This is a genomic window from Pseudomonas allii, from assembly GCF_055380095.1.
This window is the reverse complement of record NZ_AP039450.1, coordinates 3,093,599-3,208,941: the sequence shown is the minus strand read 5'-3', so window position 1 is coordinate 3,208,941 and position 115,343 is coordinate 3,093,599. Positions and strand designations below refer to the sequence as shown.

95 protein-coding genes and 4 pseudogenes (2 of these 99 running past the window's edge) are annotated in these 115,343 nt (G+C 58.7%); 58 read left to right on the top strand and 41 right to left on the bottom strand.

Features of this window, described 5'->3' with window-relative positions:
- Positions 1–124, top strand: the 3' portion of a protein-coding gene (locus tag ACZ445_RS14300; protein ID WP_464708527.1) for a DUF6124 family protein. Its footprint begins 122 nt before the window's first position; 124 of the gene's 246 nt are visible here — the last part of the coding sequence; its start codon lies off the left edge, out of view; the stop codon is at positions 122–124.
- Between the two features lie 593 nt (positions 125–717).
- On the top strand, positions 718–957 hold the full coding sequence (locus tag ACZ445_RS14295; protein WP_464708526.1) for a type II toxin-antitoxin system TacA family antitoxin: 240 nt from the start codon (positions 718–720) through the stop codon (positions 955–957).
- 6 nt (positions 958–963) lie between these two features.
- Here ACZ445_RS14295 and ACZ445_RS14290 read toward each other — a convergent pair whose 3' ends face one another.
- Positions 964–1,458, bottom strand: a complete 495-nt coding sequence (locus ACZ445_RS14290; protein ID WP_464708525.1) for a DUF2165 family protein — start codon at positions 1,456–1,458, stop codon at positions 964–966.
- A gap of 206 nt (positions 1,459–1,664) precedes the next feature.
- Between ACZ445_RS14290 and ACZ445_RS14285 the strand changes: the two genes are divergently transcribed.
- From ACZ445_RS14285 to ACZ445_RS14270, 4 genes are read left to right on the top strand one after another with little or no spacing between them, the layout of a single operon-like run.
- Positions 1,665–2,597 (top strand): TIGR03756 family integrating conjugative element protein, encoded by a 933-nt coding sequence (locus ACZ445_RS14285; protein ID WP_464708524.1) that lies wholly within the window; start codon positions 1,665–1,667, stop codon positions 2,595–2,597.
- A 3-nt stretch (positions 2,598–2,600) separates the two neighbouring features.
- Positions 2,601–3,956 (top strand): integrating conjugative element protein, encoded by a 1,356-nt coding sequence (locus tag ACZ445_RS14280; RefSeq protein WP_464708523.1) that lies wholly within the window; start codon positions 2,601–2,603, stop codon positions 3,954–3,956.
- Between the two features lies 1 nt (position 3,957).
- Positions 3,958–4,299, top strand: coding sequence for a hypothetical protein (locus tag ACZ445_RS14275; RefSeq protein ID WP_464708522.1), 342 nt, complete (start codon positions 3,958–3,960; stop codon positions 4,297–4,299).
- Complete coding sequence (locus ACZ445_RS14270) at positions 4,296–5,801, top strand: conjugal transfer protein TraG N-terminal domain-containing protein (RefSeq protein WP_464708521.1); 1,506 nt, start codon at positions 4,296–4,298, stop codon at positions 5,799–5,801. Before ACZ445_RS14275 ends, ACZ445_RS14270 begins: the two co-directional genes overlap by 4 nt.
- An 8-nt stretch (positions 5,802–5,809) precedes the next feature.
- On the opposite strand, the gene ACZ445_RS14265 is transcribed toward ACZ445_RS14270, so the two are convergent.
- Positions 5,810–6,181 (bottom strand): DUF3742 family protein, encoded by a 372-nt coding sequence (locus tag ACZ445_RS14265; protein WP_464708520.1) that lies wholly within the window; start codon positions 6,179–6,181, stop codon positions 5,810–5,812.
- A 220-nt stretch (positions 6,182–6,401) separates the two neighbouring features.
- Between ACZ445_RS14265 and mobH the strand changes: the two genes are divergently transcribed.
- Positions 6,402–8,003 (top strand): MobH family relaxase, encoded by a 1,602-nt coding sequence (gene mobH, locus ACZ445_RS14260; protein WP_464708519.1) that lies wholly within the window; start codon positions 6,402–6,404, stop codon positions 8,001–8,003.
- Between the two features lie 292 nt (positions 8,004–8,295).
- The gene (locus tag ACZ445_RS14255; protein WP_464693977.1) at positions 8,296–8,535 is read left to right on the top strand and encodes a hypothetical protein; all 240 of its coding nucleotides are present in this window, start codon (positions 8,296–8,298) and stop codon (positions 8,533–8,535) included.
- 15 nt (positions 8,536–8,550) lie between these two features.
- Here the strand turns inward: ACZ445_RS14255 and ACZ445_RS14250 are convergent, their stop codons facing one another.
- The 6 genes from ACZ445_RS14250 to ACZ445_RS14225 all read right to left on the bottom strand — a co-directional run bounded on the left by ACZ445_RS14250 (position 8,551) and on the right by ACZ445_RS14225 (position 17,566).
- Positions 8,551–9,477: an ADP-ribosylglycohydrolase family protein gene (locus tag ACZ445_RS14250; RefSeq protein ID WP_464708518.1), complete on the bottom strand. Its 927-nt coding sequence runs from the start codon at positions 9,475–9,477 to the stop codon at positions 8,551–8,553.
- 201 nt (positions 9,478–9,678) lie between these two features.
- A complete protein-coding gene (locus ACZ445_RS14245; RefSeq protein WP_464708516.1) occupies positions 9,679–11,889 on the bottom strand; it encodes a hypothetical protein in 2,211 nt (736 codons plus the stop codon).
- Positions 11,889–13,052, bottom strand: coding sequence for a hypothetical protein (locus tag ACZ445_RS14240; protein WP_464708515.1), 1,164 nt, complete (start codon positions 13,050–13,052; stop codon positions 11,889–11,891). Before ACZ445_RS14240 ends, ACZ445_RS14245 begins: the two co-directional genes overlap by 1 nt.
- Positions 13,049–13,486: a MazG nucleotide pyrophosphohydrolase domain-containing protein gene (locus ACZ445_RS14235; protein ID WP_464708513.1), complete on the bottom strand. Its 438-nt coding sequence runs from the start codon at positions 13,484–13,486 to the stop codon at positions 13,049–13,051. Before ACZ445_RS14235 ends, ACZ445_RS14240 begins: the two co-directional genes overlap by 4 nt.
- Positions 13,487–13,818: 332 nt before the next feature.
- Positions 13,819–15,618, bottom strand: a complete 1,800-nt coding sequence (locus ACZ445_RS14230; protein ID WP_464708512.1) for a UvrD-helicase domain-containing protein — start codon at positions 15,616–15,618, stop codon at positions 13,819–13,821.
- Positions 15,619–15,661: 43 nt separating this feature from the next.
- Positions 15,662–17,566, bottom strand: a complete 1,905-nt coding sequence (locus tag ACZ445_RS14225) for an ATP-dependent nuclease (RefSeq protein WP_464708510.1) — start codon at positions 17,564–17,566, stop codon at positions 15,662–15,664.
- 345 nt (positions 17,567–17,911) lie between these two features.
- Here ACZ445_RS14225 and ACZ445_RS14220 point away from each other — a divergent pair, with 345 nt between their 5' ends.
- Complete coding sequence (locus tag ACZ445_RS14220; RefSeq protein ID WP_464708509.1) at positions 17,912–18,544, top strand: HNH endonuclease; 633 nt, start codon at positions 17,912–17,914, stop codon at positions 18,542–18,544.
- A 465-nt stretch (positions 18,545–19,009) separates the two neighbouring features.
- On the opposite strand, the gene qatD is transcribed toward ACZ445_RS14220, so the two are convergent.
- Genes qatD through qatA form a run of 4 tightly spaced genes read right to left on the bottom strand, consistent with a single transcriptional unit; the run spans position 19,010 to position 23,968 of the window.
- Positions 19,010–19,777 (bottom strand): Qat anti-phage system TatD family nuclease QatD, encoded by a 768-nt coding sequence (gene qatD / locus ACZ445_RS14215; RefSeq protein WP_464708507.1) that lies wholly within the window; start codon positions 19,775–19,777, stop codon positions 19,010–19,012.
- On the bottom strand, positions 19,774–21,150 hold the full coding sequence (gene qatC, locus ACZ445_RS14210; protein WP_464708506.1) for a Qat anti-phage system QueC-like protein QatC: 1,377 nt from the start codon (positions 21,148–21,150) through the stop codon (positions 19,774–19,776). Before qatC ends, qatD begins: the two co-directional genes overlap by 4 nt.
- Entirely contained in the window at positions 21,147–22,010 is an 864-nt protein-coding gene (gene qatB, locus ACZ445_RS14205; RefSeq protein WP_464708505.1) for a Qat anti-phage system associated protein QatB, read from the bottom strand. The genes qatC and qatB overlap by 4 nt, the downstream gene beginning before the upstream one ends.
- A gap of 8 nt (positions 22,011–22,018) precedes the next feature.
- Positions 22,019–23,968: a Qat anti-phage system ATPase QatA gene (gene qatA / locus ACZ445_RS14200; protein ID WP_464708504.1), complete on the bottom strand. Its 1,950-nt coding sequence runs from the start codon at positions 23,966–23,968 to the stop codon at positions 22,019–22,021.
- 440 nt (positions 23,969–24,408) lie between these two features.
- Here qatA and ACZ445_RS14195 point away from each other — a divergent pair, with 440 nt between their 5' ends.
- From ACZ445_RS14195 to ACZ445_RS14160, 8 genes are all read left to right on the top strand, one after another.
- Positions 24,409–24,693 carry a transposase gene (locus ACZ445_RS14195; protein ID WP_464708503.1) on the top strand — a complete coding sequence of 95 codons (285 nt, stop codon included), beginning with the start codon at positions 24,409–24,411 and terminating at the stop codon, positions 24,691–24,693.
- A gap of 536 nt (positions 24,694–25,229) precedes the next feature.
- Positions 25,230–26,075 (top strand): GTPase domain-containing protein, encoded by an 846-nt coding sequence (locus tag ACZ445_RS14190; protein ID WP_464708502.1) that lies wholly within the window; start codon positions 25,230–25,232, stop codon positions 26,073–26,075.
- A gap of 25 nt (positions 26,076–26,100) precedes the next feature.
- Positions 26,101–26,562: a hypothetical protein gene (locus ACZ445_RS14185; RefSeq protein ID WP_464708501.1), complete on the top strand. Its 462-nt coding sequence runs from the start codon at positions 26,101–26,103 to the stop codon at positions 26,560–26,562.
- Positions 26,559–28,412, top strand: coding sequence for a dynamin family protein (locus ACZ445_RS14180; RefSeq protein ID WP_464708500.1), 1,854 nt, complete (start codon positions 26,559–26,561; stop codon positions 28,410–28,412). The genes ACZ445_RS14185 and ACZ445_RS14180 overlap by 4 nt, the downstream gene beginning before the upstream one ends.
- Positions 28,399–30,024, top strand: coding sequence for a GTPase (locus tag ACZ445_RS14175; RefSeq protein ID WP_464708499.1), 1,626 nt, complete (start codon positions 28,399–28,401; stop codon positions 30,022–30,024). Before ACZ445_RS14180 ends, ACZ445_RS14175 begins: the two co-directional genes overlap by 14 nt.
- A gap of 331 nt (positions 30,025–30,355) precedes the next feature.
- A complete protein-coding gene (locus ACZ445_RS14170) occupies positions 30,356–31,858 on the top strand; it encodes a hypothetical protein (protein WP_464708498.1) in 1,503 nt (500 codons plus the stop codon).
- On the top strand, positions 31,855–32,475 hold the full coding sequence (locus ACZ445_RS14165; RefSeq protein ID WP_464708496.1) for a nucleoside/nucleotide kinase family protein: 621 nt from the start codon (positions 31,855–31,857) through the stop codon (positions 32,473–32,475). The genes ACZ445_RS14170 and ACZ445_RS14165 overlap by 4 nt, the downstream gene beginning before the upstream one ends.
- An 861-nt stretch (positions 32,476–33,336) precedes the next feature.
- The gene (locus ACZ445_RS14160; protein ID WP_464708494.1) at positions 33,337–34,116 is read left to right on the top strand and encodes an HNH endonuclease; all 780 of its coding nucleotides are present in this window, start codon (positions 33,337–33,339) and stop codon (positions 34,114–34,116) included.
- Positions 34,117–34,516: 400 nt separating this feature from the next.
- On the opposite strand, the gene ACZ445_RS14155 is transcribed toward ACZ445_RS14160, so the two are convergent.
- The 6 genes from ACZ445_RS14155 to ACZ445_RS14130 form a co-directional block, all read right to left on the bottom strand.
- Positions 34,517–35,101, bottom strand: a complete 585-nt coding sequence (locus tag ACZ445_RS14155) for a plasmid pRiA4b ORF-3 family protein (protein ID WP_464708493.1) — start codon at positions 35,099–35,101, stop codon at positions 34,517–34,519.
- Between the two features lie 3 nt (positions 35,102–35,104).
- The gene (gene tnpC / locus ACZ445_RS14150) at positions 35,105–36,610 is read right to left on the bottom strand and encodes an IS66 family transposase (RefSeq protein WP_464708492.1); all 1,506 of its coding nucleotides are present in this window, start codon (positions 36,608–36,610) and stop codon (positions 35,105–35,107) included.
- A 35-nt stretch (positions 36,611–36,645) separates the two neighbouring features.
- Positions 36,646–36,990 (bottom strand): IS66 family insertion sequence element accessory protein TnpB, encoded by a 345-nt coding sequence (tnpB, locus tag ACZ445_RS14145; RefSeq protein WP_464708490.1) that lies wholly within the window; start codon positions 36,988–36,990, stop codon positions 36,646–36,648.
- Positions 36,987–37,373 carry an IS66-like element accessory protein TnpA gene (gene tnpA, locus ACZ445_RS14140; RefSeq protein WP_464708489.1) on the bottom strand — a complete coding sequence of 129 codons (387 nt, stop codon included), beginning with the start codon at positions 37,371–37,373 and terminating at the stop codon, positions 36,987–36,989. The genes tnpB and tnpA overlap by 4 nt, the downstream gene beginning before the upstream one ends.
- Before the next feature lie 591 nt (positions 37,374–37,964).
- The gene (locus ACZ445_RS14135; RefSeq protein ID WP_416736003.1) at positions 37,965–38,714 is read right to left on the bottom strand and encodes a hypothetical protein; all 750 of its coding nucleotides are present in this window, start codon (positions 38,712–38,714) and stop codon (positions 37,965–37,967) included.
- A 127-nt stretch (positions 38,715–38,841) separates the two neighbouring features.
- Positions 38,842–39,525 (bottom strand): VRR-NUC domain-containing protein, encoded by a 684-nt coding sequence (locus ACZ445_RS14130; RefSeq protein WP_416736002.1) that lies wholly within the window; start codon positions 39,523–39,525, stop codon positions 38,842–38,844.
- 877 nt (positions 39,526–40,402) lie between these two features.
- On the opposite strand from ACZ445_RS14130, the gene ACZ445_RS14125 reads away from it, so the two are divergent.
- Entirely contained in the window at positions 40,403–41,170 is a 768-nt protein-coding gene (locus ACZ445_RS14125) for a DUF6602 domain-containing protein (RefSeq protein WP_464708487.1), read from the top strand.
- 289 nt (positions 41,171–41,459) lie between these two features.
- On the opposite strand, the gene ACZ445_RS14120 is transcribed toward ACZ445_RS14125, so the two are convergent.
- The 6 genes from ACZ445_RS14120 to ACZ445_RS14095 all read right to left on the bottom strand — a co-directional run bounded on the left by ACZ445_RS14120 (position 41,460) and on the right by ACZ445_RS14095 (position 50,826).
- Positions 41,460–42,572 (bottom strand): hypothetical protein, encoded by a 1,113-nt coding sequence (locus tag ACZ445_RS14120; RefSeq protein ID WP_464708486.1) that lies wholly within the window; start codon positions 42,570–42,572, stop codon positions 41,460–41,462.
- A 223-nt stretch (positions 42,573–42,795) separates the two neighbouring features.
- Entirely contained in the window at positions 42,796–44,028 is a 1,233-nt protein-coding gene (locus ACZ445_RS14115) for a hypothetical protein (protein WP_464708485.1), read from the bottom strand.
- Positions 44,029–44,197: 169 nt separating this feature from the next.
- The gene (locus ACZ445_RS14110; protein WP_464708484.1) at positions 44,198–44,998 is read right to left on the bottom strand and encodes a zinc ribbon domain-containing protein; all 801 of its coding nucleotides are present in this window, start codon (positions 44,996–44,998) and stop codon (positions 44,198–44,200) included.
- A gap of 19 nt (positions 44,999–45,017) precedes the next feature.
- The gene (locus tag ACZ445_RS14105; protein WP_416735996.1) at positions 45,018–45,692 is read right to left on the bottom strand and encodes a helix-turn-helix domain-containing protein; all 675 of its coding nucleotides are present in this window, start codon (positions 45,690–45,692) and stop codon (positions 45,018–45,020) included.
- Positions 45,693–45,758: 66 nt separating this feature from the next.
- Positions 45,759–49,655: an NACHT domain-containing protein gene (locus ACZ445_RS14100; protein WP_464708483.1), complete on the bottom strand. Its 3,897-nt coding sequence runs from the start codon at positions 49,653–49,655 to the stop codon at positions 45,759–45,761.
- Between the two features lie 193 nt (positions 49,656–49,848).
- Positions 49,849–50,826 carry a phospholipase D family protein gene (locus ACZ445_RS14095; protein WP_464708482.1) on the bottom strand — a complete coding sequence of 326 codons (978 nt, stop codon included), beginning with the start codon at positions 50,824–50,826 and terminating at the stop codon, positions 49,849–49,851.
- A gap of 389 nt (positions 50,827–51,215) precedes the next feature.
- Between ACZ445_RS14095 and ACZ445_RS14090 the strand changes: the two genes are divergently transcribed.
- Positions 51,216–51,734, top strand: a complete 519-nt coding sequence (locus tag ACZ445_RS14090; RefSeq protein ID WP_307945391.1) for a hypothetical protein — start codon at positions 51,216–51,218, stop codon at positions 51,732–51,734.
- An 818-nt stretch (positions 51,735–52,552) separates the two neighbouring features.
- On the opposite strand, the gene ACZ445_RS14085 is transcribed toward ACZ445_RS14090, so the two are convergent.
- Entirely contained in the window at positions 52,553–53,488 is a 936-nt protein-coding gene (locus tag ACZ445_RS14085; RefSeq protein ID WP_058426050.1) for an AraC-like ligand-binding domain-containing protein, read from the bottom strand.
- A 559-nt stretch (positions 53,489–54,047) separates the two neighbouring features.
- On the opposite strand from ACZ445_RS14085, the gene oxdA reads away from it, so the two are divergent.
- The 11 genes and pseudogenes from oxdA to ACZ445_RS14030 all read left to right on the top strand — a co-directional run.
- The gene (gene oxdA, locus ACZ445_RS14080) at positions 54,048–55,106 is read left to right on the top strand and encodes an aliphatic aldoxime dehydratase (RefSeq protein WP_179028465.1); all 1,059 of its coding nucleotides are present in this window, start codon (positions 54,048–54,050) and stop codon (positions 55,104–55,106) included.
- A gap of 87 nt (positions 55,107–55,193) precedes the next feature.
- The gene (locus ACZ445_RS14075) at positions 55,194–56,060 is read left to right on the top strand and encodes a transporter (protein WP_071495695.1); all 867 of its coding nucleotides are present in this window, start codon (positions 55,194–55,196) and stop codon (positions 56,058–56,060) included.
- A gap of 123 nt (positions 56,061–56,183) precedes the next feature.
- Positions 56,184–56,708, top strand: a complete 525-nt coding sequence (locus ACZ445_RS14070; RefSeq protein ID WP_058426053.1) for a group I truncated hemoglobin — start codon at positions 56,184–56,186, stop codon at positions 56,706–56,708.
- Between the two features lie 234 nt (positions 56,709–56,942).
- Positions 56,943–58,457, top strand: a complete 1,515-nt coding sequence (locus ACZ445_RS14065) for an amidase (protein ID WP_058426054.1) — start codon at positions 56,943–56,945, stop codon at positions 58,455–58,457.
- 81 nt (positions 58,458–58,538) lie between these two features.
- Entirely contained in the window at positions 58,539–59,141 is a 603-nt protein-coding gene (gene nthA, locus ACZ445_RS14060; RefSeq protein WP_058426055.1) for a nitrile hydratase subunit alpha, read from the top strand.
- A gap of 41 nt (positions 59,142–59,182) precedes the next feature.
- Positions 59,183–59,845, top strand: a complete 663-nt coding sequence (gene nthB / locus ACZ445_RS14055) for a nitrile hydratase subunit beta (protein WP_058426056.1) — start codon at positions 59,183–59,185, stop codon at positions 59,843–59,845.
- The gene (locus ACZ445_RS14050; protein ID WP_122304933.1) at positions 59,842–61,086 is read left to right on the top strand and encodes a GTP-binding protein; all 1,245 of its coding nucleotides are present in this window, start codon (positions 59,842–59,844) and stop codon (positions 61,084–61,086) included. Before nthB ends, ACZ445_RS14050 begins: the two co-directional genes overlap by 4 nt.
- Positions 61,087–61,103: 17 nt before the next feature.
- Positions 61,104–62,102, top strand: a pseudogene (locus tag ACZ445_RS14045) (PAS domain-containing protein); the annotation flags it as partial.
- Positions 62,103–62,387 (top strand): annotated as a pseudogene (locus ACZ445_RS14040) (methyl-accepting chemotaxis protein); the annotation flags it as partial. It abuts the pseudogene before it with no gap.
- Between the two features lie 77 nt (positions 62,388–62,464).
- Complete coding sequence (locus ACZ445_RS14035; protein WP_058426059.1) at positions 62,465–64,105, top strand: AMP-binding protein; 1,641 nt, start codon at positions 62,465–62,467, stop codon at positions 64,103–64,105.
- Positions 64,106–64,127: 22 nt separating this feature from the next.
- Positions 64,128–64,448 (top strand): annotated as a pseudogene (locus tag ACZ445_RS14030) (TetR/AcrR family transcriptional regulator); the annotation flags it as partial.
- A 342-nt stretch (positions 64,449–64,790) separates the two neighbouring features.
- Here ACZ445_RS14030 and ACZ445_RS14025 read toward each other — a convergent pair.
- From ACZ445_RS14025 to ACZ445_RS14015, 3 genes are read right to left on the bottom strand one after another with little or no spacing between them, the layout of a single operon-like run.
- Positions 64,791–65,792, bottom strand: a complete 1,002-nt coding sequence (locus ACZ445_RS14025; protein ID WP_058426060.1) for an NAD(P)H-quinone oxidoreductase — start codon at positions 65,790–65,792, stop codon at positions 64,791–64,793.
- Positions 65,793–66,125, bottom strand: coding sequence for a carboxymuconolactone decarboxylase family protein (locus ACZ445_RS14020; RefSeq protein WP_034154073.1), 333 nt, complete (start codon positions 66,123–66,125; stop codon positions 65,793–65,795).
- Between the two features lie 11 nt (positions 66,126–66,136).
- Positions 66,137–67,573 carry an NAD-dependent succinate-semialdehyde dehydrogenase gene (locus ACZ445_RS14015; RefSeq protein WP_058426061.1) on the bottom strand — a complete coding sequence of 479 codons (1,437 nt, stop codon included), beginning with the start codon at positions 67,571–67,573 and terminating at the stop codon, positions 66,137–66,139.
- 219 nt (positions 67,574–67,792) lie between these two features.
- Between ACZ445_RS14015 and ACZ445_RS14010 the strand changes: the two genes are divergently transcribed.
- On the top strand, positions 67,793–68,719 hold the full coding sequence (locus ACZ445_RS14010; RefSeq protein WP_116832068.1) for a LysR family transcriptional regulator: 927 nt from the start codon (positions 67,793–67,795) through the stop codon (positions 68,717–68,719).
- A gap of 76 nt (positions 68,720–68,795) precedes the next feature.
- Here ACZ445_RS14010 and ACZ445_RS14005 read toward each other — a convergent pair whose 3' ends face one another.
- The gene (locus tag ACZ445_RS14005) at positions 68,796–69,047 is read right to left on the bottom strand and encodes a DUF2790 domain-containing protein (protein ID WP_058426063.1); all 252 of its coding nucleotides are present in this window, start codon (positions 69,045–69,047) and stop codon (positions 68,796–68,798) included.
- Positions 69,048–69,708: 661 nt separating this feature from the next.
- Entirely contained in the window at positions 69,709–70,467 is a 759-nt protein-coding gene (locus ACZ445_RS14000; protein ID WP_058426064.1) for an SDR family oxidoreductase, read from the bottom strand.
- Between the two features lie 168 nt (positions 70,468–70,635).
- Here ACZ445_RS14000 and ACZ445_RS13995 point away from each other — a divergent pair, with 168 nt between their 5' ends.
- Complete coding sequence (locus tag ACZ445_RS13995) at positions 70,636–72,147, top strand: MFS transporter (protein WP_464708481.1); 1,512 nt, start codon at positions 70,636–70,638, stop codon at positions 72,145–72,147.
- Position 72,148: 1 nt separating this feature from the next.
- Here the strand turns inward: ACZ445_RS13995 and ACZ445_RS13990 are convergent, their stop codons facing one another.
- Positions 72,149–73,009 carry a LysR family transcriptional regulator gene (locus ACZ445_RS13990; protein WP_092250113.1) on the bottom strand — a complete coding sequence of 287 codons (861 nt, stop codon included), beginning with the start codon at positions 73,007–73,009 and terminating at the stop codon, positions 72,149–72,151.
- Positions 73,010–73,811: 802 nt separating this feature from the next.
- Between ACZ445_RS13990 and ACZ445_RS13985 the strand changes: the two genes are divergently transcribed.
- Positions 73,812–74,228 (top strand): VOC family protein, encoded by a 417-nt coding sequence (locus tag ACZ445_RS13985; RefSeq protein ID WP_464708479.1) that lies wholly within the window; start codon positions 73,812–73,814, stop codon positions 74,226–74,228.
- A 125-nt stretch (positions 74,229–74,353) separates the two neighbouring features.
- Here ACZ445_RS13985 and ACZ445_RS13980 read toward each other — a convergent pair whose 3' ends face one another.
- Entirely contained in the window at positions 74,354–74,815 is a 462-nt protein-coding gene (locus ACZ445_RS13980; protein ID WP_464708478.1) for an anti-virulence regulator CigR family protein, read from the bottom strand.
- Positions 74,816–75,053: 238 nt separating this feature from the next.
- Between ACZ445_RS13980 and ACZ445_RS13975 the strand changes: the two genes are divergently transcribed.
- The 13 genes and pseudogenes from ACZ445_RS13975 (at position 75,054) to ACZ445_RS13915 (ending at position 92,782) form a co-directional block, all read left to right on the top strand.
- On the top strand, positions 75,054–77,474 hold the full coding sequence (locus tag ACZ445_RS13975; RefSeq protein ID WP_464708476.1) for a TonB-dependent receptor plug domain-containing protein: 2,421 nt from the start codon (positions 75,054–75,056) through the stop codon (positions 77,472–77,474).
- 44 nt (positions 77,475–77,518) lie between these two features.
- The gene (locus tag ACZ445_RS13970) at positions 77,519–79,129 is read left to right on the top strand and encodes an ABC transporter substrate-binding protein (RefSeq protein WP_464708613.1); all 1,611 of its coding nucleotides are present in this window, start codon (positions 77,519–77,521) and stop codon (positions 79,127–79,129) included.
- Positions 79,126–80,076 carry an ABC transporter permease gene (locus ACZ445_RS13965; protein WP_464708475.1) on the top strand — a complete coding sequence of 317 codons (951 nt, stop codon included), beginning with the start codon at positions 79,126–79,128 and terminating at the stop codon, positions 80,074–80,076. Before ACZ445_RS13970 ends, ACZ445_RS13965 begins: the two co-directional genes overlap by 4 nt.
- Positions 80,077–80,079: 3 nt before the next feature.
- Positions 80,080–80,979 carry an ABC transporter permease gene (locus ACZ445_RS13960; protein ID WP_058426071.1) on the top strand — a complete coding sequence of 300 codons (900 nt, stop codon included), beginning with the start codon at positions 80,080–80,082 and terminating at the stop codon, positions 80,977–80,979.
- Entirely contained in the window at positions 80,976–82,589 is a 1,614-nt protein-coding gene (locus ACZ445_RS13955; RefSeq protein ID WP_179028479.1) for a dipeptide ABC transporter ATP-binding protein, read from the top strand. The genes ACZ445_RS13960 and ACZ445_RS13955 overlap by 4 nt, the downstream gene beginning before the upstream one ends.
- A 98-nt stretch (positions 82,590–82,687) precedes the next feature.
- Positions 82,688–83,224 carry a sterol desaturase family protein gene (locus ACZ445_RS13950; RefSeq protein ID WP_464708473.1) on the top strand — a complete coding sequence of 179 codons (537 nt, stop codon included), beginning with the start codon at positions 82,688–82,690 and terminating at the stop codon, positions 83,222–83,224.
- 202 nt (positions 83,225–83,426) lie between these two features.
- Positions 83,427–84,668, top strand: a complete 1,242-nt coding sequence (gene mexE, locus ACZ445_RS13945; protein ID WP_058426088.1) for a multidrug efflux RND transporter periplasmic adaptor subunit MexE — start codon at positions 83,427–83,429, stop codon at positions 84,666–84,668.
- Between the two features lie 15 nt (positions 84,669–84,683).
- The gene (locus ACZ445_RS13940; RefSeq protein ID WP_464708472.1) at positions 84,684–87,863 is read left to right on the top strand and encodes an efflux RND transporter permease subunit; all 3,180 of its coding nucleotides are present in this window, start codon (positions 84,684–84,686) and stop codon (positions 87,861–87,863) included.
- The gene (locus ACZ445_RS13935; RefSeq protein ID WP_464708471.1) at positions 87,860–89,275 is read left to right on the top strand and encodes an efflux transporter outer membrane subunit; all 1,416 of its coding nucleotides are present in this window, start codon (positions 87,860–87,862) and stop codon (positions 89,273–89,275) included. Before ACZ445_RS13940 ends, ACZ445_RS13935 begins: the two co-directional genes overlap by 4 nt.
- Before the next feature lie 342 nt (positions 89,276–89,617).
- Entirely contained in the window at positions 89,618–90,334 is a 717-nt protein-coding gene (locus ACZ445_RS13930; RefSeq protein WP_179040565.1) for a M12 family metallopeptidase, read from the top strand.
- Positions 90,335–90,372: 38 nt separating this feature from the next.
- Positions 90,373–90,686 (top strand): annotated as a pseudogene (locus tag ACZ445_RS13925) (TolC family protein); the annotation flags it as partial.
- Positions 90,687–90,875: 189 nt separating this feature from the next.
- Positions 90,876–91,403, top strand: coding sequence for a hypothetical protein (locus tag ACZ445_RS13920; RefSeq protein ID WP_464708470.1), 528 nt, complete (start codon positions 90,876–90,878; stop codon positions 91,401–91,403).
- Positions 91,404–92,254: 851 nt separating this feature from the next.
- On the top strand, positions 92,255–92,782 hold the full coding sequence (locus ACZ445_RS13915; protein WP_058426078.1) for a hypothetical protein: 528 nt from the start codon (positions 92,255–92,257) through the stop codon (positions 92,780–92,782).
- Positions 92,783–92,849: 67 nt separating this feature from the next.
- On the opposite strand, the gene ACZ445_RS13910 is transcribed toward ACZ445_RS13915, so the two are convergent.
- Entirely contained in the window at positions 92,850–93,233 is a 384-nt protein-coding gene (locus ACZ445_RS13910) for a hypothetical protein (RefSeq protein ID WP_179028483.1), read from the bottom strand.
- Positions 93,234–93,526: 293 nt separating this feature from the next.
- On the opposite strand from ACZ445_RS13910, the gene ACZ445_RS13905 reads away from it, so the two are divergent.
- Positions 93,527–94,225 (top strand): hypothetical protein, encoded by a 699-nt coding sequence (locus ACZ445_RS13905; RefSeq protein WP_259641593.1) that lies wholly within the window; start codon positions 93,527–93,529, stop codon positions 94,223–94,225.
- A 65-nt stretch (positions 94,226–94,290) separates the two neighbouring features.
- On the opposite strand, the gene ACZ445_RS13900 is transcribed toward ACZ445_RS13905, so the two are convergent.
- Positions 94,291–94,674: a hypothetical protein gene (locus tag ACZ445_RS13900; protein WP_179040564.1), complete on the bottom strand. Its 384-nt coding sequence runs from the start codon at positions 94,672–94,674 to the stop codon at positions 94,291–94,293.
- Between the two features lie 280 nt (positions 94,675–94,954).
- Complete coding sequence (locus ACZ445_RS13895; protein WP_179028484.1) at positions 94,955–95,977, bottom strand: AraC family transcriptional regulator; 1,023 nt, start codon at positions 95,975–95,977, stop codon at positions 94,955–94,957.
- Between the two features lie 167 nt (positions 95,978–96,144).
- On the opposite strand from ACZ445_RS13895, the gene efeU reads away from it, so the two are divergent.
- Genes efeU through efeO (ACZ445_RS13875) form a run of 4 tightly spaced genes read left to right on the top strand, consistent with a single transcriptional unit; the run spans position 96,145 to position 100,368 of the window.
- On the top strand, positions 96,145–96,990 hold the full coding sequence (efeU, locus tag ACZ445_RS13890; protein WP_464708469.1) for an iron uptake transporter permease EfeU: 846 nt from the start codon (positions 96,145–96,147) through the stop codon (positions 96,988–96,990).
- A 10-nt stretch (positions 96,991–97,000) separates the two neighbouring features.
- Positions 97,001–98,203, top strand: a complete 1,203-nt coding sequence (efeO, locus tag ACZ445_RS13885) for an iron uptake system protein EfeO (RefSeq protein ID WP_464708468.1) — start codon at positions 97,001–97,003, stop codon at positions 98,201–98,203.
- 14 nt (positions 98,204–98,217) lie between these two features.
- Positions 98,218–99,522, top strand: coding sequence for an iron uptake transporter deferrochelatase/peroxidase subunit (gene efeB / locus ACZ445_RS13880; RefSeq protein WP_464708466.1), 1,305 nt, complete (start codon positions 98,218–98,220; stop codon positions 99,520–99,522).
- 27 nt (positions 99,523–99,549) lie between these two features.
- Positions 99,550–100,368 carry an iron uptake system protein EfeO gene (gene efeO / locus ACZ445_RS13875; protein ID WP_058426163.1) on the top strand — a complete coding sequence of 273 codons (819 nt, stop codon included), beginning with the start codon at positions 99,550–99,552 and terminating at the stop codon, positions 100,366–100,368.
- A 51-nt stretch (positions 100,369–100,419) separates the two neighbouring features.
- Here the strand turns inward: efeO (ACZ445_RS13875) and ACZ445_RS13870 are convergent, their stop codons facing one another.
- A complete protein-coding gene (locus tag ACZ445_RS13870; RefSeq protein WP_464708465.1) occupies positions 100,420–103,389 on the bottom strand; it encodes a hypothetical protein in 2,970 nt (989 codons plus the stop codon).
- 351 nt (positions 103,390–103,740) lie between these two features.
- A complete protein-coding gene (pssA, locus tag ACZ445_RS13865) occupies positions 103,741–105,084 on the bottom strand; it encodes a CDP-diacylglycerol--serine O-phosphatidyltransferase (protein ID WP_058426161.1) in 1,344 nt (447 codons plus the stop codon).
- 125 nt (positions 105,085–105,209) lie between these two features.
- Here pssA and ACZ445_RS13860 point away from each other — a divergent pair, with 125 nt between their 5' ends.
- Positions 105,210–105,773, top strand: a complete 564-nt coding sequence (locus ACZ445_RS13860; protein WP_058426169.1) for a TetR/AcrR family transcriptional regulator — start codon at positions 105,210–105,212, stop codon at positions 105,771–105,773.
- Between the two features lie 52 nt (positions 105,774–105,825).
- The gene (locus ACZ445_RS13855; protein WP_058426160.1) at positions 105,826–106,305 is read left to right on the top strand and encodes a nuclear transport factor 2 family protein; all 480 of its coding nucleotides are present in this window, start codon (positions 105,826–105,828) and stop codon (positions 106,303–106,305) included.
- A gap of 71 nt (positions 106,306–106,376) precedes the next feature.
- Here the strand turns inward: ACZ445_RS13855 and ACZ445_RS13850 are convergent, their stop codons facing one another.
- Both ACZ445_RS13850 and ACZ445_RS13845 read right to left on the bottom strand, forming a co-directional pair.
- Entirely contained in the window at positions 106,377–107,534 is a 1,158-nt protein-coding gene (locus ACZ445_RS13850) for a PQQ-dependent sugar dehydrogenase (protein ID WP_179028488.1), read from the bottom strand.
- A 12-nt stretch (positions 107,535–107,546) separates the two neighbouring features.
- The gene (locus ACZ445_RS13845; protein WP_179028489.1) at positions 107,547–107,861 is read right to left on the bottom strand and encodes a hypothetical protein; all 315 of its coding nucleotides are present in this window, start codon (positions 107,859–107,861) and stop codon (positions 107,547–107,549) included.
- Between the two features lie 185 nt (positions 107,862–108,046).
- On the opposite strand from ACZ445_RS13845, the gene ku reads away from it, so the two are divergent.
- Together ku and ligD are read left to right on the top strand one after the other, a co-directional pair.
- The gene (gene ku, locus ACZ445_RS13840) at positions 108,047–108,880 is read left to right on the top strand and encodes a non-homologous end joining protein Ku (RefSeq protein WP_058426157.1); all 834 of its coding nucleotides are present in this window, start codon (positions 108,047–108,049) and stop codon (positions 108,878–108,880) included.
- A 3-nt stretch (positions 108,881–108,883) separates the two neighbouring features.
- Positions 108,884–111,349 (top strand): DNA ligase D, encoded by a 2,466-nt coding sequence (gene ligD / locus ACZ445_RS13835; RefSeq protein ID WP_464708464.1) that lies wholly within the window; start codon positions 108,884–108,886, stop codon positions 111,347–111,349.
- 16 nt (positions 111,350–111,365) lie between these two features.
- Here the strand turns inward: ligD and lpxO are convergent, their stop codons facing one another.
- Complete coding sequence (gene lpxO, locus ACZ445_RS13830; protein WP_058426155.1) at positions 111,366–112,265, bottom strand: lipid A hydroxylase LpxO; 900 nt, start codon at positions 112,263–112,265, stop codon at positions 111,366–111,368.
- A gap of 278 nt (positions 112,266–112,543) precedes the next feature.
- On the opposite strand from lpxO, the gene ACZ445_RS13825 reads away from it, so the two are divergent.
- Entirely contained in the window at positions 112,544–112,930 is a 387-nt protein-coding gene (locus ACZ445_RS13825; RefSeq protein WP_179028491.1) for a TIGR03067 domain-containing protein, read from the top strand.
- Positions 112,931–112,938: 8 nt separating this feature from the next.
- Here ACZ445_RS13825 and ACZ445_RS13820 read toward each other — a convergent pair whose 3' ends face one another.
- A complete protein-coding gene (locus ACZ445_RS13820; RefSeq protein WP_179028492.1) occupies positions 112,939–113,751 on the bottom strand; it encodes a class I SAM-dependent methyltransferase in 813 nt (270 codons plus the stop codon).
- Positions 113,752–113,905: 154 nt separating this feature from the next.
- Between ACZ445_RS13820 and ACZ445_RS13815 the strand changes: the two genes are divergently transcribed.
- Both ACZ445_RS13815 and ACZ445_RS13810 read left to right on the top strand, forming a co-directional pair.
- Positions 113,906–115,144, top strand: a complete 1,239-nt coding sequence (locus ACZ445_RS13815) for an MFS transporter (RefSeq protein ID WP_464708611.1) — start codon at positions 113,906–113,908, stop codon at positions 115,142–115,144.
- Between the two features lie 142 nt (positions 115,145–115,286).
- Positions 115,287–115,343, top strand: the beginning of a protein-coding gene (locus ACZ445_RS13810; RefSeq protein ID WP_028616043.1) for an ABC-F family ATPase. Its footprint extends 1,530 nt past the window's final position; 57 of the gene's 1,587 nt are visible here — the first part of the coding sequence; the start codon lies at positions 115,287–115,289; its stop codon lies beyond the right edge, outside the window.

Genomic DNA, 115,343 nt, shown 5'->3' with positions numbered 1-115,343 from the left:
CTATCAGGGCGCCTTCGAACTAGTCGGTGCGCAGCGCGACAAAGCACTGGGCATACTGCAGCTCGTGGAGATGGCTCAGATGCTGGTCGACCAGATGCTTGAGCAGCAATATCCAACGGCATGACGCATCTGCCAATAGCCGCTGCGACTCCCTCGCAGCGGCCTTCATTGTTGACTTCCAGGCGACCAAGGCAACTTCCTACACAATTTTCAGAACCCATCGAAATATTGAATGGGCGCCTCTGGACCAACGGCGCAGCAAGCTAGCATCTACCCGCTACGTCGATCAGCCGCCTTCAGATTTCACTGACTCTCGGTTTGGGTTTTCTCCGATGCACAGCCTGGTCGCACGATGGAAAAGTACCATCGTCCCTTGCCCCTCCCTATGGACAAGATGCCATGCACGCCGGCCGTCGCTGCATCAGTTTCTACGTTAGCTGTGATGTCCTCAACCAAGCTCAGTTGACCTTGGAAGAACTGAACTTGACCATCGACTCCGCACTGAAGCTGATCCTAGTGCGCCTTGCCTACGAGGGGGCGCCGCGCTCGTACAGCCATACAGTGGATACGGACGCCCGCTTGCGTGGGCATGTACGTATTGCCCTGCTGGCTGTGCCTCAAAGCGCAACGACCTCAGCTACAAATGTGCCAAGCCCATGACCGGGATGGCACCTGTATCCGATGAGTTAGCTCGGCACTGCACAGGAGATCCTACCGATGACCAACACCACACCGAACCGCTTTAAGGTGGCTCTGCACATACCTCCCCACCAATTCACGACCATATGCCGAGCTGCCAAATTAGCCCATACCTCCCCCACGAATTTCATCCTCGACAGTGCCTGTCGGATAGCCGAGCAGACGTTGATGGGGCCGACTCATCTGTTCGACCATGTTCCGCAGGACAATCCGGGACTGAACGACCTGTTGAGTCGCCCAGCGCCTTGGGATAGCTGAAGGCGGTCACTCCAAGTCGGCATCCCGCTGGTTGAGAAACACCAACACACCGAGAGTGGCCGCATAGAACTTGAACGCAGCATTCTGGCCGTTCCACTCCTGCGATTGCCACATCAGAAACCATTCGCCGCCGATCACCATAAAGCCAAAGAACCACACCACCAGCCCCATGGTGAGGCCCGCGACAGAACAGGCCTTGGCACGGTTGAACTGCTGAGCCGTGCCCTGCCGAGCCCGCCACAACAGCAGCGCACCACCGGCCAGCAAGATGGCCGTCAGCGCCTCACCCGCAATGATCACCCAATAGGCACCATGCCATAGCCACTGAGCATTGATCGCACGATTCATGGCCGCGTTGCCGAGAAAGGTGGTGTCCATGCTCAGCACATGCTGGACGAAGTAGAAGTTGGAGTTGTAGTCGGTGAGGTTGTTGAACGCCGCCAGTGCCGCGAACGCCGCCAACATCCCAACCACGACAATTTTTGCGTAACGAATGACCATGCTGCGTCCCTGAAAAGGTCTGAAACGCCCAGTACGCTACACCCGCACCTGTGCGCAAACTTCGCGACAGGTCTACTTGTGACGTAGGAATCGACTGAATCAATTGCAGATCGAAATGGGGGCATACACGGCGCCTCTTACCCACGCGCCATCGCCAGCATCCCGCGCTCAACTACCGATCGAATTCCCCTGCGGGTAGCTGCCCCATGTACCGCCCACACCGCTTACCCACCGCTGCAAGCCTGGCGCTCCTCCTCACGGCCAGTAGCGCCACCGCTATCGACAGCGCAACACTGGTCAGTTCCAGCCTGTCCCCCGACTGCCTGGCCTACCGCGTGGTCGGCGTGTGCTACTGGCTGCGCTGCACGCCCTACGGCTGCAAGGTCAAGACTTCGGTAAAGGTGCGCCACTACGTGCCGGATGCCGTGGTGTCGAGCTACGCCGATACCGGCGCCAACCCATGGCGCGAGGTTGCGCTGATGAGCCCGACCAATGCCTCAGCTCAAGGTGGCGGCGATAGCACGACCAACCAGGCCAACGAAAACGCGCTGCTCAAGTTCAAGAACGCAGACGTGATCGGCCATCCCGGCACACTGGTGTTCAATCGTTTTGCCAGCCAGTTCGGCTACAGCTGCAACGGCGCGGGTACCGCGCACATGCCGTACCTGCTGAGCAGCTTCGACTTCCTCGCCTGGCGCTACAACGTGCCCGAGATGTTCTATTCAGAAGCCCTGACACCCGGTGAGCGTGAGGTCGGTGTCAGCGGGGATCTGTGGGGCAGCGTGTATCCGCGCGGCGGCTTTCTGCAGCATGCGGATGACTACAAGGCCGCTGCCGTGGTCGCCCAGCGCGCCGGGGATGTCGTCACCCGCAGCGGTCAGCCGCACCTCTATCAGTCGCTGCTGGCCAATGCCCAACCGGGCTATTGGCCAGCTGGCGCGTTACGCGAGAACGATGCCGACAGCGGTAAATGGCAACGGCTGCAGCCTGACCTGTCGAGGAGTTGCGCGGTGTTTCCAACCGCCGGCGCATTGCCGCAGGCCGAGGACGGTGCCTATGCCTGGGGGCTGTGGCGCCCATACAGCTGCTGTAAGCGCCAGGGCCAGACCTTTCTCGGCAGCACCGACACCGGGAGTTGAGCGATGAAGACCCACTACCCCACCGCCCTGCTGGTTTTCGGGCTGCTGTGCTTCCCTGCCTACGCCGACGATCCCAATTTCGGCGCCAGCGGCAGCGTGATCGGCGACGACGTGCTCTACAGCATCGGCGGCGGCCGTGCGGTGCCGATGGGACCGGGGGCAAATATGCGCAGCCTCGGCGTCGGCGTGGGCTGGAGCAGCAACATGATCTGCGGTGACATGAACCTGCAAACCACCTTGCAGAATCAGTTGAACGGCATCACCAACGGCTTCCAGTCGATCATGAGCAGCGTGATCCAGAACGCTACCAGTGCCGTCGCTTCCTTGCCGGCCTTGATCATCCAGCGCGCCAATCCCGGCCTGTACAACCTCCTCACCAACGGCATCCTCCAAGCGCGGCTGGACTTTGACCGTTCCAAGACGACCTGCCGCGCCATGGCCAACCGCATGGCCGATATCGCCGGCAACCAGTCAGGCTGGGAGCAGCTGGCCGAAGGCATGGCCTTGAAAGAAAGCGCCAGCAAGACCGATGCGGTCGCCGCGATTGAGGAAACTGAGGCCAAGCGCGGTAACCGTGGGGTGCCATGGGTCGGCGGTGGCCAGGCCGGCGGCAGCGGGCAGACGCCAATCAAGGTGGTCGGCGACGTAACCCGCGCAGGTTACAACCTGCTTAACGGACGCAACGTCACCGATACCTCACCGATTCCACGCGCCAGCTGTGGCGACCGCCTGAGCTGCCAGAGCTGGCCGTCGCCCCAGGCCGCCGCCGACTGGGCCAACCGCGTGCTGGGCGAACAAGTTCAACGCACCTGCGACGGCTGCAGCAAGACCGACAGCACGCCGGGCATCGGGCTGACACCGCTGATCCAGGAGGAATACGACACCAAACTCAAGGCCCTGCTGGACCTGGTCAGCAAGCGCCTGCCGACTACCTCGACCAATCTGGAAGCCGCCGGCAGCAATGCGCTGCCGGTCACCCGTGGTCTGGTCGAGGCGCTGCGCGAGGAGCCCGATCAGGATCTTTTGGGCAGACGCCTGGCTTCCGAGGTGGCGCTGTCGAGCGTGCTGGAGAAGGCCCTGCTGTTGCAGCGCACGCTGCTGACCGGGCGCCAGGAGCCGAATGTGGCGGCCAATGAATTGGCACAGCAAGCGGTGGCACAAGAGAGCGACATGTTGACCCTGGAGATCCAGAACCTGAAGACCGAGCTGGAACTGCGCCGCACCCTGGCCGCCAATGCCGCGAGCGAGATCCTGCGGCGTAATCAGCTGCGGGTTGAGGGTTCGCGCGGGGTGTATCAGGGCGATCCGGAGCGCAACCGCATCGAGCAGATCGAACGGCCGGTCGAGGGAGGTCGCTGAGATGCGCCGAGTCTGGATCAAGTACCTATCCACCAGCGCCCGCTATGCCATATGGACGCTGGCCTTGATCCTTGCCGGGCTGCTGATCAACCTGATCGCCATCGGCCTGCTCGGCGATGCCTCGGCCTGGAGTAGCTGGTTGCAGGATCACAGCACCGGTCTGTTGGTCTGGCGCCTGTGTCTGTATGCCGCAATCCTCTACGGCTGGCGCTGGATGCGTACACGCCTGCTGCAGCGCGAACCCGACGCGGCCGCGCGCCTGCGCCGTGCCGAATGCGCAGGCATCTCGGCACTGGTGCTGCTGGAAGTCAGCGATGCCCTCATCGGGCCGGGGGCACCATGACCCTAACGACCACCGACTATCTGGAGTACTACCTGACCCTGGTGGGCTGGATCGTCAACAACGGCCTGTGGCAGGTGCTGGTTGCCAGCGGCGTATTCGCCCTGCCCTTTCTGGCGATCATCCTCCAAGAGTGGCTACGCGCCCGCGCCGAGGGCGCCGACGAAGGCAATAAGGGCGTGCTGTCGGCAATGCGCATTGAGAACCGAGTCTGGGTCGCGATTGTGGTCGTCATGTTCGCGGGCATTCCCTTTGTACCGGTGGACCTGAGCACGCTGCAGTTCGACGAAAGCCGCTCGCGACAGTGCCAGGTGCGTGTCGTCGCGCCGACGGAAACCGGCTGGAACAGCGCCTTTACCACCCTCAACAACCAGAGTGCCGAAGTGCCGGTGTGGTGGTTCTTTATGCACGCGCTGTCCAAAGCCGTGACCGGTGCCGCCGTCGCATCGATCCCTTGTGGCGTGGACCTGCGGCAGATGCGTATGGCTATCGACAGTGCCCGCATCGACGACCCGCTACTGGCCCAGGAAGTTGCCGACTTCACTCGTGATTGCTATGCCCGCGCCCGTGCGCGGCTGTTCATGGATCGCCCAGGGTTGAACGAAGAACAGATGAACGATGTGGGCTGGATTGGCTCACGCTTCTTCCTCAACAGCCCCGGCTTCTATGACCGCTATCGCTCAAGCACCCCACGCAGTGCCTGGCCCTACGATGCAACGCGCGACGCCGGATTGGCCCTGGTGCCCGGTGGCGGCGGATATCCCGGTTGCCAGCAATGGTGGGGGGATGGTGACCAGGGGTTGCGTGTGCGCTTGCTGCAGCAGGTGGACCCAGACGTGTTGAGCCGACTGGCGCGCTGGGCGGGTTTCATGTCGCGCGTGCAGGTGGACGACGCCGTGATTCGCGCTGTGGCCGCGCCAAAGCAGCAGGTGATGAACCAGGGGCAGGTCTACAACGACTACGGCGGCCAGGTGGAAAAGAGCATCCCCAATATCGTTGCCCGCGTCACCGCGGATCTTGGCCTGACCGTGGGCTCACTGGGGTTCTTCCCAGCGATGGATGTGGTGCGCCAGGCACTGCCAATGGTGTTGTCATTTCTGAAAATGGCCTTGGTGATCTGCCTGCCGCTGGTACTGGTGATCGGCACCTATGATCTGAAGACCCTGGTCACTGCCAGCTGTGTGCAGTTTGCGCTGTTCTTCGTGGATTTCTGGTTTCAGCTGGCGCGTTGGATCGACAGCACGATCCTAGATGCGCTCTACGGCAGTGGTGCGCCCCACAGCAACTTCAATGTGCTGTTTGGGTTAAACAATTCGTTTGGGGATATGTTGCTGAATTTCGTCATGGCGACGATGTTCATTGTGCTTCCAAGTCTTTGGGTAGCGAGTTTAACCTGGGCCGGCCTACACGTCGGCAGCGTGCTACGAGGCGTAAGCGACGCAACAACCGAAGCAAAAAGTGCTGGCCGAAGCGGCGGCGAGATGATTAGCAAAAGGCTGACCTAGAGATTGAGCTATACGTCTTCGCCGTCTTCAAAAAGTCGACCGAAGTCTGTACGAACGCCCTTCTCATAAAAGCCAAACCCCTCATCGCCGTAACGCCATTCGGCTTCTGATGCTCGATAAGAAAAATCGCTTCGAGCAACACCCCGCCCGATCAGCCACAAGCCAATGCAGATCATCGCGAGCACGATGGAAAAACTCAGCAGCAGAACCAACGCGCTCAGGCGCAGACACCAGGCAATGATCCGGGCGCCCTTTGCAGGTATTCCGAGCCCAACAAGCCACAGACGCAATCGCTGCTCCTGCTGCATCAGGCTTCGATAGGTTCGCCCAAGCCAGCGCCCAACACGCTCGGCCTTAGTATTTTTAGGATGACCGCTCATGGCATTCACCTCTACGACGATGGCCTTTTCAGCACTCCAGTTCGAGGAAGGATACGTGGCAATAGCTATCACAACTTTTCCCGGATTTGCGTGCCGCCCGTCAGCAAAAATGGCAAGAAATGGCTGACGCAAAGGACACAACGGAAGGGTTCATCAATGGCAAAGGCCTTACCCAGAAAAGGCAAAGGGCACTCCCGCCGCGCACACTTCGGAGGACACCATGTTCCAGTGGTTGCGCCCTCGCAAAGGGATAGCTGAAGCTCCCACTCCTGACAGCAACCAAGCGCCTGTCGGCTGGCTTTGTCCGCAGTCCGCAGCGGAGCTATTGGCTATCCCCCATCGCCAGGCGCTGATAGAGCAGATCTGGCAGCGCACCGCCGTCTCACCCGCACAGTTCGCCATGCTGTACCGCGCGCCGCTGGAGCGATATGCCGCACTGGTGCAATTACTCCCCGCCTCCGAGAGCCATCACCATGCCTACCCAGGCGGACTACTGGACCATGGTCTGGAAATTGTGATCTGCGCATTGAAGTTGCGCCAATCCCACTTGCTACCACCAGGTAGTTCACCGGAAATCCAGACTCAACAGGCCGAGGCTTGGACCGCCGGCATCGCCTACGCCGCTCTGCTGCACGATATCGGCAAACTTGTGACTGACGTCGACATTGAAGATCAATTCGGACAGCGCTGGCACCCATGGCACGGCACACTGCGACACCCCTATCGCTTTCGCCACAAACCCCACCGGCAATATCGCTTGCACGGCGTCAGCGCCGGCGTACTGGCAGCCCAAGTGCTCGGACGCGAGCCAATGGACTGGCTTTGCGAGTACCCAGAGCTTTGGGCGGCGTTGCTTCACGCACTGGCAGGTCAACATGAGCAGGCCGGCATACTAGGAGACATTGTGGTCCGCGCCGACCAGGCCTCTGTTGCCCGCGCCCTCGGTGGCGATCCCTCGCTAGCACTTGCGGCGCCCAGCCACGCACTCCAGCGCAAGCTACTCGACGGCTTACGCTACCTGGCGCGCGAGGTGCTCAAACTCAACCAGCCTGAAGCCTCGGACGGCTGGCTCACCGACAATGCCTTGTGGCTGGTCAGCAAGACCGCTTCGGACAAACTGCGTGCCCATCTGCTGTCCCAGGGCATCAGCGGCATCCCCGAGCGCAATACCACTCTGTTCAATATTCTTCAGGAGTACGGCCTGGTACTCGAAAGCGCCGAAGGCAAAGCCATCTGGCGCGCCACGGTGCAGAGTGACAGCGGCTGGGCACAGAGCTTCACCCTGCTCAAACTCGCACCGTCACTGATCTGGCAATCCGAGAACAGACCACCGCCTTTCGCCGGGACCGTGGTTGTTGAAATTGAAGTGGTAGCAGAAGAAGCCACGGACGAGGCACCGCTAGCTGAAAAAGCACATGACAGCACCTCGCTCGGGCAGCGGTTTATGGATTGGCTTCAGCAACATATCCAGAACCGCACACTGCGCATCAATGAAGCCAAAGCATTGGTGCACACAGTCGACAACACATTGTTCCTGGTCACCCCAGGCCTGTTTCAGCGCTACGCCCAGGAACACCCAGATCTTGCTCAATCAGCGAAACGAGAACAGCTTGAGGATTGGGAGCTCGTGCAAAAAAGCTTTGAGCGGTTGAAGAAACACCGCAAGCAACCCAACGACTTGAACATCTGGACTTGCATTGTCCATGGGCCGCGTAAATCCAGCCGGCTGTATGGCTACCTACTGGCCAACACCTGGGAGCTACCGGAAGAGTTGAAATTGAATAACCCCTATCTGCAACTCATAACGGACGAGTCCGTGTAGGAACCTACCCACACAACTCCCAGAAGAATCCGTAGACACGCGTTGGCGCGTTCTGAATTGACCGATTGCCGCCTCACTTACACATTGGCTGGCGTGTCCGGCTGATCTATTCAGCCACATGCCAGCAGCCAGGATCTTCAGGCTGCGCTGCGGTTTTACGCAGAGATCCAGCCCATGATCGCCCGCTTCCGATAGCGCGATCAGTCGACATCAAGTCGATGAAAGCCGTTTATCTCCCCAACCCCTACGGGCCTTCCCGTACGGGGTCGGCCTTTGCTATTTTGGAGGTCATATGAAACTCGAAATTGCTCTATACCAAGCGTTGACGTCAATCAACGTTTCCGAGCAAAAAGCCAGTGCTGTAATCGATGCGATGGAGGCCGACTTGAATACGTTTCTCGCTACCAAGGTAGATATCGCCAACTTGCAAACTCAGATAGCTCAGCTTGAGGCGAAGCTCACCCTGCGCTTAGGTTTCATGCTCTCGGCCGCCGTTGGCGTGCTGATCGGCGTGATGAAGCTGATGCAATAGTTACACGTTCTTTCTCTACGGGGAGCCTTCCGTCATCGGATGGCTCACCCGCATCAATTCATCCGCAACTACCTGAATGTGTTCGCGCATCCTCACCTTGGTCAACCAGTCCTCTGGAATCCCCTGCACACCGTAATACGCCCCTGCCACCTGGCCGACAATCGCCGCCGTGGTATCCGCATCATCCCCCAGGTTCGTAGCCGTCAATATGGCCTCGGCAAAGCTATCGGTATGGTGAAAGCACCACAGCGCAGCTTCCAGTGAAGCCACCGCGTAGCCAGAACCGACAATGTCAGCGCGTTCCTTTTCCCGGTATAGCCCCTGCGCAATGGCAATCACTTTGGGCTCCGTGAGGCTTAAACTCTGCACCTGCAACATCTGGGCTTTCGGCGTACCACGCAGCGCATTGGCAATGACCTCCGACAACATCAGACAACACTCAACGGCCTCCTGAGCAGCGTGAGTCGTTCGGGAGCTGTCGGCTGAAAAAGCGCGAATCCGTTCATCATCGGGGTAATAAAACAGCACGACCGGAGCCAGACGCATCATTGAACCGTTGCCGGCCGAGTAGCGATCCGTAGAGCCAGCAAAGGGATCACCATTCTTTTGAAAGTCGGCCAATGCCTGGCGCACCGTCAGGCCGATGTCGAAGCATTCGCCGGTAGAGCTCAAGTACCCCGACGTCCACCACTTCAGATAGCGCTCCATCTGATCGGCAGCGTCAAAATCACCTTTCTGCAACAAGCTCTCCGCCAAGCAAAGCGCCATGGATGTATCGTCGGTCCACTGCCCAGGCTGAAGATTAAAAGGCCCTCCGCCAATCATGTCCGTGACCGGTGTAAAGGATTCGCGCGGCATAAACTCGACAGTTGTTCCGACGGCATCGCCACAGGCCAGGCCAAGTAGGCAGCCACGAAAACGATCCGACAGAGAGATAGGCATTTGTGATGAGCTCATAGACAGATTCAGGTCACGCCACTATTCCCGTTCCGCCCCGCTCAGTCTGTAGGATACGACTGGCTAAGTTGCGCGATGCACGTAATCGCTGGTGCTTTGCGGCTGCATCTATACTTGCATCGGTGACTAAAAGCACATTACGGCAGCCAGCAAATCCGCCCTCCTCCATTGGTATTGGCTGCCCGCTTAGCCTCCTCTAACTGCCTGAGCCGGGAACTGTGCACGCTGAGTAAGTAGGAGTAGGCCCAGAAGGCTGGAAGCTTCGCCTTTACGCTGCTCGATAGCCTCATCGAGTAGTGCCCGCGTATCCTCCTGCGTGAGCTTCAGCGAGCCGGTGGCCAGCGCCGCAGCGAACTCCAGTGCGGCATCGCCGTAAGTTCTCTCCCACCGGGCAAATACCTTGGCGATGAACTCCTTCATCAGCTTGCTCAGCTCCGGACTCGCTGAGTAATCAAGCTCCGAGGGGAGACAAGCCCGCAGGAATGAAGCCTGGAGGACATTGTCGTTAAACCGGAGGAAGCACTCCGGCGACAGCACCACTGACTCATACCCCGTCGGCTGAAGGCGTAGCTCATGATCGTCGTGTTCGCGAGCGAATTGCAGGACTGCAGCAATCGTGAAGAACACTGTGCTTTGCGGTACGTTTGGACAGTCCCGACCCACATTGCTTGAGGGGTCGAAGAACAGAAACCCATCGGACAAGGCGAGCGCGCCGCCATCATGTTTTGGCAGGAAGTTGTGCTTGTGCTCCTCAACAAGCTCAGTGGCCTCATCAATAGCCTCATGGCGAACCTTTTCCGAGACTTTGGGCGTGAAGCCGACGTCATCGACCTGCCCGGCAGACGCAACCGTGAGCAAGCGACTCCAGGCGTTCTGCTTCCCGTCATCACCAATGGGTAAGCACAGCCAGTTGGAGAAGCCGTATTCCCGGGGCGTGGGATTCTTCATCAGGAAAGTCTTGAGGAGCGCCCAGGCTCTGGCGCTCTGTGGAATACCGATCGGCGCAAGGAACCTGCGTGGCACGGTCGCATCCATGTAGGCCCGCAGATCACGACTGATCTCCCTTAGAATCCCTCCGTCGCGCGCTACCACTGTCGTGACAAGCACTCCGGAGACGGTCTCAAAATCGACTTGATCAAGTTCGCTGTAAGGCACGCATCGGATTGACTTAGTAACGCCCCATTTCTGACTGAGCATCTCATTGGCCACCTCGCCGAGTTTTTTCGACCCGTCATCGTCGGCGTACACAATTAGGTTTGTCGCCATAGAGACCGACCAGTCGATTTCAGTGGTCAGCCATTTCCTGAAGTCAGCGTCCGCTAGCAGCAGATCAGGATTGAGCGTCAACAGCTTGTGAGGCTTGCTCGACCGGTTGAATCCAATGATTCCCCCCATACCGAAATACTTGTGGAATTTGGCCAGCCGCTTAGGGTCATGCTTCAGGGATATTGTGATCGATTTGGGAGGCTTTGATTTCGCCGAGAAGTTCTCCCCTATGATCTCGATCAGCGTGCAGCCTTCCTCCGCCTTGACCGGCAGTAGATAGTCAATGTCGTCCAGGGCGACCAGGACGCCCCCGTATCGGCCATCCGCCGTGCGATCGATCAGCGTGGCAACGCAATCCTCTGCGAAACCCTGCTCCCCCATCTGCTTGGCCATGCTGCCGGACGTGGAGGCCGATACCACGCAGAAATAGTCACTTGCTGGAGGGTACATTGTCTTGAGTCGCTCATAGGAGTGGAAACTCATGACTTCGGCCTTACTGTCCAAGCGATCAAGCGCATTCTTCACGAAGGCGTAAATGCCCATGGTGTCGATGTACACCTTGTCCGCCTGGCGCAACCTGGCGCCGTACTCAAGTGCGATCGCATACCCCACCACGCAAACTTCGGCCTCATCACTCGCCAGTTCTCGGGCCTGGATAAACACGTTGTTGAGCGTGCCGGACGGGTGCTTAAAAGAATGCGCGGACGGTGCAGAATGAATGACTTTGTTCTTCTCGATCAGCGTTCTCAAACCATCTCGCAAGAGAGAGCTCGGATGATAGCGGTAGACAAGTTTCTGGCCGCCCAGCACATGAACGTTGAAGCCCGCGCCATTCCACTGTAAGAACACGTATTCATGGACGCACACACGTGCGTTTTTTACGCCACGCTTCAGGAGGTTAGCCAGGCGGTCTTTATCGTCAGCCCAACTGCTGTTGTACACCGACAACTGATCAGACGTTCCCACGATGTAGACGCAGTCAGGCAGATGTCGTTGGGCCTTCAGCGCGTCTTCGATATCAGTGAAGACGTGCTGTACTGAGAGCTCCGAATCGTTGTAGCAGATGACCAACGCTTCATGACTGCCGCTGGGGTCGCTGACAGCGGACATCCATTGATAGAAACGCTCCATTACATGCCCCTCAATGGAATCATCATGGTGACAACGGCCCCGGCAACGGGTGCCAAGTCGGTGTTGTCCCAATCCCTGAAGTCGTCAGGGTCACGCTGCCGATCGTTTTCTTCGAACTGGTTGTAGATGCACAGCCGGCCAGAACGAATACGGATTAACCCGCCCACCTTGCGAAGCTCATTCAGGATGGCAGGCAGACCTATCCCCGCGGCGTCCAGAGTCTTGCTGGACTGACGCGGCTGCAAGCATTTGAGCAGGTACCTCCGCTCATCCTGAAGCGACATCTCTTGCACCGCCTTGCCGCTCATTCTGGAGGCAAATCCGGGGCCCGAGTCGAAGAAGCTGATGTGCAACGCCCGCAAGCTGGTCTTGTTATTGTCGGTGGTAGAAGACTCTCTCTGCCAGTAACGGCGCAAGTCCTCACTGCCGTCAAAGTCTTCGGCAAAGATGTCGTCCTCAAGACGCCTCCAGCCGACCATGACGCCTTCAACATGGGCAAAATACGCGTGGCCAAGATGATCTGAGGTCGCATGTTCCTGTGTGTTGGATACAAGCTCAGAACAGAACAGACCCAGGCTTTCGATCAATGACTCCGGAACACTGGTGCGCCCGCTCTGCTTGTTGACAAAGTCAATGAGCCTGCGCATCTCGGTGGTCATTTCAGATGGCGGCTTTACCTGACCTGCAGCGCTGAACAGCGGTCGCAGGTGCTGAACCTTCGATCCCGCTACACAAATCAAATCGACGGCCCGGCCGTTGACGACATCCTCGTACCGACCTGCATCCATGGCCTGCATTCGTTCTACCGACTCTTGGAAGACCTCTCGGCGATTGAATGTCAGTTCGCCTAGCCTGATACCCTTGGAAAGACGTAAAGCTGCGATACCTGGCGAACAGTTAGCGAGGTTGTGTAGGAGCGTTTTAACATCGGCCTGCGGGTTAAAATCCAGGTAGTCGCTCTGCAGCTGCTGTCGGGCCAGGGTGACGATCAGTTGGAGGCGTGCGGCATCATGCATGGCGCCACGCCGGGCGCTGAGCATGTCTGCCTGAATGAGGAATTTCTCCCCCGGACGATCGCAGATCTTGCGAATGGCCGCCTCGATGTCTTTGAGCGTACGCGTCTTGCCAATGTTGATGGATTTCAAGCCTGTTTCTCCGATCAAGCGTCCGCTTTGTCGTTAGCGCCAAGAAGCAAGTTTTTGATCTTGGGCTCTGGTTTCCAGTAATTCGGGCCTTTGAGAAACTTGCCATTTTCATCGTAGATCGGCTTTCCATCCGCCCCGAGCTTGCTCTCGTTGCTGTCCATGATGATGTCCAGCACTTCCTCGAGCGGTAAGCCGTACTTCAGGGCCTCAGACCTGCAGTAAACAATCACGTCGCCCAACACGTCGGCAATGGCGACCTTTATATCGATTTCAGCATCGCCTTTTTCGATCTTTTCGACGATTTCATCGATCTCATGAACTTCAGCCATCAGCGTGGCTTTGAACTTCTTGAGCTTGTCAGCAGGATCGGTCAGTAGCGTGGGCGTGCCGTTGATCGGCAGCTTGTACATCTGATTCATGGCATGAATTCGGTCTTTAAAAGGCTTACCCATGAATGTTCCCTTATCGATTAGTCAAAAATTGTAAGTGTGGGCTGCGGGATGCTAAGCGCAAAAAATCAAGGCTATGCTTTGAGCCACGTGACCACTGGTTCAGGGTTGGTTGCTCTGGCTGCATGCGCCCTGTCTCCGGTTAGCCGTGAGGTCTTCAGCATACACGGAGGGGGCCGAGGAACGGTTCATAGGCAGGAGACCTCCATGTACAGTTGAAAACTCATCGTCTCACCCTACTGATTTAGATCAAAAGGCCAAGTTGGCGAAAGCATACCCCAGAAGTTTTGCACAGCGCGCCCAGCATGAGTGAACGACCTAAATGGTGATTAGATTTAACGAGTGGAACGCAAATGTGCTCGTTTAGGGACGGTTATCGGGGGGGGCGGTACTTCAAACCCCAATTGCGCCAGTACAGGTCGATCCTCTTCTTTGAGCTTTTTTACCGCCCAAATCAGCATATGCTGGGGCCTGGAACTCGCCACATAAGCGAACCTTGCGGCCTCCGATCCGCGATCTCGCAACCAGTCTTGCCAATGAGACTGGTGCGGCCCGGGCTGTTGGGACGAAACCACCACAGTGACATCGTGAGTTTCGCCCTTCACCTGGTGAATAGTTTCGTAGCGCAACGTGTCTGGTGGCCCCTCCAATACCTCTTGGCTCAACACTCGCACGGAGACTGGCTTATCACCCTGCCCTTTGCGAGCCACAAGGTTCAAGTCTTTCAGGACATCCAGCTCCTCCAGTAACTCCACAGGTACGAAAGGTTGATTCGGGAGCCGTCTGATCGCCAGCTTTGCAGTGCGCACCCAAGCAGACCAGGTCTGATCGGAGTTGCCTGCACCATTGGCGACCATGAATTTCAGGCTTTCATGGAGGAACTTCCGCCAAACAAGCTTGGACTCCATGACAATGGGGCAATAGGGGCCGACCTTGGTGACCTGCAGCTCGAGTTTGTCGGCCAGCCACTTTGCAAACGTCCTCAAGCTTTGCTTGATGTCCTTGAGGTTACCTGTGCTGGCGCTGATGCACGCGACTGCCAATAGTTCGATGCCTTCGAAGGTCTCACCATTACGCAAACGCTGCAGGGTCGTATGACCCCGGGCCACCAGTACCACTTTGGTGTATCCCTGTGTCATGGTGCGAATTATAGGCAGCAGCTCAGAGGGGCACACTTCATATTCGAGTATCCGTGGTTGCAGGGAAGCAATATCTGCATTGCCCCTGATCCGTTCGCCGCCAAGGATGTTGGTACACAGATCGACTATGACCTGTCCACTCCGCCAGTTCGCCTTGAGCTCATACGGGTCGAATTTCAGCTTGACCATGAGGTCGGTGACATTCTCTGGGTTCGACTTGCGAAAGCCATAGATTGACTGGTTCAGATCACCCACGAAATGGAACGCCATACCGAACCGTGCGAGATGCTCCACGATTCGTAGTTGCTCTGCAGAGAGATCCTGGCATTCGTCCACGATGACCAGAGGAAACCGGCGCGCGACCCGCGAAAAATAGGGGTCGAATTTCCTATCCTTGAATGCCTTCAGGGCAAGCATGTCGATGTCACCAAAGGTGGCAAAACCTCCTCGCCACAGCCGCTTCTTAGTGGCAATGAGATCTTTGAAGGTATCCTGATTAAGGGTTTCGGCGTTCAGTTGCTTATCGAGGCCGCGTTCGCCAGTGGAAAATACGAACTTGGTCGTTCCAAGGTCGTAGTCGTATTTGCACGCAGAGATCCAACGATCGCAAATGCTATTTCGCGTGCGATAGATGTTCGCTGCTTTGTCCAGAATCCGAATGCGAAAGTCACCTTCCCTGCCAGTATATCCCGTCATCTCACTGGCAATGCTCGCCACCAGCCGGTTCAGCACAAAGCTGTCGAACGTAGCGATTAGATGAGGTTTGCCGATCGGCTCCCCCAGGTACCTATGAACCCTGTTCCTGAGTTCGTCCGTGGCACTGTTGGAGAACGTCAGCACTGCGATGCCTGATGGTGAACGAGACCATTCTTGGACGATTCTGGCCACCATCGCGGCAACCACTTCCGTCTTTCCGCTGCCCGGGCAGGCCTTGAGGTAAACGTGCCTGTCGAGCGGTGAGGCGAGATAATCCAACTGCTCCTGGGTGAAGTTCATTGGGGGAGCACCCTGCGTGGGATTACTTCAGCAACTCGAGCGATCATGCCTGTCCCTCTTCCAGTCCACAGGCCCAAAGGATGGCCAGTCGGATGTACTCCGGCACGACGAAATCAGCTGGGCGCGCCAAGAGCGCGTCCGCGAGCGCTTGGGCGTACAACCCCTTGCCAATCTCTTCGGAGTCGAGCCTCGCGAGCAAAGCGCCAGCAAAAGGGGCTTTGTCAGCAGAGGACATGGATGCGAAATCCCGTTTTGCATCTTCCCTCAAATTCCCGGCCACCTTGCCATCCCGAACGGGCCAGAGATCTGCTGCCACATTCAGCATGGTCGTGAGGTTGCCGCCCTCCAGCGCAATGTCGTACTCGAAGGTCTTGTACTTGCCGGCGAACAACCGAGCGAATTGAGACTGATTGATCGGCCCCTGAAGCTCCAATGCCGGATTGTTTCCCAGCCGGTGATCTTCGGCATGCGGGAGGAATGGAACTGGTTTTTCCCTGCCTTCGCCATCGTCAATGGTCGAGAAAGATTTGGGAGGGTCATTATCCGTGAGTCCGGCGCACCTGATAGGCACATTACCACCAGGCTGGGCGCCCGTGACATCGCAGAACAGCTGCATGAAATGCTTGAAATAGATACCGCCAAGGTTGATGACGGACACGCCGTAATCGTCCAAAGAGTCTCTGCCCTTCCCTTGAGCATGCAAGACGATCCTAGCCAGCTCGGGGACAACGATTGCCTCGGCAATTCCTTCGACGAGGATCGCGCCTTTTGAGAAAAGAAGATTTGACTTGGTGACGTCGAGCCAGCGATCTACAAAACGCCGGCTCTGCTCAGGAAGCCCTGTTTTTCTCAGAGGAACGGCTGTTGGCATGCCTTCATTGGAGAGGTGAATCAGGTGCTCCACAGACACCGCAGCCGAAATCACAGTTGAGTGGGTTGTGATGATGACCTGGATACCTCGAGCTTCTGCCTCCGTTTTGAGGTGTCGTAGCAACCGTAGTTGGAGCTGCGGGTGTAGGTGCGCCTCCGGTTCCTCGATGAGCAGCAGCCGCAGGTAGGTCTCTTCACCACGCCCCTCCTCTACCTCAAGGACGAGCTCCGCTAGGATGGATGCGATGTACAATAGGTTGTTGTACCCCAGGCTGTTCTCCCCCAGAGATCGGAACTGGGTGGGGTCGGCATTTGTGAGGTCGGGGAAATAAAGCAGTCTCAATCCTTCAACGATACGGGAGAAGCTCACCTCGGAGAATTGGATCAACGTGCTTTGGGACAGATGCATTCCGAGCGCGGCCTTCAGGCTTTCACCGATGCGTTGGTTGGCCAGTTTGATGGCAAAGTCGTCGCTCTGAGAAAGCTCGCGGTTGAAGTCGCCAACGCGCTGCTCCAACGCAGTTTGAGTGCCGGCCTTTCTGGCAGCGTCCAGCTCTTTCCGACATAGGGCCTTCAACAGTCTGGCCAAACGTGATTGGCGCCCCTCTCGGAGCTTGTTCTCTGCGTCGCGGAGTGGCGGCAGATAAACACAGTGAATCAAGTCAAGTGTTTCAGGATCTAAGGGCTGGGTGAATTCGTGACCACCATAAGTGTGATACTTGAAGCGTCCACGTGACTCTTGGTTTTTGGCAATGAAGGTGAGCTTCGCTTCATCATAGTTCCCGCACCACTCATCAAAGGCAGTTGCATCCTTATCATCCAAGTCGGAAAACGTGGCCTGGATCTGGAGCTCCTCCGAGGCGAAAGCACCTGCCTCAAAACCCTTGTAGAAATCGTGCTCACCGATGATTCGTTTGCCCGACTCCGAATCATTGAAGAGCTGACGCACCGCGCTGATTACACCGGTCTTGCCCGCGCCATTTTCGCCCACCAACACGTTCAGCCCATCGTGAAATTCGATAGTGAAGGGTTCGCCAAAGCACTTGAAACCTCTAACGTCCAACGCGCGTAGATACATGAGAATCCCTTCTATCTGGAGTCATCCGGTGGCGAGCAGAGGCCGCGCCTAGATGGCGCTAGGTCTCGATGAACGACGCCTAGCTGAATAGTGGCAATACGTTACACCGGTTGACTATCAGGGCCTACCTGTAGATGGAGCTTTAGCTTCCGGTTGAAGCGGACAAAAGCGCACGCAAGCCTGCCAATCCACAGAATCTCTGGGGCACATTAGCGCCGCTCTACGCGTGATGCCGGCAGACCGGTATCATTTAACATCCTCAAATGGTGCGGCTCAGGTGCGGCCGAACCTCCAAAGAACGACCCTCACCAGGGTGCTGCTCAATTTTTAGTGGAGCCACGCGGCGTGATCGAAAAATTCATTGAGTTCAACGAAAAGCGAGGCAGAGCGCTGACTGAGCGCTACGTTCTCCATGTGTTCAACGTGTTCTCTCCCACTCAGCTGAAACGCAGGCTGGGGCACAAGAAACCGAAGGTGTGTCGGTATTGTGGGAAAGACGAGAGATCCACGACCTTCCGCGAAGAGTCGCATGCCATACCCATTTTTCTGGGGAACAAGACGATTATCGATGAGCTGGAGTGTGATCAGTGCAATCACCACTTCGGGGATCATCTTGAAAACAGCTTCTCAGCCTACACCCACCCTCACCGTCCATTTCAGCGAATCCGGGGGCGCAATGGCATCCCCAAGTACAAAGCCCCAGACTTAGAGGTCTCGGCTGTCGACCAATCTAACCTAGTCATCTGTGTCGGTGATAAAGGTGGAGTCGATGCATTGGAGGTCAAGGGCAAGAATCAACTCCGTTTCCAGGTTGTGCGCCAACCCTACTACCCGACCGCCATTCACAAGATGCTCATCAAAATGGCATTGGCCATGATGCCAGACGATGATCACCGCCAATTCGATTACCTGAAACCCTGGCTTCTGAGTAAAAACCATAAGCCTGGCTTGAGTGGCTCCGTGCCGGTTATCGAGTGAGGGATAAGCGGAGGCGTCAATCCGAACAAAATCACCTGCATCGTTGCCAAGGTGAGAGAGGCGTTTCAAGAATCGACATATAGGTATCAGTTCATATTTCAGTACGGGAATTTCCAGTACCAGTTTGTGATTCCCCTGCCTGACGAGTGTGGCCATCGTAAGGATTTCGTCTACGCTCCCGTGTTCCTGCCTGATGAGCATTTCCGAGTATTCGGTCCATCCGACTACCAGGAGAAGCACTTCAACTCACCTGACCGGGTGCGTGGAGAAAAACTCAGCATCCTGCTTCAGTACAGCGACAAATCCTCTGGAGGGTCTGGGCAGGAGAACACTGCTGATTAGATTCTCAGTTTTCAGGCGGCGAGTTTCGCGCGTCGAAGCGCAACTCCTCGGAGTGAAGACCGGATCGTAGTAAAACGAGCTCGTAGACCTGGACGCTGCCTGGCAAGGCATTCAAACCTGATACTAGGTGCGTACTAGATCTCGCAGATTACTGATGATTTGGGCTGCAGCTTGCTCTGGCGATTGCTCTCGAAGCAGCGCCAGCGCCTGTACCGTTTTTGGGATATCGGTAGCAGGCCTGGTTGGTCGTCCCTCGCTTTGCACGAACGGGCCATCTGTCTCGGTGAGAAGCCGGTCAGACGGTAGCAAGGCGACGAGGTTGCGGTGCTTGGCAGAGGTCAGCATCTGCGAGTTGATCGAAAAATAGCATCCAAGCTCCACAGCCCTCCTAGCTTCACTGGCGGAGCCGGTAAACCAGTGGAGCACCACCGTCCCCCGGTCAGTCGGAAGCAGGCGCTCGATATGGGATAGCACCTTTCCAACACTCCGTACGCTGTGGACGGTGAGAATCTTCCCGCCCTGCTCCGAGCAAGCCTCGAGCACCCTCTTGAAGACCCGTTCCTGCGCCTCAAAGCTCCGATAGAATTGGGGCCCGGCATCAAGCCCTATCTCTCCAACGTATCGAGTCTCCTCAAGCAGGCGCTCCAATAGCGGCAGCTCCGATTCACGCTCGGCCACCAGTTGGGGATGTAGCCCCAATGCCACCCGGACATGCCGAGACGATGCAGCAAGCTCACGATTGCGCCGCCATGCTTTCGGTGTAGTGGTCACGGCCAAGGTAGCGACCCCTGCCTGATCGCACTCCACGATGAGACGCTCGTGATCGGGATAGAGGTCAAGGTGGCAGTGGAAATCCACCCACTTTGGAGTCGAGCTCTTCTGCGGTTTCATAGTGGTATGGCTGTCACACCCTCGAGGTAATCGTCGACTTCCAGCAGCCCATCTCGATAAACCTGTTCGAAGTCATCTAAGCTGTCAGGATGGTCGATCAAAGGTCCGGGCTCATGAATTGCGAACTTGGCGCGGTCTGGAGCACGTTTGAGGCGCGCGATGGCCAGCTGAAAAGAGCGCACATGTTCGCCATCAGATTTGTTCGTGTCCAGCGCTTGCGCATGTAGATCCGGGATGACATATCGGGTTTGATCCGGCCCGCACCCACGACGAATTGCTGCCCGCCTGATAATGCAGGGGACGCAGAACCCGCAGTGCTTGGGTGATCGATTCGAGGGGTCAGGATTGTACCTTGCCTTTCCTGGCGAGGAGCACGACATTGTGAGATGCACATGATCCGCTAGGAACTCAGGGTCAGAGCACTGCTCTGCCATTTGGCCCTTGGTGAGATGGCTGAACATGTTGAATAGCCTCGTGCTTAGGCCCAAACGCCCGAAGAGCTCATTCACCCGCGCCATGTAGTATGGATGAGTCGTGCGCGTGCTACATGCACCCAGGCGGCGCGGATCCAGGGGAACGTTCAGAGAGATCAGGCCATTTTCAGGCACATGGATGGTGATCGAATCGCCGATCGCTTCCGCGGCCATGGCCGCCAGCGCGAAGAACAGGAATGAGCGCGCTCGAAGCGTATCTTCACTACCACCACCCTCCACGAGATCGTGCGGGAACCCGACACGGGCCTGGACGTGGTTGATCGACGTCTCGGAAAACCTCTCCTGCAGCGCTGCCCGGCAGTCGTTCTGATAGGTACTGGTGCTGTTGGTGTCCCAGTAATGGCTCACAAGCAATGGTTTGCCGCCGCCACTGAATAGATTGATCGCCCCAATGAAGCTGTCCATCCCCCCTGAGAACAGGCAGACGCTGTCCGACTCATCTGTTCTCAAGCTCTCCGGAGCGGGAGATAGCTCATCGATATCTGTGGGTCGCTCGCGGAAGACCAGGCGCCAGCGATCACCAGTGAGGAATTTCAAGGTCGAGGCCAGCAAGTCGGACGTTGCTGTCCATACTGCGGGTTCTGCGACGGGGACGTAGAGGTCGATCTCCCTCGTCCAGGAATTCTCCGATTCGGTGTCTCGTGAGATTCTGGTGTCCGCCGCGGTAAGGGTCGCCGCCAGCAGTGCCAGATCAACGGCAGTCTCTCCTGGGCTCAGCCCCAGATCAGCCAATTGCTCAATGGCTTGGCCAATCCCGAACTGCAATCTCCCGTGCCCGTCGAGGAACTGGATATTGGTGATGACACTACCTGACTCCAGCAGCGCTAGATCCTCGTTATCCGTTTCGCCGAGCCGGCAGATAATGCTGTGGTGCCTCATTCCAGCCCCTCCGCTGCAGTCGCGATAAGATCGAACGCCGCCTCATAAATCGCAGACGTGACCTGATTGACCTCTTGGTCTGTGGGCGCCGGCCATTGCTCCAGCCGGTTGGCGAGCTGACCTCGCGTACAACCTGTGATGAACGAACTCAGCTGAGACTGGATGCGTTCAACCGCTTCCACATCATCCGGCATGGTGATGCCCCTACCGCCCAAGTCCGCCATGATCATGCTCTCAATCGAATTCGCTACGAAATCGAGGAAGAAGTTTTGCCGATCAGCTTCAGTCATATCCTGGAAGCTGCCGCTGCCTGCCTCGTCCAGTTCGGCAATCGTGTTCAGTGCAGCCTGGCGCGCAACGCCTTCGTCAATCGCCCCACCAGGCGGGCAAATGAACTCAAGCAGCGCGAGTAGTACCTGGGAGGCCGGTTGCCCTGGAGCCACGGTGAGTTGCAATCGCCGTAGTGTTTCTGATGCGCCGTTGCGCTGAACATCCCCGAAGATACTGAGCAGTTTTGCCGCAGTAGCGCGGGATGTTCCCATGCGCCGCGCACCTCTCGATGGCCCCCCTACGCCTTTACGCACATAGGAAGACAGGGCATTCCCCAAATCGCTGGGGCTTCCAGTTCGGGCGAAACGTGTGAAGCTGCTGCGGGCACCCCGAAGTGAGCCAGTGCCGTCATTGTTTACCGGCCCTGATGGAGATGAGCCTGACTGAGACGGGGTAGAGCCTGGCTGAGATGGATTTGATTGGCCTGGCCCATTCGGTTGAGCGGCCGGGCCGGCTGGTTGTGCTACATCATCAATCCAGGAGGGCACCAAGCCGGAGCTCGGGCCTCCATATCCTTTGGAGGTACCCATATCAATCCTTAAGATTTCCCGCTGAATTCAAGTACACGCTTGGCTGCTTTCTGAAGCGTCTCGTTCTCGACCTGCTGGCTCCAGCCCCTCAGAATCCCTTCAAGCCCCTGGATGGCATTGGTGTCTTTTAAGCTTTCATGCCATGGAGCGGGAGCCCACATGCCAAGCTTGGCCGTGGGCAGAGCCCGGACGAATTCGACTAGACGTTTCTGTAGGGCGGGGCGTTGTTTGACAAGTTCGATCAATCCCGCAACGCCTTTGGGTTGATTCGAATACTCGTCTGCTTGGATTATCCGATCGCGGAGTGCATCAAATACATTCTCGGCATCAACTTCAGCTAATGCAACGATGTCCCTCTTTGTGGCCGCTTGCCGGATCTGCAATGCAGGGCCCATTAGCTTGTCAACGAGCGCCTCGAGATGGCTCACTGCAACCTGCCCCATCAAGGAGCTGCGTTTATCGCGAGTCACGAAGATGTAGGGGCGCAGATCAACACCGATCAGCGCGGGATCGATCGCCGCCCAGTTGCTGATCCAGTCGCTCTTCTCCCAATCGTGCACATCGCCAGAGTTGGCCACAGCCTTTAGCTTCCCAGAGCCTTTCACCTCATCCGACTCTGAGGCGGTTTCCTTTGACTTCTTGGCCCGCTTTTCCAGCTCGGCGATTGCAGGTACCGTACCGTCCGCATCTAGACTCGCGATCCGTGCCAGTTGCTCATAAAAGTCAGGGTGGAAACGCTCAGCCAGCATGATTTTCGCAAGTATCGGACGCCGAATATCCTCAGCAAATCCTCGAGCCTCGGCAATGGCGTGGCGCAGCATCATCGAGTTCAGGAAGCGTTTGATCTGCCGGGGGTTGCCGCGAGTACCTTCACTCAAGATCCGCGCCAGCAAGGCACTGGTATCCAGTGCTTCCTGGACAAAGTCAGGAAGTGGATCGCCGAAAGCGCCAGTAAGCGCTTTGCGGTCGAGGCCGCTGCTTTTCCAGGGCCGGAGCATATCCTTCTGAGCGGCCGTCAAGAGCTTCTTGAGTTGATCGTCATCATTTTTGACGACGCTTTCCAACTGTAGGAGCGTAATGTAACTGCGGGTCTCCGCCAGCCCCAGCGCCGGAATGCGGAACGGTACCTGAATGAGCTTTTCGAGGTAGTTACGCGCGTAGGTCACTGGCCCTGCCCCTTGTGGCAGGTCTGGGAAGTGCTCACGCACCGCGTACTCGATCATGGCCTCGTCAGCACCGACCACGAATGCTGTCCGGTTTACGAAGAGGAAGAGACGGATGGCCTCAAGCGTGGCGATGGCTGTCTTGGGCAGGCATCGATCAAGGTCATCTACGATGACCACCAGTTGGTCAATGTCTGCAGCCGTCAGAAGTTCTTCGAACTCGGCCCGGAACTTGTGCATGTGCTCGGGGAGCTGCTCAGACTCCTTCTCAGCATCCTTGATGAAGCCACCGGCCCTCTCAGCAAGGCCGGTGAGGCTTTCTATGCTGAGATGGTCGCCCGGGTTGTGCACGAAGGCCGAAATGGACTCCATTGCCCCTTTGAGCTGGTCAATGCTGGGGATGCCGGACAATGCGGTGAACCCGAGACCTCCCGCATGCTTCGCCAGCTTGAACCAATCAATACGTCGCAAGACCTTCTTCGCAGCGTCGGCGACCTTCTTGGAGCCTGGCCGTGCACGCTGCAGTTCATCGACAATGGTCTGGATAACGACAGTTTTCGCGTCCTCAAAGCCTTCGAATGTCCAGCCGTTGAACCAGATACAGCAGACGCGCTCATCAGCGTTGAGTAGTTGCTGAGTCATCTTCAGGACGCTGGATTTACCTGCCCCCCAGTCGCCGTGCACGCCAATAGTGACCGGGGTTCCCCGAGATTCATCAAGCAGGCGCTTTACCGTTTTGGCAATGGGGGCGTAATACAGCAGGTCAGTGGCTGTTTCCTGGTCATTCAGGAACATGTAAAGAACTCCGTTTCTAGCATTTGAGATCCAATCTCGGGGGTGACCAGCGGAAAGCTGCCGCTCTCCCTTCAGATTATGGGCATCAATAGGTGTCCGCGAGTAGGCCAAAGTCGGCGCATTGATGTCAATACGCCATTTGAGGGAAGATGAACTGCCCGACTTATGCGCGAGCTGGCTGGAGCCATTAAAGGGCGTACTTTTCAAGAGACGGTGGCAGCGCGCCTTGCCAGCGAAGCATCGGCAAGTAGACATTGCGCCATACACTGACGTAACGAGGTGCTAAGGCAAAAACTCGATTTTCTAAGCTAATTAGCTCGTAGAAAATCGCAATCACCTCAAAGCTAATCTATATAAGCGTACAGTGAATCCGTCTACCGTTCTCCCAAATCAAGGGCGACGGTATCCGCCTATTGTTAAGCGGACGCGGTAGCCCTTAAATGCGCCTACGAAGCTCTTACTCCAAGTCTTTCAAAGCCCAAGTTGTCCAGGAGTGCCTGCAACCCGGCGCCTCCATCTCCAGCGTGGCCATCCGTCACGGCATCAATGCCAACGTGATCCGTACTCTCCTTCCAGAGCAAATGTGGAGTTCCACTGCGAGCCAACCCGAACCAGCCTGGTCTTCTGTCAGAAATCGCCATTCGCGATCGCTCGCACATCCGCTGCGATTGGGGGCAAAACTGGGGGCATATTTCAGATTTTTAGAGCTAAAAATGCCGTCCTAGAGCCCAGTCCAAATGTTTTTTGGCGACCCTGAGAGTCTTTAGGCGCTTCGCGCATGCTTGTTAGCTGATCATTTCTGCCTTTTTCTAGCCTCGAATAGCCATTTACTTCCAGTTAATTGCTACATTTGGGGCATATTTGAGGGCATGCTTTGGATGGCCTGAAAACGATGCCCCCAATCTGAGGTCCAACACTCTCCCTCTCAAAAGCTCACCCGCTGCGGTTCCCAAACATCACAGAGTGAAAGTAGGTCGATAAGATGCTCTCCTCTGCTCAAGTACGTGAACATCCGAGCGATACCTCCTGTGCAATCAGTGTCGCAGGTGTAGCTTGCCAAGCTGAACTCAGACATCACTACGACGCTTTTCAAAGCGCTGCCAGAACGTCGGCAACTCACACGTAGGATGCTGGAGTTCGGGTGCCAGTGGCATGATTGCCCCATGCAGAGCCTGCGCTAGGCCGACTAGCGGCCAGTTGCCAGTTAGTCGTCTCATCGCCATGCTATGCAGCAAACGGGATCCAATACATGGAGCGAAAGGTGACGGACGACAACTTGCTGATCCAGCTTTCCCAGCAACACCCTGACTTCTGCCGCCTGCGCTCGGAGCTGGAAGAGGCAAAAAGCCTTGGCCCGGCACCTCGGATTGTCGTATGCGGACTGATGAATGCGGGCAAGAGCGCACTGCTCAACGGCCTTACCGGGCACATTGAAACGGAAGCCTTTGAAACCAAGGAAATACGGGCAACCACCCAATTACAGACGTTAGAACATGAGGGACGCCTCTATCTAGATACCCCGGGAATCGATGCCTGCGAGGAGGATGATCGACTCGCGTGGTTAGGCCTGGCCAATGCCGATGTCATTTTGTTCGTGCACAACTTGCGTACCGCCACGCTTGAACAAATCGAAACGGCCTTCTTGTACGAACTCAAGCGCCGTCGCCCGGATCTGGAGCGCCATCTGGTGGTGGTTCTAACCCATGTCGAAAGCGTCACCCAGCGGGAAGTCAGCGAGCAAGCGATCGGCAAGATCCTGCAGTCGCTGTTCGGGACTGTGCCAGCCACCTTCGCAACTTCGTTCACCACCTTGCGCAACGGGGTGCGCAAGGGCAGCGCCAAGCTGTGCGAACTGAGCGGTTTCGACCCTCTGCGCGAGCATCTGCAGGCGCATCCGGGGCTGTTTGAACGGGGCCTGAACAAACAGCGCGCCGAGCGCGACGAGCACCGCCGCGACGCCTTGGAGTATATCCTCGACCAAGAAATTGCCCAGCGCAGAAAGCGTTTGGTCAAGCTCGAGGGCAAGCAGGCCGCTCAGTTGGCGCAACTGCAGAGCAGTGTCGAACGACTCTTCGACTCGGTCAGCCATGGCTTGGCGCGCGACTGATCGATTCCACGCAAGGAGATTCAATATGTGGTGGCTACTGATACCCGTGATCGGCACCGTTGTCGCAGCGGTGGTCAATTCCGACAGTGAAAAGGAAGAAGCCGAACGCCAGGCTCGCGCCAAATCGCGCGAACAGGCCGAAGCGCGCGCGCGCAAACGAGACAGGGATGACGCCCAGACGCAGCGTAATCAACGGCTCACTAAGGACATCGACGCACAGCTAAGCGAGTTGATGACCTCGCACAAGGCCGACCTCATACTTTCAGGCAAAAGCCACGCCGGCGTGAGCATAGAAAGCCTCCGTGCGTTTGTCGCCAGCCCACCTTTAGCCACAGCGCAAGGCCAACTCAAGGCCTTGCACCTGCTGGCACCGAATACCCGATTCAGCCCTCAATGGCTAGAGCGCGAGTGCCAGGCCAAAGCCCTGCGCGCTGAAATGCAAGGCCTCAAACGCTTGAAACGACAACTTCTGGACAGATCGCTATGACCTGCATTCCCGCCAACCGCAGCGAACTGCTGCAAGTCTTTGCTCAGGTCGCGCAAGGGTTCAGCGATGTGCAACGCCAAGTCGAGGCACGCGAAGCGCGTCTTAAGCATGCTCTGGATGCACTGGAGCAGATTCGCACAACTTCGCCCTGGAGCCGCTCTGGGCTGGCTCCCGACCACCCCTTCCTGACCTTTGCCAAGGCCTGCCAGAACAATCTGGATGAGCGCTTCGATACCTGGATCAAGAACGTCAGGGCCTACGAACGCAACACGCAGTTTCGCAGCAAATTCGGCGACTCTCTGCTGGTGTTTGTTTTCGGCAAGGTCAAGGCTGGCAAGTCTTCGCTGGGCAATTACCTGGCTTACGGCCGCACCGAACCCGATGCGCAACTGATCGCCCGGGCGCAGCCCAAGCCTGAGTTTTTCAGCGAAACGTCCACGCAGTTGTGCGAACAGGCCAGCGATGCGCAAATCCGCGAAAACGGCTGTTTCGGCGTCGATGTCGTGGAAGCCACCAGTGCCATCCAAGGCTTTCGCCTGCCAGGGCTGACCTGGGTCGATTCGCCTGGGCTACATTCGGTCAACGCGGGCAACGGCGAGCTGACCAAAGACTACGTCGATGCCGCCGACCTGGTGGTGTTCCTCAGCAAATCTGAAAGCCCAGGCCGGCGCTCAGACCTGGACGAGGCCAGGGCGCTGTTGCAAAGGGACAAGAATATGCTCGTGGTGCTCACCGGCAGCGACGAAAATGACGTGGACGTGAATGACGACGGTGAGGTCGTCGAGACGCTGATCATGAAAAGCGACAGCGCACGCCAGCTGCAAATCGGCTACTTCATCCAGGCCTTGCGCGAATTCGCTCCCGACTGTTCGCTGGATGATCTCAAGGTTCAGTCCATCTCCTCCTGCTACGCCGAGCAAGGCCCCGCTGAAGAACAGCAAGAGCGCTGGCAAGCCAGCGGCCTGGGCGACTTTGCGGGAGAGATCGGTCGCCTTGCGGTTGCCGAAGGCCTGCAGATCAAGCAGCAAGTGCCGTCGAAGAATCTGCAAGCCTTCTGCCGCCAGTTGCGCGAGTCGATTGGTTTACAGCAGGCGCTGTTGAGTGAGCTTCAGAGCGAACTAGCCAAAGCGCGCAAAGAGCTGAAAAACAACACCGAACGAGTGCTCTCCCAACTACAGCAGCGCCTGCCCATGGAGATCGACAAGCTGGCCGATCAATACGCGCTGAACGACCAAGGATTTTCAGACGCGTGCTGGGTACTGTTCGACCGCCAATTCGCTGAGTGCGCCGGAGCACTGTGCGAGCCCATCGGACAGAAGTTCGAAGATCTGGGCCACACCGCGCAGAGCGTGGCGCCAGCTGACAAGGCGCTACCGGGATTTGCAGCGCGTAAGCGCAGCGTCAGCTACCAATCGCGGCGCAACGAAGGCATCGGCAAGGCCGGAGGCGGCGGGCTCGGCGGTTGGGGTGGAGCTGAGGCCGGTGCCGCCTTTGGTACGTTGCTAGCGCCGGGAGCCGGAACCATCATCTTCGGGCTCATCGGTGCAGCCCTCGGGGGCTGGATGGGCGCCAAGGCCGGCGGGGCCGCAGGCGGCCATTTCGATGAGACGACCGAGTTCGAAATCATCGTCGGCGACAACCGTGACGAAGTTTCTCTGTCTACGCGCGAACACTTCATCGACTACGCCAAAGAGCGCCTCAAGCAGCTCTACCTCCAGCTCGATGCGCTGTGCTTCGTCGATGTATCGACCTGGCTGTCGAGCCTCAGCCAGGCCCTGCAAAACCTGGACGATCTCGCTGCGCAACAGATCAACGACATTAGCAAGGAACTCGATCATGGCCCTGCCTGATTTCACTCGCGTACTCGCCACCTACGACAACGTCAATGCTCCACTCCAGCGCTGGTTGCCAGCCGAACGTGTCAGCGAGTTGGGCAAGCTTTTGCACAGCCGAGCAGCACGTGTGCGTGCGCAGATCATGGTTTATGGGCTCTACAACGCGGGCAAGAGCACGCTGCTCAACGCCCTGATGGGCCGTGCCGAAGCGCCCATGGCCGACCACCCGGAAACCTCGGTGGTGGCCGAATATCCTTGGCAGGGATACGTGCTCCTGGACACGCCGGGGATCGATGCACCGATCACGCATGAGCAAGTTGCTACGCAACAATTGCAGGACAGCGAAGTGGTGCTGTTCGTGGTGGCCGCTGGCGGCACGATCGACGAGGCCGCCACCTGGGAACGCTTGGTGAAAATTGTTGGCTCCGGGCGCCGAGTGATGCTGGTCGTCAACAACAAGGCCGGCGTGCAGCACGACAGCCGCGACTTCTTCAGCATCAACGACAACCTGCGCAAGTATCTGCAGAACGCCGCCCTCCCCTATGGTATTGACGATATCCTGGAGCAAGTGCCGATTCACTGGGTAAATGCCAAGGCGGCCCTGCGCGGCCGGGTGGAAAGCAAGGAGCCGCTGGTGGAGTTCAGTGGCATCCTCGAACTGGAACAGGCGCTAAGCGATTTCCTTGCCAGCAGTGACCGTGGCGTGATGTTCAAAACCTGCCACAAAGACCTGCAAGAAGCCATTGAACTGGCCCTGATGCGCCTGCATCAGGCTGGCGGCAATGAGCAGGCGCAGGCACTGGACAAAGCCCGCCTGCAGATCGACAGCGAACGTGACCGGCTGCAGAGCGTGCTGCGTCATCACCTCGACAGCCGCTGCGTACGCGCCAAGTCGAGTGTCGTAGCGCTGATCAACGATGCACACCGGCAACCCGCTGAACAGGCTGAGCAGGCCATGGAAGACGGCGCCTCAAAAGTCATCGCAGTGCTGACCGCCGACATGATGACCGCCCTCAATAACGAGTTGCCGGCCACCCAACGCAAACTTGAAGACATTGGCCAGACGTTGGCCGACAGCGCCTTCGGTGCTGCTCACGCTTGCGTGAATGGCGTGAATCGCGAGGGCAACGGCAGTGACGACAGTGGGCTGTCGCCAGCGCTCAAGGACGCCATGCGCAAGATGCCCATGGGTGACCTGAAAACGATGACAGAGCAAGGAGTGAAGAAAGCGCTGGAGCTGGGCAAAGAGCTGCTGCCCACTTTGTTCAAGGGGATCGGCAAAAAGACCATGGAGCGTTGGGCCGCTATGGCAGGACGCTGGGCTGGCCCGCTGCTACAGGCAGGGATGGCCATCTACGGTATCTACAAGGCCATCAGCAGTGAAAAGGCCGAAAAGGCCGCGCTGGATCGCCAGACTAAGGCAGTCGAGGATGCGGCCAGTACCTTTGTCGAAGACTTGCGCCAAGCCTATCTGAACCAGATTGCTCTGGTGATTGAGGAAGTCTTCAAGCCGATCGATGAATGGATGGTGACCCAGCGCGCGCTGCTCGTGCAGAGCGGGCAAGAACAGACGCGAGACCAGCATTTGTTCGAAGAAGCCCTGCTGGCACTACGTCAAGCGTATTGACTCGGTAAAGGGGCGCGTACAGACGACTCGGGTAGCCTGGGCGGGATCTCAGGCTCACAGCTCCCTCCTCAGCATTATCCGTTTGATGCCGATAGCAACTAATACCAAGGATTTTGTCACCGGCTAGACGGTGGTGCCCTCACACAACTAGAACAGGAGTTGAGCCCCGCTAAGGGGTCATCAGGTATCTATGGATCAGACTAGAACAATCGCCAGTCCTACCAGCCCGGCTTGGACGCACGAAAACCCCTACCTTGATGTGCTCGCCCCTCGCTTCTTTGAGAATACTGACAGTTGTGACTGGGCCGACCTTCCTCGCCGGGTAGTTCGCATGTTCACCGATGTTGAGCGTCGGCACGCCTCTGACGCTGAGGCATTCGCCCTAGGTGAGCAGCTCCACCAGCTCTTGAGCGACGGTGCGTTTCTGCCCAATTCACCAGTGATGATGAACAGTGAGCACCAGAGCTCTGCAAATCTATTCGCCTGTCACGTATTGGCCCCGCCGCTAGACGCAGAGGCCATGGCTGTTGCTGGTAGGATTCATGATGGTTGCGGAGGTATCGGATACGACCTGACATCGGTTGCCGATCCTGTGGCCATGACGCGGTTCATTGAAAACCAGACAGCGGCGCTGAATCCTAATCGCAAGCGCAAGGCACATAGCGCAGTCACACTCCACGTTGACCATCCGCTTGTCAGCCACTTCATCGACATGAGCAGTTCCTTGGAGATAACTCATACCAATGTCGAGTTGGACGGAGCTTTTTTCGCGGCCCTGGATCAGCAACAGCCGAATGCGGTAGCAATCTGGCAATCCGTGTGCTCTTCGATCTACGACACTGGGCGGCCAGCAATTGCATTTGGCGAGCACAAGTCACTGCGGTCGCCCAATGGTGAGCGCCTGATCCTGAACGTCTGCGGGGAGTCATTGCTGCGGGAAAACGAGTCGTCTTTGATTGGCTCGTTAAACGCTTCTCGCTTTGTCACCCGAGGCGTATTCGATGCTGATCGGTTCAAGGCCGCGGTTGAGATAGGCGTTCGATGCCTCGACAACCTCCACGACATTCAGGACCACGCTTCGGCGACCGTCGGTGAACGGTGCATGCAGAGCCGCAAGATCGGGCTCAGTGTTATGGGCTTCGCCGATGCGCTTCTGATGATGGGAATACGGTATGGGAGCTCGGAATCGCTGGATTTCGCTGCCTCTATCATGGGCCTGGTGCAGGCTACCGCCAAGGCTACTAGCGAAGCATTGGCTTCTACCCGCGGTAGCTGTGACCCTACCCTACTTCGAGTCGGCGAGCCGCTGCGCCGAAATGCTTCGCTGATGGCGATCGCCGCAAACGGGACCCTCAGCTTACTCGGTAACGTATCAGGCGGTATCGAACCTCTTTTCAGCTATGTTTCCCGCCAGACCGTCGAGGGTCGCGTGATTAACCAGGTTCAACCCACGCTCCGCCGACTACTACGCGAGCACGGCTTGTCTGAATCCATGATCGATGAAATTGCCATGTCTTTGATGAATGGTGCTCAGCCTGAGGATCTCAAGCTGATACCGAGCAAAATCAGCCAAGCGATGGTGCGCGCGCACGATCTGAGTCCGGCCGACCATATTCGTACCCAAGCTACCTTTCAGTCATTCATTGATGGAGGCATCTCAAAAACGATTAACCTGCCGGCCAACAGTACAATAAATGACATCGCGGTGGCCATTCTTGAGGCCCGTGCCAGTGGCTGTGTGGGTATCTCGCTTTACAGAGACGGCAGTATCAGCGGACAACCTTCCCAAATGGCTGGTGCGAAGCCTGAGGAGTCAGGGGAGGTTGCCACTTGACGGTTCCATTCTTTGTTTCTTTTGACGGTCCGAAGGCTACCGGCAAGACCACAGTTCTTAATGCGGTTGCCGAGCGATTACGCGCCTGCGGCACGCACCAGGTAATCCAGCTGTGTGAAAAGGAACTCGATCCCTATCGACCCGAAACCTTGGAGATGATCAAGTCGCTTACGGCCAACCCGAGCGCTGACTTGGAGCTTCTGATTTGTGAGCGTCTTGCCGATGGCCGAGCCTGGATCTCAAGCAATGTAGTGTTGCAGCAAACGGATAACGCGGTTGTTCTTATCGACCGTTGGTATCCGTCAGACGCTGCGTTTCGACGACTCGTTAATTTTCCGGACATTCTTAGGATGAACCTCGATCGCAGCGTGGTGACGCCAGACCTGCACGTGGGCGTTCTAGCACCACCGAAAATATCATGGGAGCGGGCTGCCGGTCGCGCCAGGGGCCTAAGTAGTGTGGTAATCAAGAATTACAGCGAGCACGAAGCCTGCTCCGCGGCATTCGAACGTGCTGTAGAGGGGTATGGATGGTTTACCTGCCAAAACGTGGGCACCGTCGAAGTCTCGGCTGACCTTGTTGTCAGCGCGATAGCTGCTGGTAGATCGCGTTCCTAGCCAAACTAAAATTCGAGCTGCTGGAACCTACGATCCTACCAGTTGGAATGCCGGCGAATTGCTGTGAAGCGCCCGTGACTTCGTAGACACCTCCAATCCAAGCAGACTAATTAAGCGGATGCAAATATTGGGTCGAACACAGCCGATCGGAGTTGCTGCTCTCGACCGAGAGCGGATTAGCTTGTCCTTAATGAGCCCTGCACCAACAATTCAAGAGCAGGGCTTGATCGTCCGCCTGGCAACAGAGCGGCAAAGCCAGGAGCTCCATGCCTTTGAGCAAGGTGTAAAGGCACGATACCTCAACAGCCTGGTTGAGAAAGGGCTGGGAACCACCATCGAGGGTGGCTGGAAGCTCACCCAAAGACGCCAAGTGCGGTGCACCAGCATCTACTGAGTCCGGGCTGAGCGGAATGCTCAGCCTGAGACGAACCGACCGTGTCGCGGTGATTCAGTGGATCTGGAAACAACAGTAGGCACACCCTCCCCGTTGACCGATACTTCCGTCACCACACACTGTTGCACTCCGAGTGCGGTGACGGAATACTGGTGACAACCCCAAGTAGGCGCCCACCTGAAATCTCCAAGCGAAGGCCGCTCAAGCCCTTCCCTCGGCCGCGAGAGCGCCTTCACGGCTACCTCGAGTGGGTAAATCACGTTCGATCCTTTGACCAGTACCTGCAGGTCGACATCGAGCAACTGCGCCAGCAACGGTTCAACGCTTGGCTACATGACGGGCTTACCCTGACATTACCCTTTCTGGATGATGACTCCCCGCGCCCCCAACTCGCGCTTCACGACCCTGGGCCACGCGTCTACGGTCCCTCGCCGGCTGAAGCACCGCGATACCTCTATGCGCTGGAGGTGACAGATCTACTGGAGTTCACTGAAGAGGACATAGCTGCCGCCTGGGTCTACAGAACAGAGTCTTGTGGCTCTGTGGAGGCCGCGGCGGAGCTCTACGCGCTCTACCGTCTCGTCACCGGTACCGACGACTATTACGCCGGCGAAACCGCTTACCTTTGGCACCCAGAGGTCGTAGCGTTGTTCCGTGACATGGAAGAACAAAGGCCGGCTTCACTGACTGATCTAGTTGATGACGCCGCGCTTGACCTTGACGCCGGCGGCGCTGGCGCGAACCTGTACGACCTGCACGCAGTTCGGGAGCTGGGCATCGACGCGCTGCGACAAGCTTGGGATAACCGTCCTGACAGCTTCGCCTCACTTGAAGCCGCGGCGGAAACGCTGGCCATCCTCCGCGCCCTGAAGACCGAATCGACGACCAAACCTAGCTACAGGGCGATGCTCTCCCACGAGCTAGTGATTGACCTATCCAATGCGCTTCCTCTAGAGAATCCTGGCGCGGGATCCCTGACAGCTCTCCTGCCTTCACGGGAGCTCGAGCTGCTGCATGCCGATCGGCGGACGATGCGCGCACAGGTTTCTGTCGTGAGGACTGGCCAGACGAATTTCCGCGAAGGCGTGATTACGCGATATGGCGGGAGGTGCTGCATCAGCGGCTGCGACATCAGCGCCCTGGTCGAGGCCGCACACGTCATCCCGTACAGGGGCGATCAGTCGAATGATGTGAGCAATGGACTATTGCTTCGGGTAGACCTGCATAGCTGTTCGACGCGCACCTAGTGTCGATCAATCCGGAAACCCTCGAGGTGGTGGTCGCTAACTCCATCGATGACCCTATGTACAGGGCCTATCATGGGATACGACTGTTCAGTTTCACGCCCAGGCCCTGGCTGTTGTTCCTCGAAACACACTACCGTGCTTTTAAGGCACTGGCACGCTAACCAGGGTCGGGCTAGCCGAACCACTTGAAGGATGCCGGGCTTCGCTGCACGCGCGGCCAGCCTGGCCGAAGAGGCTGGGCTCACAAAAACCTGTTTTCACTGGTCCGAATTTGCAGGCGCGGAGGCAGACCTGCCCTCAATGCGCCGGCTGGTCTCTTCGTCGGCAGCGTCCCCAACGTTAGAGACCTGGACCTGGATCTATCTGAGTCGTAACCGTACGCCCCACACCCTATTGCTGATCAGCCCTTCACCTGCTTCTTCAACCATTGATTAGTCCAATCGCAGTCAAATGCCGTCGGATCAAACCCATCATCCCCATACCACTCTGACATCGCTTCATGCTCGGGATGATTCGGATCGGCCAACGCCGCCAGAAAATCTTCATACCCAGGCACACCGCCAACATCTTCCGGCGGACGCCTGTTGGCCCCGTCAATGCAGCACGGCACTTGCGGGAAAATAATCGCAGGCAAGGTTTTCTCGACTTTAATCCTCAGCTCCCAGTTGTCACCGAAGTCATAGACATAACGAAACGTCTTCTTCCCGTACAACACACTGATCAGCTTTTTACGCTGCTCTGAAATCACCGGCGGGCCCCAGTCAGGATCAGGAACGCCATAACTCTCACCATCAATTTCAAACTCATGCAGGTGGCTGTCGCTCCAGCCAAACACCGCCTGGATTACCTGATGCAATTTGCTCAACGTGATGTTCTCAGGCACTGCAACCCGTCGCCAAATTGAAGGCTTTATCCATTTAAATTCGATGTGCAGTATCAGGACTTGGTCGGTTTTAACCACTGACAGGTGAGATTTTTTTGGCATGGATCAAACAGCCTCGCAGTGTTCGAGAGGGTTAAGAGATACGTTCCAGGGCAGCAGTTCTTCCACCCGGTTGATTGGATGGTCGGCGATTCGCTCCAGCACGTGGGTCAAGTAGGCTTGCGGGTTCAGGTCGTTGAGTTTGGCTGAGCCTACCAGGCTGTAAATAGCAGCAGCCCGTTCTCCACCGGCATCGGAACCGACGAACAGGTAGTTTTTCCTGCCCAAAGCAACGGCGCGCAGCGCTCGTTCGGCAGCGTTGTTGTCGATCTCAATTCGCCCGTCATCGCAGTAGCGCACCAACGCCTGCCACCGATTGAGGGCATAGAGAATCGCACCACCCAATGCCGATTTTTTCGACACCTGAGTCAGCGTCTGATTGAGCCACGCGTACAACTGCTCCAGCAGAGGACTGGCTCGGCTTTGCCGAGCCGCTTTTCGTCGGTCGGGCGGCTGGCCGCGAACTTCACGTTCAATGGCATACAGCACTGCGATTCGTTGCAGCACTTCGGCGGCCAGCGGCGAGGACTGGTCTTTGTACACGTCGTAAAACTTGCGCCTAGCGTGAGCCCAGCATGCCGCTTCCTGAACAACGCCCGAGCTATAGAGCTGAGCAAAACCCGCGTAGCCGTCGGCTTGCAAGATCCCGCTGAAATCTTTGAGGTGCGCACGGGGATGTTGCCCCTTGCGATCCGGCGAGTAAGCAAACCACACCGCCGCTGGCGTCGCGTAACCGGCAGGACGGTCGTCGCGAACATACGTCCACAGGCGCGCCGTTTTGGTTTTGCCGGTGCCAGGAGCGAGTGCGCCAATCGGAGTGTCGTCGGCGTGGACTTTGTGGCCGCTCATGACGTGGGACTTGAGCGCATTGACCAACGGCCTGAGCAATTGGCTGCTTTGGCCGACCCAGTCGGCCAAGGTCGAGCGCTCCAGATCTACGCCCTCGCGGGCGTAGATTTCTGACTGCCGATACAAAGGAAGATGGTCAACGAACTTGGAAACCAATACATGGGCCAATAGTCCAGGGCCTGCAAGGCCCCGAGCTATCGGGCGGCTCGGCGCAGGCGCTTGAGCGATGTGCTCGCGGCAACGACAAACCAGCTTGGGTCGAACGTGGCGAATCACCTTGAAACGCGCCGGGACGTACTCCAGCACCTCAGATACGTCTTCCCCCAACTGGCGAAGCGTCCCACCACAACCGGCGCATTGTGGATCGGGTTGATGGACATGAATTTCGCGGGGGAGATGCTCGGGCAATGGCTTGCGACGGGAAACGGTGCGCGGTGCGGGCTCAGTGACTGACGTCACTTCAGCCTGACTGACCTCCAGTTCTTCAAGGTTCAGTTGGAGCTGATCGATCATCGCGTCCAATTGCTCGGAACTGCGGCCGAACTGCGTGCGCCGCAACTTGGCGATCATCATTTTCAGGCGCTCAATCTCTGCCCGCTGGGCAGAGACCAGGGCCTTTAAGGCGTGAAGATCATTCGGCAAGGCGTCGGTCATGTGAGTCATGGCCGAATGTTACTAAGGATTTTCAGCGCGTAAAGTCAGACCGCGAGGACGGGCGCTGTACGAATTGGCCTGCGCCAATCAATGCCTTCCAACAGCATCGATAACTGCGCCGCTGTTAGCGATACGCTACCGCTGGTTGCCTGGGGCCAGACGAAACGGCCTTGTTCCAGGCGTTTGCAGAATAGGCACAAACCGTCGCCGTCCCACCACAGCAATTTGATGCGGTCACCACGTCTTCCACGAAAGGCAAAGATCTGGCCGGAGAACGGATCGGCTTCCAGCTGTGTTTGCACCAGCGCCGCTAAACCGTCGAAGCCGCGGCGCATGTCGGTGACGCCAGCGGCGATCCAGATGCGGGTTCCTGCGGCTGGGGCAATCATCGCAGCAACTGCTGCAAGGAGAGTTGCAAGGTCTGAGGATCCGGCTTGCCGGTGATCCGTAGTTTGGCTTTTCCTACTTCTATAAGTATCTCGCAAGGGCATTCTGGCGGCAGCGGCGCTGGCGGCGGCAATTCGATAGGCGCTTCGATCACCTCGACTGGCAGCAAATTTGCGGTCTGGCTGACCGGGCCAAACGCCCCGTCCTGATATTGCTGTCGCCAACGAAAGACCATGTTGGCATTAACGTCGTGTTCGCGAGCGATCAACGACACGGAGGCGCCGGGCCGGTAAGAGGCCTCGACGACTTTGCGTTTGAATGCGGGTGGGAAGTTTGGCCGGCGGCCAGGGCAACGAGGAGGTGCTGTGTCCAAAGTAGTGTCCACTAAAAATGGTGTCCACTATCTTGGCGAATTTGGAGAGATGTCAGGAGAGGGTGTTGGCCGGACGGTTACTCTGAGTCTGTTCATGGGAGAGGATGTGCGTGCCAGCACGATGAAGGCCTACCATTAAGGTGGCGGTCATCACTGAGAAGAGTATGACGATGACATCGGTGGCGGGCTGTACGCTGCCGGCGAGGAAGAACTGATTGTGCTAGTCCTGCAGGCGGCACTCAATGAAGTGGCTAGGGCGAGGGCCGGAGAGCTGTGCAAGCGGCTTGGAGCTGCCCATGAACCAGCGAGCCAGGAGTGCCCCTTCTAGGCATTATCACCGTTGAGCGAAGGCCTGTCGCTATCTGGGTGATATGGCTGCGACACCCGAGGTGTGGGCAAAGCCCATTGAACTCTCACGAGGTTCGAGGATGTTGCGGAGTACGTCACAGTTAGTTGGGGCGACGTCAGCCCCGCCGCTATTTGTCGTTCGCCTTGCGGTAGACCCAAACCACGCACGCGCCCCCCAGAATCATTAGCCCCAATAGATCGCGACGAAAGGAATAGATGGCTTGACTGGAGACAGAGTCCGACCAGGCTTCGTGACTAATCCGACTGAGTGAACTGACGTTTTTCAACAATATCGCTTGCTTGCCTGACCACATGCACAAAATTCCAATCCTGCGGATCTTCCCCTTGGGCAAGGCGGGTGACCCTGGATTGCTCGTCCTTTGGAATTCGATCACCCCAAACGGACTCTACGAGCAATCCTTTTTTCCTAAGGCCACGCGCCTTCACGAATCGCTCATCATCGGCAATCTCGATGGCCAAAGCCTCGAACACTGACTCCAGCTTCGCAGCATCGGCTGCGACCTGAGCCGCAAACCTGTCTTGGTGCCCTTCGATGAACTCGCCCAGGTAGTCGGTCAACTCATCGTACCAGTCGCCATCCAACACGCAGAGCCTGGCCAGGCCATGGACCGAGTAGGCGTACCTCAGTCGGTGGACGAACCCTTCCCTGGACTTGAACGCTTCAGGCAGAACCTCAAGGCATTCATCGATGGTCGGCCTGAGCGCATTCTTACGATTGAGCGAGGTCTCCCGCCCGCCGGCGTTGATTATCTCGATACTGATCGTCGTTCGTGCATCGAAGTGATGTTGGGAGTAAAAAATCAAGGCGGGGCGATCGAGTGATATCGCTGCAGCCATCGCTGCCGGATCGAGCAGCACAAAGCATCCTTCCGAAAAGCTGACTAGCTCAGCCTCAATCATGGCCACGCCCACACTGCCGGCGGAATCAAGCAAGGGCTTGGCTAGCTGCTCAAGATCATCTGGCACTACTGATTTGTTGCTCATTGGGCCTCCTGCTCGAGCATATTGCTTGTTGGTACCACTTAGCCCTTCTTCCACCTGTAGATTGAAGCATGGGCTTGCACCGCCCCTACCGCACAGTGCACCGGTTCGACGCTGGCGGGGGAACGCCCTACTTGCTCTTGATCGCGGTAAGGCGCACGACCTCGCAGTCAAAGCCCATCGGCTTCCCAATGTCGGTTGCAAACCGGATCTGGGTATCGAGGAGCCTGTCATTGGTCTTCACCTCTACAAACTTGATTTCGTCGTCAGTGAGCACCATCAGATCAGGCCAGCCGGCTCGGTAGTCGTATGGCGCGACAGAGAAGACCTCCATGAGATGCGCCAGCTTGTCGTTACCGATTCTCTGGTAGAGATCCAGCATGAACTCATGCCGGACACGTGGGAAATAGTTTCGCAGATGCGCGTTATCCGCCAGTTCAGCAACGTTGCGGGCCAGGGCATTCGGTTTAATGGTCCGGACGGTTTCAACAATCTCAGCGGTGTGCTCGGCCTGGATGGTCATTTGCGCTTCCAGGAACCGAACCACAGCATCGTTTCTGTCGTTGAAGCTGTTGTACTTGGCCAGCGTCTCCAGAGCTGCAGCCTTCAGCAGGAGCAGAGCAGAACCGCCCTCGCAGTAGCTCACCCGCGCTCCCGCGTCGGCATACGTCTGACCAACGATTTCCTCCGGCAGTCCAGGCGGCCCACCATCGATCGACCAACTGCGTTTGTCATGCTTGCGAGCGGACAGGTCGGTGATCTTCCAACCGATGCTTTCACACTGTTGAGCCAGGGTTGCCTTAGGTGCCTTCATGACGGGTTCCGCTTCCATCTGAGTTTTTAAGGTGCTGAGTCAGCGCGGGAAATGATGCGCAGTAGAGACACTGCGGCCGAGGGGCGCACTCGCCCAAGACAAGGTTTCAACCACTGTCCTGCGCTCGTTCGGGCCGGCAGTCAGGGAGTGGATCATAGGCATATTCGACTGCCTGATCCATCAGGCCAAAGGCAAAAGCACAGGCAAAAAGTCAGCCACGTGTGGACCAAAAACTATGCCTGTGCGGGGTTCTGATACGCCAGAACACACCTGAAAATGGGCTCTACCCACTTCTCAGGAGAGCTTCACATGGGCGCCACCGTATCCACCAAGAAGCTAGTCGCAGCCTTCCGCAACCGGCCGGCGAACCACGCTAGGTACTGTTCGAGCAAACCTATTCGAAAAATTTTTAACCACTACAGCTCCGGCTGTCTGTACAGCGGTTCACGGCCAACTCGCCGAATTTCTCGGACATCGGCGACAGCAGTTGAGAATCATTGCTGGTCGGTAACCACGACCGTATCAGGCAGGATGTAGAACACAAGGTTCACAAGCAGTCGCATTACCCCGCGAAGGTAGTTGTACATGGCCGGTCTTTGCGCATCAGTCGGGGTATCGAATGCTTCAGTCGTAACCTCAATGACGCCGGCTGCTGCCAGCAACAGCGCCGGTAGCGCAAAAAACCTAGCTGCTTCCAATTGCTCCGCACAGGCGAGGCTGGTAGTTTTTTGGGTTACAAGGGTGTTACTGCTCGAACCCAGGCATCATGGACTGCTGTGCAGGGTCATAGTCCCACTGCCCTGCCCAGGTATGTCAAACTGTCGTGGATGTCGCCAGTGCCCGCGCCTCCTGCGGGCCGACAAGGACGCCGCACAGTATGAGCAGATACTTCGATCACCTAGCTGACCAGTTGGCCAGTAAAATTAGTCAGGCCAAGGTGTACATCACCAAGCACAACCCCTCAACGGGAGCGTTGGCTGAAGCCGTGCTGCGTGAGTTCCTCCAGGAACACCTGCCTGGCCAAGTGAGAGCGGAACAAGGCTTCATACTGAGCCCAGATGGTGGGCTCTCAAAACAATGTGACATTCTGATCTATGACGCCCATCGATACGCCCCTTTCTATCGAGCTGGCGCAGTCGTGGTGGTCCCGGTGGAAGCGGTAATCGCCGTGATCGAAGTGAAAACCTCCATCAACAAGCGCGCCTTCGAGGAGGTGATCAAATACTTCGAGGCGTTCGACTCCGTGAGAGGGACCTATCGTACCTACCTATTTATGTTCAACGCGCCACAGATGGGGACCCTGTCCAGCTGGTTCCATTGCTATCCGCATCCGGACGGCAGGACCGAGTTCGATCACGATACTTTCTGTCGTCTACCGGATGAGATCACGGGCCTTGATTCTTCCTACCATCTGAAGAAAGACATGGTGATCGATCGCAGGGATGGCATGGGGTACCTGTCCTACTTCTACCATGACCAGGAAGGTACTGCGATCAACGCATTGGAACTGTTCTACCTCTCGGTTTATAGCGCCGTCGAAGACTACGTCCAGTCACAGATGCCCTCAGAGCTGGCGCCGCGAGCCGCCTACCACCGCAACAAAATCTCAAAACAGATCGAGGCCATTGACCTGTTCCCTATGTGACCATGACCAGGAAGGGATGCGCCGAGCCCAGGCAATGTCAATGAATGACTACCTACCCGAGAGCAGATAGATACGAAACCTTCACTATTGGAGATAAGTTGAGCAATAGATCCTCTCCAAGGCGCTCGAGCAACCACAGCGGGTGGGTGGGCGGCATTACGAGACTGGTTGCTGCCGGGCCTGGAATCGATTACAAGACCGCTTCCTAGACCGCCCGGAACTGGCACGACTCCGATGACGTTGAGATCCTGGACATCCACATTCTGCGCGTCAACCAGATGCTCCTCAGCTAGTGTTCCTTCATCTCCGCCGCGAAATAGGCCTCCATCAGGTCGGGGGTAGCCTTCTGGAATAATGCCTGCACTGGCGACAGGGTGTATCTGGTGATCATTCCTTCCCGTATGAAACCTGAAGCTCGAATCCCCGCCCAGAACAATGCGAGATTCTTGTCGCCGGTGCACAGCATGACTTTTTCATCGGGGAAGGCGGCGTACAGGCGCATGAGTAACTCAAGTGCTCTCAGATCCGCCAGGGCATTATACGCATCGGCTTTTGAGTACTTGGCTGACGGTTTGATAAGGCGCTTGGCAGGGCTCGGGCCCTTGACGACAACGACCATGCTCAGAGCTGCGAGTACGACCAGCGAGCCCCTTGTAAGCCCACACTTCTGTGCCGTTTCAAGCACCCAGTGCCAGGCTTCCGGCCGCCGGCTGGCGCTGACGGGAGCTTGAAGTTTTGGGGCCACCAGGCATAAGAACTCGACTTGCCGGTCAAAGCTGCTGCGCATATCCGAGACTAGACCGATCACCCCCTGGACTGCTGCGTCCGGCACAATTTGCACATCTGGCAGCGCGTCAAGCAGCTTTCTTTTGGCCTCAGCCCACTGATCGAGCACCCGCTCCGGCGTAGGGATATCCCGTTCATTACCCTCCATAGCGAACAGCCCTGGATTGATCCGAACGGCTTTGCCCTGAAAGATGTCCAGGAAATCATCCCCCGAGAATCTCTTCACCCCGTCCCGGTACCGAGCTGCTAGATCTTTGATCGTGCAGCGATCAGGCAGCACCGTCATCCCCTCACGCAAAGCCAGGCCAGATGGAAGCCACCCGCCGCGGACAAGGCCGATTGCTTTGCTCGCATAGTGGCTCTCGAGCGGGGCATTGACCGTACCCTCCGTTGCGATCGGCAGATCAGGATAGTTACTCTCCACGACCCGAGCACCCGTGACTCTCAATGGAATCAAGATCGGGCCGTCGAGGTTAATTTTCTCGAGGTCCTCATACCTCAAAGGCTGAATCTCACCGCCCTCAAAGGTTGCCGATCGGCCGGTGGTTTGGCCGAACTCATCCTGCTCATGAAAAGCCAAGCCCCCCACCACCATCGATTCCCTTCTGTCATTCATGTCTTTTGCTCCCAATTCGCGCCGCACGCTGCGATGTTGCCCGCGCCTTCACCACTCTGCGAGAGCTGCATACCAAAGGCCACGCAATCCCTCAGTTGCATGCCATCCATGCGAACTGCAATTCCGCAAAAAATTTTTGCAGCCATGATCACATTGGCCTGCTGTCGGCGGTGCTTACGACATCTCTTTTAGTACAGTGCCTAGCCATGTCGCCAATCAGGCTTCAGTAAGGGATGTTGACCTGCAGCTGTTGAATCTGCACCGATTGCGCGTGAATTAGGTGAGACAGAACTCGTCGCTCTTTGACAGCAGCCTGCTCAGGGTAATCCGCGAAGCGGTCGTTGCTAACAATGAAAGCTCCAGCATCAAAAGCAGCGGCGGCGAGCAAGCCTTCATCAGCCCTAGCCCCGTTACCCATTACACTGACACGCGCCTGTGGAAACTGCGCCTGCAGCTCAGACTCACTTGTGGAAAGCTTTGAACAGATCCCTGGGTCAAACATCACGACCACCTTGTACAGCTCGCTCAGATGCGGGACAAGAGCCGTGACTGCGCCTAGCCCTATGAAGGTGGACTTCCCGTTTTCAGCCGGCCGGTAGCATAGGTTGTTCCCATCTAGGATCACCGTTTCAATCGCATTATCGAGGAGGCGAAGGTTGTCCTCGACGCGCACTTTCTTTTTATCGAGGTCAATCTCGTAATGGCCGCGCTTGGCTTTCAGCTTTCTGAGGATGTTACGCGGACTCTCATCCTCGAAGCTCTCCTTACATGCCTGGTGAATTGCCCATCTCTCCGAGCTGCTCGAGCTACGTGCCAGAGCACGCTCAAAACCCTCTGCCTTGGCGATATCATTTTCGAGCATCTCCAGCTGACGGGAGCTGTGCTGCCATTCCCGGACTGCTACACCGGCCATCGCTTCCCACTTGTTGCTCGCAATCCTCGTGCTCTCCATTCTGATACTCAACTGCTGGAGTTCACTGGTCATTCCAGCAACGGTTGCGGTGGCCTCGAGGAGGTTAAACTCGCGGTATCGCGTCAAATTACCAGCCAGAAGCTTTTCCCCGGGCTCATGTTTGGCAAGCTCGGCCTCTGCTTCACACCGTGACTGCGACAGCATTTCTAGCCGTTTCGCCAGTTCCCCCGCTTGGTGCTTTGCAACCTTCTGGTCAGCGGAAAGCCACAAGCTGGCCAGCCAGCTGTCAGCCCCAGAAGCCTCATCCAGCTTCGCCTTCTCTCTGCGGATCGACTCGCTGCTCGTACTCAACAGCTCGAGGCGTTGTCTGACCTCAGTATTGATCCGGGTCAGATGTGCCAAATCGGTGCTGGCAACGTCACAATCAAACCCTTGGTACCAGGTGCATTCGTTCTGCAGTTTCTGGATCGACTTTTTGATCGACTCAGCTTGCTCATTCTGTGCAGCCAGAAGTGCTGCGTGCTCATTGCGGTACATGATCATTCCCTTCTCTATTGATTGCGCTTAGCCGACGTTTGGCCCGGGTTTCGCTGTCCCGCGCGGTAAACGGCCTTGGCGCCGCACTGAAACGCAACGACGGCCAGGGCACCAGCCGCCACGCAGATAGCATTTGTGATGAGAAACTCCAAGGGCGATATCGTGGTGTTCATGCTCAGGTCCTCGCCTTGAGGCTTGCGCCACAGCTAGGACAAAACTTGTTTCCTGCATCCACCGGCTGCGCGCATGCGGGACATGCGTTAGCCAAAAGCATTTTTTGCCGCATGTGGCCAATCTGGATCACGCAAGGCACAGTCACTCGATATGCCGGGCTGGCCAGGTCAAATGCAGTCCAGATTCCAGTAATCGCCCATCCGACTGGACCTGTGAGGACTGCAACCCCCCTTCCCATACCTGCTGCACCAGCAAACGCTACGCTACGGCCGACCAGGCTTGTCATTGTTGCACCCGCGACGGCCGCAGTGAGCTGGTACGTGCCTGTTGCACTCAGGCTTGCAAGCAATGTAGCGAGCGCGCCTGGCCCCATCCCAGGTCGGTAGGTGCCACCCAGAGAGTCGAAGAATGTTGCTTTATCTTCTTCGCTCATGCGGCTCATCGACTGCTCCACTACCTTGCCGATGATGGCCAACTCCATCTTCGCGCAGTCAGATCCTTTGCCTACCCCAACATGCGAAGCAACGTCCCCGAGCAGCTCCTTGTAAGGCACACCACTACCACCACGGAAGATGTTCATCAGTGAGTTGCCGCCGAAACGGGACAGCTCTTCAGCTATCAAACCCCGCTCGAAGTCAGTTATCTGTGTGTCCTTCGCCTCACTCAGCTGTCGGCATACTGTTGAAGACAGAGAAATGCGGCCCTTACCGCTATCAGTGATTACATCGATCAGCAGGCTGAGGTCGTCGGCGCCAGCGGTAGAGAGAACATCTGCCAGGTCGGGATCCTGAATCATGGACATGCGGGTACCTCCTCAGTTGTTAATCGAGATTTGTTGGAGAATGTGGGGTTTTGTTACTGACCATCGCTCCTGCAATCGCCGCAAGCCAGGCCCTGGGCTGCTCTTGGTACACTTGACGCAGCATTAGGGCATCCAAGCGATGGCAGCGACGCCGGCGCCATTCATCGCGCGCCATGGCTCTGTCTACCTCCGCGGAAGCTCCTATGCCAAACGGGCGTTGATCCGGGTGTACCTTGCACTCCCGCAGGACCTTTTCAACGGGGTTGCCAAGGTGGAGCTTGTCCTCACTCTGCAACTTCACCGCGGCGGCGAGGAAGTCCTGGCAACTACCGATCGCTTCGGCAAGCGCCAGCCAATCCTGGGGGCGCATCAAAAGAAATGCTGGCGGCACGTCCAGAATTTCAGCAAGCTTCTCAATAGTCTGCAGGTCAGGGTTTGGCTCAACCTCGCCCTCCGCCTTCAGCGCACGTACAGTGCTCCGGGCAATTCCTTTTTCGCGCTGTATGTAGGTTGCGGTGATTGGTCCAGGGCGACCGCTATCTCGCTGCTTGCCACCGACAAACAGCGCTGCGTTCAAGTTGTCTCTGAAGTAGTGGCCCAGAGTGAGCGATGGTGCTCCTCCGATTTCGACTTTTTCCATGATGGCCTCTTCCGTTTCTGATGTCGGAAGAATATGCATGGCTTTCTGCCACATCAATTCATCTTGGAGCGTTGGCACTCCATCTTGTCAGGCAGATGGAGCGCAAGCGCTCCATAAAACCTATTTTTTTACTCTCCTGCTGGCTCGGCTCTCTCGTTTGGCCGCCTTTCCTTCCTCGTAACCGGACTCTTTTCGTACTTTCGCAGCAGCGCCAGCGTCAGTAAGGTCCAGGACAACAACAGATGTTATGGCCCTTAGCTCTGCCGGCAACTGCCCCTCAAGTGCGACCTTGAGTGCATTAGGTGTGTCAGGCGTGGTGCCCTCCGGCGATGCCGGGATCTTCAGCCCCTTCCCGAACCAAAAGACAATGTAGATCCCCTGCCCTTCAGTGCTCGGCGCCTGTGTATAGGTTTGAAGCTGACCGCTATGCCCGTACCAGAGGTGACTGTGGCCTGAACGTTTTGCCTCGAACGGTAGAGACAAGGTCCCGTGCGTGACCACCATGTCAGCCCGAGTCCCTCCTGCAGACGCCACCTCTGGAGATACCTCGAAGTCACCATAAACCCGCAGGCGATCACGAAGCTTATCGGCTAAAATATCGCGGCAATCGTTCTCTGGCTTAGGCGCATCTTCATTCCAGTAAAGGCTCCAGATGTTCAATGGCGAAGACTGGATTTCTGCTGCAACCTTGCGCAGCTCCATAAGGGTCAGAGCTCGCAGATCACTGACACTGATGGGGCCTTTGCTATCAATCACTTTGGCTAAGTCAGCCGGGGTAATCAACGAACAATCCAATGCCCGGGCGTCACGACGGTAGACCTCGAGGTCATGCCTGAGCAGCAGCTCCCAAGCCGTTCCCTCCGCAGCGGCAACCAGCGACTTCAGGACACTTTCCGCCTGTCTCTCACCCGAAAGCCTGATCGACTTCATCACCTTTGCGGTGTCGATCCTGATGCGATCGTAATGCCCTTCCATTGATGGCGATCGGGCGATGAAAAACCGAATCAGGAGGGCGCTGATGCTGATCGTAGTAGAAGGCTCAGTACTAAAGCCTTTTAGCGGGTAGTCGTCGACGATCAAACGGTGGATCGTATGGTCATCGGCCACCTCCAATGCTCGGGTGAAGTCATCACTGAACAAGCCCGGCTCAATGCAAACGCCGAAGTATGCCCACTGAAGTCGATCCGAGATGATGGTGGAATAGAGCCTACCCTGAGGCTCCTGCTTGCATTGCTCGACCAGGCGGTCAATGAAGGTTCGAGCGACCGAGACTAGCTCATCGAGGTCAAGGTTCATCCAGGCTAGATTTTGTGCCGCGTTCAGCAAGCCTCTGTCGACCATGTCTGGTTGCCGTACAAGTGCGTTTACGGCCCACGCCTGCAAATCACCAGCCCGCGGCTTCTCTCCGAGCTTTTCCAGTAGGGTGCGCCAAGATCCGTCATTTACACGGGAGAGCTGAGCGAGCGTTTCTGGCTCTGTGCGGAAGGCGCTTTCAAGCAAAGTGATGCACTGGTCCTCAAGCCTATCTTTGAGGTAGGAGCTTCTCAGGTACTCGGCAGACAAGTACACCCTGATGATTTCTACGGTCGACAATCCAATGAGGTCACGACCCTTGTCAATCAGCAATGATGCCCGGGCTGCGAGATGCACCCCTGTAGGAGAACACTGACCCTCGACAATCCCGTCGGCTACCGCACCAGCAAGCTTCTCGCCGAAGGCTTCATTCAGCGCTTCTGTTCCGTTGCAAGCCACAAGAGGCAGGGGCGAATTTCCAGCATAAATCTCTGCCCCCCAGTAGAAGAGCTCGCTTAATTGGTCATCGGTGATTGTTTCAGCTGTCTGGCAAACCTTGATTCTTCGTTGTAGCTGGGCCTCCACACTATTGGCTGCACGTGCTTGCAGGATCGAAAGCTCCTCCTCATGTGCAGTGATAGCGGCCCTGACCGTAGATACTACTTCTCGGTCTAGGCGTGCCGTAAGCAAGGCTGGAAACCAGTCAGGCGTTGCCTCACCCTGCCGCAGAACCCAGGCCACCACTTGCCGTCCAACATAAGCGCCCCCTGTCCTGGCCAGCAGTTGACTTGAGTTCAGAAGCAAACTGACGGACGCTGCGGTGGGTGAAATGCCGAGGATCCGCAATCCCATGCCAATCGAGCCACAATCAGCAATCTCAAGGTCGGTAACAGCGGCGATTTCAGCCACTAGGTCATCAGCCACACCCCGCGATTCAATGTACTCACGCGCGGCACGGCTGAAGGGGGAGTCATCACCAACAATCAAACCTGTTGCGATCAACAGGCAGGCGAACTCTTCAATAGTTGGCTCAAACTGCGTAACAACGGCAATGCCGAGGTGGGAGGCAAATGTTTGCTGTATCGACCCCTTACCTTTCGCAACGCGCCAGTTTTTCGGGTCTTCTGTAATCAACTCGCGCCATGATCTCGGCGCTACATGCCATGCAGCATCTCGTAGGGCGTAGGTGATAGTGGGGGTGGGGCCACCCACATTTCTCAAAGTGTCATAGAGAGCGGTGTGCACCGCCATCAGCACTTTCAATAGCCGATTCAAATCAGCCAGGTTCAGTTGCTGTGAAGGGATAGCGCAGAACAGCTGGGCCATCGAGCGCAGGTTGCCGTAATCATGCTCCGCCATATGGCAGAGGTGCTCAATGTTCGTCCAAATCGCCTCAATGGTAGGCTGGCCGCAGTGGAGCCAGGCTTTGACTGCTGCGCGCCGGCACCACTCAACCCCAGCTTGACTCACTACCATGCCCCAGCAGACATCAGCTGCAGCGGCATGGGGCTTACCTACAGACAGCGCCTCCAAGAGCATATTGATGCGGTAGCCTGACGTCTCGTCGGCCAGCATCCCTATCACCTGGCTAAGCATGTCATCAGTGATGAGGCCCACCGTTGTGATCTCTGCTGGTGCCCACTGGTTGGGCGCCCACCGGAAGAAAGGGTCTCTAGAACCCACGTCCCTGAGAACCGTTAACCTCGCCTCGACGGGCAATTTTGCCGTGTCGCCGTGAAGAAGCAATGAATCCGGGTCTAGTTGTGCCAGTCTCATCGCTTCATCTGAGCGTCCGAAGCTGACCAGGTGACCTGCATACCACGCATAGAGGGGACGCATTCCGTCCGCAGGTAAGCCGTCTGCAGACACGATGAGCGCCAGCGCGCGTTCAGCATGGAGCTTCGCGTTGCCAACCTCGCTAGTGACAAGCCTTGCGAGGAAACGTCCGGCGAGAAATTCCTGAATGCTACGGTGAAGCGGCTGGAACACGTCCCCGGCTTTGATAAACAACGCGGTGTCCAACACTGCTGTCAATGCAGTGCGGTCGAGCCTCAAGTCGTCACACGTGACCGCGGTGTCATCTGTAAAAACGGAAAGCTTGATCCGATGCCTGCCTGACAACAGCAGTGCCAGGCCGACGCGGCCGGCAATGTCGAGCCTGGCGTCCATCGTGAGGGTGGCAAGCTGGCCATCTTCCTGTTTGATATTGTTGTGCTCAAACGCCAGGTGCTCAACGCCAGACCGGTAAAGCTCGAATCGCGTCAACTCGGCGGGTGACTCTATGTCGGCCTTTGTGAGGAATTTCAAACCCAGAGGCGTCATCGTGAAGGCAGTCGAACGTATCACCTCCAGCCTGGCGAGGAGTGCTGCCGGATCTACGCAGCCAAACGCATGAAGCACTCTGACTGCCTCTTGCTCCGTTAAAGGAAGCAATTGGGCAACTGCAGGGGCCACACCAGTTGAAGCTCCCCTATCACCGAAAGCCTGACTGAGGCGCCCGCCTTCGTTCCAGCTTTCAGCCCGGCAACTTACCCGCCACCTGACGTCCGGAGTGCGCTGTAATGCCCTTGCGATGCCCCTGGCCTCGTCCACCGGAATCTCATCAAGGGCATCGATGTAGATTGTCGAACCGGGTGTAAATTGCTGCTCAACCACGGCAAATGCAGGGTGACAGGTTTCTCCCTCCAGCTGGGCTAGCTGGCTGAGCGCCACGGACTTGCCCATACCAGGGGCACCGAGGAGCACAATGAATCGCTCGCTGAGCAGGCTGCTCAGCGGCCGAGCGTCTCTAGCTTCATCAGCAGCAGTACCGGTCGTTATGAGGCGGTCAAGTGGGGCAATGGTCATGTGGGTACGGGCCAGGCTCAATCGAGCCCGGCATGATACAAGATGCTGGGCCCGGCTCGGGTAACTGGAGTCATTCGGCGGTGTGCCGCGCCAGGATCCGTGCAATCTCGCTCAGGTGAATTCTGCGCGCGCCCTCCTCGAGTATTTCAGCCTCCTCCCAAATATCGCTGATGCTGGACCCCAATTCGAGCGCGAGTGCCTCACGCTGAGCCCGCTTCAGGCTATGTCCCATTAAGGTCGATGTTGGCCTGGCCAGGTCGACCCACCCTTCACCACCCTCATCACCGTACTGAAATGGAATTCGCAGGCCGGTCATCCTGCACACTCCATCAACCACCAGCTCCCCGTCATTCTCAAGGAAAAGGCACAGATACTCGTACTTCCCCGTAGTGTCGAGAGTATTGGGCCAGGACTCGAAATTCCAGTGCTTGCTGGCTCTACGGCCTTTCTCGCCCCCCTGCTCTGCGACAATCTGCTGGTGGTACCGATCCCTGGCCTCATCGGCCTCTTCGCAGGGGCGAGAGTTGTAAATCAGTGCATAGGCATCGCGCACCTCGAGCTCGTGCGGCAGATATTTGGCAAACGTGAATGGCCCCTTAGGCGAGTAGTCAGGTCTTGCGTTCCGATTGCGGTTATAGGCAACGATGGCGGCTTTGAGGTCATCGTCGGTGATGACCCGAGTCTCAGCTGATCTCCAGAGCTGCTCGAACCATTGTTGAGCCGCACGCACTTCATCAGTCGTGGTTGTGTGGATCCCCGCCTCCAGCCAGTGAGCGAGCTCTTGCCCCTCCAAACCAAGGCCATTTCGGCTGAGGTTGGCACTACCTACAACCAGGTTCGCTTCACCTACGATCACCTTGGCGTGCAGGCGGTCGCACTGTTGAATCTCGATATGAGGATTCTTCTTCGCCCTTTTTAGCAGGCCCTTGATCATCCAAGGGTTCGTACCGCCACTGCGCAAGTTAACGATCATCCGGATGGGTTTGGAGATCTCAGGGTGGATGTGCACATCGGCGTCTTCTCCCCAGAACGCTACCGCGACGTCCAAGCGCGGCTCTTCGGCGACTACTGTGGCTACTACTGACTGGTATTGATCAGGGCGAACGAACAATTGAAGGCGCTCCTGTGAATTGTGCTGGTAACGGCCAGTGTGGCGGTGACAGCATCGTTTGGTAGGTTGCCGCCACCAGGGTGGGCCATTACTCTGCCATACCAGCAGCAACTGCCCTATGCCAAGGATCAAGGATGAACCACACCCCTCGACCAAAACGGCAGCATTCAGGTGCGAGCGATGGCATTGAGCCTTGATCCCGACACGTAGCGCGACAATGAATCGAGACGATCTGGTTCACGCCTGGAGGCAATGCTTCAAGGTAATGGAAGCGAACTGGTGATTGAGCGATGGACCCACGCAACGAAGACTTGGACGACTGAGACATGACTGACAGGAAACTTAGTGTAAGTGAACAATGGCTTGAAGCCCGGGCCCCCGGCTTTCAGCGCTTACCAGATCTTGATCGCCGCGTCATATTCGACTTCGCCTTTCTTTGGAGTCTTTTCGAGGCACAGATCATGGAGAACTATGCCCGGACTGATCGCATCCGCGAACGAATCGATGCCTGGACTTTGGACGGAACGCTAGGAGCTGAGCTCTACGACGCGGAGCTTACCTATTATCGGAGTCGTTACTATGCCGACGGTGAATTGACTCACCATTTCCCTCACCTGCAACTCCGGCCCTCAGACCACCGTGACCTCGTTCAGGCGGTTATTGAAGGGGGGAACGACACCCCACGCGACCGAATGTTGGCTCTCCTGATGATCGTCTGGCGCCTACGCAACAATCTCTTCCACGGCGCAAAATGGGCCTATGAGCTTCGCGATCAGCGCGAGAACTTCAGTCATGCGAACAGCGTTTTGATGCGAATACTCGAACGCCATGGCCAGCTCGGCTAAGAGCGCAGCCGCCCTTGAGGACCGTTTCCTAGCCAAGTTGAACGAGTCCTCCGCGCTTGATCCAGGCTTCAGGCTCCCCGAATGCGCAGCGGGGGACCGTAAGCCTCACGATCCCATCAATAAATACATCGCTGCTCAAGCGAAGCAACCGCTGACCTCAAGGTAGCGCAGCAGTGAGAGCATTTGGAACCGGAGCGTCGTCTACGCTCACGTGCCATGCTTGGCGTCCTGCCCTAGGCACCAGTCTTCAGGCATGCCCGAACAAGCCGAGAATGGCGTACACTGAAGGCCGCTGACGACCACCCTCGCCCGTGTCAGAAATCGCCAGTCGCGATCGCCCGTGCACCTGCGGCGACTGGGGGCAAAACTGGGGGCATAGCTTCAAAATAGTCTTCTGAAACCACCGCCCTAGAGCCATGTCAAAATGTTTTTTGGCGTCCCTGAGAGTCTCTAGGGGGCGCCTGGCAGGCTGTTCAGCTGATCATTTCTGCCTTTTCACAGACCATTGAGCCCCATCCACTTCCAGTGGATTGCCACACCAGGGGCATATCCGAGGGCATGCATTGGATAGTTTGAAAAGGATGCCCCCAATGGCCTGCCAAGTACTGCGTCGGATCCTAGACTGAGCAGAATAGAGGCCAAGGTAGCCGCAGCAGCATGCATGCGCCTGCGGAAAAGGGTACCGACGGCATCCAGCAAGCCAGGGCAGAACCGGCAATGGAGAATGTGAGAAGGAAGGAGAATTACATTTCGGGTACTTCGGCATGCCCATCCCCATGAACGCCCATCTTCACGTCGACTTTATAAACCCGGTAGTTTCAATCGCGACGTAAAAGCGTATTCGGCGCCACACCAAACGCCTTGCGAAACGCATGGCTGAAATGCGAGAAGTCAGAAAACCCGAAGTCCAGCGCGGCCTGCGAGACACTGCGCACCTGGCCACGCTCGATCGCTTCCCGGCTGGCATTCAGCCGTTCTCTCCAGATCTCTGCCGCAGGGGTTTTCTGGTAGCGCGCAAAGGCACGCGTAACGGTGCGGGTAGACACATTGTGGGCTTGGGCGATGACCTCGATCGACAGGTCCGGCTCGGCCAGATGGCGTTGGATGTACTGCATGATGCGGCCGTAGAGGTCCAGCTCCTGGTGAACGGCCTTCAGGTCCTGAAGTTCCAGGCTGATCACCAGCAGGTCGAGCAACGCCTCTGAATAACGACTGGAGATGCCTTCATCCTGGAATGCAGCAGGCGTATTGGCCGCGTGGCGCAGCATTTCACGCAAGGGGATCACGCCAGGCCGTCGATCATCGAGGACCATCGCGGTGTAATCCGCAATACGCGGCAGGCGTTCACTGAGCAGGGCTCGCGGGATGCGCACCAGGTGGTTTTCGGTACCACCGAGGCTGAATCGGAACGCTTGCGTTGCGTCATAAAGAAACAAATTACCGGTTGCCAGGCTGGCTTTCCTGCCGCCCTGTTCAATCTGGCCATGACCGTTTCGGGCAAACCCCAACCATAAATCGTCGGCCGGACCGCTGCGCAGATGCTGCTCGGAACGCTCCCAGTAATGCAGTGGCGATGACAGCGAACAGATGTCCAGAGCGCCTAACGCATTGACCGCGAGCGCGCCATCGAAACTGCTCTGGGACAGGGGTTTGCTGTCGGCCGCCAGGCAATGGCGACAGACCACTTCTTTCCAGTATTCAAAGCGACGGGGTGCGGCGACAGCGAGGGTCGAATACTGAGTACTTGGATTCATGACACTGACCTCGGTACAGCAATGCAGTAAGAGCTGGAAAAGGTGTTACCGGCTTTTCAGCGCTAGCAATTAACAGGCCAGGCGCCTTCACGGGCGCAGGTGAGTGATCGACACGCGTCTGTCACCGACATTGTCTCCCCTCGCCCGTATGCCGGGTGACGACCTCGCCCTACCCATTAAGAGGCACGGCCCCGTGCGTTTACAGCGGTGGTGCACCAACCTCGATCATGCCCGCGCGCGCCTGCTTACGCTGTCTTTTCCAACCAAACGGTTGTCTCGACGAACCAAGCGGCTGCTCGTCGTCACGCCTAATTTCCACCTCACAGCAACTCAACCCCCGCTGATGAGGCTCGCCATGCATCGACCCTGTTCACCCCCCTTGGCTGACACCTCCTGGCTCCTGCAGAGGCGCGACCTCGTGCCTGAAGAGTCGGCGTATTGGTTGATCGAGTGGGGGGCGATGAAGCTGCTGCACCGACGACAGGCCGCCAAGCGCGGCCAGCCGCCCAAGTACTGATGCCCAACCGTAGGCCTGAACCAAAATAACGAGGAGCTCAACATGGAATCTGCAATCGACACACATCTCAAATGCCCGCGCACCCTGTCTCGCCGCGTGCCCGATGAGTACCAGCCGCCCTTTGCAATGTGGGTGGCACGCGCCGACGAGCATTTGGAACAGGTGGTGATGGCTTACTTCGGCGTGCAGTATCGCGGCGAAGCGCAGCGCGCAGCCGCGCTGCAGGCGATGCGTCATATCGTCGAAAGTTTCAGCCTGGCCGATGGCCCGCAGACCCATGACTTGACCCACCACACCGACAACAGCGGCTTCGATAACCTGATTGTGGTCGGCTACTGGAAAGACCCGGCGGCTCACTGCCGCTGGCTGCGCTCGGCGCCGGTCAACGCCTGGTGGGCATCAGAGGACAGGCTCAACGACGGCCTTGGCTATTTTCGCGAGATCAGCGCACCACGCGCCGAGCAATTCGAGACGCTGTACGCCTTCCAGGACAACCTACCCGGTGTCGGCGCGGTCATGGATCGCATCAGCGGCGAAATCGAAGAGCACGGTTATTGGGGCTCGATGCGCGACCGCTTCCCCATCTCGCAGACGGACTGGATGAAGCCGACGAGCGAGCTGCAAGTGATCGCCGGTGACCCGGCCAAAGGTGGGCGCCTGGTGGTGCTGGGGCATGACAACCTCACGCTGATCCGTTCCGGCCAGGACTGGGCGGATGCCGAGGCTGAAGAGCGCTCGCTGTACCTCGACGAAATCCTGCCGACCTTGCAGGACGGCATGGACTTCCTGCGAGACAACGGCCAACCGCTGGGCTGCTACAGCAACCGGTTCGTGCGCAATATCGACCTGGACGGCAACTTTCTCGACGTCAGCTACAACATCGGTCACTGGCGCTCGGTGGAGAAACTCGAACGCTGGGCCGAATCCCACCCGACCCACCTGCGTATTTTCGTGACCTTCTTTCGCGTGGCCGCGGGCTTGAAGAAGTTGCGGCTGTACCACGAAGTATCGGTATCGGACGCCAAGAGCCAGATCTTCGAGTACATCAACTGCCACCCGCAGACCGGCATGTTGCGCGACGCGCAAGTATCGCCCGCCTGACGCCAGCCCTGACTCCACTTTTAGCCCTGCGCTTTGCCTGACTGGCGATAGCGGGGCTCTTTTTGCCCGCAAAAAGGATCCTCGACCATGAAACAGTTTCGTTACCTGTCGCTTGCAGCCCTCCTCCCCAGCCTTTGCGCCCACGCTGTCGAGGTAGCCCCTGGCGACTACGAGCAGTTACCCGCTGATGCAACGCTTGGCCTGCTCTACTACCAGCACTCCACCACGAAGAGTGCCTACGCCCAAGGCCACAAAATCAGTTCCGATTTCGACCTGACTTCCGACGTCGGCATTCTGCGACTGCTGCACGTCTACCAGCTGAGCGAGCGACTCACCGTCTCGCCACAACTCCTGTTGCCCTTCGGCCATGTCTCAAGCGGCGGTGACGCTTCCGCCTTGGGCAACACCAGTGGCGTGGGCGACCTCATTCTCACCGCGCCGCTCAAATACACGCTAAACGATGCCAAAGACGTCCTCGGCGCCACTGCTTACCTCTACGTGCCTAGCGGCAACTACGATAAGAACGACGCGCTCAACCTGGGCGAGAACCGCTGGAAGGTTGACCTCCAGGCGGCCTACATCAAGCACTTCTCGGAAAAGTGGGCCGTCGACCTCGTAGGCGATGCCATTTGGTATGGCGACAACAACGACTTCGGCGCCAACTCCGCCCGCAGGGAGCAGGACGTTTCCTACGAAACCCAGTTGATGGGCCGCTACATGCCTGACCCGACCACCGCGCTGGCAATTGGCTTTGGCCACAACTGGGGCGGTGAAACCCAGGTCGCGGGTGTCAACCAGGACGACAAGATGCAGACCACCAACTTTCGCGTCACCGCCACCAAGTTCGTCACCGCCAAGGACCAGCTTCAGCTGCAACTGGGCCGCGACCTGTCCGTGGAGAACGGGCCAAAGGAAAACTTTCGCATGAACCTGCGTTACGCACGGGTTTTCTGACCCCTGTCCGCCTGGATCAAACGGTTGTCCTCACCAGCCAAGCGTGTGCGCGAGAGCAGATCTAACGTGTACCCGTCAGCCGTAGCCAATGAGATTGTCCCCACTGAAACGGAGAAATCACACATGACCGACCAACAACCCGCCCTGGAACAACAGCCCTCCCTCTACACGCGACTCGGGGGCTACGACGTTATCTATCAGTTCGCCGGCGCCGTCTTGAGAAAAACAATGGGCCACCCTGCCATCGGGCACATCTGGGCCCATATGTCCGAATCAACGTTCCAGAAAGAACACATCAATTTTGTCGATTTCCTCTCTGAGCACTGGGGCGGAAGCGCCAAATACCGGGGGCGGGACATGGTCACCGCACATCGGGGCATGGGGCTTACCGAGGTGCACTGGCAAGCCGTGCTCGATTGTCTCGAGGAGTGCTACAACGACTACGACCTGGCGGCGAACCTGCGCAAAGAGGTCAATGACTTTCTCATCAAGTTCAAGCCGGCGGTGATAGGTAGCCCCTCCTATCGGGACGTCGTACTCGCCCACCCTGAAATGGACCCCGCCAAGGGCATGAAAAGCGTCGGCGTTATCTGGCCCAAACACGAGAAGTCATCTGCGCAAGACGCAACGCCTGAACCCCAGAAATAAGCCGTTTGGATCTTCAGGGCATACGCCCTGCTGCCGGGGTTCGCCCTGGCAGCTGAAGCTCACGGGACACACCCGTCCCTTTCAACCAAATGGCTGTCTTGCTCAACCAAGCGCCGTTCGATCACCAGAGATAGCTTAGTCACAGATCCCAGTCACGCGGACACCTTTGCAGGACCTCGCCGCGAGACATGTGCACAGACATTTGCCAGCCCACTTCAGGAAACAGGACGTCTCATGGCCATCATCCGCCCGACTGTCGAACAACTGCAGGACCTCGCCACCAGCCTGCACATACAGCTGACACGCGAACAAGCCAGCGAATATCTGGCGCTCATGCAACCCAGTTTCGATGCGTACGACCTGGTCGATGATCTGCCCGATTTCACACCGCTGGTTCGCTACGAGCGCAGCGCGGGCTATCGCCCCTCGCACACTGAAAACACGCTCAACGCCTGGTACTACAAGACGGAAGTGATGGGCGCCAGTTCAGGCACGCTGGCGGGCAAGACCGTCGCTCTCAAAGACAACATCGCCCTGGCCGGCGTCCCGATGATGAACGGCGCCGCGCCACTGGAGGGGTTTGTCCCTTCGTTCGACGCCACCGTGGTCACGCGTTTGCTCGATGCCGGCGCGACCATCCTCGGCAAAGCCACCTGCGAGCACTACTGCCTCTCGGGGGGCAGCCACACCTCTGACCCAGCCCCGGTGCACAACCCTCATCGTCACGGTTACGCCGCTGGCGGTTCCTCATCGGGCAGCGCTGCCCTGGTCGCCGCCGGCGAGGTGGACATCGCCGTAGGCGGCGACCAAGGTGGCTCCATCCGCATCCCGTCGGCTTTCTGCGGAACCTACGGAATGAAGCCAACCCATGGCCTGGTGCCCTACACCGGCATCATGGCGATTGAAGCGACCATCGATCACGTCGGCCCGATTACCGCCAACGTGCGCGACAACGCGTTGATGCTGCAGGCCATGGCCGGTTCCGATGGCCTCGACCCACGCCAGGCAGAGCCGCAGGTCGATGACTATGGCAGCTACCTGGGGCGGGGCGTGAGCGGGCTCAGAATCGGCGTCGTGCAGGAAGGGTTCGCGCTGGCCAATCAAGACCCACGCGTGGCGGACAAGGTGCGCGAGGCCATCGCCCATCTCGAGGCCTTGGGCGCGCAGGTCGAGCCGGTGTCCATTCCCGAACACAACCTGGCGGGATCGCTGTGGCACCCCATCGGCTGCGAAGGTCTGACCATGCAGATGATGCATGGCAACGGCGCCGGCTTTAACTGGAAAGGCCTGTACGACATCGGCCTGCTGGACAAACAAGCCGGCTGGCGCGAACAGGCCGACCAATTGTCCGCGTCTCTCAAGCTCTGCATGTTCGTCGGCCAATACGGCCTGACGCACTACAACGGGCGTTACTACGCCAAGGCCCAGAACCTGGCGCGCTTTGCCCGGCAAGGCTATGACAAGGCATTGCAGTCCTATGACCTGCTGGTGATGCCGACCACCCCCATCACGGCCCAACCGCACCCGCCAGCGCACTGCTCGATCACCGAATACGTGGCGCGTGCCCTGGAAATGATCGGCAACACCGCGCCTCAGGACATCACCGGACATCCCGCCATGTCGATTCCGTGCGGCTCGGTGGACGGCATGCCCGTCGGCTTGATGCTGATCGCCAGGCACTACGCTGAAGGCACGATCTACCAGGCGGCGGCGGCGTTCGAAGCCGCGGTGGACTGGCGCACGCTCTAAGTTTCAACCCTGCAAAACAATAAGAACGACCGGCACGTTTCAATCACTCCACAACCGCGTTGACTGATAGGAGAGACCTCAATGAGTCCATCTACGCCCACTTCTGCGAGCACCTCGACACCCGGCGAAAGAGCCTGGGCATTGTTTCAAGTCCTCAAGAGCAAGGAGCTCATCCCACAGGGTTACGTCGAGCAGCTCACGCAATTGATGGAGCACGGCTGGAGCCCGGAAAACGGCGCCCGCGTGGTCGCCAAGGCCTGGGTCGATCCGCAGTTCCGGGCGCTGTTGCTCAAGGACGGCACCGCCGCCTGCGCCCAGTTTGGATACACCGGCCCGCAGGGCGAATACATCGTCGCCCTGGAAGACACGCCCCAGCTGAAAAACGTGATTGTCTGCAGCCTGTGTTCCTGCACCAACTGGCCTGTGCTCGGCCTGCCGCCTGAGTGGTACAAGGGCTTCGAGTTCCGTGCGCGCCTGGTTCGGGAGGGCCGCACCGTACTGCGTGAGTTGGGCACCGAGCTGCCGAGCGACGTGGTGGTCAAGGTCTGGGACACCAGCGCCGAAAGCCGCTACCTAGTGCTGCCGGTACGGCCTGAAGGCACCGAGCATATGAGCGAGGAGCAGCTTCAGGCCCTGGTGACCAAAGACGTGCTGATCGGCGTCGCACTGCCCCGCGTTGATTGAGACAAACAACGCCCCATCGTTCAATTACCGGAGTTTCAATTATGGATGGTTTCCACGATCTCGGCGGTTTCCAAGGCTTTGGCAAAGTCCCTCACACCATCAATAGCCTGGACTACAAAAAGGTCTTCAAGCAGGACTGGGAACACCTGGCCTACAGCTTGATGTTTATCGGTGTCGATCAGCTGAAGAAGTTCAGCGTGGACGAAGTGCGTCACGCCGTCGAACGCCTGGATGTTCGCCAACATGTCGGCACCCAGTACTACGAGCGCTATGTCATCGCGACCGCTACCCTGCTGGTCGAAACAGGCGTGCTCACCCAGGCCGAACTCGACCAGGCGCTGGGTAGCCACTTCAAGCTGGCGAACCCGGCGCATGCTGAAGGCCGTGCGGCGATCACCGGGCGAGCACCGTTTGAGGTCGGCGATCGGGTGGTGGTGCGCGACGAATATGTGGCGGGGCATATCCGCATGCCGGCCTACGTACGCGGCAAGCAGGGCGTGGTGTTGCATCGCACCTCGGAAAAATGGCCTTTCCCGGATGCCATAGGTCACGGCGATACCAGCGCAGCGCATCAGCCGACGTACCACGTCGAGTTCCACAGCAAAGACCTGTGGGGCGACGCGGCAGATGAAGGTTTCGTGGTGGTCGACCTGTTCGAAAGCTACCTGGACCCGGCCGAGGGCCGTCCAGCGGTGAACGTGTGATGGACGGCGCCCAGGCGGGCCGACTGCCGGTGACCGTGCTTTCCGGCTTCCTCGGCGCCGGCAAGACCACCCTGCTCAACCACATCCTGCGCAATCGCGAGGGCCTGAGAGTCGCGGTCATCGTCAACGACATGAGCGAGATCAACATCGATGCCGCAGAGGTGCAGCGCGATGTATCGCTGCACCGTGGCCGCGATGAGTTGATCGAGATGAGCAATGGCTGTATCTGCTGCACGCTGCGCGCCGATCTGCTCGAACAGATCAGCGCGCTGGCGCGTCAACAGCGCTTCGACTACCTGCTTATCGAGTCCACCGGGATCTCGGAGCCGATGCCGGTCGCGGAAACGTTCGCCTTCCTTGACGCCGAGGGCTTCAGCCTCAGCGAACTGGCGCGGCTCGATACCTTGGTGACGGTGGTCGACGGCAGCTGTTTTCAAGCATTGCTGGAGTCACCGGACAGCGTCGCCCGCGACGATGCCAAGGCAGACGCGCCCAGACGCCCGCTGGCGGACCTGCTGATTGAGCAGGTGGAGTACGCCAACGTGATCCTCGTCAACAAGCTGGACCTGATCGACGAGCCGGCCTATCAGGCTGTGCGGGCGATCCTTGCGGGCCTCAACCCGACCGCACGGATCCTGCCGATGACCCAGGGCAACGTCAGGTTGGCCAGCATCCTCGATACCCGTCTGTTCGATCTACCCAGCCTTGCGGCAGCGCCGGGCTGGATGCGCAAGCTGGAGCCTGACAGCGCAACGGCGTCCGAGTCGGACACCTACGGTGTGACCTCCTGGGTGTACCGCGAGCGCGCACCGTTTCACCCCCAGCGCTTGCTCGACTTTCTCAAGCGCCCCTGGAGCAACGGGCGCCTGTTGCGCAGCAAAGGTTACTTCTGGCTTGCCAGCCGACACCTGGAAACCGGCTTGCTGGTGCACAGCGGCAAGCAATTCCAGTGGGACTATGTGGGGCATTGGTGGAGCTTCATAGCGCCGTCGCAATGGCCAAAGGACGAGTACCGCTTGCAAGGCATCATGGCCAAGTGGGACGGCGTGGTCGGCGACTGTCGGCAGGAGCTGGTCTTTATCGGCCAGGACCTCGATACCCAGGCGTTGCAGCGCGAACTCGACCATTGCCTGCTCAGCCCCGAGGAAATCGCCGCGGGCCCGGCGGCCTGGCCCGCCCTGCCGGGGGCGACGGCCTTTGACACCCGTGCCTTGTCGGCCAGCCCGACGGCTTCCATTTAACCGAGCTAGAGGTGTTTATGCTTTTTTTCAGCCGCACCGCCCGCTGGGTATTGGCGCCGCTCGCCGACAGGTTGGAGCAACCTGACCAGGCCAGCGCGCCCGTGTCGTCGAACAACCCATTACTGCGCCGCCTGCTGACCGGCGTCGACCACCTGCTGCAGGAGCGGCAAACCCTGAAGGCACAGGCACGTGCGCTGGCTGCGCAAGTCGCCCAATTGGAAGCACACCTGGCCGATCGTAACCAACAGACGCGCCAACATGAGGCGTACTGGGACCTAGTCAGCCAAGGCGCGGATGAACTGTTCTGGGCACTGGAACTGCAGGGCACCCCAGCCCCCGCGCCGACCTCTGCCATGCAGTGGGCGGGACCGACGTCGATCCAGGTCCAGGGGGTTGATCAACTGAGCCGATGGAGCGACCAGTTGCACCCGGCAGACCAGCCAGTGCATCTAGATGCGCTCACCCGGCATCTGGCCGATCGCAGTGGGCGCACGCCGTTTGCGTTGGACGTGCGCATGAAGCCTGTCGGTGACGGCGACTATCGCTGGTGCCGGGTCAGCGGAGTAGCGCGACGTGACGCACAAGGCATTGCGCTGGCCATCGGCGGCAGCGTGCGTGATATTCACGAGCAGCACCTGCATCACGAGGGCCTCGAGCTGGCGGCCACCCGCTTCGATATATCCCGGGAGATGCTGCATGACGGGCTGTGGGATATCGAGGTGGTGGCCGGCGACCCGGCGAACCCGAAGAACACCATTTGGTGGTCGTCACAAATGCGCAGGCTGCTGGGCTGCAACACCGTTGAGGAGTTCCCCAACACCCTGGAAAGCTGGACCTCGCGCTTGCACCCCGAGGATAGCGCGCGAGCCATTGCGGCGTTTGTCGCCCACGTTGAAGACCGAAGCGGCAAGACCCCTTTCGACGTTGACTATCGCCTCAAACACCAGAACGGCACTTACCGCTGGTTCCGTGGCCGCGGGCAAACGCGCCGGGCGCAGGACGGCTCCCCGCAGCGGGTGGTGGGCGCGATCACCGATATCCACGCCCGCCATGAAGAAAGCACGATGCGCGAGGCGCAGGCACAACAGCATCGGGTGATGCAGGACACTCTCAACAAGCTCACGCAGATTGTCGCCACCATCCAGGGCATTGCCAGCCAGACCAACCTGCTGGCGTTGAACGCCGCCATCGAGGCGGCACGCGCCGGCGATGCCGGGCGCGGGTTCGCGGTGGTCGCCGATGAAGTACGCAAACTCGCCACCCGCACCAGCCAGGCGACCCAGCAAGCGGCCGAGATGATGCACAACTGATCAGATGAACAGCCCACGCGGCAGGCGTGGGCCCACAACCTATTCCAACAATAACAATCGGGTGCGTTATGCGCGATTACACCTCAGCAGTGAACTCTTTCGACTTTCTACAATTGGCCGCCCGGGATTTGCACGGCGAGCTGAATGCCTTGAATGCCTGTATCGAATGCTGCGACCGGCACGCCGAGGGCGATGCCGTCGCATTGTATTGCGAAACGCAGGATGGCCGCGCCACGCGCCACACCTTCCGCGAACTGCAGGACCACGCGGCGCGTTTCGGCAATTTTCTGCGCGAGCAAGGCGTCCAACCGGGAGATCGTGTCGCGGGCCTGATGCCCCGTACGGTTGAATTGTTGATCGCCATTCTGGGGACCTGGCGCATCGGCGCGGTCTACCAGCCGCTCTTTACCGCCTTCGGACCCAAGGCCATCGAGCAGCGCTTGGGTTGTTCGAAGGCACGCTGGATCGTGACCGATGCCCTCAACCGCCCCAAGCTGGATGATGTCAGCGACTGCCCGCCCATCATCGTGGCCGACGGTGCCCCGGCGCATCCGAGCGATTACGACTTCTGGCGTACGCTGGATCAGTACCCGACGCAATGCACACCGCAATTGCTGGACGCCGGTGCACCGTTTTTGCTGATGTGCACCTCCGGAACCACGGGGCCGGCCAAGCCGCTGGAGGTGCCCTTGAGCGCCCTCCTGGCCTTCAAGGGCTACATGCGTGAAGCGATCGATCTGCGCGAAGACGACCGTTTCTGGAACCTGGCCGACCCGGGTTGGGCCTATGGCCTGTATTACGCGGTCACCGGCCCGTTGGCGTGCGGCCACGCCACGCTGTTCTATGACGGCGCTTTCTCGGTGGACACCACCTGCCGGATCATCAAAAAATACGCGATCAGCAACCTGGCCGGCTCGCCTACGGCCTATCGCTTGCTGATCGCGGCGGGCGCGGAGTTCGCCGGCGCGGCGCGGGGTCAGCTGCGTGTGGTCAGCAGCGCCGGCGAGCCGCTCAACCCACAAGTCATCCGTTGGTTTGCCGAACAAGCCGGCGTGGTCATCCATGATCATTACGGTCAGACCGAAATCGGCATGGTGCTGTGCAATCACCATGGGTTGCAGCACCCTGTGCGTGAGGGCTCGGCCGGTTACGCGATGCCGGGCCATCGAATTGTCGTGCTCGATCATCAGCACCGGGAACTGCCGGCCGGCCAGCCTGGCGTGTTGGCGGTGGACCGCGAGCGCTCGCCCCTGTGCTGGTTCGGTGGATACTTCGGCATGCCGACCCAGGCGTTTGTCGGCCGTTATTACTTGAGCGGCGATATCGTTGAGCTCAATGACGACGGCAGTATCAGCTTCGTCGGCCGCAACGACGACGTGATCACCACCTCGGGCTATCGCGTCGGGCCGTTTGATGTGGAGAGTGCTCTCATCGAACACCCGGCCGTGGTTGAGGCTGCCGTCATCGGCAAACCCGACCCGCAACGTACGGAGCTGATCATGGCGTTTATCGTGTTGAACCGTGAGTACCTGCCCAGCGCCGAGTTGGCTGAGGTGCTGCGCCTGCATGTCCGACAGCGCCTGGCCGCACATGCGTACCCCCGGGAAATCGAATTCGTCGAGCAACTGCCCAAGACCCCCAGCGGCAAGTTGCAGCGATTCATCCTGCGCAACCAGGAAATAGCCAAGCAGCAGGTACTCGCCACATGACCCGGCGGTGGAGGCTGGCGTGCTGAGCCGCTCGGAGTTCCAGCGCCGGGCGCTGGAGGTGTTCAAGGAGCGCAGTTTCAGCCAGGTCAGCATGCTTGAACTGGCGGCGCACGTTGGAATTAGCCCGAGAGCGATTTATCAACATGTACAGAGCAAAGAGGCAATGCTATTTGAATGGCTGATGGAGCTGTATCACGCGTTGTTGTCGCACGTTGACCTGATCAAAACGCGAAGATTGACGCCTGCGCAACGCGTGACAAAACTGATCGAAGGCCATCTCCAATTGCATGAACACATTACCGGGCACTTCAAGCTAGCGGTCATGGACGCCAATTGCCTGGGCGGCAAGATCTGAAATCCATCCGAATCCATCTTGGTCTCTGTCAGGAATCGCCACTCGCGATCGCTCGCAAACCTGATGCAACCGGGGGCAAAACTGGGGGCATATTTGAACTTTTTCTGCCTGAAAATATTGTTCTAGAGCCTAGTCAAAATTTTCTTCGGAAGCTCTGTCAACATGGAGCAGCTATGACTGACAGCTCTCGGCCAATAGCTGCCTGTCACGATTAGCCCGGTTGTCGCGATCAGCCGATTTAGAACGCACTGCTCAGAGGTGTTCCCCACACCCGTTGAAGGTGCCCACTAAGGGCACCTTTTTTCAGCTCTATCCCCAATGTGGCGAGACTTAAAGCAAGTCTTCAAGCTGCATCGTCAAAATGATTTTACCGACGTTTTCGGAAGACTCCATCCGGCGATGCGCATCGGCAGCCCGTGCTAGCCCAAAGGTGCTATCGACAACCGGCTCAAGGCTTCCGGCACCCTCGAAGCGATCAAGCCAGTGCTCGCGGAAGCGCTTGATCATGGCGTGTTTGTCCGGTTGCGTGCGCGACTTCATAACCGTACCAATGATTTGCAAGTGGCGATAAAGAATGTCCTCCAGCGCCACCGTGACGTTGCCGCCACCGCCGAGAATCCCCACCTGAATGAGGCGGCCGCCGCGTGCAAGGGACGCGACGTTGCGGGCGAAGTAGGGCTCACCGATAAAGTCGATGATCACATCGACGCCGCGACCCTGGGTTTTGTCGGCGATCACTTCAGCGAAGTCCTGCGTCTTATAATCGATCGCCACGTCAGCGCCCAAATGCTCGACACGCGCCAACTTGCTGCCTTCGGTCGTCGCATACACCGTGGCGCCGGTGGCGTAAGCCAACTGCACCGCGGCTGATCCGACGCCGCCGGCGGCCGCGTGAATCAGCACCGAATCGCCAGCCTTGAGTCGAGCCAGGTGCATCATTGCTTCATGGGCCGTGACGAAGACCTCGGGAATGGCTGCTGCGTGTACATAGTCTAGCTGCGCGGGGATGTGCATCGCCATGCGGTAATCGATGCGTGCCAACTCGGCGTAGGCACCGCCGCCGACCACGCCCATGACTCGATCTCCGACCTCGAACCCCGTCACCGTGTTACCTTTGCCGATCACTTCGCCGGCAATTTCCAGGCCGATGATCAGCGAGTCACCGAAATTCGGATGGCCGTACCCTCCGGTTCGGTGAGTCAGATCCGCACGGTTCACCCCGGCGGCATAGACACGTACCAGCAGGTCGTCAGGACGGACTTCAGGATTGGCGACTTCGACGAGTTCAAGGACGTCTGGCGCACCGAATTCTCTGATGTTGATGGCTTTCATTCAGTTGTTCTCCGTTTCGCTGAATGTGGCGTTGGCAATAGCAGACGCAGTGATGGCGCCAGGGAAGCCCACGTAGAACGCCAGGTGCGTGATGGCTGCCGCCAGTTCGTCTTGGGTCACACCGTTGCCAGCCGCACGGCGTAAGTGGGCAGGCAACTCTTCCGAGTGCCCAGCGGCAATCAATGCCGCCACGGTGATCAGGCTACGGTCGCGCGGGGACAGCGCCGGGTCACTCCAGATCTGCGGATAAAGCGTCGAGTCGACGAATTGCGACAGCTTTGGCGTGAACGCGCGCGCGGCTTCGCGAGGACTGCTGAAGTTGAGCTTGGACATGGGCAAGTTCCTTAAACCTGGCTGATGAATTTGTGGGTGAGATAGTGTTCGATGCCTTCAATGCCGCCTTCGGAGCCGTGACCGCTTTCTTTCATGCCGCCGAACGGGAGTTCGGTCGCGACGATGCGGTATTGGTTGATGCCGATCATTCCGGCCTCCAATCCGTCGGCGACATCAATGGCCGTGCGCGCGCTGGAGGTGAACGCGTAGGCCGAGAGTCCGTACGGCAGGCGGTTGGCTTCTTTCAGCCCATCGGCCAGTTCATCGAACGCCATCAGCACGGCAATGGGGCCAAAGGGTTCTTCGTGCATGACGCGGGCGTTCATCGGCACATCTGCCAGAACCGTGGGTTGAAAGAAGTAGCCTTCGCCTGACAAGGCTTCACCACCGACCAATACCCGTGCACCTTTTTCGACGGCATCGGCGACCAGTTCTTCCATTTTTGCCAATTGCCTTGGGTTGGCCAGGGGGCCGACCTGCGTGTCTGGATGCAGGCCGTCACCTATCCTCAGCGCTTGGGTCGCTGCGACAAAGTGATCGACGAAGGCTTGATAGGCGCCGCGCTGGATGAGAAACCGAGTAGATGAAATGCACACTTGCCCGGTGCCGCGAAACCGGTTCGCTACGCCTTCGATAGCGGCTTTTTCAATGTCGGCATCTTCGAACACCAGCACCGGTCCGTGCCCACCCAGTTCAAGGGTGATGGGCTTCACGCCTTCGGCAGCTCGTGCAGACAGCAGGCGCCCGATCGGCACTGAACCGGTGAAGGTCACTTTGCGAATGATCGGCGAGGCGATCAGATGGCTGGACACTTGATCCGGTACGCCGAAGACCACTTGCAGTACACCTTTGGGCAATCCAGCATCATCGAGTGCACGCGCAAGAGCCAGCGCTGTGGAAGGGCTTTCTTCACCGGGTTTGAGAATGACGCTACAACCCGCAGCCAGCGCTGCCGAGAGCTTGCGTGCCGGGGTGATGGCCGGGAAATTCCACGGTGTAAATGCGGCCACTGGGCCGATGGCCTGGCGTTTGACCAGTTGCAACACGCCGGGACGGTTGGCTGGCACCACACGGCCATCAATACGCCGGGCGCTTTCGGCAAACCATTCGAAATACTCCGCCGCGCGGGTCACTTCATCCAGGCTTTCACCCAGCGGTTTGCCTTCCTCCAGGGTCATCTGCGCGGCAATCTGCGGTGCACGTTCGAGGATCAGGTCGGCGGCATGCTTGAGGATCTTGGCGCGCTTGTCAGGCACGGTCTGGCGCCATTGCTCGAAGCTCAGGCGAGTCACTTCCAAGGCGTGATCAAGGTCGCCTGCGGTGGCGAGTGGGACGCGTCCGATTTCGCGGCCGGTAGCCGGGTTAACGACGGCGGCAGTATCGCGCCCTTCAGCACTGATCCATTCACCACCGATGAAAAGATAAAGCGGGTCGTAGGAGGTTTTCATGATGTGCCCTTCAGTTGGTTGTCAGAGATTCGAATGAAACCCGGCGCCTGTTCAGGCGGCCTGTGCAACCAAGTTTATGGAAGGAGGGCCCATTGATTTAGACGGGCCAAAAGGAATCATTGTTGTCGCCAGAGGTAATATCGAGCCGCGGGCCGAACGTGTAGCATCCGGAAAATGCGCGTTAGCACTGGTGAGTGTCAGATCTATAGGAAGGTCGCGATGGATAAGCTTTCGAACATGTCGGTGTACATAAAGGTTGTCGAGATGGGCAGTTTCACGGCCGTGGCCAATCATCTGGACTCCACGGTCGGTAACGTCTCGCGTGCTGTCTCTGCGCTGGAAAACGTGCTCGATGCGCGCCTGTTGCAACGCTCGACCCGACGCCTGTCGGTCACCGATGCGGGGCGACGATTCTATGAGCGCTGCACGAAAATTCTCGCTGATCTGGAGAGTGCCGAAGCCGAAGCCAGCAATGCCGCCCTGGAGCCTCGGGGAACACTGAGGGTGCATTGCGTACCCGGGCTGGCTCGGCATTTGGTCACCGGGGCCGTGCTGGAATACCGTCAGCAATTCCCGGAAGTGACCGTGGATTTATTGCTCTCGCAACGTATGCCTAACCTGTTGGAAGACCAACTGGACGTCTCGATTCTGATCGCCCGAGCGTTACCCGATTCGGCGTATGTCAGCCAAAAAATTGGTGTCAGCCATTGTGTGCTGGTGGCGTCGCCAGACTACCTGGCTCGGAATGCGGCCCCCGAGACGCCTGAAGATCTGCGCGATCACCAGTGTTTGCTGTTGGGTACCGTTGACTATGTGCGGGATGAGTGGCAGCTGAAAAGCAAGGCAGGAGACGCGACATTTGTCCCGACAGGGCCAAGTTTCAGCGTCAACGATATGGATGCGATGGCATATGCCATTCGAGATGGGGCGGGGATTGGCTTGCTGGCCGGGTTCACGGCCGTCGACGATTTGCGTTGCGGCAAGCTCGTGCGGGTTTTGCCTGACTACCATACCTATGAGCGCAACGTGTACGCCGTCTATACCTCTCGGCAGTTTGTCGATGCAAAAATCACGCGGTTTATTGAAACGCTGAAAGATCGGGTTGGCAGTCAACTGGCCGCCACGGCCAAAGAACTGATCGATTGAAATGCCACGGAGCAAAAAGGTATTTGCGCCTCGATGAAACAACGCTTCGAGGCGCAATGATTGGCGAACAGCTTGGTTATCCCTGGCTGCAACGGCCCATGACGTTATAGGCCAATACGTGCTGTTTGCCTTGTGAATCCTGGTAGGTCATGTGCGTCGGCACTACAGCGCAAACATCTGGCACCGGGTCTTCAGAGATGACCTTGGCGACATCAAGGTGGCTGCCATAACCGTATTGCTCTACAGGCTGAGTATTTGCAGCGCCGTCCTGTGCCGCTACCACAGAGCTGAAGCCCAAGAGTGCGACGATGATCATTGCCGTTTTCATAATGAGATTTCCTAAAGTAAGTGTGATGTTGCTAGCAGGACGTACTTTAGGTTCGAGGGTTTTCTGGAAACAGGAGCGAATCAGGGAAAGACTTTTCTAAATTCCGAACACAATGTGGGGATGTCTGACGTAAAGGCAATTCGTCTGTGACCGTCCGCTATTGGCCGGGATCCCCTGAGTTCAAAACCGAATCAGCGGCAAATTTTGGCTCGTTAAGTTGATTGTCACATCCTGAACATTCCGCAAATCAACCTTCTCTGAGTTTACTCATGTTCTGATCTTGGCTTGGTGCAAACCTCTCCTCACCCGCTACGGGTACCCAGCCGTTCAGCGGTGTCAGGAAATGCAGTTCAACACGACGTGACAGGAACGCCCATTTTCCGTTCCGACGTTCAAACCTGTCGTGATACAACCCGCTGACTTGGACCGGGCCTTTTTCAGTGTCGACTCTTCGTGTCAGATTCCGCTCAGGAGCAACACGTCGATGCGATCAAAGGCATTGGCGTAGGCGCTGATCAGCGACTCGATGGCGGCGCGACCTCCAGGGCGTCCAGTCGGGTGTTCAATTCTTCACTATTCATGTCGAGGTGTCCTGCGGGGGGCTTCGCAAAAGCGAAAAAAGCAACCCTCTGCAAGGGTTGCACCAGGTTCGATCGGGAGGTCAGATTTGCGACAGCCCGCCGTCGACCATCAGTTCCACCCCGTTGACATATTTCGCATCGGCGGATGCGAGGAACAGCGCTGACGAGGCGATTTCTTCAGGTTGGGCCATGTACCCCAGCGGAGTGATCTGCTCGACATGGTGGCGCAGCGCGGCAATGTCGCTTTCGCTCATCTTCAAGCCGTTGTCCATCAAGGGGGTACGGGTGAAGCCAGGGCTCAGGACATTCGTTCGGATCTTGCGGCCTTTGAGTTCGTTGGCCCAGGTCCTGGCGAAGGACCGCACGGCAGCCTTGGATGCGTTGTAGAGGCTCAGTCCTTCCATCCCATTGCTGGAGCAGATAGACGCCGTCAGCACAATCGAAGCGCCGTTTTTCAACAAAGGCATCAACGTCTGCACAGTAAAAAACACGCCCTTCACGTTAATGTCGAAGAGGTTGAAGTACGCCGCCTCGGTGGTCTCGCCCAGCGGGTTCTTTTCGCAAATACCCGCGTTGGCAAACACTGCGTCCAACTGATCGTTGCGCCCCTCAATCGTCGCCTTGAGCTGATCGAGATCAGCCTGGCGCGCGACATCGGAAATAACCGCGATCGCTCTATCGCCAAGCCTGGCCACCGCAGCCTCCAGCGTGGCTGCAGAACGCCCAGTGATGTAAACACGCCTGGCGCCCTCTGCAATCAAACCCTGCGCAATCGCATACCCGATCCCGGTGGATGCGCCGGTGACCACTGCCACCTGACCAGCGAATTTACCTGACATATCTGACTCCTCAGTCTCGTTTGTGTGGACCGACTGGAACCACAGTGCGGCCATTTTGAGAGGAATCAGGCACTCGACGGCACTGCCATAAATGAACGCTGGGCGTTCAATTTTGTGAGGCGTCAGCCCAAGTTTGATCGTTTAGATTGGGCCCCATTGATTCGGAGCATGACCCGCCATCGTGAATATTCTGGAACCGAAGGGTTCCAGGCAGGAGACCTTATGCCACAGACAAAAAACGTCCTACCGGAACCGCGGCGCTGGTTGATGTTCGCCATCTTATTGGTCGGTGCGTTTTTACCGCCGCTGGATTTTTTCATCGTGAACGTGGCGCTGCCCTCGATCCAGCAATCGCTCGACACGGCCTCCTCCGCCGAACAGTTGATCATTTCCTCGTACGCGGCGCTTTATGCCGTGACACTGATTACCGGCGGACGGCTGGGTGATATCTACGGTCGCATGAGAATGTTTTTCCTTGGCCTGGTTGGTTTCACAGGTGCCTCTCTGATCTGCGGCGTCGCCGAGTCACCTTGGGTGTTGATCGCCGGACGTTCGCTGCAAGGCGTGACGGCGGCCGTCATGGCGCCCCAGGCACTCGCTTCTGCGCAGGCTATGTTTCCCGAGTCCGAAAAGCCCTTGGCGCTGAGTCTCTATGGCGCGGTCTTTGGACTGGCGTCGGTAGCCGGCCAGGCACTTGGCGGGATATTGATAGCGCTCGACTTGATGGGCTTGGGGTGGCGGGCGATATTTCTGGTTAATCTACCGATTGCGTTGCTGGTCATTCTGATCGCCATTCCCGTGGTCAGGGAAAGCCGCGCGCAACAGACAAGCAAGCTGGATCTGGGTGGAACCGTCCTGTCCATGGCGACCCTTGGGGCGCTGATCGTTCCATTGATCAAAGGGCGTGAAGCCGGCTGGCCCTTGTGGACCTGGCTGTCGCTTGCGGCAGTACCGCTGCTGGGCTGGCTGTTCTGGCGCTACGAAGCCCGTTTGCACCAGGCGCAAGGCGCACCGTTGCTTGATCCTGTCGCATTGCGCACGCCTGGGTTGGGCCGGGCACTGCTCGTCGCCCTGACCCTCTACGCAATCGGCGTGTTTTTCCTGCTGTTTTCCATGTATTTACAGGGAGCGCTGCATACGAGCCCACTCAATGCAGGCCTGATCTTCCTTCCTTTTGGCGCGGGATTTTTGCTGGGCCCGCTTTCCACCCCTCAATTCAGGCGTTTCCTGGGGGCTTACGTGAACCCCGTTGGAATGGGGCTTGAGGTGCTGGGGTTCGTGCTCTTGGCCTGGCTCGTGGCGCACACACCGGTGGCCGTCACGCCCCCTGCGCAGCCCCTCGCCGTCATTCTGTTTCTGATCGGTTTCGGACAAGGACTGGCCCTGCCGACATTGATGCGAATGATCACAGGACGCGTGGCGCCCGCGTATTCCGGCATGATTGCGGGCATTGCCAGTTCTACCCTGCAAATCAGCACATCACTGAGCGTGGCGATAATAGGCGGCATTTTCTACACCCTCCTGGGCACGGATACGGACGCGGCCGCCATCACTCACGCCTTCACCGTTTCCGTACTCTGCATCGCGGCATGCCTGGCCTTGGGCGCAGGACTCAGCCTAAGCCTGGCGCGCCAACCGGCTGCGCAATTGCAAACGGCAGCCCTGCGCCCAGTAGAGTGAATCATCGGCCCTGCTGCGAGCCGATCATGCTCGAGGCAAGGTCGGCAAGGGCACGAAGACTGTCCATCTGCCGCATGTCCTGGTGGTAACCCATCCAGATGTCGCGACCCGGTGGCGGTTCATGCGGATCAATCAGCCGCAGCGCCGTCAACTGGTCGCCCAGGACGCGGGGCAATACGGCGACACCCTGCCCTTGCGCGCACATGTGCGCCTGGGCGGTGCGGCTGCTACTGGTGAACACCTTACGGGCCAGAGGGTAACGCTGCTGCAGCCATTGCACATCGGGATAGTGAGACTGGGCAACACTCATGGTGATCAAACCGACCCCGTCGCCCTGCGGCTCGGGGTCAGCGGATCCGACTGCCGCGTATAACCCGTAGCTCAAGGTAGTCAGTTTGCGGTGGACAATATCGGGTTCGGTGAAAGGAACGATCCGAAAGGCAATGTCGGCATCGCGACGAGCCAGGTCAAACAATCGATGCCCTGCGATGACCTCGGGCACGATCAGCGGATAACGTCGTCCCAGTTCATTCAGGACCGGGGCCAGCACATAACAGGCGAACCAGTCGGCGCAAGAAATGCGCAACACACCTTCTGGCTGTGCGCTGTCCCCCGCAAGGCGCCTTTCGATTGCCAAGGCACTTTGCTCCATTTCCTGCGCCAGACTGAGCAGCTTTTCTCCGCTGTCGGTCAGAACCAGACCCTGGGTGGTACGCAGGAAAATGGGTTGGCCACTGGACTGCTCAAGCACCTGCAAGCGTCGCCCCACGGTCGGATGGCTGACACCCAACTGCTTGGCGGCAGCGCCCAGCGACCCGCTGCGGGCAATCGCGAGAAAGACCCGCACATCACTCCAGTCCATGCGTTACCCCGTACAAAAAAGAACTGTGAGAGTGCTGCAATGGCACTGCCGTAGCAATCCCAGGCCCGACATACTGCTCTGCATACACCTTCGTTGAAACACCAACCGGGGACTGCAAATGTCGACTTTCGGGAGTCGCGTACGACCACTTCAACCTGACCGCAGGACCCTGACGTTCATTAAATCAAACACTGAAAAGCTTCCACAGTATCGCGTAAGGCATCTCATCATCAGCAATGTCATGCGACCGAAAATAATAAACAGCCGATGCGCTTTCCAAGCCCTTATGAACAAATGCACCGTCAGACATGACACGATAAGAGGCTTACTCCATTAACCTGTCAGAACCAAGAGCGCCAAGCGCCTCTTTTATCTGACGGTAGGTCGCACCCGCCCCAACTGGAAGCAATTCAGCCGGCGGTTGGCATACAGCCAGGTCATCATTTTCAACATCCCTGTAGTAGGCCCTTCGAAATGCAGCCTCACTGCTGGCCCAGTAGAGGGATAGCAAACTCAGTTTTTCCTCTCCCTCAACAGAACAGGCGTCAGCTTAAAAATATTGATTATCTGAAATCTTGTACGCGCAGTCGTCCATGGCGAGCACGCGTTGTTCCCGTAGATCAACGACGCCCCCCGCCTTCGACCTGCACAGCGACGACCACTCTTTCACGTTATCTGCCTCTAGCCTATTGCGGCCATTTGAATATCCGGCCTTCGCCCCTGCCAGCCTTGAGTGCACTCAAACTGCGGCTACCCTGAACACTGTCCCATTCGATAACGGCAAGCATCAGGAGTGATGGAAATGCGCAGTTTTACCCTTCAACGTATCGATCATGTTGTTTTGCGGGTCAAGGACATTGAGCGCAGCCTGGCGTTCTACACATCCGTGCTGGGGTGTGATGTCAAAAAACGCCGTGACGACCTCGGCATGATTCACCTGAGCGCTGGCACATCCATGATTGACCTGGTTGATGTGAACGGGCCGATCGGGCGTCAGGGTGGGCAGCCGCCGGGCAAGCAAAGACACAATGTCGATCACGTTTGCCTGCGAGTCGAGCCGTTCGATGAACAGGCCATTCTCCAGCACCTGGCGGCAGCCGGGGTATCCGCTGAAGCGGCCGTGATGCGGTATGGCGCGGAGGGAACCGGGTTATCGATGTATCTCAATGATCCTGATGATAATCAGATCGAGTTGAAAGGCCCTGCGGTGCAGGCCTGATGGCTGAAAAGCGTCGAGCCTGAGTCATCATCCGACTGCGCCAGTGAACTTGTGCACGCACCCTTCCCGGTAAATTCAATCTGTTCGACCGCGTTGCGGCGCCCCCATCGTCAGGCTTCGGCGCCCTAATCGAAAGCCCCCTCGAGCACCTCATAAATGAGGCCGGAAGCAATAGCCACGAGGATCAAATCGGTGCCCGCCTGCCGCCATTCGTAGCCGTCATAATGGGGCAGCCTGCCCAGCAGGCGCCCATCGAGCTTCTTGGCAATGCCTGGAGGCAGCGGTTTGCCTCGCGCTAACTTCTTCTGTATGCCAGGCGGCAGTGATGGGCCTGGGCTCCAATAGTCACGATAGCCACCAAGCACCCCCAGGATGCCGCCACGGTCGATACTGGGGCCGTGCCCCCTATCATCGGCGTCTGCGCCTTTGCCCTTATGATCCTGGCTGCCATGACCCTGGCCGCCTTGTGCGTTGCCCTTTGCGGAACCCTGGCCCTTGCCATTGCCAGGGTCGGCCACCGCCGCCACTGAGCCCAGGGTCAAAGCGAGGCACGTAACAGCAACCGCCAGCGTGCGGGGTTTGAACATGATCGTCTTCTCCGTAATGGAACCTCCCCTGGAATGTAGTCGACATTGGCGATAAGCAGCGCGCCTGTTTCTCACATAATAAAAATAGGTAATTTTATTTCAGATATAAATAATATTAACTGATAATTAGCTTATTCCAAAAAAGACTTTCCACAAGGTTTTTTATAGATATATCTTCATTTCACAGACCGACCCCATACCTGGCGGAGGACGCACCCACACCCTCCAGGTTATCTCCATGCCAGACATCGCACTCCCCACTCCCCTCAAGAAGTTGCCTCTTTCGCTGCTGACCGGCTCCCTGCTCCTGACCGCTGCGCCCGCCTTCGCCGACGATGCCCAGCTCGACACCGTCACCGTGATTTCCACCGGCCTGCGTGGCCAGCAACGCACGGTGGCCGACAGTCCGGCGCCGATCGATGTGATCAACAGCGACCAGTTGCTCAAGACCGGCCGCGCCGAGTTGTCCGAAGCCATCGCCAAACTGCTGCCGTCGTTCAACTTCGGCACCAACATCGCCGGCTACAACTCGGTGACCCGCCCGCTGAGCAACCACAGCCTGGGGCCGGCCTACACTCTGGTGCTGGTCAACGGTAAACGCCGGCATAACGGCGCCACCGGCCAGCGCGGTTCCATCGATAACAGCGGTGCGAATGCGGTGGACATCGACCTGATCCCGGTCAGCGCGGTGGACCATATCGAGGTGCTCAAGGACAGCGCTGCCGCGCAGTACGGTTCCGATGCAGTCGCTGGCGTGATCAATATCATCCTCAAGTCCAGTAAAAGCGGCGGTCACCTGGAGACCAGCTATGGCCAGTTGTATTCCGGCCAGGGCGAGACCATCAAGGTCGCGGGTGACCAGGGCTTCGAACTCGGCCAGGGCGGCTTCTTTCACTTCTCGGCCGATGCACGCAAACGTGGCAGCGCGTCGTGGAACGACAAGGCCGACAGCAGCGTGCGGGCGTTTGCCGACCCGGCCAAGGAAGCGACCTGGGACCGCGTGGCGATCAAGAACGGCGATCCCGACCTCAAGGCCTTCAACCTGGCCTACAACGCCGAACTGCCGCTGGAAGACCTGACGCTGTACTCGTTCTCCACCTATGGCGAACGGGATGCCGAGGCTGCCAACTACTTCCGCCTGCCCACGGGCACGGCGGCAGTGCCCGAGGTGTTTCCCGACGGTTACTTCCCGCTCAACAACATCAAGGACCGCGACTACCAGTTGCTGTTCGGCGGCAAGGGCCTGGTGGCCGACTGGAACTGGGATCTGAGCACCACCTATGGGCGCAACAACGTGCACCACTCCAGCGACCTGAATATCAACCCGTCGCTGGGCACGGCGTCGCCGACCAAGTTCGATAACCTGGCGACCTTCCGCTTCGAGCAGTGGGTCAACAACCTCGACTTCACCCGCCGCTACGACAGCCTGTTCAACCTGACGCCGCCGGTGCAGGTCTCCGCAGGCCTGGAACATCGCTGGGAGCATTTCAGTACGTTCGCCGGCGAGCGCGAGGCCTACATCACCGGCACTTACCCCGCCGCGTCTGGCGCACAGGCGGCGGTGACGATTCGTCCGGAAGATGAAGTCAGCCTGATCCGCAATAACTACGCCGGCTACCTGGACCTGGGTTTCGACCTGACAGACCGCTGGTTTCTCGACGTCGCCGGGCGGGTCGAGCACTACGACGATGATTCGGGAAACACCTTCGGCCTGAAAGTGAACTCACGCTACGAACTCACCGACACCGTAGCGGTGCGTGGCACCGTGGGCACCGGTTTCCGCGCGCCGTCCCTGACCCAGATCGGCTACACCGTGGCCGACAACCGTGTGGCGACTGATGTGAACGGCAACGTGGTACCGGCCGTAACGCGCCTGACGCCGTCCGGCAGCAACCTGGCCAAGGCGCTGGGCGGCGATGACCTCAAGCCGGAGAAATCGCGCAACCTGGGGCTGGGTCTGACCTGGCAACCGGCGCCGCGCACCAGCGTCACCGCCGACGCCTACCTGATCGACATCGACGACCGCATCGCCCTGACCAGCAACCTCTACGACCGTGGCAACGGCGCGATCAACGCCATTCTCGCCGCCCAGGGTGTACCGACCGGCACCTGGGTCAACTACTACACCAACGCGTTCGATACGCGCACCAAGGGCCTGGACGTGGTCGCCGACCACACCACGCCACTGGAGGCCTGGGGCGATGTGCGCTGGAGCCTGGGCTTCAACTGGAACAAGACCACGATTGAGGGCACACGCGACACACCGGCGGCACTGGCCGGTTCCGGCGTGACCCTGGTCGGCCGCGACCGCGAAGGCGACCTGACCGACGCGTCACCCAAGACCAAGTGGATCCTGGGCGCCAACTGGAAGGTCCGGGACCTGGCCGTCAACCTGCAAACCGCGCGCTACGGCGCGGTCAAGACCCTGGCCATCAACCCCACCGGCGACCGCAGTTTCGGCGCCAAATGGATCACTGACCTGGACGTCAGCTACACCTTCGTCGACAGCCTCACCGTCAGCATCGGTGGCACCAACATCTTCGACGTGCGCCCCGACAAACACGCGGTGTACAGCAACCTCGGCCTGGCCACCTACGGCAACCCGCCGTTCTACCCGGGCGGCGGCTACTGGTACACCAAGCTCGCCTACGACTTCTGATCCACACGCCACATGAGGGCACTCCATTGAATACCGCCAACTTGATGAGCCGTCTGCTGGCCCCCTGCGCCCTGGCGCTGAGCCTCGCCGCCTGCTCGCCCGGGCATGACACCCAGGCGGGCAAGACCCTGAACATCGCGTTTTTCGGCGATAACACCACCCTGGTCAGTGTCGATCCGTTCCAGGTCTATTGGCTGGAGCACCGCGTGCTGCTGCGCAATGTGGCCGAGTCCCTGACCGACCAGGACCCGGACACCGGCCAGATCATTCCCTGGCTGGCCAAACGCTGGGAAGTCAGTGACGACGCGCTGACCTATACCTTCCACCTGCGGGAGGACGTGACCTTCAGCAACGGCGAGCGCTTCGACGCCAAGGCGGTGAAAACCGCCTTCGACAGCGACAAGGTACTGGCCACCGAACTACCGGCCACCTTCGGCGCCACCTACCTGGCGGGTTATGACCACGCCGAAGTGGTCGACGACTTTACCGTCAAGCTGGTGCTGTCCAAGCCCAATGCGGGTTTCCTGCAAGCCACCTCCACCACCAACCTGGCGATCCTCGCGCCGGCTTCCTACGCGCTGAGCGTGAAGGAACGCTCCCTGGGCAAGATCATCGGCACCGGGCCGTTCGTAATGGCCAGCTACACGCCGGAAGTCGGTGCGCACCTGACCAAGCGCAAGGGCTACGCCTGGGCCTCGGCCAACATGCAAAACCAGGGTGAAGCGCACCTGGACGCGGTGGACATCAGCTACATCCCCGAAGAAAGCGTGCGCAACGGCCTGTTCCTGCAAGGCAAGGCCGACATCCTGTGGCCGCGCAACCCGTTCTCGGAAGTCGACCTGAAGTTGTTCCAGTCCAAGGGCGCGACCATCCAGAGCCGCTCGCTGCCAGGGCCAGCGCTGAACCTGTACCCCAACACCCGTGGCGAGCGCATCCTGGCCGACCAGAAGGTGCGCCGGGCCCTGCAAAAAGCCCTGGACCGCAAGAGTTACGCCAGTACGGTCTACAACGCCGAGTTCCCGGTGGTGGACGGCATCTTCGATGTGACCACGCCGTACTTCAAAAGCCAGGGCGCCAAGCTGGCCTATGACCCGGCAGGCGCCGAGCAACTGCTGGAGCAAGCCGGCTGGACCAAGGGTGCGGATGGTTACCGTCAGAAGAACGGCAAGCGCCTGAGCCTGAGCTACAACATCACCCCGGCCGAGACCGCCGGCGATGTGCTGATCCAGGACCAACTGCGCAAGGTCGGCATCGAGTTGAAACTCAGCGTGGTCACCCGCGCCGAATGGGTTGCCAACAACTCGGCGGGCAACTATGACCTGACCATCAACTACATGACCCGCGCCGACCCGATCATCCTGCAGACCATCCTCGATCCACGCAGCGCCAACAGTTCCACGCTGGCCACCAACACCTATGAACCGGCGGTGCTGGAAAAGGCCAAGGGCTTGTTCGACGCCGGCATCACGGCCACCCAAGCCCCGCAACGCGCTGCCGCCTACGGCAGCCTGCAGGATTTACTCATCGATGAAAGCTCCGCTTTCCCGGTGTATGAGCGCGTGTGGCAGGCGGCGACCTCGCCCAAGGTAAAAAACTTCCGCTGGACCGCCGAGGGCTTCGCGCTGCTGGGTGATATCGAGATCGGCACGCCATGAGCCGCTACCTGATCGGCCGCATCAGCCAGGCGCTGCTGGTGCTGTGGGGGGCGTACAGCATCACCTATTTCATTCTGTATCTGCTGCCGGGCGACACCTTGTCGATCATGCTCAGCGCGTCGGGCATGGAGGCCGATGCGCTGTCGGTGGAGGACCTGGCCAAGGCGCGGGCCTACTACGGCCTGGATAAAGGCCTGTTCGAGCAGTATGTCGATCTGCTGTCGGGGGCGTTGCGGGGGGATTTCGGGCAGTCGCTTTCACTGAATCGCCCGGTGGCCGAGTTGCTTGCCGAACGCCTGCCGCAGACCCTGTCCCTGGCGGGCCTGGCCATCGTGTTGTCGTTGCTCGGCGGAATCGGCCTGGCCTACCTGACCGCCTATATCCGTTGGCAACCGTTGAAAAAAGCCTTGGCGCGGCTGCCGTCGCTGGGGTTTTCGGTGCCGGTGTTCTGGATGGGGCTGTTGCTGATCCAGGTGTTCGCCTTCGGCCTCGGCTGGTTTCCGGCCACCGGCAGCCGGGGTCTGGAAAGCCTGGTGCTGCCGGCGATCACACTGGCGATTCCGAGTGCGGCGGTGTACGCCCAGGTGCTGCAACGCAGTTTCCAGGGGGTCTGGAAAGAGTCCTATATCACCACCGCCTACGCCAAGGGCCTGAGCCGTGGCCAGGTGCAGGCACGGCATGGGTTCAAGAATGCCGCGCTGCCGATCCTCACCCTGATCGGCTTGCAGGTGGGCAATACGGTGTCGGGCGCAGTGTTGGTGGAAACCATCTTTGCCCGCTCCGGCATTGGCCGCCTGGCCCAGGAAGCAGTGCTGCGCCAGGACATCCCGGTGGTACTCGCCATCGTCTCGGTGTCGGCGGCGGCATTTGTATTGGTGAACCTGCTGGTCGACCTGTTGTACCCGTGGTTCGACCCGCGCATCTCCCACACGCCAAAGGTGTCCTAGACCATGACCGTCCTTGAGCAGAACCTGGGCCGCAATCCCCTCCCGGCCAGCCCTGCGCTGTGGCGCCGCCGCAGCCGCCTGCAACGCGTGACGGCGACGGTCTTGCCCCTGTTGCGACGACCGGGGTTCAGCCTGGCGCTGCTGGTGGTGGTGTTTGCCTTGGTGGCGGCTGTGGCGCCGCACGGTTTGAGCAGCTTCGATCCTTACGCCACTTCGCCCGTCGACAAGCTGCGCGCGCCCAACCTGAGCCACTGGTTTGGCACCGATGAGCTGGGACGCGACCTCTATACGCGGGTGGTCCATGGCGCCAGCCTATCGGTCCTGGCGGCGTTTCTCGCGGTGGGCATCGCCCTCTTGGGCGGGCTGGGGCTGGGCATTCTGTCGGGCTTTGCCGGTGGCCGCATTGACGCGGTGATTATGCGCTTTGTCGATGTGCTGCTGGCCCTGCCGGGCCTGCTGCTGGCCCTGGCGATTGTCACGGCCATCGGCTTCGGCACGGTACCCGTGGCGATCGCCGTGGGCATCGGCATTGTTCCGGGGTTTGCCCGTACTACCCGCGCCGAGGTGCTGCGGGTCAAGACGCTGCCCTACGTCGAGGCGGCGCGCCTGGGCGGCGCCAGTTGGGGGCGCACCTTGCTACGGCACATCCTGCCTAACGCATGGGGGCCGGTGGCGGTGCTGGCGACCCTGGACTTTGGCGCCGCGATCCTGGCCACCGCAGGCTTGAGCTTTCTGGGTTTCGGTGCTGCGCCACCGGCTGCGGAATGGGGCACCTTGATCGCCAACGGGCGACACTTCCTGATCACCGCTCCTTGGGTTTCCCTGCTGCCCGGCCTGTTTCTGGTGGCCGTGGTGTTCAGCCTCAACCATATCGCCCGCACCTTCGAGGAGATCCAGCGATGAGCGCTTTAGTGGATGTACGCCAACTCAGCGTCAGCTATCGGCACGGCCACACGGCGGTCAATCGTCTGTCACTGAGCATCGCCCAGGGCGAGACCGTGGCGATTGTCGGTGAGTCCGGCTCCGGTAAATCGACCCTGGCCAACGCTATCCTCGGTCTGTTACCGGACACTGCGCAGGTCACCGCCGGCCAGCTATGGGTAGACGGCCACGACCTGACCCACGCCAGTGAACGCCAAAAGCGTGGATTGCGCGGTCGGACCATTGGCCTGGTGCCCCAGGACCCGATGGTCAGCCTCAACCCGACCCTGCGCGTGGGCCAGCAGATCGCCGAGGCGCTGATCCTGGCCAAGGGCAAACGCTACCCCGCCGTCGATGCGGACACTGTCGAACTGCTGCAACAGGTGGGCATCGACAAACCTGTACTGCGTGCGCGCCAGTACCCCCATGAACTCTCCGGTGGCATGCGCCAGCGTGTGCTGATCGCCATTGCCCTGGCGGGCAACCCGCGCTTGATCATCGCCGACGAACCCACCAGCGCCCTGGATGTGACGGTGCAGCGCAAGATCCTCGACCACTTGCAACGCTTGGTCAGCGAGCGCGGGATTTCGCTGCTGATCATCACCCATGACCTGGGCGTGGCCGCCGACCGCGCCGACCGGATCCTGGTGATGCAACACGGTGAAGTGGTCGAACAGGGCGCGCCAGGCCAGATCCTCGGCGCGCCACAACACGACTACACCCGCGCGCTGATTGCCGCTGCCCCGGCGTTCGCCAGGCGGCGCGAGCCCTTGCCGCGCATGGATTCGACACAACAACCGATCCTGAGCCTGAAAAACGTCGGCAAGACGTTTGTACTGCCCAGGGTCAAGGGTGAAGAATCAACGTTCGTGGCCCTTGAGGATCTCAGCCTGCAGGTGTTTCCCGGCCAGACCTTGGCCATCGTCGGCGAGTCCGGCTCGGGCAAGAGCACCGCACTGCGCATCGCCCTCGGCCTGGAAAAACCGAGCCAGGGCCAGGTCTGGTTCGAACAACAGGACGTTACCCACCTGAGCTGGCGCGACTTTCGCCCGCTGCGCCAACGCCTGCAACTGGTGCAGCAGAACCCGTTTGCCGCCCTGGACCCACGCTTCACCGTGTTCGAGAGCATCGTCGAACCCCTGGTGTCCTTCGGACGACTCAAGGGCGCCGCGCTGGAACAGGCGGCGCGGCAGTTGATCAGCCGCGTGCATTTGCCGGTCAGTTACCTGGATCGCCTGCCGCGAGAGCTGTCCGGCGGCCAGTGCCAACGCGTCGCTATCGCCAGGGCCCTGGCGTTGAAACCTGACCTGTTGTTGCTGGACGAGCCGGTCAGCGCGCTCGATGTGTCGGTGCAGGCGCGGATCCTTGAGCTGCTGGAAGAGCTGCAACGGGAAATGGGCATTGCCTATGTGCTGGTGTCCCACGACCTGTCGGTGGTGGCCAACTTTGCCCATGAGGTGCTGGTGTTGCGCAATGGACGGGTGATTGAACAGGGCTCGGTGGAGCAGATCTTCCATCGGCCAGCCAGCGAGTACACGCGGGAATTGATTGCGGCCATCCCTGGCCGGCAGGTTATCGCAAGCGCGGCGTGAGACCTGTGTCGCAGTGCCGTGCGAAACAGTTGTCGGCAACGGCGCGATCCCCGAGAATCGCGCCCCCGACTCTCGGGCACTTCAGGGATATTCCGCGCATGGCTGCTTCCAACAAATGGCTGATGTCGTCAGTCGCTTATTACCTCGATTTCTTCACCGTCCCCCTCTTTATCGCCCTCGCCCTCTTCCTCGCACCTTTCGACGTGGGACTGGCACTTACAGGTCTGCTGGCCTGGTCACTGGTGGAGTACTCGGCGCACCGCTTCCTGTTTCACTCGCTGTATCGCCGTGAGCACTGGACCCACCACGTCGACGTGCTGGCCTATATCGGTGTGTCGAGCTGGAAAACCAGCTCGACATTCGCCGCGCTGTTGCTGCTGGCCTGGTTCACCGGCTTGACGTCAGCATTTGTTGGCGCCGTGAGCGGGTACTTCTATTACATCTCGGTACATTACGTGATGCATCGCCCCGCGCATTGGGCCTATCGCTTCATTCCAGGCCTGGTGGCCAATCATGAGCTGCACCACCGTCAAGGTATCGAGAAGAACTTCGGTGTTTCTTCACCGTTGTGGGATCACATTTTCCGCACCTTCATACGCGCTGAGGCAGGCATCGGGGGTAATGAGCGCACCTGAAGTTCGCCTGTCCTTACAGCCCAGGCAAAAGACCTTTGTCATCACGCCTATTGATAGCCCCCTAACGAACCCCCCATGCTAGAGGGCTAATCTCGCGCTTATATCATTCCGAATGATAGTTACCTTTGCTTCATTCGATTCGTGACATAGCACATCGCCGCGCATGATCCGCCCATCTCAAATACATTGGCGGATGCACCTCATGGAACAGTCACTCAAACATTTGCGCTTCCCCCTGGCGATTTTGGCCGTGGTGGTGATGAGCGCGTGCGGCAAGAGCCCGGAACAAGCGGCCGCCATGCCAGCTGCCAAAGTCAGCGTGGCCAAGGTGCTGGAACAACCGGTCAACGAGTGGGATGAATTCACCGGTCGCCTGGAAGCCCCGGAAACCGTGCAGATCCGTCCACGCGTGTCCGGCCAGATCGACCAGGTGGCCTTCACCGAAGGCGCCCTGGTGAAGAAAGGCGACCTGCTGTTCCAGATCGACCCGCGCCCGTTCCAGGCTGAAGTGCGCCGCCTAGAAGCCCAGCTGCAACAAACCCGTGCCGCCGCGACCCGCAGCGATAACGAAGCACAACGTGGCGAACGCCTGCGCCAGAGCAATGCGATCTCCGCCGAACTGGCCGACTCGCGCACCACCGCCGCCCAGGAAGCCCGCGCCGCCGTCGCCGGGATCCAGGCGCAGTTGGACCTGGCCAAGCTGAACCTGAGCTTCACTCGCGTGACGTCGCCGATCAGCGGCCGCGTCAGCCGTGCCGAAATCACCGCCGGCAACCTGGTCACCGCCGATGTCACCGCGCTGACCAGCGTGGTGTCCACCGACAAGGTCTACGCCTACTTCGACGCCGATGAGCGTGTGTTCCTCAAGTACACCGAGCTGGCCCGCCAAGGCCGCCGTGGTGCAACCACCCCGGTGTACCTGGGCCTGTCCAACGAAACCGGCAACCCGCACCTGGGCCAGATGAACTTTGTCGACAACCAGGTCAACCCGGCCACCGGCACCATCCGTGGCCGTGCAGTGTTCGATAACAGCAAGGGCGAATACACCCCTGGCCTCTACGCCCGCCTGAAGCTGGTCGGCAGCGGCACCTACTCTGCCGTGCTGATCAACGACGAAGCCGTCGGCACCGACCTGGGCAAGAAGTTCGTGCTGGTGATGGAAGGCGACAAGCCGGCCTACCGCGCGGTGGAACTGGGGCCGAAGATCGAAGGTTTGCGCATCGTGCGCAGCGGCCTGAACAAGGACGACACCATTATCGTCAAGGGCTTGCAGCGCGTGCGTCCAGGGTCGCCGGTCGCCCCGGAAACCATTCCGATGGCCAGCAAGGAAACCCTCGCCGCCTTGGCCCAACAACGACAAGCGCTTGAAGCCAGCAACCTGGAGCAAGTGGCGCCGGAAAAAACCGCGCCCAAGCTCGCAGCCGTCGCGGCTCCACGCGGTTAAGGGAAACGACTCAAGATGAATTTTTCCAAGTTCTTCATTTCGCGGCCGATCTTCGCAGCGGTGCTCTCGCTGCTGATCCTGATCGCCGGTGCGATCTCGCTGTTCCAATTGCCGATCAGCGAATACCCGGAAGTGGTGCCGCCGACCGTAGTGGTGCGCGCCAACTTCCCGGGTGCCAACCCCAAGGTCATCGGTGAAACCGTGGCCGCTCCTCTGGAGCAGGCGATCACCGGCGTCGAGAACATGCTGTACATGTCCTCGCAGTCGACCGCCGACGGCAAGCTGACCCTGACCATCACCTTCGCCCTGGGCACCGACCTGGACAACGCGCAGGTACAAGTGCAAAACCGCGTGACCCGGACTCAGCCGAAACTGCCTGAGGAAGTGACGCGCATCGGTATCACCGTGGACAAGGCCTCCCCCGACCTGACCATGGTGGTGCACTTGACCTCCCCGGATCAGCGCTACGACATGCTCTACCTGTCCAACTACGCCTTGCTCAACGTGAAGGATGAGTTGGCGCGCCTGGGCGGTGTGGGTGACGTGCAGCTGTTCGGCATGGGCGACTACTCCCTGCGCGTATGGCTGGACCCGAACAAGACCGCTTCGCGTAACCTGACCGCGACCGATGTGGTGACCGCGATCCGCGAGCAGAACCGTCAAGTGGCGGCCGGTGCCCTGGGTGCGCAACCCGCACCGACCGCCACCGCGTTCCAGTTGTCGGTCAACACCCAGGGTCGCCTGGTGACCGAGGAAGAGTTCGAGAACATCATCATTCGCTCCGGCGCCAACGGTGAAATCACGCGCTTGAAAGACATCGCTCGAGTGGAGCTGGGTTCCAGCCAATACGCCCTGCGCTCGTTGCTCAACAACCAGCCGGCCGTAGCGATCCCGATCTTCCAGCGCCCTGGCTCCAATGCCATCGAGATCTCCAACGAAGTGCGCGGCAAGATGGAAGAGCTGAAAAAGAGCTTCCCGCAAGGCATGGACTACAGCATCGTCTATGACCCGACCATCTTCGTGCGCGGCTCCATCGAAGCGGTGGTGCACACCCTGTTCGAAGCGCTGATCCTCGTTGTGCTGGTGGTGATCCTGTTCCTGCAGACCTGGCGCGCCTCGATCATTCCGTTGGTGGCGGTGCCGGTATCGTTGATCGGTACGTTTGCGGTGATGCACCTGTTCGGGTTCTCGCTCAACGCGCTGTCGCTGTTCGGCCTGGTACTGGCCATCGGTATCGTGGTGGACGACGCCATCGTGGTGGTGGAGAACGTCGAGCGGAACATCGAACTGGGCCTGGAACCCTTCCCGGCGACTGAAAAAGCCATGAGCGAAGTGACCGGCCCGATCATCGCCACTGCGTTGGTGCTGTGTGCGGTGTTCGTGCCCGCGGCATTCATCAGCGGCTTGACCGGGCAGTTCTACAAGCAGTTCGCCTTGACCATTGCGATCTCGACGGTGATCTCGGCGTTCAACTCGCTGACCTTGTCCCCTGCCCTGGCGGCGGTGTTGCTCAAGAGCCATAACGCGCCGAAGGATGGGTTCTCCAAGTTCCTCGACAAGTTGCTGGGTGGCTGGTTGTTCAAACCGTTCAACCGCTTCTTCGACAAGGCCAGCCATGGCTACGTCGGTACCGTACGCCGGGTGATCCGTGGCAGTGGTATCGCGCTGTTCCTGTATGCCGGCCTGATGATCCTGACCTGGCTGGGCTTTGCCCACACGCCGACCGGTTTCGTACCTGCCCAGGACAAGCAATACCTGGTGGCCTTTGCCCAATTGCCGGACGCTGCGAGCCTGGACCGCACCGAAGACGTGATCAAGCGCATGTCCGACATCGCCCTGAAACAACCGGGTGTGGAAGCCGCGGTAGCCTTCCCGGGCCTGTCGATCAACGGTTTCACCAACAGCCCGAACAGCGGCATCGTGTTCGTGACCTTGAAACCGTTCGACGAGCGTAAAGACCCGAGCATGTCCGCCGGCGCGATTGCCGGTGCCTTGAACGGCAAGTACAGCAGCATCCAGGAAGCCTACATGGCGATCTTCCCTCCGCCGCCGGTACAGGGACTGGGCACGATTGGTGGTTTCCGCCTGCAGATCGAAGACCGGGGCAACCTGGGTTACGACGAGCTGTACAAAGAAGTGCAGAACATCATCACCAAGAGCCGCACCACGCCGGAGCTGTTCGGCCTGTTCACCAGCTACACGGTCAATGTGCCCCAGGTCGATGCCGCCATCGACCGTGAAAAGGCCAAGACCCACGGTGTGGCGATCAGCGACATCTTCGACACCCTGCAGATCTACCTGGGTTCGTTGTATGCCAACGACTTCAACCGCTTCGGCCGGACTTACCAGGTCAACGTGCAGGCTGAGCAACAGTTCCGCCTCGATGAAGACCAGATCGGCCAGCTGAAAGTGCGCAACAACAAAGGCGAAATGATCCCGCTGGCGACCTTCATCAAGGTCAGCGACACCTCGGGCCCGGACCGCGTGATGCACTACAACGGTTTTATCACCGCTGAAATCAACGGCAACGCGGCTCCGGGCTACAGCTCGGGCCAGGCTCAGGCGGCCATCGAGAAACTGCTGAAAGACGAACTGCCCAACGGCATGACCTACGAGTGGACCGACCTGACCTATCAGCAAATCCTCTCGGGCAACACCGCGCTGTTCGTGTTCCCGCTTTGCGTACTGCTGGCGTTCCTGGTACTGGCCGCCCAATACGAAAGCTGGAGCCTGCCATTGGCGGTGATCCTGATCGTACCGATGACCCTGCTGTCGGCGATTACCGGGGTGATCATCTCGGGTGGCGACAACAACATCTTCACCCAGATCGGCTTGATCGTACTGGTGGGCCTGGCGTGCAAGAACGCGATCCTCATCGTCGAGTTCGCCAAGGATAAACAGGCAGAAGGCCTCGACCCGCTCGCTGCGGTACTGGAAGCCTGCCGTCTGCGTCTGCGGCCGATCCTGATGACTTCGTTCGCTTTCATCATGGGTGTGGTACCCCTGGTGTTGTCCAGCGGTGCCGGTGCCGAGATGCGTCATGCCATGGGCGTGGCGGTGTTCTCCGGGATGATCGGTGTGACCTTCTTCGGTCTGTTGCTGACGCCAGTGTTCTACGTACTGATCCGTCGCTCGGTGGAGCGCAGCGAGGCGCGCAAAGCGGCCAAGGCCTTGAAGCTGGAGACACAGCAATGAGTGTGAAAGTATTCCTGCCGAGCTTGCTGGTACTGGCGCTGAGCGCCTGTGCCGTAGGCCCGGACTACAAGACCCAGACCCCGGAGGCGGCCAACATCACGGCCGCTGCCGATGCCAAGCAATATGACCATGCCAGGTTCGAAGGCATCTGGTGGCAGCAGTTCGACGACCCGACCCTCAACCAGTTGGTGACGCAATCGCTGCAAGGCAACCGTGACCTGCGCGTCGCCTTTGCCCGCCTGCGGGCGGCACGGGCGATCCGTGATGACGCCAGCAACGACGCCATGCCGACCATTACCAGCCGAGTCAGCAGCGACCAGGGCAAAGGCCAGATTCCGGGCCAGACCACCAGCCGGGTCAAGACCGAGCGTTACGATCTCGGCCTGGACATGGCCTGGGAACTGGACCTGTTCGGGCGCATCCAGCGCAACCTGGAAGCCACCGACGCCGACCAGCAAGCCGCCGAAGCTGACCTTTACCAGTTGCAAGTGACGATGATCGCCGAACTGGTGGATGCCTACGGCCAACTGCGTGGCGCGCAACTGCGTGAGCGCATCGCCCTGGACAACCTGAAGAACCAGCAGGAATCGCGCACCATCACCGTCAGCCTGCGCGATGCCGGTGTGGGCGATCAACTCGACGTGGAGCGTGCCGACGCACGCCTCGCAGCGGTTGAAGCCAGCGTGCCGCAACTGCAAGCCGAACAAGTGCGCGAGCGGAACCGCATCGCCACCCTCCTCGGCCAGCGCCCCGACAAGCTCAGCGTCGACCTGAGCCCCAAAGACCTGCCGGCGATTGCCAAGGCCTTGCCGATTGGCGACCCCGGGCAACTGCTGCAACGTCGCCCGGACATCCTCAGCGCCGAACGCAAACTGGCCGCCGCCACCGCGCGTATCGGCGTGGCCAAGGCCGACCTGTTCCCACGGGTCAGCCTCAGCGGCTTCCTCGGCTTTACCGCCGGGCGGGGTTCGCAGATCGGTTCGTCCGCCGCCAATGCCTGGGCCCTCGGCCCGAGCATCACCTGGGCCGCGTTCGACCTGGGCAGCGTGCGCGCGCGTTTGCGCGGCGCAGACGCCGAGGCCGATGGCGCCCTGGCGACCTACGAGCAGCAAGTACTGCTGGCGTTGGAAGAGTCCGAGAACGCCTTCAGTGACTACGGCAAGCGTCAGCAACGCCTGGTTTCGCTGATCCGCCAAAGCGAATCCAGCCGCGCCGCCGCCGACCTGGCTGCGATCCGCTATCGCGAAGGCACCGTGGACTTCCTGGTGCTGCTGGACGCGCAACGTGAGCGCCTGGCCGCCGAAGACTCCCAGGCCCAGGCCGAAGTGGACCTGTATCGCGGCATCGTCGCGATCTACAAGGCCCTCGGGGGGGGTTGGCAGCCGGACACGGTGGTCGCCAGCGCCAAGTGAGGTAAAGAGCTCCTTTGGTTGGTCGCATCCAGCCAATTTTTTGCCCTGCGGCCTATTCGGACGCGGGGCTTTTTTTTGCTTGTTGTTGGTTATGTCTTCGATTTGCATATGTTATTTAAGAAATCTCTTATATGACGAGCCAAGGTCAGTGTTCTCCAATGACACTGGAATCAGAAACATAAGAAAATCTCCCACCATACCAATGGTACCTATCCACACACCACCAAGATTTAGTTAATTGTCGATGGAACGATTTCCTAAGTCTAGTCCACTCACTACGTGCTTACACACTACCGTCGCAACACCTGCCCCCAAAGTAAAGCGTTAACCGAGGATGTATCATTGAGTATTAATACGACCTACTTCACGCCGGCCTCATCGTTCCAAATTCATTCGGGCACGGCAAACAACGAACACCTTGAAAGTACAAAATCCCTTAGTAGAAAAAAACGCGGCATCGCGGAAGCGAATTATCTTTGGCCGCAGGGATCTACCATAAAGATAGGCTTCACCAACCTATCAAAGGACGAAGAAAAAATGGTCAAGGAAAACATCAACAAATGGGCGCCTTATGTAAACCTTAAATTCGAATTCGTCACCGCCCCCAAAAAGGCAGATGTTAGAGTCGAGGTCGATCCGACTACCGATGAGGGATATGCCTGGGTAGGCACAAATAGTACAAAACATCCTGACGATAAAGCGCACGTCACGATCGGTACAAAAGCATCCAAAGAGTTTATAGAAGATACAATAATGCACGAGTGGGGCCATGTGTTAGGCCTACAGCATGAACACCAGCACCCGAACAGGAAGCTGGAACAATCTTATTTCGCACATTCTCCGGTCCTTCCAGACGATGATTCATTGATAATATCGCCCTATGACAAAGACTCGATAATGCATTACACCGCCGAATACAACAGCGATGGAAAATTAGTATTTTCAAGCAAACAGATATCAGAAAAAGATAAAGAATTCGTCAGCAAACTTTATCCACCCCTCCCCAAAAAAACGTCACCACCGGCAAGCAAACATCCTTTGCAAAACCCACCTAATTAATACAACAGTTGATTTTCGATCCTGCCCAACACGACTACACCGTCAGCCTGTGGGATACCGGTGTGGGCGATCAACTCGACGTGGAGCGTGCCGACGCACGCCTCGCAGCGGTTGAAGCCAGCGTGCCCACTGCAAGCCGAACAAGTGCGCGAGCGTAACCGCATCTCCACCCTCCTCGGCCAGCGCCCCGACAAGCTTACCGTTGACCTGACCCCAAAGATCCGCCGACAAGGCCAAGGCCTTGCCGATTGGCGATCCGGGGCAACTGCTGCAACGTAGCCCGGACATCCTCAGCGCCGAACGCAAACTGGCCGCCGAAGACTCCCAGGCCCAGGCCGAAGTGGATTTGTATCGCGGCATCGTCGCGATCTACAAGGCCCTCGGGGGTGGTTGGCAGCGCCAAGTGAGGTAAAGAGCTCCTTTGGTGGGTCGCATCCAGCCAGTTTTTAGCCCCGTGGTCCATTCGGGCACGGTTTTTTTAAAGCGGGTTCAAGGAAGGTCGATACAAAGGTGTAGCTTTCGGCTGATGGAGGATTTCACTATGGCCGTTTTGTTGACTGCGGAGCAAATGAGGCACACGAAGGCGTCTAATCCGTTTCAGATAAAGCACCCGGAACAGGTGGTGAATAAATTCACGATAACAGACGCGTCGAAAGCGTCGGACACGTTGAAACTGGGTAATCAACAGTCGATTGATGATCTGAAAGCGTTTTTGAAAGATTACGATATGACGTCTATTACCACCAATGAACTAAAAGAAGTTGGTGGACGACTTTATGACAGCGGCGTCATAGATGCCGATGCGTTTCACATGTTCATCTCCGGCCTTGGCGCGTTCGATGCCAACGGCAAGCAATCTGAAACGGACGTAAAGTACAACGCGATCGCTCTATTCAATGAAAAACTGGAAGATTATCTTTCGTTTGTTGAAAGCAGGCCGGACGTGAAGCGTTCACAAGGCATCCCCGAGTACATTCGCGGGATGTTTACCGCGAATCACGCGATCAACGCGCTGGCCTTTTTCGCCAATTCGTCCCGAAACGAGCTGTCTATCGATGAGCGTGCTTGAATTCAGCCTTGTTTCAAACTCCAGCAGGGCGCCAACGTGATCGTCAGCGCCCTTCTCCCTCAGGAATTACCGACCGAATCTGACTGTTCCCCAGTAGGCCTTGGAGACAGCTTCCGGGTTGTTTAGCATCACCCTGTAAGTGCCCAATGGGCCAAGCCATGATGCATATGCAGACAACGGATTACTCACCACGGTTTTCCATGAACCACCTACCTGATGCTGGATGTAAATTTGTGGCGCTCGCCCTCCATCTGCTGCAGACACCATGGCATCGATGTTCGCGTTGGAACATCCATTGGCGCCGCTGATGGTGAATGGGCCGAGCGCCGGTGCTTCGGACCTTGGCTCAATAATTCCGCTTTAGCTATCTGTGAGAGTCAAACACAATGCAGACGCTTGAGCAGATATCAACATCAGCACTAAACAAGGTAATGCAAAAAGACTTTTCATGATCTTCACCTCAAGTGTTAATCCTATTAAGTTTTTGCGAACACTCATCAGCTATCTTTTTGTTTTTTCATATATCGCCCTCGATTTGGCAGTACACACCGGTCGTCACGGTGACATGCTGCACATGGATCGAACCCTTCAGTAGGCTGCGTGCTATTAACTATGCCTGAATGGTCGCAAGAGGAAAGCCGGCCACTTCCAAAAAACATGAAAGACTGTTCTGTCAGATCTCGAAGTAGTCCAATGCGCGAACATTCCTAATATCACGCCCTGCCGGCAGAAGCCCACGCCACCGCCTAAATCTGGCGATAACGCCAACCTCAAGGAAACAATTTCTACACTTAAGAAACTCACCAACTTGTCGACAACCAAATGTAGGCCCGATTAACAGAGGACTGTTTATGGTCACTTTATCAACGACAAGCCAAGTACCGAACTCAATGGCCACCCCTGCCCACCCCATCAAAAACCCTGGGCAAGTTGTCAATCAATTCACCATCACCGAAGAAGCGGAGGCGACAGAAACTTTAAAACTTGTGCAACAGGAGGACATCAGCGAGTTGAAGAACGCCCTGAAGGACTATGACATGACATCGATCAGCAGTGACGACCTCAAGAAAATCGGTAGCCAGCTTTATCGTAAAGGTCTCATTGATTCACGTGCTTTTTGGCTATTTATGGACGGCAGTCGAGCGGTTGATGCATACGGATTTCCGGCAGACACCCACGTTAAATTCAATGCGATTGCGTTATTCAATGAAACGTTGGAGGGGTATGTAGACTTGTTCAAAAGCAATCCCTACGTGGCGCGTCAGGAAGGGGCCTCGGATTTTATGAAAGGGCTGGTAACGGCTAATCATGCCCTCGCTGCTTTGTCCTATTTTGCGACCTCTTCAAATAATAAGTTATCGGTGGACGAGCGCGTCTAATTTCAGAATTAACGCTACAGGATACAGTGTGCCGAATAGCTGCCTGGCACACTGCACCTGCTCAGTTTCAACGACCGTATCTGACAGTGCCTGAATAGACTTTCGGCTCTGAACCTTCGTTACGCACCCTCACTCTATAGGTGCCAAACGGCCCCACCCAAAACGCGTTACTACCGATACTGTAGGTCAACCGCTGCCATGATCCGCCACCCACATCGCCTTCAATAAAGATCTCGGGCGTTTTGCCAGTTCCTGTGGGCGTTACCATCGCCTCAATGTTGGCATTCAAGCAGCCGTTCGAAGGGGTGATTTCAAATGGCCCTTTTGCTGTGACGGTCGTTTCCGGCGGAATAATACCGCCATAGCTGTCAGTAATATAGGTACACAACGCCGACGCCTGCGCCGACATCAACATCAACCCCGCAAAAACCAACGCTAAACTACTTTTCATGATTTTCACCTCAGGCATTAAAATTTTGGGTACTCATCTACCTGTTCTGTTTTTATTTACTCATAGGCTGCCCTCGATTCAGCAGCGCACACCCGCCGTCGCGGGTAAGCGCAGCACATTAATCGAATCTTCCAATAGAAGTATTCAGGTACCGCGAGGATAACTATGCATGAAGAATAAACAGCGGCAAGCCGAGCACTTCCTAAAATAGCGAAAGACCTTTCTGTAGTCCCTTGAGAAAAGTCAGGCGGTTCAGGACTTATCTAAAACAACGTCAGACAGTTCTGTCAGACATGAAAGTAGTCCCACATGCATACACTCCTAATACCATGCTCGCCTGCACAACCCCACACAACCGCTCAACACTGACAATAACGCCAACCCAATACGAAACATTTTCAGCACTTAAGAAACTCACCAACTTGTCGACAACCCGATATAACCCCAACTATTTGAGGCTTTTTATGGTTACCTTATCAGCGACAGGTCAAGTGCAGAACTCAATGGCAACCCCTGCTTACACCATCAAAAATCCTGAACAAGTCGTGAACGCATTCACTAAGACTGAAGAAGCAGAAGCGGCGGAAACACTAAAGTTTTGGCAGCAGGAGCAAATCAGTGAATTGAAGAGTTTTCTGAAGGGCTACGACATGACTTCAATCAGCAGTGACGACCTGAAAAAAGTGGGTGGTGAACTCTACGACAAAGGCATTATTGATTCCCGCGCTTATTGGCTGTTCGTCGTAGGAAACGGAGCGTTTGATGCAAACGGACTGCCTGCAGAGACCCATGTCAAATTCAATGCCGTCGCGTTATTTAACGAGCAGCTGGAGGGATATATAGACTTTTTCAAAAGCAATCCATATGTAGCACATCAGGAGGGTGCTTCAGATTTTATGAGAGGACTGGTGGTAGCGAATCACGCGCTCGCCGCATTGGCCTATTTCGCAAATTCTTCAAATGATGATTTATCAATTGACGAGCGTGCATGATTTCTGAATTTTCCCACAGGATGCAGTGTGCCGGATAACTTCCGGCACACTGCATAGGTTCGGTTTCAGCGACCGTACCTGACACTTCCCGAGTAGACTTTTGGTACCGAATCGTCGTTATACACCACCACTCTGTACTTACCGAACGGACCAACCCAAGAAGCGTTGCTGCCGATGCTGAACGTCAACCGTCGCCATGATCCGCCTCCCACCTCGCCTTCGATATAGATCTCTGGGGTGTTCCCTGCACCGGTGGCTGTTACGATGGCATCAATACTGGCGTTCAAACAGCCATTAACGGAGGTGATCTCAAAAGGCCCTTTGGCAGGTATCGCTGTTTTCGGCGGAATAGTGCCGCCGTAGCTCTCCGTAATATAGGTACACAACGCCGACGCCTGCGCCGACATCAACATCAACCCCGCAAAAACCAACGCTAAACTACTTTTCATGATTTTCACCTCAGGCATTAAAATTTTGGGTACTCATCTACCTGTTCTGTTTTTATTTACTCATAGGCTGCCCTCGATTCAGCAGCGCACACCCGCCGTCGCGGGTAAGCGCAGCACATTAATCGAATCTTCCAATAGAAGTATTCAGGTACCGTGAGGATAACTATGCACGAAGAATAAACAGCGGCAAGCCGAGCACTTCCTAAAATAGCGAAGGACCGTTCTGTCATCCGAAAGAAGAAGCGGGTAAGTTATTTCCTAATCCCGCACATCCACGCCGTTACCGCTTGTTTGTTTCATTCAAAATCAAACTTCGATAATGCCCCGGGTTCGACCCCACCCATTTACGAAACGCCTTATAAAACGAACTTGCATCGGCAAAGCCCAGTCGCTCGGCAATTTCGGCAAAACTGATCTGCGGCTCCGCCAACCACACAATCGCCAGTTCCTTGCGCACGCTGTCCTTGAGCCCCTGATAGGTCTGCCCTTCTTCCGCCAGCCGCCGGCGCAGGGTCGAGGCGGAAATACACAGGCTGGCGGCGAGGCCGTCAGTTTCCGGCCAGGTGTCAGGAGGCATCTGGCGCAGGTCGTGCTTGATGCGGGTGGCGAGGCTGGCGGGGTCACGGTATTTGACCAGGATGTTGGCCGGCGCGTGGGCCAGGAAGCGCTTGAGCTCCTCCGTGCTGCGTTTGATCGGCAGGTCCAGGCAGTCGGCAGAGAAGATCATGCGGGTGCGGGGTCGGTTGAAACGCAGGTTGTCGGAGAACATCACCTGGTAGTCATCACAGAAATCCGGTTTTGAGCAGCGCAGCTCAATCGCCAGGATTGGGATCCGCCGCCCGGCCAGCCAACAGGCCACACCGTGCACGATCATCCAATAGGTAAAGTAAGTGAAGGCCCGATTGGGTTCGGACTCGGGCTCCAGCAATACGATCTCCGCCAGGCTTTGTTGACGCACCAACTCGGCGGGCAGGCGCTCCAGCATCAGCGACAGAAACCCCAAGCCGGTTTCCAGCCCGGTGCCCAGGGTGGGTTGCGCCATCGCGGCGCGGCAGAGAAACGCCAGGCTGCCGGACTTGAGCTTGCGCGGGTCCATGCCAAAGAACTCATCATCCAAGCGTCGCGCCAGCAGGCGCCACAGGCGTGCGTAGGTGGTGGCCGAGACCCGCGCGTTGGGCTCGGCCAGCAGTGCCGGGTCAATCCCGGCTTTATGCAGCACTTCGGCACTGGCCCCGCCGGGCGCGCAGCTTTGCAGCAAGGCTTCGCGCACGAGGTGGAGGGAGATGGTGTCTTTTTCCGACATGGGGAAACGGGCATCCTGCGGCGCAAATAATGGCACGCATCATAAGGTGGGATGGGTTTCGCCACCACCGTTCAGCCACGGTTCAGCTATTGTCAAGATTGCCTGTTTAGTAATGAGTATCATTATGTTACAACTTAGCCTCCTATCTAGTTGTGACGCGGTGCCGAATGCTCGTTCCTTTCCTCATCATGCTACGCGAAGGCATTGAAGCCGCATTGATCGTCGGCATTATCGCCAGTTACCTGCAACAAACCGGTCGTGGCCAGTGGATGCCTGCGGTGTGGATCGGCGTGTTTCTCGCCGCCGCGCTGGCCCTGCTGGTCGGCGGCGGCCTGGAACTGGTCAGCGCCGAGTTCCCGCAAAAGCAGCAGGAACTGTTCGAAGGCATCGTCGGTCTGGTCGCCGTGGGTATCCTCAGTTCCATGGTGTTCTGGATGCGTAAAGTGGCGCGTTCCATCAAGCACTCCCTGCACGAATCCCTCGATCACGCGTTGGCCGGGTCCAAACACCAAGTCACTGCGCTGATCCTCATGGTGTTTTTCGCCGTGGCTCGTGAAGGCCTGGAAACCGTGTTTTTCCTGCTGGCGGTGTTCCAGCAGAGCGAAGGCCCCGGCGCACCGATTGGCGCCCTGCTCGGCCTGATCCTGGCGATCATCGTCGGTTTCCTGATCTACACCGGCAGCATGCGCCTGAACCTCGGTGCGTTTTTCCGCTGGACCGGCTTGTTCATCCTGGTGGTGGCCGCCGGCATCCTCGCCAATTCGGTACAGGCCCTGCACGAAGCGGGCGTGTGGAATCACCTGCAAAGCGTGCTCTTCGACTTCAGCGCCGCCCTGCCCATGGACAGCCCGCTTGGCTCGGTTCTCGCCGGCATGTTCGGCTATCAGGAAGCGCCCACCGTCAGCACCCTCGGCGCCTACCTGATTTACCTGGTGGTGGCGCTGGTGATGTTCTTCCTGCCCGCCGCGCCACCCAAGCAGGCCATCACACCCTCTTCCGCTTCCAGCCAGTAAGGACCGTCTCTTGTCCAACCCAACTCCTCAACCGGCTTCGCCACCTCGCGCCCTGCGCTGGGCTGTGGCCGGCTCGGTGGTCGTGATGATCGCCGCCGGTGGCCTGTTCTATTACGCCTCGCAGCTGGCCGCCAGCAAGCGCCAGGCCAACCACAATGAAATCGCCGTGACCATTCATGGTCACGCCTGCGAACCGAATGAATTGACGGTCCCCGCCGGCCGCGCCAGCTTGCGCATCATCAACCGCTCCGATCGTGCGGTGGAATGGGAGATCCTCGACGGCGTGCTGGTGGTCGAAGAACGGGAAAACATCGCCCCCGGGCTTAGCCAGGTGATCAACGCCAACCTGTTGCCCGGTGACTACGCGATCACCTGTGGCCTGCTGAGCAACCCGCGTGGCACCTTGCACGTAACACCGACTGCCGAGTCCGACGCCCAGGCCAAGGCCAAACCGTCGATGGTGGCGTTCATTGGCCCATTGTCGGAATTCCGCGTGTACCTGAGCGGCCAAGGCAGCGCACTGGTCAAGGCGGTCAGCGCGTTGCAACAGGCCATCGACCGCGGCGACCTGGCCCAGGCCCAAGCGCTCTATGTACCGGCCCGGGAGGCTTACCAACGCCTGGCCCCGGCATCGCAACGCCTCGCGCAACTGGACAACGCGATCAACGCCCGTGCCGACTATTTTGAAAAACGCGAACAGGACCCGGCCTTCAGCGGCTTTCACCGCCTGGAATACAGCCTGTTCCAGCAACGCAGCCTTGACGGCCTGGCGCCGGTTGCCCAGCGCCTGCTGACCGACGTCAGCGCCCTCAAACAACAATTGCTCGCCCAGTCCCTGCCGCCGGAGCAGTTGGTCAGCATCGTGGTGCGCAACCTCAACAGCCTGGCCGATGTACGCGCCATCAGCGGTGAAGAAGAACGCTACAGCCACGTCGACCTGAATGGTTTCGCCGCCAACCTGGAGGCCGCCCACAAGGTGGTCGAGCTGATGCGCCCGCTGCTGACCAAATCCGCCGCCGACCTGTTGCCTGAAATCGACAGCGCCCTCGCCGCCTTTGATACCGAACTGCAAGGCTTCAAGGTCGACAAGGGCTACGCCACCTACGACACCGTAACCGCCGATCAGCGCAAGCAGATCGCCGACAAGGCCAAGGCTCTGGCCGTTGCACTCGATGGAATCGACCCCGCCCTTGGCCTTTCCGGCCTGCAGTGAAGACGACCGCACACATGAGTGATTCAGAACACACCAACCTTCAACGTCGCCGTGTCCTGCTGGGCATGGCCGCCACCGGTGCCGCGATTGCCGGCAGCGCCCTGACCTGCCCGGCCATGGCCGCTGCAGCCGAGCAAGTCACCACCGCGCCGCGCAGTGACAAGACCCAGGACCACCACGATTTCTTCGGCAAACACCAGAGCGGTATCGTCACCCCACGCCCGGCCTGCGGCATGATTGTGGCATTCGATGTGCTGGCCAGCGACCGTGACGACCTGGAACGCCTGTTCCGCACCTTGAACGAACGCATCGCCTTCCTGATGACCGGCGGCACCGTGCCGCAAGTCGATCCGAAGCTGCCGCCCACCGACTCCGGCATCCTCGGCCCGGTGGTCACGCCGGATAACCTGACTATCACCGTGTCGGTCGGCGCCTCATTGTTCGATGAGCGCTTCGGACTCGCCAAAGCCAAGCCCAAGCGCCTGACTCGCATGGTCGGCTTCCCCAACGATGCGCTGGAACCGGCGCAGTGCCACGGTGACCTGAGTCTGCAATTTTGCTCGAACACGCCAGACACCAACATTCACGCCTTGCGCGACATCGTGAAAAACCTGCCCGACCTGCTGCTGGTGCGCTGGAAGCAGGAAGGCAGCGTGCCGCCCCAAGCGCCTGCCAAGCCCGGCGAGCCGGCCCAGAGCGCGCGTAACTTCCTCGGCTTCCGTGACGGTTCGGCCAACCCGAACTCCAACGACGCCAAGGCCATGAATCAGATTGTGTGGGTGCAGCCCGGCAGCGACGAACCGGCCTGGGCCGCCAACGGCAGCTATCAGGCCGTGCGCATCATCCGTAACTTCGTCGAGCGCTGGGACCGCACCCCGTTGCAGGAGCAGGAAAGCATCATCGGCCGGGTCAAGCCCACCGGTGCGCCCATGGATGGCCACAACGAAACCCAAGTGCCCGACTACAGCAAGGACCCGGAAGGCAAACTGACCAAGCTCGATGCCCACATCCGCCTGGCCAACCCGCGCACCCCGCAGACCCAGGCCAACCTGATCCTGCGTCGGCCGTTCAACTACTCCAACGGCGTCAACAAGAACGGTCAGCTGGATATGGGGCTGTTGTTCATCTGCTACCAGGCTGACCTGGAGAAAGGCTTTATCAGCGTGCAAACCCGGCTCAACGGCGAGCCCCTGGAGGAATACCTCAAGCCGGTCGGCGGCGGGTATTTCTTCACCTTGCCAGGCGTCACCGGGGCCCAGGATTTCATCGGGCGCACGCTGCTCGCTGCAACGCACCCTCAAACCACTGCCAATACCTAAAAACACACTCAGAGCGGATACCGTCCCATGAAGAAGTCGACTATTGCGTTGTCGTTGTTGCTGACCCTTTCGCCGCTGGCAGCCTTCGCCGCCACCGCGCCGCTGGACCTGGTAGGGCCGGTGTCGGACTACAAGATCTACGTCACCGAGGAAATCGGTGAGCTGGTCACCCAGACCCAGGCGTTCACCGACGCCATCAACAAGGGCGACCTGGCCACCGCCAAGAAACTCTATGCGCCGACCCGCGTGCACTATGAGTCCATCGAGCCCATCGCCGAGCTGTTCAGCGACCTCGATGCGTCCATCGACTCCCGCGTCGACGACCACGAAAAAGGCGTGACCGCCGAAGACTTCACTGGCTTCCACCGTATCGAATACGCGCTGTTCTCGCAGAACACCACCAAGGGCCTCGAAACGCTGACCGCCAAGCTCAACACCGACGTCAACGACCTCAAGACCCGCGTCGACGGCCTGACCTTCCCGCCCGAGAAAGTCGTAGGCGGTGCCGCAGCGCTGCTGGAAGAAGTCGCCGCCACCAAGATCTCCGGCGAAGAAGACCGCTACAGCCACACCGACCTGTATGACTTCCAGGGCAACATCGACGGTGCGAAGAAAATCGTCGACCTGTTCCGTGGGCAGATCGAGAAGCAAGACAAGGCCTTCCTGGCCAAGGTCGACAAGAATTTCGCCACCGTGGACAAGATCCTCGCCAAGTACAAGACCAAGGATGGCGGTTTCGAAACCTATGACAAGGTCAAGGAAAACGACCGCAAGGCCCTGGTGGGGCCGGTCAATACCTTGGCGGAAGACCTGTCCACTTTGCGGGGCAAGTTGGGTTTGAACTGATCCAGCGGCCCGGCGACCGCTCAGCCGTCAACGGCGGAGCGGTCGCTATGCTCAAGCAGCTTGCGATCCGGGCGGTTTGGTGGGGTCAACCAGGCCCGTACCGACCAGAAAATAACAGCGCATTTTTTCGTCTACCGTCACCAGGTGAGGCAGTGCCTTGCTCAAGCCCGTACTGACAGCGCCCAGGCTAGACAGCTTGGACAGGCCTTTGGATGCGGCACTGATCAGGCGCGGATAACCATCCACCGGGTTGAACACCGCGTTCAAGAACAGTGCTGTCTGCTTGGAAAAATCAAACGCGGCGTCGCTGAAGCGCAGCTTCGGTTCATTCCAGGACCAGGCAACCCTTGGGGTGCTCGGCGCGACGCGAGCGCTGAATCGGCCTATGGACGGCCGGCTGGTGTTTTTTGCCAGGGTCTTGAGCGAACGGATCAGCGACCGGGCCTGGCCTCCCGCACCAATCATCAAACCTGCACCGTCCAATGCCAGGCTTTGCAGGCCTTTGCCAAAATTACCATCGCGAAAGTCCTGATAGGCACCGACGAAGGGAACCAGCGATAGCAGCAGGTTGACATCCCGCGCATGGGCCTCGCGGCTTTTTTCCACGGCTAACTGGCCCTTTGCCCGTGCCAGCATGTCCTTGGCACTTTCGTAGAAATTGCGTTCGGTGATTTCAACGGCAATGTCCTCGATACGGTCTGACTGATAGGTATCAGGAACAAACGATTCCTTGGTCACGTTTTCGGGGAGTGGGCGCGGCCCCCTGGTGACACCGACTTTATCGAGAATCACATCGGAAGAACTGACGCCTTCGCGTACTGGTGCACCGCTGGCATACGCATTGAAATCCAGGCAGACGTCGTGACCGCGACGGATGTATTTGTCTGCAAGCAATTTGTACTGAGCCAGGTAGCGCCTGTCTGAGGCCACCTTATCCAGTGCTTGGGTTACCTCAAGGCTGTCGTGCTTGATGATATTTGCGCTGTATAGGACTTCGTAATAGGTGACAGTATTGTCGTGAACGACACGCATCAATATTCCTTGCCGCGCGGTGACCGCCTCTCGGTCCAGATCCGACTCCCACACCTGCTGTTTTCCGGTGGACTTGCTCAACGTGAACAGCTCTACACTGCCCAGTTCGATGCGCTGGCGATCGGCCAACGGCAACCCAGCGAACATCAGTTTGAGCTTGGTGACAAAGCCCATCTTTTGATCGTTGTGGTGACGGGTGACGGCGCTTTCCAGTAAGGGGTCCAAGGCGGGGAGCCGCTTGATGATTTCGTTGAGCTTTTGTCGAGCCGTGGCCGAATTCGTAGAGGACTCATCAACATTCCTATAGGGGGTGTTAGGACGTTTGCCAGGGTTGGGCATATCGGTGGTCAAGCCCCATCTGTCCTTGGTCAGATCGCCGCTCATGTACGTCTCGATCAGCGAGCGCGTACGCGGTTCTGTGCGGCTCAGGTTGCGGCGCTCGTCGGAGTCGAGGAGATTAACCGTCATCGCCTCCAATTGGCTGCGGCTGGTCTGAGGCATGGCCTTGAGCAACTCTTGGGTGGCTATCTGCCGGCGCGACGGCAAGACGGTGCTCAAACGGTTGAACGAACGAGCCGACAGTGTCCGTTGCCGCGCAAACACACTCGACGCTTTCTTGAGATCCTCCTGAGTATGCTGGCCTTGAGGCTTGCCAGGTATGACACCATTGAGCACTCCCCAGTCGAGCAATATGCCAAGGGCTTGCTCCTGCATGAGCGTGCGTTGACCCTCGGACGTAGGCTCCAGGCCCGTCAGTGCGCAGACCTGCTCCTCATCCATCATCCGAGAGGTGCCTGGCAACATGCGTTCAGCCATCGCGCAGCCAAGCTGCAATTCCGTGCAGGCCGGTGTGCCGATCTTGATGCCCTCGGGTAAGTCCCGGACCAGAAACTCGGGGGCTTTGCGCGCCAGCGCGACATGGGCCACCAGGAACGCGAGGCAGGGGTCCATTGCCAGGGTGTCACAAAAATACTGTTCCACAGACCGGCGGACTTTACCCAGGGTGCATCCCGCATTGCTGGGGCTATAAAGCGCGTAACCGCCTATCGAACCGGCAGGCCCTTGCAGCACCGCAGCAAGGATGTTGCCAAACGCTACAGCATCCGGACCCTGGCTCAACCGTGCAAGGTGAGCGTCGGGATCGACACTCAGTGTTGCCGGAGTGTACATCGCGAGCGTAGCCAGCGGTTTGTAGTCCGGATCGCCCGGTTGTTGCGGGATCAACCCAGAATAATCACCCAAGGGCGGGGCCGGTGGCAGGACGGTGCGCAACCACCGAATGACGTTGCGGGTCGCCGCAGCCGTACGGGGTACGCCCAACCCCTTATGCTCAAGCAATTGGGCAACATCGTAGCTGGAGTGGGGCCCAATGCCCTTGGCAGAGGCCGGCGATAGCTGGATCTTCAGTGTTGACCAGTCGGTCGCGTGGCTATCCGCCAGTTGCTGCACCTGCTCTTCAAGCAAGTTCGCCAGGAAGGCGCGTTCATCCAGGTCACCGATGACGCCGCGAACGTCGTCGAGCGCGGCCAAAAACCGAGGGGGCGCCGTCAAGCCTTTGGCCGCCACCTGGTCTTTGAGCGCCCGCTTGTGTTCAGTGGATTCGCCAGGATCGAGGCCGTAGGCATTCAGCACGACGTGAAAAGGTATACGGGGTTCATCGGTACTGACATACGGCAAGCCCTTGTCGTCGGGGTCAAGCACATTGCGCATCGCCCGTAGATGCCGGCTCGCCTCCCCCCAGCCACTGTTGTCAGTACTGCTGAACGCTACGGGTGTGCGTACGCCACCCACTGTGGTGAACCCCTCTACGCGATCCTTGCGCAGTGTGAGGGTATCCGTTGCCAAGCCTGTGCGCGAAAGCCAGGACTGAGAAGACGGTTGATCAAGCAACTGGCGGTAGAGGGCCAAGGCCGCACCGAGACTGCTGTCCTTGGGGATTGCCACGCTATTCCGGCCGCTCTCGAGGGCCTGTATCAGACGCTCAGCCAAGGTGGAGTCGCCGGCGGTGCCGGTTGCACTGGGCGACAGGGGCAGCGTCCAGGTGGGCGCCGCAATTGCCGGCGTACCGGGGCGTTCGGGGACAGGTACGGAGGGGTTGGAGGGAACAAGGGAAATTGAAGGTTGGGATATGGGCGCCAGGTCGGGCGCCGGAGTGGCTGGCGCGGAGATGACCGAACCGCTTTGGGCAAGAATAGGTGGCACGTTGGTGTCCTCTTTGTGGCAAATCCATTGAGGGAAAAGCCGTGCCTCCTTGAACGGTTGGAAGGCACTGTAAGAGAAGAAAAGGCAGCCGCTCTATAAGCCGACGCCTAAAACCAGCGATGAAATCGGGAAGAGACGCTAGAGAATTCGATACAACAAGCGCTCGATTCGTACCCGGCTGACACGACGCAGGAACTTGCCGACCGCCTCGGGATAATCAGGCAGCGTCTGCAAGTCCTGATACCGTTCGATACGCGTGGTGTGCTGGAAAATCTGTGCCAGCTCGGTACGCCTTGGCGCCAGCCACTCGCTCTTGGGATCATCGATCAGCAAGGCGTTTTCCAGGTCGAGGCGGAACGCGCGCGGGTTGAGGTTGTTGCCGGTGAGCAAGGTGTAGCGCTGGTCGACCCACATGCCCTTGAGGTGGTAGGTGTTGTCGTCGTGGTGCCACAGGTGCAGGTTCAACTGGCCGTGGTCGATGTCGCGCTGATGGCGCTTGGCGAAACGGCGCAGGCTGATCTCGTACAGGTACGGCAGCGCGGCGATCACCTTGAACGGCTCGCTGGGCGGGATGTAGAAGTCGTTGGCGGTCTTGTCGCCGACAATGATGTCGACCTTTACCCCACGCGCCAGGGCGCGGTTGATTTCGCGGGTCACTGGCAGCGGCAGGTTGAAGTAAGGCGTGCAGATGGTCAGTTGCTGCTGGGCACTGGCGATCAGCTCCAGAATCACCCGGCTCAACGGATTGTTCTTGCCCACGCCCAGCAACGGGCTGACCGACAGATGGCCGTTGGGCAATTGCCCGGCGGTGGTGTCGTATGCCGCGTGCTTGAGACGGCTGCGCAGGTCGCCAATGTCGTTGCGCAGGCTGCGGGTGGTGGGCGGGTTGGGCAGGTCCAGGCGATGTACAGCCTTGGAGGCCACCAGGCCGTGCTCCACCAGATGCTGCATGGAGTCGGCGAGCGGTTGGCTGTGAATCAGGTGGTAGCGGTCGTAGCGGTACTTGTCGAACTTGTGCAGGTACACGTTGTTCAGGCTCGCACCGCTGTAAAGCACCGTGTCGTCGATCACAAAGCCCTTGAGGTGCAACACGCCGAACAGCTCACGGGTCTGCACCGGCACGCCGTACACCGGCACCTCACTGGCGTGGCGCTGGGTCATGGCCTGGTACCAGGCACTGTTGCCCGGCTGCTTGCCGGCGCCGATCAAACCACGCTGGGCGCGCAGCCAGTCGACCACCACCACGATATCCAACTCCGGTCGCGCTGCCTTGGCGGCGTGCAGGGCGTCGTAGATCTCTTGACCCGCCTCGTCCTGCTGCAAGTACAGCGCGACGATGTAGATGCGCCGGGTGGCCTGGGGGATTTTCTCCAACAGGCAGCGGCGATAGGCATCGGCGCCGCACAGCACGTCAATCGCATCAGGAGTGAGGGGAAAACCGCGCAGTTTGGGCAACAGGGAGCGTTTGAAGAACGACGGCATAAGGCTCGCAATGGGTCGAATCCGAAGAGGCCCCGAGCTTACACCATGGGGGGGCTCAGGTCTTGCCGTGGCGCATGGAAAAATTCTGATTGACCAAGAAGAACGATCGTTCTACTGTTCGCAACATGAACGATATGACCAGTAATGAAACCCGCGACATCATCCTCGACGTCACCGAAAAGTTGATCTATCGCCACGGCATCGCCGCCACCGGCATGGACTTCCTGGTGAAAACCGCCGGCGTCTCGCGAAAAAGCATCTACCGCTACTTCGCCAATAAAGACGATTTGGTGATTGCCGCCCTGCAGCGTCGCGACGAGCGCTGGATGCAGTGGCTGCGCACAGAGGTGGAATGTAGCGAAGGCACCGGAGAACGCCTGCTGGCGGTGTTCGATGCACTGAAAACCTGGTTTGGCTCCGCCGATTTCCGTGGCTGTGCCTTCATCAACACCAGCGGCGAAACCGGCGACCCGCAGGACCCGGTGCGCCAACTGGCCAAGGCCCACAAACAGAAACTGTTCGAGTACCTGCTCGAACTGTGTCAAGCACATGGCACCGCCGACCCTGAGCGGCAGGCCGCGCACCTGCTGATCCTGGTCGATGGCGCCATTACCGTTGCCCTGGTGATGGGCGATTCAACAGCTGCCGATAATGCGCAATGCATGGCGCAAACCTTGTTGGGACTTTGATCGCACAACGGCGCAACTTTCAATACACCCTGATTGTTTGAGGAACTGCCCCATGTCATCGACTGTAGAAACACGTCCGCCACTGCCGCCGTTTACCCGCGCATCGGCCATCGAAAAAGTACGCCTGGCTGAAGACGGCTGGAACTCCCGCGACCCACATCGAGTGTCCCTGGCCTACACCCTCGACACGCAGTGGCGTAACCGCGCCGAGTTCGCCCATAACCGCGAAGAAGCCAAGGGTTTCCTGACCCGTAAATGGGCCAAGGAGCTGGATTATCGGCTGATCAAGGAGTTGTGGGCGTTTACCGACAATCGCATTGCCGTGCGGTATGCCTATGAGTGGCACGACGACTCGGGCAACTGGTTCCGTTCCTATGGTAACGAGAACTGGGAATTCGACGAGAACGGCCTGATGGCCAATCGTTTTGCCTGCATCAACGACATGCCGATCAAGGAAAGCGAGCGCAAGTTCCACTGGCCGCTGGGACGGCGCCCAGATGATCATCCCGGGCTGTCTGACCTGGGCCTGTAAACCTTGCCGGCGATGGCGGTGCTTAAATCGCCATCGCCGGCAAGCCGGGCGCCTACAGGTTGTTGTCGACTTCAGTCCTGATTGAGGCCGACTCGGTATAGCACGCCATTATCCTCATCGGTCAGCACATACAAAAAGCCATCCGGCCCCTGCCTTACATCGCGAATCCGCGCTTTCAAACCGCCCAGCAAACGCTCTTCGTGAATCACCTTGTCACCGTCGAACTGCAAGCGGATCAGCTCCTGGCTGGCCAGCGCGCCAATAAACACGTTGTGCTGCCAAGGTTTGAAGCGGTCTGCATCGTAGAAGGCCATGCCGCTGATACCCGGTGATTTTTCCCACACATGATGGGGCGGCACGGTGCCTTCTGCGGTCTTGCCTTTGGCTTCGGGAATGGGTGCCAGGGAGTAATTGATGCCGTGGGTCGCCAACGGCCAGCCGTAATTCTTGCCGCGCTCGATGATATTGATCTCGTCACCCCCGCGTGGCCCATGTTCGTTCTCCCAGATCGTGCCACTCCAGGGGTTCAACGCCAGGCCCTGGGGGTTGCGCTGGCCGTAGGACCAGATCTCCGGGCGCACGCCTGACTGGCCGACGAAGGGGTTGTCATCCGGCACGCGGCCGTCGGGGTAGATACGCACCACCTTGCCCTGCAATTTGTCCAGGTCCTGGGCGGTCGGGCGGTCGTTGTTTTCGCCCAGGGTCACGAACAGGTAGCCATCACGGTCGAAGGCCAGGCGTGAACCGAAGTGATTGCCGGTGGACAGCTTCGGCTCCTGGCGCAGGATCACTTTAAAGTCAGTCAAGCCACTGAGGTCAGTCGCCAGACGTCCACGCCCTACCGCAGTACCTGCGGTTCCGCCCTTGCCGCCACCTTCGGCGTAGGAAAGGTAGACCATGCGGTCCTGCTTGAAGTCCGGCGACAGCACCACGTCCAGCAAGCCGCCCTGCCCTTTGGCCCAGACCTCAGGCACGCCCGTCAGGGGCGCGGAAAGTTTGCCGTCCGAGCTGACAAACCGCAGGTGGCCCGGGCGCTCGGTGACCAGGAAGCCTTGCCTGTCCGGCAGGAAGGCCACGGCCCAGGGGTGGTCCAGGCCTTTGGCGATCGCAGTGACCGAGAGACTGCCTTGTTCGCTGGGGAACTGCTGGGTATCGGCGGCGAACGTGGCCGTCAACGGCAACAGCGAGGTTGCGCACAGCGCGGCTAGCAGGGTTTTGCGTAGAAACATAAGACGGAATCCTTACCGGCGATTGCCGTTGGCATCATAAGTGGGGGCTTTGGTTTCGGTGGCCGGGCGGCTGGGGGCGGCATCGCGCTTGGGGTAGCTGTTGCCAATGCCGCCGTTTTCCAGGGTCGGCGTGCGGGTGGTCGGCCCGGTCTGAACACCGCGAATGGCCGGCGCGTTGGGCTGGGTGCCCTGCATGCTGTTGGGGTTGGCTCGGTGGATCGGGCCGTTGTTGGCGTTGTTGCTGCCGGGCAGGTGTTGCGCCTGGACCACGGGAACCAGGGCCAGGCCCAACAGCAGCGCTGCAACGTGACGCATACAAGTGTTCATTGACAAAGCCTCTCGGGAGTGAGGAGTACGTGCTTTCGATAACACGCTACGCCTAGGGTTCGGCTTTCGACACTAAATAGTTTCTCATCAGGTGTAACACGATCTGTCCGCGCATCCGCCTGGGGAAACTTTCCACACCGGCGCCGAGTCATCCGGACACAGCCTCTACTCAAGGAATCGCAGCTATGCCACGAGCCATCTGGAAAGGCGCCATTAGCTTTGGCCTGGTGCATATCCCGGTGTCGCTGGTCTCGGCCACGTCATCGCAGGGCGTTGACTTCGACTGGCTGGACAAGCGCAGCATGGACCCGGTCGGCTACAAGCGCATCAACAAGACCACCGGCAAGGAGGTCACCAAGGACAATATCGTCAAGGGTGTCGCCTTCGAGAAAGGCCGCTACGTGGTGCTCAGCGAAGAGGAAATCCGCTCGGCCCACCCCAAGTCGACCCAGACCATCGAGATCATCGCGTTTGTCGCCAGTGACCAGATCCCGCTGCAGAACATTGACACGCCCTACTTCCTGGCACCGGACAAACGCGGTGGCAAGGTCTATGCGCTGCTGCGCGAAACGCTGAGCAAGACCAGAAAAGTCGCACTGGCCAACGTGGTCCTGCACACCAAGCAGCACCTGGCGGCACTCATGCCGTTGGAGTCAGCGCTGGTATTGGTGATGCTGCGCTGGCCCGCCGAAGTGCGCAGCCTGGACGAACTGGAACTGGGCAGCGACGTAACCAAACCGACCCTCGCCAAGGGTGAATTGGACATGGCCAAGCGCCTGGTCGACGACATGAGCGCTGACTGGAAGCCTGATGATTACCGCGACAGCTTCCAGGAAAAAATCATGGCGCTGGTGGCCAAGAAGGCGAAGGCCGGCAAGATCGAGGATGTGGAAACGAGCAAAGACAGTGAAGAGCGCAAATCTGCCGACGTGATCGACCTGACCGAACTGCTCAAGCGCAGCCTGGCCGGCAAACCCGCCAAGAAACCCGCCGCGAAGAAAACCACCAAGGCCTCATAAGTCATGCCCAAGCCCCTCAGCGACTACAACCGCAAGCGCGACTTCGGCATTACCGGCGAACCGGCAGGCCGTGCGCCCGCAGGTAAACGCAAGGCGTCGGCGCTGTCCTTCGTGATCCAGAAACATGCCGCGCGCAACCTGCACTATGACTTTCGCCTGGAGTTGGAGGGTGTGCTGCTCAGCTGGGCAGTACCCAAAGGCCCGAGCCTGGACCCTGCACAGAAGCGCCTGGCTGTGCATGTCGAAGATCACCCCCTCGACTACGGCAGCTTCGAAGGCAGTATCCCGGCAGGCCAGTATGGCGCGGGTGACGTTATTGTGTGGGACCGTGGCGTGTGGCAACCCCATGACGATCCACACAAGGCCTACGCCGCCGGCAAGCTCAAGTTCACCCTGGTCGGCGAAAAGCTGTCCGGCGATTGGGCACTGGTACGCACGCGCCTGAAGGGCAGCGGCGATAAGCAACAATGGCTGCTGATCAAGGAACAGGACGCGCAGGCACGCCCCGCCGAAGACTACGATATTGTCCAGGCCCAGCCGGACAGCGTGCTCAGTGACGCCTCGGTGGGCAAATCCAAGCCTGGCGCAAAACCCCGGAAAACCAAGGCCGCCCTCCCAGAGCATTTCACCCCGCAATTGGCCACCCTGGTGGATCGCGCGCCCGAAGGCGATTGGCAGTACGAAATCAAGTTCGACGGTTACCGCATGCTTGCGCGCATCCACGACGGCGAGGTGCGGCTGTTCACGCGCAACGGCCACGACTGGACCGACCGCCTGCCGCGCCAGACCAAGGCCTTGCAAGCCTTGAAGCTCAACGACAGCTGGCTCGACGGCGAAGTCGTCAGCCTCAACGGCGACGGCCTGCCGGACTTCCAGGCGCTGCAAAACGCGTTTGATATCGGGCGCAGCCTGGACATTGTCTACTACCTGTTCGATGCGCCGTTCCTGGATGGCCATGATCAGCGCCAGGCCCCCGTCGAGGAGCGTCGTGCAGCGCTAAAGACGGCCTTGGCAGGCAGCAGAAGCAAGCTATTACGGTTCTCCGAAGCCTTTACTGCCCATCATCGGGACATTTTCGAAAGCGCCTGTGACCTGGCCCTTGAGGGCGTGATCGGCAAGCGCGTGGGCAGCCCCTATGTGTCCAGTCGCAACGCCGATTGGGTCAAGCTCAAATGCCGCCTGCGCCAGGAATTCGTGATCGTCGGCTACACCCGGCCGCAGGGTTCGCGCAGTGGTTTCGGTGCGCTGTTGCTGGCGGTCAATGACGCGTCGGGATTGGTGTATGCCGGACGCGTGGGCACCGGGTTTGATCAAGCATCACTGAAGGCGATCCATGTGCAACTCACGCCATTGGAGCGTACGTCATCGCCGCTGGGGAAACCGCTGACCAGTGCCCAGGCCCGTGGCGTGCACTGGGTGGAGCCGACATTGGTCGGTGAAGTGCAGTTTGCCGAATGGACTCGTGAGGGGGTGATCCGCCAGGCGGCGTTTGTCGCGATGCGCACCGACAAACCGGCCGCACAGGTCATTCATGAGCAACCGCGCACGGTCAAATCCATGAAATCTGCGAAAAAAACCACCGGCACCGTGAAGATCACCCACCCGGACCGCGTGATCGATAAGCAGAGCGGCATGCAGAAGGAGCAATTGGCGCAGTTCTACAACAGCATCAGCGAGTGGCTCCTGCCGTTCCTGCGTCACCGTCCCGTGTCACTGCTGAGGGCACCCGAAGGCATCGACGGCGAACAGTTCTTCCAGAAACATTCGGAGCGCCTGGCCATTCCCAACATCAAGCAGTTGGAACAGGCACTTGATCCCGGCCATGCGCGCCTGATGGAAGTCGACAGTGCCAAGGCGTTGCTCGGCGCAGTGCAAATGGGCGCCGTGGAGTTTCATACCTGGGGCGCCACCGCCGACAAGATCGACACACCCGACCTGTTTGTGCTCGACCTCGACCCCGACCCGGCGCTGCCGTGGAAAACCATGCTGGAAGCCGCGCAGCTCACCCTCTCGGTCCTGGACGAGCTGGGCTTGCAAGCCTTCGTCAAAACCAGTGGTGGCAAAGGCCTGCACCTGGTCGTGCCGCTGGCGCGGCGGGACAACTGGGACACCGTCAAGGCATTCGCCAAAGCGATTGCCCAATTTATGACAGAGCAACTGCCTGAACGCTTCACCGCGACGTCAGGGCCAAAAAATCGGGTGGGCAAGATCTTCATCGACTACCTGCGTAATGCGCGGGGCGCCAGCACCGTGGCCGCCTACTCTGTGCGGGCGCGGCCGGGATTGCCGGTGTCGGTGCCGGTCAGTCGTGAGGAATTGAAGGGGCTGCGCAGCGCACAGCAATGGACGGTCGCCAACCTGCAGCAGCGCCTGGATGGCTTGCAGGGCGATCCCTGGGACGGCTATGCCAATCGACAGAAAATCAGCAAGAAGATGTGGGACAAACTGGGCGCTCATCCACCGGAGTGAATGGCGCCCGAACCAGTCAGATCAGCAGGAAGATCGCCGCCAGGGCTGCGAAGATCGCCCATTTTTCCAGGTAGTAACGCGTACGGTTGCGCTTTTTCAGCTCTTTACCGCGCAGGCGAATCTTGTACAGCCGGGTGAAGGCACGGTTGAGCCCCCCGGTCTTGTCGCCGGCATCGTTGGGCGAGCCCGCGGCCGCCATCACGTTGCGGCTGAACCAGCGATTGAACGCCGCGGCCCAACGGTATTTCATCGGGCGCTCGATATCGCAGAACAGAATGATGCGGTTCTGTTGCGTGGTGTTTTCGGCGTAGTGGATGTAAGTCTCGTCGAACATCACCGGCTCGCCATCACGCCAGTAGTAGTTCTCGCCGTCCACGTTGATGTAGCAGCCCGGGTCGTTCGGCGTGTCCAGGCCCAGGTGATAGCGATACGAGCCGGCATACGGGTCGCGGTGGCGCACCAGCTTGGAGCCCGGCGGCAGTTCGGCGAACATCGCGGCCTTGATCGAACCGATACTCTGCACCAGTTCTGTAGTACGCGGGCATAGCTTCATCGCCGACGGGTGGCTGTCGCCATACCACTTCAGGTAGAAACGCTTCCAGCCCGACTTGAAGAACGAGTTGAAACCCACGTCGTTGTACTGCTCCGAGCGCTTGATTTCGCCGGCGCGCAGCAGGTTCTGGCCTTCCTCGCGGATCTCTTCCCAATGCTCCTGGAGCGGGCTCAGGTCAGGGAAATCGCTGGGCGACAGGTAAGGTCGGCTGGGCAGCTTGGAGAAGAGGTAGAGAAAGCAGTTGATCGGTGCCAGGAAGGTCGAGTGATCGCTGAGTTGGCGCCCCAGCTTATGCCGCACCCGGCCACGCAGGTGTACATACGCAATCGAGGCAACGTAGAGAATAACGATGATGAGTTTCAAGGGATTTCGTCACAAGTCAGAAGAGAACAGGCTGCTCCTGCGTGCCCACAACGGACGAGGATGGATAGCAGCACCTGAAATCACAATTCACACAATCGGCACGACCGGCTGAGTGACCACCCGGCGCGTGGCCCTTTGCAGTTATTTAGCCACAGGTTGTAACCAAAAGTTAACTAAGAATTGTGAAAAGCTGTCTTGCGAATGTGCTGCGTAATCAGGCTTCAAATGGTAAAAGGCATCGTCATCGACGATTTCCCCTTCAACAAAAAGGAATTTGTATGTCATCCCGTTTGGATCCGGACTTTCAAGCGCTCCAAGGTGCTTGGGAGCAAACCTCACTCGAAGACAGCGGCGTGCTCAACCCCATCGACGCGCACACGGCTCCTGGCGCAATCACCACGATCAGCGGCAACGGCTTCGAAGTGAAGACGGTCAGCGGCGAGGTATTACTGGCAGGACGTTTTTTCCTCGACAGCAGCACCGTGCCCAAGCGCATTACTTGGATCGACTCCATGGGAGATGACGCCGGCAAACACTTGCCCGCCAGTTATCGCCTCGACGGTGATGAATTTGTGTTCATTGCCGCCGACGAAGGTATGCCCAGGCCCACCACGTTCAGCACAGGCCCTGGGCAAACCATGCGCACGTTCGTGCGCCGCGACTGAAAGACGCCTCAGTCGAGACGCTTGGTAGCGGTCAAGGTAAAGCACATCGGTAATTGTGCGGGTTGGTGCTCGTATTGGTCGTAGAGTTCTTCGCGGTTGGAGTGGGGATACTCCTGCAGGTGACCGATCTGCAACTGCGCGCCAATCGCGGCACTGACTACATCGCCCAGAGTGTGCACATACCAATAGGACGTCGGCCCGGCCACCTCGCCCTGTCCCTCATAGACTATCGACTCCTGCAGTACGAAAGGTTCGCGCTGGAAGTAGGAACTCGCCGGCAGGAACGGGTTTTGCGCCCGTGGATCGAACACCTCCAGAAACGGATGGGTTTCATACATGACCAAGGTGCCGCCGGGTTTCAGGGTGAGGGCGACCTGCTGCATGAACATCGCCACATCCGGCATCCAGCCCAGCACCCCAATCGTCACCAGGGCGATGTCAAAGCGCCCGTGCAACGCCTGCGGCAGATGATGGATGTCACTCTCGATAAACTCAGGGTTGTGCGGCGAGACATCGGCCAGTTCCCGGGCCTGCTGGAGGAACGCCGGGGATTGGTCCACGCCCACCACCGAACGTGCGCCCAGGCCAAACAGCGACAGGCTTTCGCGGCCATTGTTGCAGCACAGTTGCACCACATCTTTGCCGGCCACGCCAACGTCTTGCAGCAGCCCGGTAATCGTAGGATCCAGGCAGGAAAAGTCCGCCTGGCCGACGCTGTTGAGCAAGGCGCTCCAGGTGTCGGTGGCCTTGTGCAGGCCGGCCGATTGATCCCAGGCGTCTTTGTTGCAGGCAATCGCCTGTTGAGCTGAGGGCATGTCCATTGCGTCTCCAGATAATCCATACAGAGGGGCTCAGAAAATAAGCCATGTACCCACGGAATAAAACCCAGCGAATGCACGAAACTTAACGCAACGCATACGGGTCACTAACGCAATGCGTGTTCAGTCCTTGAACGCCGCTTGCGAAGTGCTCGCCGTGGCCAACCATTCCGACCTGCGTAATACCCTGTCCCTCGACAGCCTGAACTTCTTCCTGGCGGATGTACGCGACGGCCTCGGACCCTATCTGGCCATTTACCTGCTGGCCGTGCACCAATGGGACCCGGCCAGTATTGGCGTGGTCATGACCCTGGCAGGCATTGCGGCATTGATCACCCAAGGCCCGGCGGGCGCGTTGATCGACCGCACCCGCAGCAAGCGCGCGGTGATTGCGCTGGCCGCTATTGTGGTAACCGCCAGTTGCCTGCTGCTGCCCTTTGTCAGCTCGTTCAGCCTGGTGGCATTGACCCAGGCCGCCAGCGCCGTCGCCGCCTCGGTGTTCGCGCCGGCGATCTCTGCGATCTCCCTGGGGATCACCGGGCCTCGCGCGTTCACCCGCCGCACCGGACGCAACGAAACCTTCAACCACGCCGGCAATGCCGTGGCTGCCCTGTTGGCCGGCGGCCTGGCCTACCTGTTTGGTCCGGTGGTGGTGTTTTACCTGATGGCGTTCATGGCGCTCGCCAGCATCATCGCAATCAGCTGTGTGTCGGCCGAAGCCATCGACCATGAAGTGGCCCGCGGTTTTGATCCGGCACATCACACCGACCATGAACAACCGTCCGGCATGAAGGTGCTGCTGGCAAATCGCCCGCTGCTACTGTTTGCCATCTGCTGTGCCCTGTTTCACCTGGCCAACGCCGCCATGCTGCCGCTGGTCAGCCAGAAGCTATCGCAGATCAATCTGCAGATGGCTACGCCGCTGACCTCGGCGTGCATCGTCGCCGCACAATTGGTGATGGTGCCGATGGCCTGGCTGGTCGGGCTCAAGGCCGACCTGTGGGGGCGCAAACCACTGTTGATGGCCGGCTTCATGATCCTGCCGCTACGCGGCGTGCTCTACACCTTGTCCAGCGACCCTTACTGGCTGGTGGCCGTGCAAATGCTCGACGGCATTGGCGCGGGGATCTTCGGCGCGCTGTTCCCGGTGATCGTCAAGGACCTGACCCAAGGCACCGGCCGTTTCAACGTCAGTCTGGGCGCCCTCTCCACCGTGTTTGGCCTGGGCGCGGCACTGAGCAGCAGCCTGGCGGGTTTCGTGGTGCAACAGGCCGGGTACAACGCGGCGTTCCTGACCCTAGCCGGGGTCGCAGCGCTGGCCTTGGCGTTGTTATGGCTCGCAATGCCGGAGACCCTGGCGAAACCTTCCTTCGTCGGACATACAACTGTCGCCTGACATATGCGACAATGCGCGCCAAATTCCAACACACATCCCCCATTTTCTGCTCAGCGACCGGGTTTCGCGCCTTGATGTCGCTGTTGACGCATGCCTGAAGGCTCCTGCCGACACGCTCGCAACCCATTGATAGGTAAAGTAATTGATCTCCACAGCTAACATCACCATGCAGTTCGGCGCCAAGCCGCTCTTCGAGAAT

Excerpts from the sequence above, each read along its gene's own strand:
- ACZ445_RS14295 (WP_464708526.1), top strand. The coding sequence starts at position 718 with ATGACCAACACCACACCGAACCGCTTTAAGGTGGCTCTGCACATACCT.
- ACZ445_RS14290 (WP_464708525.1), bottom strand. The coding sequence starts at position 1,458 with ATGGTCATTCGTTACGCAAAAATTGTCGTGGTTGGGATGTTGGCGGCG.
- ACZ445_RS14285 (WP_464708524.1), top strand. The coding sequence starts at position 1,665 with ATGTACCGCCCACACCGCTTACCCACCGCTGCAAGCCTGGCGCTCCTC.
- ACZ445_RS14280 (WP_464708523.1), top strand. The coding sequence starts at position 2,601 with ATGAAGACCCACTACCCCACCGCCCTGCTGGTTTTCGGGCTGCTGTGC.
- ACZ445_RS14275 (WP_464708522.1), top strand. The coding sequence starts at position 3,958 with ATGCGCCGAGTCTGGATCAAGTACCTATCCACCAGCGCCCGCTATGCC.
- ACZ445_RS14270 (WP_464708521.1), top strand. The coding sequence starts at position 4,296 with ATGACCCTAACGACCACCGACTATCTGGAGTACTACCTGACCCTGGTG.
- ACZ445_RS14265 (WP_464708520.1), bottom strand. The coding sequence starts at position 6,181 with ATGAGCGGTCATCCTAAAAATACTAAGGCCGAGCGTGTTGGGCGCTGG.
- mobH (WP_464708519.1), top strand. The coding sequence starts at position 6,402 with ATGTTCCAGTGGTTGCGCCCTCGCAAAGGGATAGCTGAAGCTCCCACT.
- ACZ445_RS14255 (WP_464693977.1), top strand. The coding sequence starts at position 8,296 with ATGAAACTCGAAATTGCTCTATACCAAGCGTTGACGTCAATCAACGTT.
- ACZ445_RS14250 (WP_464708518.1), bottom strand. The coding sequence starts at position 9,477 with ATGCCTATCTCTCTGTCGGATCGTTTTCGTGGCTGCCTACTTGGCCTG.
- ACZ445_RS14245 (WP_464708516.1), bottom strand. The coding sequence starts at position 11,889 with ATGGAGCGTTTCTATCAATGGATGTCCGCTGTCAGCGACCCCAGCGGC.
- ACZ445_RS14235 (WP_464708513.1), bottom strand. The coding sequence starts at position 13,486 with ATGGGTAAGCCTTTTAAAGACCGAATTCATGCCATGAATCAGATGTAC.
- ACZ445_RS14230 (WP_464708512.1), bottom strand. The coding sequence starts at position 15,618 with ATGAACTTCACCCAGGAGCAGTTGGATTATCTCGCCTCACCGCTCGAC.
- ACZ445_RS14225 (WP_464708510.1), bottom strand. The coding sequence starts at position 17,566 with ATGTATCTACGCGCGTTGGACGTTAGAGGTTTCAAGTGCTTTGGCGAA.
- qatD (WP_464708507.1), bottom strand. The coding sequence starts at position 19,777 with ATGAAACCGCAGAAGAGCTCGACTCCAAAGTGGGTGGATTTCCACTGC.
- qatC (WP_464708506.1), bottom strand. The coding sequence starts at position 21,150 with ATGAGGCACCACAGCATTATCTGCCGGCTCGGCGAAACGGATAACGAG.
- qatB (WP_464708505.1), bottom strand. The coding sequence starts at position 22,010 with ATGGGTACCTCCAAAGGATATGGAGGCCCGAGCTCCGGCTTGGTGCCC.
- qatA (WP_464708504.1), bottom strand. The coding sequence starts at position 23,968 with ATGTTCCTGAATGACCAGGAAACAGCCACTGACCTGCTGTATTACGCC.
- ACZ445_RS14195 (WP_464708503.1), top strand. The coding sequence starts at position 24,409 with ATGCGCCTACGAAGCTCTTACTCCAAGTCTTTCAAAGCCCAAGTTGTC.
- ACZ445_RS14185 (WP_464708501.1), top strand. The coding sequence starts at position 26,101 with ATGTGGTGGCTACTGATACCCGTGATCGGCACCGTTGTCGCAGCGGTG.
- ACZ445_RS14180 (WP_464708500.1), top strand. The coding sequence starts at position 26,559 with ATGACCTGCATTCCCGCCAACCGCAGCGAACTGCTGCAAGTCTTTGCT.
- ACZ445_RS14175 (WP_464708499.1), top strand. The coding sequence starts at position 28,399 with ATGGCCCTGCCTGATTTCACTCGCGTACTCGCCACCTACGACAACGTC.
- ACZ445_RS14170 (WP_464708498.1), top strand. The coding sequence starts at position 30,356 with ATGTTCACCGATGTTGAGCGTCGGCACGCCTCTGACGCTGAGGCATTC.
- ACZ445_RS14155 (WP_464708493.1), bottom strand. The coding sequence starts at position 35,101 with ATGCCAAAAAAATCTCACCTGTCAGTGGTTAAAACCGACCAAGTCCTG.
- tnpC (WP_464708492.1), bottom strand. The coding sequence starts at position 36,610 with ATGACTCACATGACCGACGCCTTGCCGAATGATCTTCACGCCTTAAAG.
- tnpB (WP_464708490.1), bottom strand. The coding sequence starts at position 36,990 with ATGATTGCCCCAGCCGCAGGAACCCGCATCTGGATCGCCGCTGGCGTC.
- ACZ445_RS14135 (WP_416736003.1), bottom strand. The coding sequence starts at position 38,714 with ATGAGCAACAAATCAGTAGTGCCAGATGATCTTGAGCAGCTAGCCAAG.
- ACZ445_RS14130 (WP_416736002.1), bottom strand. The coding sequence starts at position 39,525 with ATGAAGGCACCTAAGGCAACCCTGGCTCAACAGTGTGAAAGCATCGGT.
- ACZ445_RS14125 (WP_464708487.1), top strand. The coding sequence starts at position 40,403 with ATGAGCAGATACTTCGATCACCTAGCTGACCAGTTGGCCAGTAAAATT.
- ACZ445_RS14120 (WP_464708486.1), bottom strand. The coding sequence starts at position 42,572 with ATGAATGACAGAAGGGAATCGATGGTGGTGGGGGGCTTGGCTTTTCAT.
- ACZ445_RS14115 (WP_464708485.1), bottom strand. The coding sequence starts at position 44,028 with ATGATCATGTACCGCAATGAGCACGCAGCACTTCTGGCTGCACAGAAT.
- ACZ445_RS14110 (WP_464708484.1), bottom strand. The coding sequence starts at position 44,998 with ATGTCCATGATTCAGGATCCCGACCTGGCAGATGTTCTCTCTACCGCT.
- ACZ445_RS14105 (WP_416735996.1), bottom strand. The coding sequence starts at position 45,692 with ATGTGGCAGAAAGCCATGCATATTCTTCCGACATCAGAAACGGAAGAG.
- ACZ445_RS14100 (WP_464708483.1), bottom strand. The coding sequence starts at position 49,655 with ATGGGCAAGTCCGTGGCGCTCAGCCAGCTAGCCCAGCTGGAGGGAGAA.
- ACZ445_RS14090 (WP_307945391.1), top strand. The coding sequence starts at position 51,216 with ATGACTGACAGGAAACTTAGTGTAAGTGAACAATGGCTTGAAGCCCGG.
- ACZ445_RS14085 (WP_058426050.1), bottom strand. The coding sequence starts at position 53,488 with ATGAATCCAAGTACTCAGTATTCGACCCTCGCTGTCGCCGCACCCCGT.
- oxdA (WP_179028465.1), top strand. The coding sequence starts at position 54,048 with ATGGAATCTGCAATCGACACACATCTCAAATGCCCGCGCACCCTGTCT.
- ACZ445_RS14075 (WP_071495695.1), top strand. The coding sequence starts at position 55,194 with ATGAAACAGTTTCGTTACCTGTCGCTTGCAGCCCTCCTCCCCAGCCTT.
- ACZ445_RS14070 (WP_058426053.1), top strand. The coding sequence starts at position 56,184 with ATGACCGACCAACAACCCGCCCTGGAACAACAGCCCTCCCTCTACACG.
- ACZ445_RS14065 (WP_058426054.1), top strand. The coding sequence starts at position 56,943 with ATGGCCATCATCCGCCCGACTGTCGAACAACTGCAGGACCTCGCCACC.
- nthA (WP_058426055.1), top strand. The coding sequence starts at position 58,539 with ATGAGTCCATCTACGCCCACTTCTGCGAGCACCTCGACACCCGGCGAA.
- nthB (WP_058426056.1), top strand. The coding sequence starts at position 59,183 with ATGGATGGTTTCCACGATCTCGGCGGTTTCCAAGGCTTTGGCAAAGTC.
- ACZ445_RS14035 (WP_058426059.1), top strand. The coding sequence starts at position 62,465 with ATGCGCGATTACACCTCAGCAGTGAACTCTTTCGACTTTCTACAATTG.
- ACZ445_RS14025 (WP_058426060.1), bottom strand. The coding sequence starts at position 65,792 with ATGAAAGCCATCAACATCAGAGAATTCGGTGCGCCAGACGTCCTTGAA.
- ACZ445_RS14020 (WP_034154073.1), bottom strand. The coding sequence starts at position 66,125 with ATGTCCAAGCTCAACTTCAGCAGTCCTCGCGAAGCCGCGCGCGCGTTC.
- ACZ445_RS14015 (WP_058426061.1), bottom strand. The coding sequence starts at position 67,573 with ATGAAAACCTCCTACGACCCGCTTTATCTTTTCATCGGTGGTGAATGG.
- ACZ445_RS14010 (WP_116832068.1), top strand. The coding sequence starts at position 67,793 with ATGGATAAGCTTTCGAACATGTCGGTGTACATAAAGGTTGTCGAGATG.
- ACZ445_RS14005 (WP_058426063.1), bottom strand. The coding sequence starts at position 69,047 with ATGAAAACGGCAATGATCATCGTCGCACTCTTGGGCTTCAGCTCTGTG.
- ACZ445_RS14000 (WP_058426064.1), bottom strand. The coding sequence starts at position 70,467 with ATGTCAGGTAAATTCGCTGGTCAGGTGGCAGTGGTCACCGGCGCATCC.
- ACZ445_RS13995 (WP_464708481.1), top strand. The coding sequence starts at position 70,636 with ATGACCCGCCATCGTGAATATTCTGGAACCGAAGGGTTCCAGGCAGGA.
- ACZ445_RS13990 (WP_092250113.1), bottom strand. The coding sequence starts at position 73,009 with ATGGACTGGAGTGATGTGCGGGTCTTTCTCGCGATTGCCCGCAGCGGG.
- ACZ445_RS13985 (WP_464708479.1), top strand. The coding sequence starts at position 73,812 with ATGCGCAGTTTTACCCTTCAACGTATCGATCATGTTGTTTTGCGGGTC.
- ACZ445_RS13980 (WP_464708478.1), bottom strand. The coding sequence starts at position 74,815 with ATGTTCAAACCCCGCACGCTGGCGGTTGCTGTTACGTGCCTCGCTTTG.
- ACZ445_RS13975 (WP_464708476.1), top strand. The coding sequence starts at position 75,054 with ATGCCAGACATCGCACTCCCCACTCCCCTCAAGAAGTTGCCTCTTTCG.
- ACZ445_RS13970 (WP_464708613.1), top strand. The coding sequence starts at position 77,519 with ATGAGCCGTCTGCTGGCCCCCTGCGCCCTGGCGCTGAGCCTCGCCGCC.
- ACZ445_RS13965 (WP_464708475.1), top strand. The coding sequence starts at position 79,126 with ATGAGCCGCTACCTGATCGGCCGCATCAGCCAGGCGCTGCTGGTGCTG.
- ACZ445_RS13960 (WP_058426071.1), top strand. The coding sequence starts at position 80,080 with ATGACCGTCCTTGAGCAGAACCTGGGCCGCAATCCCCTCCCGGCCAGC.
- ACZ445_RS13955 (WP_179028479.1), top strand. The coding sequence starts at position 80,976 with ATGAGCGCTTTAGTGGATGTACGCCAACTCAGCGTCAGCTATCGGCAC.
- ACZ445_RS13950 (WP_464708473.1), top strand. The coding sequence starts at position 82,688 with ATGGCTGCTTCCAACAAATGGCTGATGTCGTCAGTCGCTTATTACCTC.
- mexE (WP_058426088.1), top strand. The coding sequence starts at position 83,427 with ATGGAACAGTCACTCAAACATTTGCGCTTCCCCCTGGCGATTTTGGCC.
- ACZ445_RS13940 (WP_464708472.1), top strand. The coding sequence starts at position 84,684 with ATGAATTTTTCCAAGTTCTTCATTTCGCGGCCGATCTTCGCAGCGGTG.
- ACZ445_RS13935 (WP_464708471.1), top strand. The coding sequence starts at position 87,860 with ATGAGTGTGAAAGTATTCCTGCCGAGCTTGCTGGTACTGGCGCTGAGC.
- ACZ445_RS13920 (WP_464708470.1), top strand. The coding sequence starts at position 90,876 with ATGGCCGTTTTGTTGACTGCGGAGCAAATGAGGCACACGAAGGCGTCT.
- ACZ445_RS13915 (WP_058426078.1), top strand. The coding sequence starts at position 92,255 with ATGGTCACTTTATCAACGACAAGCCAAGTACCGAACTCAATGGCCACC.
- ACZ445_RS13910 (WP_179028483.1), bottom strand. The coding sequence starts at position 93,233 with ATGAAAAGTAGTTTAGCGTTGGTTTTTGCGGGGTTGATGTTGATGTCG.
- ACZ445_RS13905 (WP_259641593.1), top strand. The coding sequence starts at position 93,527 with ATGAAAGTAGTCCCACATGCATACACTCCTAATACCATGCTCGCCTGC.
- ACZ445_RS13900 (WP_179040564.1), bottom strand. The coding sequence starts at position 94,674 with ATGAAAAGTAGTTTAGCGTTGGTTTTTGCGGGGTTGATGTTGATGTCG.
- ACZ445_RS13895 (WP_179028484.1), bottom strand. The coding sequence starts at position 95,977 with ATGTCGGAAAAAGACACCATCTCCCTCCACCTCGTGCGCGAAGCCTTG.
- efeU (WP_464708469.1), top strand. The coding sequence starts at position 96,145 with ATGCTCGTTCCTTTCCTCATCATGCTACGCGAAGGCATTGAAGCCGCA.
- efeB (WP_464708466.1), top strand. The coding sequence starts at position 98,218 with ATGAGTGATTCAGAACACACCAACCTTCAACGTCGCCGTGTCCTGCTG.
- efeO (WP_058426163.1), top strand. The coding sequence starts at position 99,550 with ATGAAGAAGTCGACTATTGCGTTGTCGTTGTTGCTGACCCTTTCGCCG.
- pssA (WP_058426161.1), bottom strand. The coding sequence starts at position 105,084 with ATGCCGTCGTTCTTCAAACGCTCCCTGTTGCCCAAACTGCGCGGTTTT.
- ACZ445_RS13860 (WP_058426169.1), top strand. The coding sequence starts at position 105,210 with ATGAACGATATGACCAGTAATGAAACCCGCGACATCATCCTCGACGTC.
- ACZ445_RS13855 (WP_058426160.1), top strand. The coding sequence starts at position 105,826 with ATGTCATCGACTGTAGAAACACGTCCGCCACTGCCGCCGTTTACCCGC.
- ACZ445_RS13850 (WP_179028488.1), bottom strand. The coding sequence starts at position 107,534 with ATGTTTCTACGCAAAACCCTGCTAGCCGCGCTGTGCGCAACCTCGCTG.
- ACZ445_RS13845 (WP_179028489.1), bottom strand. The coding sequence starts at position 107,861 with ATGAACACTTGTATGCGTCACGTTGCAGCGCTGCTGTTGGGCCTGGCC.
- ku (WP_058426157.1), top strand. The coding sequence starts at position 108,047 with ATGCCACGAGCCATCTGGAAAGGCGCCATTAGCTTTGGCCTGGTGCAT.
- ligD (WP_464708464.1), top strand. The coding sequence starts at position 108,884 with ATGCCCAAGCCCCTCAGCGACTACAACCGCAAGCGCGACTTCGGCATT.
- ACZ445_RS13825 (WP_179028491.1), top strand. The coding sequence starts at position 112,544 with ATGTCATCCCGTTTGGATCCGGACTTTCAAGCGCTCCAAGGTGCTTGG.
- ACZ445_RS13820 (WP_179028492.1), bottom strand. The coding sequence starts at position 113,751 with ATGGACATGCCCTCAGCTCAACAGGCGATTGCCTGCAACAAAGACGCC.